This window comes from Stenotrophomonas sp. YJH_SMC_64, from assembly GCF_059371375.1.
Map to the genome: position 1 here is coordinate 1 of NZ_JCAFUN010000018.1, position 115343 is coordinate 115343.

The window sequence follows — 115343 nt, forward strand, 5'->3', positions numbered from 1 at the left end:
CACGCCGCGGACCAATGGCAAAGCCGAGCGCTTCATCCAAACCAGCCTGCGCGAATGGGCCTACGCCCGCGAATACGCCTCCTCGGACCAGCGCAATTCCGTGCTGACCCAATGGCTGCACCACTACAACTGGCACCGCCCCCACATGGGGATCGGTGGCCAGCCACCTATTTCCAGAGTCCTGCTGAACAACGTGGTGGGTTTACACAACTAACAGTCGACTCTACCGAAGCGCATTTTGGTGGCCTGACCGAAGGGCAGCCGACCAGCGGTCGGCTCTACCACGGGCGACGTCTGCGCGCCGGATGGCCGCTCAACTGGACGTTCCGTCATTCTCGCTGTCGAAGGCGTTCCGCAAGCGGCTGGGAGCCAGGCTGGGCAGACGCGCGAGGGGTAGAGTCGACTGTCAGTCGACTATCGCGCGAAGCGCGGGATTTTCGTTGTCTGATTGAAGAGCAGTCGACTGACAGTCGACTCTACCGAAGCGCATTTTCGTGGCCTGACCGAAGGGCAGCCGACCAGCGGGCGGCTCTACCACGGGCGATGTCTGCGCGCCGGCTGGCCGCTCAACTGGGCGTTCCGTCATTCTCGCTGTCGAAGGCGTTCCGCAAGCGGCTGGGGGCCAGGCTGGGCAGACGCGCGAGGGGTAGAGTCGACTGTCAGTCGACCAGCGCGCGAAGCGCGGGGTTTTCGTTGTCTGACCGAAGGGCAGTCGACTGACAGTCGACTCTACCGAAGCGCATTTTCGTGGCCTGACCGAAGGGCAGCCGACCAGCGGTCGGCTCTACCACGGGTGATGTCTGCGCGCCGGCGGGCCGCTCAACTGGAGGTTCCGTCAGACTTCGCCAACAACCCGGCGATGCGCTCGGCAACACGGGCGCGCACGCCTTCGTCCAGCTGGCCTTCGTACATCGCCTCGTAGATCCACAGGCCATCGGCGGCCAGTCGCGCCACGAAATTGTCGAGCGCGGCGCTGTCTTCCGCTGCACCCGCCTCCGGCGGCAGCGGCGCCCAACGCCGCACCGCCGGTCCCCACGGACGCTCATCGGCGTCCGGGTCCGCCGATTCGAGCATGAACATCAGTTCGGCACGGGTGGCACTCTGCGCCGAGACACGCACGAAGGTCTGGTAACGCTCCAGTGCCGTCGCTTCATCCGCGCGCTTGCCCAGCAGCGTTTCCATCGACGTTTCCCAGGCCTGCACCAGGTGCTCGTCGATGCCGCGCAGCAGCGCCTCGCGCGACGGGAAGTGGTACAGCAGGCCGCCGCGGGTCAGCTTGGCCTCGGCCGCCACCGACTCGAAGGTCACCGCACGCACGCCGTCACGATTGATCACGTTGACGGCGGCCTCGAGGATGCGGTCGCGCTTGCTGGTTCTCATCGCTTCATTTTACGCGATCGGCCGCACCCTCGCGGCTGCCAACGCGGCTGCGCAGCAGGCGCGCCAGGATCGTCGCGCCCAGCGCCAACACCGCCGTGATCACCAGCAGCACGATCTGGTAGCCACGGTCATACGCGGCCGCAGCCAGTGCGAACCACTCACCCTGCCCGCTCTCGCGCGCGACATGCAGCGCCTGGGTGAAACCCTCGCGGGCAAGCGCGGGCATGTCTGCCGAGACCGGCAGGAACGCGCTGTACATCGCTGCGCTCAGGCTGCCCAGCATCGCCACCGCCAGCAGGCCGCCGAATTCGTAGGACACCTCTTCGACCGACGAGGCCATGCCTGCGCGGTGTGCCGGCACATTGTTGAGGATGGCGGTGGATGCCACCGAGATGGCCGAACCCATGCCGAAGCCGGTGATGGCCATGCCAGCCACCACCCAGCCAAGGCCGTGCGGAAAGCCGAACGCCACCACGCCGACGCCCAGCGCACCTGCGGCCAGGCCACCACAGATCAGCGGGCGCAGGCCCACCCGGTGCAGGATGCTGCCGCCCAGCAGCGCGCTCGGAAGGCTGCCCAGTGCCGCCACCGAGACCAGCAGGCCCGCCTGCAGCGGCGTGAAGCCTGCAACCAGCTGGAAGCGCTGGGTGGTGACCAGCTGCAGGCCGGCCATCGCGAACAGGGTGAACACCGCCGACAGCGTGCCGGCCAGGAACGCAGGATTGCGGAAGATCGCAAAGTCCAGCAGCGGGTACGGCAGCTGCTGCTGGCGGCGCGCGAACGCCGCACCGCTGATGACGGCCAACAGCAGAGCGCCCGCGCCCAGCGCATACGACGGCGGCGTAGCGATCAGCGACTTGATCGCCAGCACCAGGCCGGACAGTGCCGCCAATGCCAGCACCGAGGACACAAGGTCCCAGGGCCGCGAGGTGTCACGCTGTCCTTCCGGCGCCAGCAGCAACGTGGCCACGAACGCGACCACCACCACCGGCACGTTGATCAGGAACACCGAGCCCCACCAGAAGTGCTGCAGCAACCAACCGCCAATGATCGGGCCGAGCGCCGCACCGACGATGGCCACCGAACCCCAGATCGCGATGGCGATGTTGCGTTCGCGCTCTTCGTGGAAGCTCAGGCCGATCAGCGCCAACGTGGCCGGCATCATCGCTGCGGCACCGACCGCCAGGAACGCGCGTGCGGCAATCAGCTGCGCTGCGGTGTCGGCGAATGCCGCTGCCAGCGACGCGACGCCGAACACCACCAGGCCGATCAGGAACATACGGCGATGGCCGATGCGGTCGCCCAGCGTGCCCGCACCCAGCAGCAGGCCGGCCATCACCAGCGGATAGGCGTTGATGATCCACAGCGCCTGTCCGGCACTGGCCGAGAGTTCCTCGGTCAGCGTCGGCAGTGCGGTGTAGAGCACGGAGTTGTCGAGCGTAACCAGCAGCAGGCCAGCGGCGACGGTAAACAACAGTGCCCAGCGGCGGGCACGCGACAAGGCCGGAGCACCGGCCAAGGGCTGGGACAAAGCCATGGGAGAACCTGGTGGGGGTGGATTACGACCATAACTATACAGGATGTCCTGTACAGTTATGGTCGTCGGAGCCAGCCGATTCAGTTTTTGTAGAGGCAGGCATGCTCGACGGGGCCGCCAGCCAGGCATGGCCTGGCTCTACTGGCAGACGCTCACCGGCAGTCTTCCGGCAGCGCGGCGATGGCCGATACCACGGCCGCCTGCATGCCCTGCCCCACGGCGGCGTCCAGTTCGCCGCCGATGCCCCCATGCTGGCGCCGCAGTTCGTCCTCGCACAGCCCGCGCACGCGCGCACGGGCGTTCGCGCGCAGGCTGCTGCACCGCCAGTCGGTGCCACCCAGCGGCAGCACCGAGTACACCACGCTGTTGCAGGCGTTGCCGGCGCGCTGCTGCAACGACAGCCCACCGAAATCGCGTGGCTCGCTGCTGCGCTGCGGGTCGAAATAGCTGTCGGGGAAGGTACGCGCGTACTGCTCGATGTCCACCGCCATGCTGCGTCCACCGCCCAACGGCATCTGCAGCGGCTGGCCGCACTGCGTGGCATCGGCGCGATGCTGGATGTACTGGTAGATCGGCCGGTCCAGCGATGGATCCTGCTGGGTCACCGCGCTGACCGCCGCCAGCACCGGCAGTGAGGCACGATTGGCCATGCGCGCCAGCAATCCCGCCTGCGCCGGCTGGCAGCGATCACGCAGAGTTGCCGCGAGCAGGAACAGCACGTCGTTGCGGAACGCATGGTCGTCGCCCAGGTACTGTTCGATGCGCTGGCTGGCATCCGGCGCTGGTGCCGGAAACGCCACCGCCGGCGGCGCGGTGGGTGCAGACTGCCGTTGCCACCACACCAGCAGCGCGACCGCCGCCAGCAGCCCCCCGGCAGCAATGATCCAGCGCCTGCGCATCAGTTGTGGATCGCCGTGAGCGTGGCCGCTGCCGCATCGTAGGACGCGCTGGCGATATCCGCATCGAAACGCTTCACCTGCAGACGCCCGGCAAGCCGGTATGGATCCCAGAGGTCGCCCAGCGCGATCGGCGTGGCCAGGGTCACGTGGATGATCTGGTTCGGTGGTGGTGGCGGCACGTGGATGCACGCCCCATAGAACGGTACGAACAGCAGTTCATCGACCAGGCCTGCATCGTTGGTGCCGAGCGGTACCACGTAGCCGTCCAGGTCCACGGCGCGGCCGTCTACGGCATCGACCACACGCGAGGAGCCGAACTGCTTGGCGCGATCAGGGCTGGAATGGTCGATCTCCTGCCCCGGTGGCGTGCCGGAGCCAGTGTCGTCGATCAGGCCGCCCACGCCGTCCATGCCATTGCGTGACAGGCCGATCTGCGGCGGCGGGCGCTGGTAGGTGATTTCGTCGGGCCGCAGTGCATCCCAGCGGTCGACGGGCGCTTCGGCCATGGCCGAGGATGCCGGTGTGTCCTGCGGCGCGACCGCAACGGTGTCGCTGCCCGGCGACGTGCAGCCCGCCAACCACAGGCATCCCAGCATGAGCAGCAGGTGGCTACGGTTCATAGGGCCTCAGCTGTGCGTCACGCATGGTGTAGGCCGAACCGGCCAGATCGTCTTCCAGCCGTTCGGCGTGCAGGGTGCCGGCCAGGAAGAACGGCGAGTACATGTCCGGCATCTCGATCGGGCGTGGCAGCACCACGTGCACGATCTGGTTCGGTGGCGGTGGTGGCACGTGGATGCAGGCGCCGTAGTACGGCACGAACAGGAATTCAGTCAGTCGTCCGTCCTGCGCGTTCGCCAGGGGTACCACGTAGCCTGGCAGGCGCACCGGACGCTGCAGTACCGAATCCACCGTGCGGAAGGTGCCGAACTGCGGCATGCGCCGGTTGCCGTTGTGTTCGACTTCCGGGCCCTCGCCGCGTTCCAGCGCGGCCAGCTCGTCCTTGGGCATCATCTGCAGCCAGTCCAGCTCCTGCTCTGCCGCATCCGCAGCGTCAGCGCGGTCGACAACCGGCGCGGGTGGCAGGGCCTGCACACCGGTATCCACCGGCCGCTCGCAGGCAACCAGGGCCAGTACCATCGGCAGCGACAGCATCCAGCGCATGCTCAGCCTCCCGGTGAAAGGCCATCGGCCAAGGTGCGCCGGTAAGCGAGCAACGCCGGGACCAGCCCAGCCACCGCACTGATCGCCAGCACGCCTGCCACCCAAGCCAGCTCGCGGCCGTCCGGCCAGACATGGGTGATCGACAGACCGAAGGTGGCCAGGGCCCAGCCGCGCCCGGCAACGCTGGCGGCCACCAGAAGCACCAGCGCCAGCACGCAGGCCGCCGCGCTGGTCGCCACCGCCTCCACCACCAGCAGGCCGGCGATGTAACCCGGCCGTGCCCCGGTGGCACGCAGGATCGCCATCTCGCGCCGCCGCTCCTGCAGGGTCGAGACCAGCAGCGCCACCAGCGAGACCATGCCGAGTGCCACCACCATCGCGCTGATCAGCTGCAGTGCGCGCTCGGCGGTGCCCAGCGACTGCCACAGCTGCTGCAGGGTCACGCCGGGCAGGATCGCCAGCATCGCCTCGTCCGGATACTCGTTGATCCTGCGCTGTACCGAAAACGTGGCAATGCGCGAGTTCAGGCCAAGCATGAAGGCAGTGATGCTGGTCGGGGTCAGATCCAGATGACGCGCCTGCTCGGCGCTGACGCGCTGGCTGCGCAGCTGCACGCCTGATCGCCAGTCGACATGGATCGCCTCGATGGCCGGCAGCGAAACCAGCAGCGACGAATCCACCGGCGTGCCGGTGCGCTGCAGGATGCCGGCAACACGGAATGGCTTGTCGGCATGCGTGGCCAGCGTGACCGCGCCCGTGCCGTGCGCCAGCACGATCTCATCGCCGAGGCCGACCTTCTGCGCGCGCGCCACCTCCGCGCCGATTACCGCGTCGTACAGATCATCAAAGGGCCGCCCCTGTGCAAAGGCCAGCTCGTGGCCGGAACCATAGCGATAGTGTTCAAAGTAGCCGCCAGTGGTACCCACTACACGGTAGCCGCGCCAGGAATCGCCCAGCGACAGTGGCACCGACCACTTCACCTGCGGCAATGCAGACAGCTCCTGGTAGGACTGCCAGGACACGTTGTTGGTCGGGTCGCCGATATGGAACACCGAGTACAGCAGCAGGTTCACCGGTCCCGAACGCGCACCGACGATCAGGTCGGTGCCCGATACGGTGCTGGCGAACCCCTCGTGCGCCTGCGTGCGTACACGCTCGACGCCCAGCAGCAGCACCACGCTGAGGGTGATGACCAGCACGGTCAGGCCGACACTCAAGGCGCGGCTGCGCAGGCTGGCCCAGGCAAGCTCAAGCATGGCCGGCACCTGCCTGGTTGATCTCGGACAGTGAAATGGTGCGGTCGAACAAGGGCTGCAGGCTGTCGTCATGGCTGACCACCAGCACCGTGGTGCCGGCCGCCTCGCACTGCGCCGACATCAGCTTCAGGAACGCGGTCGCCGCGTCGCGGTCGAGCGCCGAGGTCGGCTCATCGGCCAGCAGCAACGCCGGGCGGCCGATCAGGGCGCGTGCCGCCGCCACGCGTTGCTGCTGGCCAACACTGAGCGTGCCTGCGCGCCGCTGCATCAGCGCCGGATCCAGCTGCAGGGCCTGTAGCAGGCGGGCGATCTCGGCATCCAGCGGGCCGCTGATGCGCGCGCTGCGCAGGCGCGAAAAGCGCAGGCCCAGCGCGATGTTGTCGCGCACGCTGAGGAACGGCAGCAGGTTGAACTGCTGGAAGATCACGCCCAGGTGGTCGGCGCGGAAGCGGTCCCGCGCGGCACCGCGCATCGCCTGCAGCGCGTGGCCTGCCACCTCGACACGGCCCTTGCCGGGCAGCAGCACGCCCGCCAGCAGGCCCAGCAACGTGCTCTTGCCACCGCCACTGAACCCGCGCAGCAGCACGCTGCTGCCCTGCTCGATCCATAACCGCGGGATGTCCAGCACCCGCTGCATGCCGTAGCCGAACTGCACGTCTTCCAGCGAGATCACCGGTGCTGCGCTCACGGTGCCAGCACCACGCGCAGGTTGTCGGGCGTCAGCACGCTGCGGTTCTGGCCATTGGCGGTTGCGCTGTTGACGATGACTTCGTGCAGGCCCGGGAACAGTACGGGCAGGCGCACGACGATGGCGCGCAGCGCGGCAGGTTTGGCACAGTGGTACTGCAGCGTTGCGCTGAACCCTGCGTGCCGGTGCTGTCCCGGCGGCGGCGCGGCGGCCGTCGCGTCGAAGCCCTCTGCATCGGCTTTACCGGTGGCCAGACGGCAGCCCGCAGCGGTGGGCAAGGTGACCCAGCTGCCGCCCTTCAGCACTGTCGTAGCCCGTGCCAGCGCGGCCTGCTCGGCCGCATTGGCCGGCGGCCGCTCGAAATCAAGGATGCCGATGCCGGGGGCCTGCAGGGCGAATTCCAGCGTCTGCTGGTCAAGCGCAACATCGACGCTGGCCTGGCCGTGCACGTGCGGTGCGTGCTGGCGGATATCGTGGGCCTGCGCGGCGCTGGCGGCCAGCAGCAGGAAAAGAGCAGCAGAGAGCTTCATGGGGGACACTCCAATTGTTACTATGTAACATTATGGACCACATCCCCACGACGCCCGCAAGGGCCCTGGCCCGGCCGCCAACTTCGGCACGCTGGCACCCCCGCTTCGATCTTGCCGGTGCCTGGCTGTCCCTGGCCTGCGCCGCCCATTGCATCGCCCTGCCCCTGCTGCTGGCCTTCGTGCCGGCAGCGATGATGGCGCTGCGTTCGTTCCAGCACCCCGGCCATGGCGCGATGACCGTGCTGCTGGTGATGTCGCGCTGGGAATGGCTGTTCGCGCTGCTGGCCTCGTCGCTGGCCTTGGCGAGCACCTCGGCCGGGCTGCACCGGCACGGGCGCGGGCGGCCCCTGCGGCTGGCGTGCGTCGGCGCGATCCTTCTACTGTCAGCCTCGCTGTACCTGCCGCTGAAGGAATCACTGCTCTGGCATGGCGTCACCACCGCGTGCGGCGGCATGATGCTGGCGGCAGCACACATCGGCAATCGGCGGGCGCTGCACAACCGCTAACACCGGCTGCGGGTCGGTTGGAACACGCCATCCACGCATGGCGTGGATCTACTGAAACATGCAACACAGCCAACGGTAGTGCCGGCCGCTGGCCGGCAGCTGCGGTGATCCGTCAGGTGGGAAAAGCCGGCCAGCGGCCGGCTCTACCCCTCCTTATTCGTCAAACGGGCGCTGGCCGAGCGTCTGAGTGACATGGTCGACGAAACAGGTGATGCGCGCAGCCAGCGCGGTGTTGCGGTAGTACACCGCATTGATTGGCTGCCGCACCTCCTGCGTCTGCCTGGCCAACAACTGCACCAGGCGGCCATCACGCCGGTCCTGGCGGGTCAGGAAGTCGGACAGGCAGGCGATGCCCAAACCGGCCACCGCCATCTGCCGCAGCGTCTCGCCGCTGGATGAAGCGATCGCCGGCTCGATCACGAAAGGCCCGCCATCGGCATCGTGTAGTGGCCATTCGTTCAACGAACTGGGCTGGGTAAAACCCAGCAGGTCGTGCTCGCGCAACTGCTCCACGCGCGTCGGCGTGCCGTGCCGTCGCAGGTACTCGGGGCTGGCCACCACGCGGATGCGGCTGTGACCGATCGGTCGCGCATGCAGGGTCGAATCGCGCAGCACGCCGATGCGGAACGCCACATCGGTGCGCTTTTCGATCAGGTCGGTGATGCCCTCGTTGGAATTCAGCTCCAGCTCCACCTGCGGGTAGCGATCACGGAAGCCCTCCAGCAGCGGCACGATCACGTGCAGCATGAACGGCGTGGCCGCGTCCACGCGCAGGCGCCCGACCGGCTGCAGCCGCCGCGCCGCCATCTGTTCCTCTGCCTCGTCCACCGTGGCCAGGATCGTGCGCGCGTACTCCAGGAACGCCGCGCCCTCTTCGGTCAGTTCCAGCCGCCGCGTGGTCCGCCGCAGCAGCGTGGTCTGCAGCTTGTCTTCCAGCCGCGCCAGGGTGCGGCTGGTGGCCGAGATGGTCAGCTCCAGCGCCTCGGCCGCCGCCGTGATGGAGCCACCATCGACCACCGCCACGAAGGCCTTCAGCTCATCCAGGGTGGTTTTCATTATTTACCTCGCCGCAAAAGCATTTCCCATATACACGGCTTAATCAACAAATGTAAAGCACCCACACTTCGCCCTGTCCCGAGCCGCCGGCTCGCAACGAAATCCCTGGAGTCCATCATGAGCGTTCCTTCCTTTGGCGTCGGCACCTTCCGCCTGAGCGGCCAGACCGTCATCGACTCGGTACGCAACGCGCTTGACGTCGGCTACCGTGCCGTCGACACGGCGCAGATCTACGGCAACGAAGCCGAGGTCGGCCAGGCCATCGCCGAATCCGGCGTGCCACGCGACCAGCTGTTTCTGACCACCAAGATCTGGGTCGACAACTACGCTGCCGACAAGCTGATCCCAAGCCTGCGCGACAGCCTGGCCAAGCTGCGCACCGATTACGTCGACCTGCTGCTGATCCACTGGCCCGCGCCGGGCAATGGCGTTGAACTGCGCGAGTACATGACCGCGCTGGCCGAAGCCAAGGCACAGGGCCTGACCCGCCAGATCGGTGTGTCCAACTTCAACATCGAACTGACCCGGCAGGCCATCGAGGTGGTCGGCGCCGGCGAGATCGCCACCAACCAGATCGAACTGAGCCCCTACCTGCAGAACCCGGCACTGACTGCTTTCCTGCAGGATCAGGGCATCACCGTGACCTCCTACATGACCCTGGCCTACGGCAAGGTGCTGAAGGACCCGGTGCTGGCCGCCATCGCCGACAAGCACCAGGCCACCGTAGCCCAGGTCGCGCTGGCGTGGGCCCTGCAGCGGGGTTACTCGGTCATTCCGTCTTCGACCAAGCGCGAGAACCTGGCCAGCAACCTGCTCGCCCAGGACCTGCACCTGGATGCCGATGACATGGCCGCGATCGCTGCGCTTGACCGCAACGGCCGCGAAGTCGATCCGCCGGGCCTGGCCCCGGCCTGGGACTGAGGCGCCTCGCCATGGGCAGTGCGTTGGCAAGGCTGCAGGCCGGTGGATTCAGCATCGGCATCGAAGCACCGCTGGACAATGACTGGACGCCGCTGGGCGAACAGGCACGACGCGCCGCGCGACGCCTGCCCGGCGAACCGGACCTGCAGCGCCATGCGGAACTGGCACGGCTGGCCGACCGCCTCGGCTTCCGTGCGCTGTGGGTACGCGACGTGCCGGTGTACGACCCGGCCTTCGGCGATGCGGCGCAGGTGTTCGAGGTATTCAGTTACCTCGGCTACCTGGCCGGCATCACCGAGCACATCCTGCTGGGTACCGGTGCGGTGGTGTTGCCGATCCGGGAGCCGTTGCTGACCCTGAAGTCGGCGCGCAGCGTGCAGCGGCTCAGCGGCGACCGCCTGCTGCTGGGCGTAGCCAGCGGCGACCGCCCGGTGGAGTACCCGCTGTTCGGCCGCGACTTCGACAGCCGTGGCCGCCGCTTCCGCGAGCAGATCGCACTGCTGCGCGAAGGCGCCGCTGCGCACCTGCCGCAGGGCTTGGACGTGCTGCCCGCAGATGGCCCGGCCCTGCCGTTGTTCGTGGCCGGCCTGGCCCAGCAGCAACCGGCATGGATCGGCCAGCACATGGATGGTTGCCTGGCCTACCCGGGCACGCCACAGGACCATGCGCAGCGCGTGGCGGCCTGGCGCGCCGTGGCCGGCAACAAGCCGTATGCCAGCTTCATCCACCTGGACCTGGTGGCCGATGCTGATGCCCCCTTGCAGCGCTGGCGCTTCGGCCTGCGTGGCGGCCGCAACGCCCTGCTGGCCGAGCTGCACGCCATGCAGGCAGCGGGTGTCGACCACATCGGCCTGCAGTTCCGCCGCAATGAACGGCCGTTGGCCGAAACCTTCCACGAAATCGCCGAGTACGTGCTGCCGCACTTCCCGGCCCATGCCCGCGCCGCCGCGACGGCCTGACAGTTACCGGAGCTTTGCCATGAAGATGAAGACCCTGGCCGCGCTTGCGCTGGCCACCCTGCCGCTGTCCTTCCAGGCCACCGCCGAGGACTGGTATCCCTCCGCCTACGGCGCCGACGACGAGATCGGCGCGGCCAACCTGCTGACCGCGGACGTGGTCAAGCACGCGGTATCGCTGGTCAGGACCGGCAAGACCTATCCGCTGGCGGTGCCGGTGGACAAGAACCTGCCCGCGTTCCGCCACCGCAGCTTCCGCCTGTACAACGTTCAGGTCGGCCAGCAGGCCGGCAAATCGCTGGGCCCCAACAGGTTCACCTTCAACGATGAACTGGTGAACGCCTGGACCGGCGTTGGCACCCAGCTCAACGGTATCGGCCATATCGGCATCGACAACGTCTACTACAACGGCAACAGGGCCGCCGACTTCGTCACCGTAGACGGTGTGCGCAAGCTCGGCGTCGAGAAGGTGCCGCCAATGGTCACCCGCGGCGTCGTGCTGGACATGACCGCGTACTACGGCAAGGCGATCGTGCCCGGCGGCACCGAGTTCACCGTGGCCGACATCCAGGCCGTGCTGAAGAAGCAGGGCCTGAGCCTGCGCAAGGGCGACGTGGTGCTGTTCAACACCGGTTGGCTGGAACTGATCGGCAAGGACAACACGCAGTTCCTGGAAGTGGAGCCGGGTATCGGCATGGAGGCCGCGAAGTGGCTGGCCGACCAGGGCATCGTCGCCTTCGGTGGCGACACCTGGGCCTCGGAGGTCTACCCGAACCCGAACGGTGCCGAGGAGTTCCCGATCAACCAGTACATGCTGGCCAAGCGCGGCATCTACAACCTGGAGCTGATCGACAGCCGTGCCCTGGTGCGCGACAAGGCCTGGGAATTCCTGTTCGTGCTCGGCCAGCCCCTCTACGTTGGCTCGACCCAGGTCAACATCAATCCGGTGGCGATCCGATGAACACAGCTCCCGCCTTGCCGTTGTTCGCCGGCCGCCGCTTCCGCGTCAGCTATGACGGCCTGGCCGCCGACAATGTCTACAGCGCCGATGGCCGCCACGTGCAGTACGCCATCCTCTCCGGCGCCTATGCCGGTGCGCAGGGCGAAGCCGCCTGCGAGTGGCAACAGATCAGCGAAGGGGTCTATGCCCTTTCGTGGCAGGAAGCCGATGGCGCAACGGTCGTGCATGTCGATGACTTCGTCGGCGGGCGTTCGCTGGCCTGGTTCACCGCCACCGATGGCAGTTTCCATCGCATGCAAGGGCCGTTGGCAGCACTGTGACGCTGGCCAGCTGCCGGCACCACCGGTGAGTGGACGGAACATTACAGATCGGTAATGTTCGGGTCAGGGCAGCGAAAGGCGCTGCCCTCCACCCTGAGGGCCACTTCTTCCACAGGTGTCCCGCGCATGACCCGTTCCCTTCGCCGCTCTGCCACCCTCGCGCTTCTCCTGTCTGGCCTCGCGGTTGCGCCGCTGGCCCTGGCCCATCCCAGCCTGGTGCGTTCGACGCCGGCCGCCGACGCCACCATAGCCCCGGCGACCGAGATCACGCTGCAGTTCAGTGAGAAGGTGATGCCGCGTGCCACCCGCATCGAACTGAGCATGGACCATGGCCGCATGAAGATGGCCATGCCCACCACCGCGCAGGACCTCTCCGAAGATGGGCACACGCTGCGTGCGCGCTTCGCCAAGCCGCTGCCCGCCGGCAGCTACGCACTGCAATGGCGCGCGGTCGGCCAGGACAGCCACCCGATCACCGGCAACTACCGCTTCACCGTGAAGTAAGGCCGCCGCCGTGGCCGAGCTCTCGCCGTATGCGCTGCGGCTGGCGCTGTACCTGGTGCTGATGCTGCTGTTCGGGCGGCTGCTGTTCGTCCGCCCCGGACTGCCGCGCAGCATCTCGCTGACGCTCGCCGTGGTTGCGCTCATCCTGGTCGTCATCGATGCAGTAAACCGGTTGTCCGGCGTGCTTGGCATCCCGGCAGCCGACATCGACCCAGCAACGGCGCACTGGTTCCTCACCGGCACGCCGGTGGGTAAGGCCGGCCTGCTGCGCACCGTGGCAGTGCTGGCGATGCTGCCCCTGCTGGCATCCGTTACGCCGCTGCGGGGCCTGCGCCGCCTGGCGCTGCTCGCGTTGTCCGCCACCGCCCTGGCCAGCCTGTCCTGGAACGGGCATGCCGCCGCCGGTGATGGATTCGGCGGCACCTTGCGGCTGACGGCCGGCATCGTGCATCTGCTCGCCGCCGGCGCCTGGGTCGGCGCGATCGCCGCCATCCTGCAGCTGGCGCTGCGTCCACAGGGCCTGCGCCTGCGCGAACGTACCCGCGAACTGTGGCAGGCCGCGCACTGCTTCGCCGTGCCTGGCACGATCATCGTCGCCCTGCTGGCGATGACCGGCACCTATACCTATGTCGATCTCGGCGGTTCCATACAGACCCTGACCGGCACCGCACATGGGCGCTGGCTGCTGCTCAAACTCGCCCTGGTCGTTGGCATGCTGGGCCTGGCCGCCCTGCATCGCTGGCGGTTGGTGCCGGCGCTGGCGGTCTCCATCCGTGGCGGCTGGCAACCCAGGCCGCTGCGCTCGCTCCGCCAAAGCCTGGCCTGCGAATCGCTGCTGGCGCTGCTGGTGCTGGCCTGCGTCGCGGTGCTTGGCACGCTGGACCCACTGGCATGATCAATCCGTTCCGGTACGGGCCCAAGCTGCGATGATGGGCGCATCATGAAACTGCTGATCGTCGAAGACGAACCCAAGACCGGCAACTACCTGCGCCAGGGGCTGATCGAGGCCGGCTACGTGGTCGATCTCGCCTGCAACGGCGTCGACGGGCTGCACCTGGCCGGCAGCGGCGAGTACCAGCTGGTCATCCTCGACGTGATGCTGCCCGGCCTGGATGGCTGGAACGTGCTGTCGCGGCTGCGCGAGGCCGGCTGGCAGGTGCCGGTGCTGTTCCTGACCGCGCGCAGCAGCATCGCCGACCGCGTGCAGGGCCTTGAGCTGGGCGCCGACGACTACCTGGCCAAGCCATTCGCCTTCGCCGAGCTGCTGGCGCGGGTACGCACCCTGCTGCGTCGCGGCCAGGCGCAGCCGCAGGCCGAGCGCATCGTCATCGCCGACCTGGTGGTGGACACCCTGCGCCGCCGGGTTGAACGCGGCGGCCAGCGCATCACCCTCAGCCAGAAGGAATACACCCTGCTGGAGCTGCTGGCGCGCCGACGCGGCGAAGTGCTGCCGCGCTCGTTGATCGCTTCGCAGGTGTGGGACATGAATTTCGACAGCGACACCAACGTGATCGACGTGGCGATCCGCCGCCTGCGCGCGAAGATCGACGATGACTTCGATGCCAAGCTGATCGTCACCGTGCGCGGCATGGGCTATGTGCTGGAGGCGCCGGACGACGGTGCAGTGCACAGCGGATGAGCCTGCGCCGTTCCATCGCGGTACGGCTGACGCTGCTGTTCGCCATCGTGGCCACGCTGGTGCTGGCCGCGTTGGGCGTGGCGATCTATGTCAGTGCCCGCCACGACCTGGTCGCCCAGGACTTCGTCGAACTGGAAAACAAGGTCGCGTTGATCCGTGACCTCGCCGATAACGGACCTGCGTCCACACGCGGGAAGCGCTTGGCAGAGGCGCTGGGCCATCATCCGGACATCGCCTTCCACATTGTTGATGGGCGTGGCGCGGTGCTGTTCTCGACCGCACCGGCACTGCTGCGCGAGCATGCACGCGGCCAGCCGATCGACGCCGCGCCACGGCGGCACGACTGGATCCTCGCCGATGGCCGCTGCATGCATGCCCTGCACCTGCGCCAGACCCTGGCCGACGGCAGCCCGCTGGTCACCCTGCTGGCCATCGATGACGACCGCCATGCCGATTTCCTGCAGCGCTTCCGCCACCTGCTGGCGATCGCGATCATCGGCGCCGCCGTGGCCAGCAGCCTGCTCGGCGGTTATGTGGTGCGGCGTACGCTGCGGCCGCTGCGCACGCTGGCCGATGAGGCCAGGCAGATCACCGCCGGTCGCCTGCAGCGCCGCCTGAGCGCGCGCAGTGCGCCGGCCGAACTGGAGCAGTTGGCGCAGACCCTCAACGGCATGCTGGCACGCCTGCAGCAGGACTTCGCGCGGCTGACCGAGTTCTCCGGTGATCTCGCCCACGAGTTGCGCACCCCGATCACCAACATGCTGACCCAGGTGCAGGTGGTGCTGGCGCACCCGCGCAGCAACGAGGCCTACCGCGAGACGCTGGCGTCGTGTGCCGAGGAACTGCAGCAGCTGTCGCAGACCGTGGGCGACCTGCTGTACCTGGCGCAGGCCGAGGCGCCGGGCGCGCTTCCCTCACGCGAGCTGGTGGCGCTGGATGGGGTGGTGGATTCGCTGCTCGAGTTCTACGACCTGCTGGCCGAGGATCGGCAGTTGACCCTGCGCCGCGACGGTGTGGCGAGCGTGGAAGGCAAGCGCTTGATGCTGCACCGGGCGATCGCCAACCTGCTGTCCAACGCGTTGAAGCACGCCGCTGCCGGCAGCGAGGTGCGGGTACGGCTGGCCGAGGCCGATGGCGTGTGCAGGGTCAGCGTGCACAACCTTGGCACGCCGATTGCCGCCGAAGCGCTGCCGCGCCTGTTCGATCGCTTCTACCGCGGCGAGCGCGGCCGCCACGAAGGTGCCGGACTGGGGCTGGCGATTACCCGCGCGATTGCACAGGCCCATGGCGGTAGTGTGAGTGTTGTGTCGGATGACACCGGCACCGTGTTCGAGCTGGTGCTGCCGGGCGCCGCCGCCCGGTAGTGCCGACCGCTGGCCGGTACCCCGGTACATCAAGCGCATTGCAGTTGCCGGCCAGCGGCCGGCACTACCCTGCACAGCCAGCCCATGGCAGCGTCTCAGGAACGTTGCTTCGGTGCTGCCGGCCAGCGGCCGGCACTACCCAGCACGCGCGCCCTTGGACGGTAGTGCCGGCCGCTGGCCGGCAACCCCGGTCTGCTCGAACACCCCGGCCACCCAGTCGATGAACACCCGCAAGCGTGGCGACGGCGTGCGGTTGCGCGGGTAGACCAGGCTCAACGGGCTTGCAGTCGGCGGCGTCTCAGGCAACAGCTCGACCAGCTGCCCGCGCGCGATATACGGGTCCATCCGGTAGCGCGGCGCCTGGATGATGCCGAGGCCCGCCAGCGCGGCCCCAAGGAATGCATCCGCGCCGGAAACACGCACCCGCGCCGGCAGCGGCACGTAGCGCACCTGTCCCGCCTGTTGGAACTCCAGGGGGATCAGCTGGCCAGTGGCGCTGGAGCGGTAGCCGATCATCTGATGGCCTTGCTCCAGCGATTCAATGGTATCGGGCAGGCCGTGCGCCTGCACATAACCCGGAGCGGCCACCGTGACCTCGCGCAGCATCGTCAACCGGCGCGCCGCCAGATCGCTGTCGGCCAGCGTCCCCACCCGCAACGCCGCATCCACGCCTTCGCGCAGCAGGTCGACATAGCGGTCGCCTTCACTGACGTCCAGCTCGATCTCCGGGTAGCGCTGCAGGAACTCCGGCAGGTGCGGAAACAGCAGGTGCCGGCCCAGCGTGCCATGTACTTCAATGCGCAGCGGCCCGCGTGGCGGGGCATCACGGAACGCAGCCTCGGCATCGTCCATGTCGGCGATCAGGCGCAGGCAACGGCCATAGAAGGCCTCGCCTTCCAGCGTCGGCACCACCAGCCGCGTGGTCCGGTGCAGCAGGCGCACCCCCAGCCGCTGTTCCAGCGCCTTGATCGCGTCGGTCACCGTGGCCCGCGGCAGGCCCAGGTCCTCGGAGGCCCGGGTGAAGCTGCGGCGCTCGACGATACGGACGAAGGCGCGCATGGCCGTGAAGCGATCCATTGTTCGGCTGTCCGGATGATGTTGACGGATTATGCAGGATTATCCGAAAGGACAATCTCGCGAAGATGGCCCTGCGCCACTTCGGCGCGCCCCGGTGGAAGCCACCATGACCCTCTCCCCCGCCCGCTCTGTCGCCCTGGTCACCGGCGGTTCCCGTGGCATCGGCGCGGCCATCTCCCGCCGCCTGGCCGCCGATGGCCACACGGTCGCGATCAACTATGCGGGCCGCCGCGACGACGCCGAAGCATTGGCGGCCGAACTCAACGCGGCCGGCGCGCAGGCCATCGCGCTGCAGGCCGATGTGGCCGACCCGCAGGCGGTGCGCCAGCTGTTCGACGCCATCGAGGCGCGCTTCGGCGGTATCGACGTAGTGGTGAACAGTGCCGGCGTGTTGCAGCTGGCACCATTGGCCGATACCGACGACGCCCTGTTCGAGAGGGTGATCGGGATCAACCTGAAAGGCGCCTTCAACGTGCTGCGCGAGAGCGCGCGACGGGTGCGCGACGGTGGCCGCCTGATCACCCTGTCCACCAGCGTGGTTGGCATCAAGCTGGAGAACTACAGCGTGTATGCCGCCAGCAAGGCGGCGGTGGAGACGATGGGCGCGATCCTCAGCAAGGAGCTGCGCGGGCGCAACATCACCGTGAATGCAGTGGCGCCCGGCCCGACCGCCACCGACCTGTTCCTGGACGGCAAGTCGCCGGAACTGATCGAGCGGCTGGCGAAGATGAACCCCTTGGAGCGGCTGGGTACGCCGGAGGACATCGCCGGTGCGGTTGCCTTCCTGGCCGGTGCCGATGGCGGATGGATCAACGGCCAGGTGCTGCGCGCCAATGGCGGGATGGTGTAGTTCGCGGCCATCGCACACCGGTAGTCGCCCACCTTGGTGGGCGCTTCGCCGTCTGCCAACCAAGGTTGGCCTCTACCGGGCGGAGAGCCGGATATCGCCGTCAGCCCGTGCGGGCCTCGCGGCGGTGATGCACCCAGTAGTACAGCGTGGGCAGTACCAGCAGGGTCAGCAGCATCGCCGACAGCAGGCCACCGATCACCACCACCGCCAGCGGCTTCTGGGTCTCGGCGCCAATGGCATGCGAGGTCGCCATCGGCAGCAGGCCGAACATCGCCAGCAGTGCGGTCATCAGCACCGTGCGCAGGCGCTGCAGCGAGCCCTGCACCACCGACTGCAGCAGGTCCATGCCCTGCTCGCGCAGCTGGGCGAAGCGGCTGAGCATCACCACCCCGTTCAAGACCGCCTGCCCGAACAACGCGATGAAGCCGATCGCCGCCGACACCGACAGTGGAATCCCAGTCAACCACAGGGCGAGAATGCCGCCGATCATCGCCAGTGGCACGTTGGCCAGGATCAGCGCGGCGCTGCTGATGTCCTTGAAGGCATCGAACAGCAACACGAAGATGATCAGCACCGACAGCGGGATCACCCAGCCCAGCCGCTTCATCGCACGTTGCTGGTTCTCGAACTCCCCGGACCATTCCAGCCGGTAGCCTTCCGGCAACTGCACGCTGGCGTCCACGCGCTTGCGCATGTCGGCCACCACGCTGCCCATGTCGCGGCCGGCGATGAAGATGCTCACCGCCTTGACCCGCTGTGCATTCTCGCGCGAGATGTTGATCGCGCCGCTGGCCATGCGGAAGTCGGCCACGTCGGACAGTGTCACCGTGTGCCCATCGCCGATGCCGACCGGCACCGTGCGCAGCCGCTGCAGGTCGCGGTCGGCGTCGTCCAGGCGCAACGTGATCGGGAACCTGCGGTCACCTTCCCACAGTTCGCCGACCTGGCGCCCGCCCAGTGCGGTCTCGATCACCTCGTCGATATCGCGCACGTTCAAGCCATAGCGCGCAGCACGGTCGCGGTCGATTTCGATCTGCAGCTGCGGCAGTGAGCCGTCACGGTCGATGAAGGCACTCTCCACGCCCTCCACGCTACGCACCTGGCCCAGGATCGCCTGCGCCTGCTGGTTCAGCACGTCCAGATCCGAGCCACTGACCTTGATCACCACCTGGCCCTTGATCTGCGAGATGCTCTCCAGGATGTTGTCGCGCACCGGCTGCGAGATCGAGAACTCCGGCCCTGGAATACGCTGCTCCAGCGTGCGCTGCAGATCACTGACCAGCTGCCGCTTGTCCACCCCCTTCGGCCATTCCTTCTCGGGCTTCAACGCCACCAGCGCCTCGATCTGGTTGGCGCCCTTGGCATCGGAGCCGTCTTCCGGGCGCCCCAGCTTGGCCACCACCGTCGATACCTGCGGGAAGGTGCCGACCAGCTCACGGATGCGCCGCGACTGCTGCTGCGCCTCGGCCAGGCTGGTGCTGGGGTCAAGCGTGGCGGTCAGCCAGATCGAGCCCTCGTCCAGCTCGGGCAGGAACTCCGAACCCAGCCGCGTGCCCAGCGCGAGCGTGCCGACCAGCAGCGCAATCGCGGTCAGTACCACCGCACGCGGGCGGGCCAGAGCGCGCTCCAGGATCGGCCGGTACCAGCCGGTCAGGCGGTCCATCAGCGGATTGCCGTCGCGCATGCGGTCGCGCCGCAACCACCAGTAGCAGAACAACGGCACCACGGTCAGCGCCAGGATCAACGCACCGATCAGGGCCGAGGTCACCGAGTACGCCATCGGCGCGAACATGCGGCCTTCCTGGCGCTGCAGGGTGAAGATCGGGATATGCGCGGCGATGATGATCAGCATCGAGAAGAACGTCGGCCGCCCCACTTCCGACGCTGCCGAAAGAATGGTTGAAAACCGTGTCTTCCGGTCGGCCCCAGGTGGCAGCTTCGACAATCGCGAGACGATGTGCTCGGTCACGATCACCGCGCCATCGATGATGATGCCGAAGTCCATCGCACCCAACGACAGCAGGTTGGCCGGTACGCCCCACAGGTGCAGGCCGAGGAAGGTCGACAGCAGCGCAAGCGGCATCATCGCCGCCACGATCAGTGCGGCGCGGGCGTTGTACAGGAACAGCCACAGCACCAGGAACACCAGCACCGCGCCTTCCAGCAGGTTGCTGAAGACGGTTTTCAGCGTGGTCGAGACCAGCCACGACCGGTCGTAGAACGGCTCGATGCTGACCCCGTGCGGCAGCTGGTTGGCTTCGATCTCGGCGATGCGCGCATGCAGGGCGCCGAGCACGTCGGACGGATTCTCGCCCTTGCGCATCAGCACCATGCCGAACACCGCATCGTCATTGCCGTCCTGGCCGACCAGGCCCTGCCGTGGCAGGCCGGTATCGGCGATGCTGGCCAGGTCGCGCACCAGGATCGGCGTGCCCCCGCGCTGCTCCACCACCACGTTGCCGATGTCGGCGGGCGAACGCATTAGGCCCACGCCGCGGATCAGGAACTGCTGCTGCCCGCGTTCCACGTAGCCGCCGCCTGCATTGGAGCTGCCCTTTTCCAGCGCCTCGGCGAACTCACCCAGGCTGATGCCGCGGTCACGCAGCTTATCCAGGTCCGGCTTGACCTGGAACGTGCGCGCGAAGCCGCCGAAGCTGATCACATCGGCCACGCCCGGCACGGTGCGCAGGCTGCGCTCCATCGTCCATTCCTGCACGGTGCGCAGCTGGGTCGGCGTCATGTGCGGGCCTTTCAGCACATAGCGGTAGATCTCACCCACCGCCGAACTCATCGCCTCCAGTTCCGGTGTCACCCCTTCCGGCAGCTCCACCCCCTGCAGGCGCTCCAGCACCTGCTGGCGCGCGAAGTAGTCATCGGCCTTGTCGTCGAAGGTCAGGATGATCATCGACAGGCCGAACTGGGTATGCGAGAACACCCGCACCGAATGCGGAATGCCGGACAAGGCCACTTCCAGCGGCATCGTCACTTCGCGTTCCACCTCTTCGGCGGCGCGGCCCGGGTGCAGCGACACCACCGTCACCTGGGTATCGGACACATCCGGGAAGGCCTCCACCGGCAGCACGCGGAATGCGGCGATACCGCCGCCGATGAACAACAGCAGTGCCAGCATCACCATCAGCGGCTGGCGCAGGCAATAGGCAATCAGGCGATCGATCATGGCGCGGCGTGCCCCGTGCCGGTGCTGACGGTTGCCGGCGCGCTGTCGACCAGCTGCTGCAACAGCAGGCCGCCCTCGACCACCACCCTGCTGCCAACCGCCAGGCCGTCACGCACCCACAGGCGGCCATCGCCCAGTTCCTCGGCATGCACGGCGTGGCGCACGAAGCGGCCCTTGCCCTCCTCCACGAACACCACCTGCTTGCCGTCGATCAGCAGCACGGCCGCATCGGGCAGCGAGACACCGCCCTCGGCCGGCAACGCCACCTGGGCGCGCACGTACTGCCCCGCCTTGAAGCCGCGTGCGCGGTTGTCCAGCTCGGCGCGCGCCTGCACCACGCGCCGTTCGCTGTCGACGAAGTCATCCACGTGCTGCAGGGTCGCCTGCAGCAGTTGGCCATCGGCACCAGGTACGCTCACCTGCATGCCCGCCTTCATGCGTCCGGCCAGGCTCTCGGGAACATCCAGCAGCAACCACAGGCGGTCCGGATCGCCAATCACCGCCAATGGCTGTTCGCTGTCCGGGCTGACCGACATGCCCGGGCTCATCCGCCGCTCCACCAGCACGCCATCAATGGGCGCGCGCAGCGGCAGGCGCTGGTCGACGCGCTGGCCGTTGCCATATGCTTTGGCGAAGGCGGTTGCACGCGCATGATCGGCCTGGCTGCCGGCGAAGTTGGCCTCGGCCTCGTCCAGTTCGCGGCCCGACGCCACACCCGCCGCATGCAGCTCGCGGGTGCGCTCCAGCTCCCTGCGCGCCTGCTGCAGCCCGGCGCGGCCACGCACGCCCTCCGCCTGGGCCTGGCCGAACTCGGGCGAGGTGATCCAGGCAATCACTTGGCCGGCCTTCACTTTCTGGCCCGGCTGCGCCTCGATGCGCGCCACCTGCCCCGGCAACGGCGTGCGCAGTGCACTGGAACGGGTCTCGTCCCAGACCACCCGGCCCGGCAGCTGCAGGCTGGCGCTGGCGCCGGCGGTCACCGCCTCGCTGCGCAGCACGTCCAGCTGGCGGCTGCCGGCAGGAAACTGGATCTGGCCGGCACTGATCTGCGGCGCATCCTCGGTGTAGGACGCCGGCTCACGGCCGCAGCCGACCAGCAGGGCCAGCGCCAGCAAGGCCGGCAGCACGCCGTGTCGCGCCCGCGGGCGATGGGCGACGGGGGACTTCATCGGGACTCTCCTTCAGCAACGGATGTGGCCGCTTCCCAGCGCGCCAGGGCAATGGCATGGTCGGCGCGCGCCTCGATCAGCGCGGCCTCGAAGTCGCGCCAACTGCGGCGCGCATCCAGCAGATCGGTCAGGCTGGCGGCGCCGCGCCGGTACGCCAGTTCGATGCCCTGCACCGCCTTGCGTGCGGCGTCGGACTGCAGTCCCTCATAGTCGCTGCGGCGCTGTGCGGCGGACTGCGCGCTGGCCTGCAGCTGGTCCAGTTCGGCGCGTGCTTCGCGCTGCAGTACCTGCAGCTCCAGCGCGGCGCTGTCACGGTCGGCCTCGGCACGCTGGATCGCGCCGCGTGCACGTGACGGGCCGCCGAGCGGAATGGTCAATGACACACCCCAGGTGACGCCGCTGATGTCGGTCGGCTCGCGCTCGGCCTCCACACCCAGCTGGATGTCGCGATGGCGCTCACTGCGCGCCAGTGCCACACCGGCGTCGGCCGCGGCCAGGCGCGAACGTGCCGCGCGCAGATCGGCACGCTGCTGCGGGTCGAACGCACGCGTATCGACCCTGCCCGCGGGGTCTGGCCACGGATCATCGGCGCTGAGGTCGTGGCTGTCGTCGCGGCCGAGCAGCAGCCCCAGCGCATGCCGTGCATCGCGCAGATCCAGGGCCGCCTCGCGCGCCGCGTCGGCTACGGCGAGATCGTCCACCGCCAGCCGCGCGCGATCCACCGGTGCCATCGCCCCTGTCGCGACCTGCCTGTCCGCCGCCGCCATCTGCTCGGCCGAACTCTGGCGGTTGGCCTCGGCAATCTGCGCCCGCTCCTGCGCGCCCTTCAGGCCGAAATAGGTTTCATGCAGCGCCACTTGCTGGCGGCGCCGGGTATCGAGCATCTCCAGCCCGGCCACTTCCAGCAGCGCGTCGGCCTGGCGGATGCGCAGTGCGCGCTTGCCACCACGTTCCCAGGTCCAGCCCAGGCCCACGGTGCTGTCCACCCGCTTGTCCTGCCAGCGCCCAGGGCCGATACCATGCTTGGGGCTGATCTTGCTGGTGCCGATCGACAGCTCGGTGGCCGGGCGCAATGCCGCCGTCTGCGCATCGCCTTGCACACCGCGCAGCTCCAGTGCCGCTGCGCGCAGGTCAGGGTTGTGTGCTTCCATTGCGCGCTGCGCTTCCTGCAGGGACAGCGCCGAAGCCGCAGGCGCGCACAGAAGCGTGGCCAGTACGGCCGCAAGACGAGAGGAGAAATTCATGCACGTCACGGTAAGGTGATGCACTTGCGCCAACCTTGCCCCAACCTTGCACGAAGCTTGCAATGCGAATCCTGCTGATCGAAGACGACGCCGCTCTGGCCGATGGACTGATCCGCGCCCTGCAGGGTGCCGGTCATCTGTGCGACCACCTCTCGCGTGGACTGCACGCGCCGGCGGCATTGGCCAGCGCACCGTATGACGTGATGGTGCTGGACCTTTCATTGCCCGACGTCGATGGCCTGGACCTGCTCTCGCGCCTGCGCAACGACGGCGCCACCCTGCCGGTGCTGATCCTGACCGCACGCGATGGTGTGGAGGACCGCATCCTCGGCCTCGACCGCGGTGGCGACGATTACCTGGCCAAGCCGTTCGCACTCGGTGAGCTGGAAGCCCGCCTGCGTGCACTGTCGCGCCGCCGCAGCGATGCACCGGCGCAGAAGCGATTGGGCCGGTTGTGCTTCGACAGCATCCGCAATGAAGTGCAGGTTGAAGGCCAGCGCATCGAGTTGACCGCGCGCGAGCTGTCGCTGGTCGAGGCACTGATGCAGCATCCCGGTCGCACCGTCACCAAGCAGCGCTTGTTCGATGCGCTGTACAGCTGGGACCACGAGGCCAACCTGTCGGTGATCGAGGTGCATGTCAGCCGCCTGCGCCGCAAACTGGAACAGGCGCGCGCCGGCGTCGGCATCCGCATGCTGCGTGGGCTTGGATACCGGCTGGAGGCCGCGGGTGACTGAGCGCGTGCACAGCCTGCGTGGGCTGCTGCTCAGGCGCCTTTGGCTGCCGCTGCTGGTACTGCTGCTGTGCAGCGCAGTGGGTTCATTTGCGCTGGCCCGGTTCTATGCCGGCCAGGTCTACGACCGCTGGCTGCTGGATTCGGCGATGTCGTTGTCCGAACTGGTGACGGTGCAGGATGGTCGCGCTTCGATCGAGATCACCCCGGCGGTCTCGCGCATGTTCAGCTGGGACACCGCCGACGAAGTGCATGGCGAGGTGGTCGATGCCGAGGGTGGGCGTCTGTATGGCGACCTGCCCGAAGCCCTGCCCCGCCCGGCGACGTCCGCCAACAGTGACGACGCGGTCTACTACGATGCGCGGCTGCGTGGTCAGGCTGTGCGCATGGTCGAGGTGGTGGTCAGCGCCGGACCGGGCCATGACATCCGGCTGCGCGTGGCTGAGACGCTTCGCAAACGCCACCGGCTGGAGCGCAAGCTGCTGCTGACCAGCGTTCCCTTCCAGGCCGCGATCCTGGCACTGGCGGCGTGGCTGGCCTGGTCCGGTACAGGCGCTGCCGCTCGCCATGCCAACCTGGTTGCGCGGAAGCTGGCCAGCCCGCGGCCGGATCCGTTGGCACCGTTGGACCCCGCGCAGGAGGCACCGCGCGAACTGTGGCCGGCGGTGGAGGCCTACAACGCGCTGCTGCAGCGTCTGGACGCGATGCAGGATGCGCAGCGGCGCTTTGTCAGCAATGCCGCGCACCAGCTGCGCACACCGCTGGCAGCGATGCAGGTGGAGCTGGAGAGTTCATTGCGCCAGCACGACCCGCAGGCCCAGCAGCTGGCGCTGTCCGGCACGCTGGCCGGGCTGGCCCGCTTGCAGCATCTGGTCAACCAGCTGCTGATGCTCAGCCGCTCGGAAGATCCGCATGGCAGTGCACTGCCACTGCAACCGGTCGACCTGGCTGCGTTGGCACGCGGGGTGGTGGAGCGCTACGCCGACCGTGCGTTGGCGGCGGGCGTTGACCTGGGCTACGAGGGGCCAGACGACGGCGTGCAGGTACAGGGCGATCCGCAGCTGCTGCGCGAAGCGTTGGGCAACCTGCTGGACAACGCGCTGCGCTACGGTGCCGTGCCCGGCGTAATCACCCTCGGCGTTCGGCAGGAGACCGAAGGCGTACAGGCATGGGTTGACGATGACGGCGCCGGTATTGCCGAAGCCGAACGCACGCGCGTCACGGAACGCTTCTACCGGGCCAGCAGCGAAGGCGATGGCTGCGGGCTGGGGTTGGCGATCGTCGCCGAGATCGCGCAGCGGCATGGTGCGATGTTGAAGATCGAAACGGCGCCGCTCGGTGGCGCGCGGGTGGGGGTGCGGTTCCGTTCGCGTTGACCTCCCGCGTGCCAACCAAGGTTGGCACCTACCAGGTGCGGGGCAATGACGGCGGCAATGCGGCGCCGCCCCGCATCACCGGCTCATCGAGTACGGTGCCTGCGCGCCCTGCGCCGGCCAGTCCTTGTTCGGCTCGGCCTGCATGCTGAAGCGCAGCTCGCCACCGGCCAGGATCTCGTCGTGGCGCAGGAAGGTGCGCTGCAGCGGCTTGCCGTTGAGGCTCACGTTGCCCACATAGGTGTGCTTGTCATCCAGGCCATCGGCCACGATGGTGAACGTCTTGCCGTTGGGCAGGCGCATCGCGGTCTTCGGCAGGAACGGGCGGCCGAGGATGTACTCGCCCGAGCCCGGTGCCACCGGGTAGAAGCCCAGCGCGGTGAACACATACCACGCCGACATCTGGCCGACGTCATCGTTGCCGGCCAGGCCATCCGGACGGTCGGCGTACTGGGTGTCCATGATCTGCTTCAGGCGCGCCTGGGTGCGCCACGGCTGGCCAGCGTACGAGTACAGGTAGGCCACATGGTGGCTGGGTTCGTTGCCATGTGCATACCAGCCGATCAGCCCGGTGATGTCTTCCATGTGCTCGAAGATGGACGGATCCACCTTGGCGTTGAACACCTCGTCCAGGCGCGCGAGCAGCTTGTCGCTGCCACCGTGCGCTGCCGCCAGGCCGGCCACGTCCTGCGGCACATACCAGGAATACTGCCAGGCGTTGCCCTCGGTGTAGTCGGTACCGTAGCCACTGGCGCTGGGGTCGAACGGGGTGCGGAAACTGCCGTCGCGCTTGCGTGCGCGCATGAAGCCGGTGTCCTTGTCGAACGCATTGCGCCAGTTGGCCGCGCGCTTGTCGAAGGTCGCCGCGATATCGCCCTTGCCCATCGCCTGCGCCATGCGTGCGATGGTCCAGTCATCGAAGGCGTATTCCAGCGTCTTGCTGGCCGCTTCACCTTCCTCGTCGATCGGTACGTAGCCCAGCTCGCGGTACTGTGCGATACCGTCATAGGGGCCGTAATTGGCGGTCTCGACCATCGCCTTCAGCGCCTTGTCGGCGTCGAAGCCACGAATGCCCTTCACATAGGCGTCGGCGATCACCGGCACGGCGTGATAGCCGATCATGCACCAGTCTTCCAGGCCATGGAACGACCACACCGGCAGCATGCCGTAGGGGCTGTGCTCATGGTGGGCCAGCATCGAATTGACGAAGTCGCTGTTGCGCTTCTCCGGCTGCACCAGGGTCAGCAACGGATGCAACGCACGGTAGGTATCCCACAGCGAGAACGTCGAATAGTTCGTGAAACCATCGGCCTTGTGCACGGCATTGTCCGAACCGCGATACTGGCCATCGGCATCCATGAACAGCGTCGGCCCCAACAGTGTGTGGTACAGCGCGGTATAGGCGCTGCGGCGAGCGTGCTCGGGTGCATCGATATCAAGCACCGACAGCGCCTGCGTCCATTCCTGTTTCGCCTGCGCACGCACGCGGTCGAAATCGAAGTCGGCCACTTCCGCGTCGAGGTTGGCAATGGCGCCGGCCTCGCTGACCGGCGAGATGGCAACCTTGACCACCAGCGGTGCGTCCAGCTTGCCGAATGCGAAGGTACCGACCAGCTGACGGCCCTCGATCTGTGCGCGCTGGGACGGATCCTTCTCGCCCGGCGGCGGGAAGCCCTTGTAGACGATGTCCTGCTCGGTGTTGTGCAGCTCATGCCCGGCCAGCGGGCGCGAGAAGCGCATCGCGAAATACAGCTGGCGGCCCGGCGCCCAGCCCCGCGTCTCGCGGAAGCCGGTCACCGTGCCGTCGGCACGCACCCGCACCCGCGACCACAACACCTTGCCCGGGTAGTCGTACATGCTGGTGCGCATGTCCAGCAGCACCTTGGCGTCGGTGCCCTTGGGGAACGCATAGCGATGCACGCCCACGCGGGTACTGGTGGTCAGCTCGGCACGCACCTTGTAATCGTCCAACGTGACCGCGTAGTAGCCCGGCTCCGCTTTCTCGTCATCATGTCGGAAGCGCGAAGCATAGCCGCTGCGCGGCTTCTCGGGATCGCCACGCTCCAGGCCGGGACTGCCGGTGAACGGCATCAGCAGGATGTCGCCCAGATCGGAATGGCCAGTGCCGGAAAAATGGGTGTGCGAGAAGCCGACGATGCTGCTGTCGTCGTAGCGGTAGCCGGCCGCCCAACCGTAGGCCTTCTCGCGCGGCTGGATACGCGTATCCGGGCTGAGCTGGACCATGCCGAACGGTACCGTCGCACCCGGATAGGTGTGACCTTCGCCACCGGTGCCGATGAACGGGTCCACCGATGCATAGGCCTTGTCGGCGGCGGTTCTGGCAGGCGCGGCCGAAGCCAGGCCGGAAGCGAGCATCGCCGTGGCGGCGACAGCGATCAGGAGACGACGGTCCAGCGTGGGCATCGGCATTTGGATCGATTCAGGTGATAGCCGGATGCTAGCACCGGGCCTGTCACGCCGCATGCTGCAGTGCGACTGCCCCGCGTGCCGCGCCCGGGTCACTCCTCAATCGGGAAGCGCGCCCTGCAACGACATGAGGTCCGCGCTGTCCAGCGGCCTCACTACCCGCGCGACCTCTTCTCCATCGTGCAGCAGCACCACCGTCGGCCACAGCTTCACTTTGAACGCTCGGCCCAGAGGCCTGCCCTTGCCATCCTCGATCTTCCAGTGCGGCAGATCGTTCGCTTCGACAAAGGCCTGTAACGCGGGCTGCGCGGCCTGGCAGTGGCCACACCAGGGCGCGCCAAACTCGAGAAGCAACCAGCCGACCTGCGCCTCCACATCCAAGCGGTCGGGCTCCGCCGACAGGTGATCGCGCATGAATGGCATCCGCGCTACGCCGCCAGCGCCTTCTGGATATCCGCCAACGGCGCGTTGGTCAGGTCCTTGGCGATGTCGCCCAGCAGGCGGGCCTGGGTTTCCTTGTGCAGCAGCGGACGGATGCGTCCCAGCGTGGTCGGATCAGCGATCAACACCAGGTGTGCATAGCGGTTCTTCAACGCATCCTCATTGAGCTGTTCCGCCACCTGCTTGGCGAACGTCGCCTCGTTGAGCTGGGATACCGACATGTCCTTCGGCACTGCACCCGCAGGCCCCTGCCCGGATACACCCTGCTCGCTGATGTCCTGCAGGCGCAGTTCGCCTTCCTGCTTCAAGGCCAGCTGGTGATCGCTGCCGACATTGGTGAATACACGGGCCGAACCGCCATCGGCGACAACCACAAGCGTACCTTCGGGAATGCGACGGGTCATGCGATGCTCCTTCTCTGTTGCGTTCGCCCACAACGTAGAGGGCGGCATGTGAGCAGCACGACCAGATTCCGTTCAACGCACGTCATCATTGCTTTGCAGATGAACAGGCATCATGGAACACAGCGTGCAGACAACTGCGCTTCGCTGCACGCTCACGCGCGTGCCGTTATGATGAACGGATGATCGACACGACCCACTACGTGACGGGCGCACCTGTTACGTGGAAAGCACTGCCGACCGGCGCTCCGCTTGCCACGCATGTTCCTGCTCCGCCCATCCATCGCCTCGCGCTGGATCCTGGCGGATGACGCCCGCAAGCACTTCGCCTGCATCCCCCGCACCGCTGTGATTCCCGGCCGCTGACCGCGCGGCCGTCGTGGTCCCGTTGCCGTGCTTCCGCCGACACGGCGGTGCCTCGCCGTGCGCGTGCATCCACGCATGCGGCCGTTTTCTCCATTTCAAACCTCCCAGGGAGCCCCCATGCAGGACACCCCCGATGCACATGCCCATTTCGGCTGGTTCAAACGCCGCCGCCATCTGAAGGTCGATGAGATCACCGTCGTCGACACGCCCATGCTCAAGCGCGCCGTCGGTGCCGCCGCACTCGGCAATGCCATGGAGTGGTTCGACTTCGGTGTCTACGGCTATCTGGCCGTCACCATCGGCCAGGTGTTCTTCCCGTCCAGCAACCCCACCGCACAGGTGATCGCCGCCTTCGCCACCTTTACCGTGGCGTTCCTGGTGCGTCCGCTCGGCGGCCTTGTGTTCGGCCCGCTGGGGGATCGCTACGGCCGCCAGAAAGTGCTGGCGTTCACCATGATCCTGATGGCGCTGGGCACGTTTGCCATCGGCCTGATTCCGTCCTACGAGCGCATCGGCATCTGGGCGCCGGTGCTGTTGCTGCTGGCGCGCGTGGTGCAGGGCTTCTCCACCGGTGGCGAGTACGGCGGTGCGGCCACCTTCATCGCCGAGTATTCCACCGACCGCAACCGTGGGTTGATGGGCAGCTGGCTGGAGTTCGGCACGCTGGGCGGCTACATCGCAGGCGCCGGTACCGTCACTGCGCTGCACATGCTGCTGAGCAGCGAGCAGATGCTGGACTGGGGCTGGCGCATTCCATTCCTGGTGGCCGGCCCGTTGGGCCTGCTCGGCCTGTACATGCGCATGAAGCTGGAGGAAACCCCGGCGTTCCGCGCGTTCGCCGAAGAAGCCGAGAAGCGCGAGCACGACCGGCCGGGGCTGGGCGCACTGTTCCAGGTGCATGGTCGCCAACTGCTGGTGTGCATGGGCCTGGTGCTGGTGTTCAACGTCACCGACTACATGCTGCTGACCTACATGCCCAGCTACCTCAGCGTCACCATGGGCTATGCCGAGAGCAAGGGCCTGCTGCTGATCATCATCGTGATGCTGGTGATGATGCCGTTGAACATCGTCGGCGGGTTGTTCAGTGACAGGCTGGGCCGCCGACCGATGATCATTGGTGCCTGCATCGCGCTGCTGGTGCTGGCGATTCCGTGCCTGCTGCTGGTCGGCAGCGGCAACGACGGGCTGATCTTCCTTGGCCTGATGCTGCTGGGCCTGGCACTGGTCTGCTTCACCAGTTCGATGCCGTCCACGCTGCCGGCGCTGTTCTATACGCCGGTGCGCTACAGCGCGCTGTCGATCGCATTCAACGTGTCGGTGTCGCTGTTCGGTGGCACCACGCCACTGGTGAGCGCGTGGCTGGTGGAACGTACCGGCGACCCGCTGGTGCCGGCCTATTACCTGATGGGCGCGGCGGTGATCGGGCTGGTGACCATGCTGTTCGTGAAGGAGACCGCCGGCCTGCCGCTGCGTGGCTCACCGCCGGCAGTGGGCAGCGACAGGGAAGCCGCTGCGTTGTTGAAGAGCGATGTGCCGGTAACGGTGGACCCGACCTTGCCACCACTGCCGGAGGCTGCGGAGCCTGAGCAGGTGAAGCCGGCCTGAGGCCGGCCGCAGAACGCGGTCCCCGCTTGGCGTGGACCTACGGGGCCAGTGGCGCCGGGCGAATACGCCCGGCACTCCCTGGCGCTATTCCCTGATGTGAGTCAGCTTCCCCGGCGTCCAACGCAGCGTCCATGTGTAGTTTCCGTCCGGCGGACAGACGTGGCGGTTCGGGCTCTTCCATTCGCAGACCGTCGCGCCGGCACTGACAGTGAAATCGACAACGATGCGATCACCCTGGATGCGGATGGCACGGATGGCGCCTGGAATCTGTTCAGCCGCGTCGTCAGCATAGCCATACCTGCGGATGGCGGCATAGTCCTCTGCTTCCACCGGCGACAGGCTGTTCGGGTTCTCCTGGCCGCGCGGATCGTTTGCCGTCAGCGCCGTCATCACCGCAACAACGTTGCTTTGGGCGAAGCTGCCGCCGGAATAGTCGGACGTGTAGAAATACACGACCTCGGCACGGCCATCGCCATCGAGATCGGCAACAGCGGTCCAAACCGGGCGGAAGTCGGATTCAATGTCGCCGCCGGGAATCAGCCGCAGGTTGGCTTCGGCGGCGTGGAAGGCCTGCACCAGGCTGGGCGGCGATGGTCGCTTGGCGGCAGGCGACGCTGCCATCGTCGGCATGCAGGACAGCGCCAGCGCGGCAAGCACCAGGCAGATAGAACTGGAGCGGAACGTCGCAGGTCCGTGCATGTCATCCTCCTTGAGTGTGCGGTCAGTCTAACCGCAGCTCCGGTGGCAGTCGTGCACGGCGCGGTTTCGCGCGATGTGTGAAAGGTATCCACGTATGGCGTGGATCTAATCCGAGGTGTTCAATTCCATCGCACGCATCACGATGGGCTTGGCCCAATCCGGCGTATGCAGCAGCTCGGCCACCGAGACCGGGTACTGCAGCTGGCCATGCGCCATCGCCAGCACCGGCAGCGGCTCGACGCAGCCGTCGGCGTCGGCGGGAGCGCTGTTGTCGTAGACATGCAGCTCGGCCAGGTGTGGCAGCAGGTCCAGCAGGTTCTCGCGCGCCGAATCGAAGCGGGCGTGGATCTTCTCCACCGGAATATCGTGGCCACCGGCCGCTACCCGCGCAGCGACGCGGGCGATGTGCAGCTCGACGCTGGCCAGGCCGCAGAACCATACCGCCACATGATGCTGCTCACAGGCCTCGCGCAGCAGACCTGGAATGGTGTTGCCGCCCAGCGTGGTCTCGAAGGCGAAGTCCGTGCCATCGGCCATGGCCTGGCGCAGGCGGCGGGTGCCTTCCTGCCAGGCCTCCGCATTGGCATCGGGCAGCGGCCAGCCGGCCTCCACCAGGCGCCGGGTGAACGAATCGGGGTTGAACCAGCCCAGCCCTTCGGCTTCCAGCCAGGTACCCAGCAGCGAACTCTTGCCGGCGCCATTGACGCCGGCAAGCACCAGGATCCGCCCCATCGGTCAGAGCGGGCGGCCGAGGGTGACCTTGCGACCGCGGCGGATCGGCTGGCCCAGCACCTTGCCCAGCCCCTCCCCGCGCTGCAGGCTGGCCAGGGTCTGGTCAAACTCACCGCGCAGGCGCAGCAGTTCTTCGCTGCGCTCACCGGCATCGCCGCCAGCGGCCTTGGCCAGCAGTTCCTGGTAGGTGCGGATGTCCACGATCACCGCTTCGGGGTGGTTGTGGTTGGTGATGACCAGCGCCTGCTTCTCGCGCACGGTGCGCATCAGGCTCGGCCAGCCACGGGTCTTCACCGACGACGCGGGGGCCTTTTCGAGGCCAGGCAGATCCAGCGGCAGGGTCATGGCACGGCTCCAGACGGGGACAGTTGAGGCCATTATGCCCAATTTGGCCCAATTGGGAATAAATGGACTTTTACCTGCCGGAACCGCCCGCCGCCGCGCCGGGAGCATCAGTCTGCAGCAGGCTGTCTCGCTCGCGCAGCGGAAAGCGGATCCAGGCGTCCAGGCCCTGCGGGCCAAAGCGCAGCTCGCCGCTGCCGGCGAGTTCGTAGGGCACGCGCTGCTCGATCAGCGCCCGGCCAAGGCCACGCTGCCGGGGCTGCTCCCAGTCCTCCACTTCGGCATGGCGCTCACACCAGTGCAGACCCAGCCATGGCTGGCCGGCCTGAACCTGCAGATCCCAGGTCACCTCGATCCGGCCATCCTCATGGGTCAGTGCGCCATGCCGCAGGGCATTGCTCGCCAGCTCGTGGATCGCCAGGGACAGTACTTCGGCCGCCTTCGGCGGCAGCAGCACATCCTCGCCCTGCAGGCGGTAGGCCGCCGCTGCCGGCGTCTGCGCCGCGATCTCCTCATCGAGCATGCCACGCAGGCAGACCCCGGCATTGGCGCCGCGGGTCAGCAGGCTCTGCGTGCGCGCCAGCGACATCAGTCGCCCGCACAACCGTTCAGCGTATTCATCCACGCTGCTGACCGACTCGCGGGTCCGCCAGGCAATGGCATGGATGGTGGACATGATGTTGCGCACCCGGTGCTGCAGTTCGGCCAGCAATACAGACTGGCGCTCGGTGGCACGCTTGAGATCGTCGATGTCCACGGCGATGGCAAATACGCCGCTGACCTCACCGTCGCCATCGCGCAGGGGCGCGGCCGCGACCCGGGTCCAGCGCGCGCGTCCATCGTCATGCAGATACTGGAACTCCAGCCCCGGCACCACGGTCTCGCCGCGCATCGCACGGGCGATGGCGAAATCCTCCGGCCCGATGGCGCTGCCGTCCGCATGCCAGCCACGCCAGCGATGCAGGTTCACCTCATCCGTGGAGGGCACCTTGCCGCTGGGCAGGTAGGCACGCATCTGGTCGTTGGACAGCTGCAGGCGCCCTTCGGTGTCGACAATGCAGACGCCCACCGGCAGCACCTTGAAGGCCAATGCCAGGCGCCGGTCCGCCTCCCGCCGCTTCTGCTCTTCGCGCTCGCGTGCCGATTGGGCCACATGCGCCGCTGTGGTCTCGAACATGGTCACGAGCACGCCGTTGATGCGCCCTTCCTCGCCACGGATCGGGCTGTAGGTAATGGTGAACCAGACATCCTCCAACCGCCCGCGTCGCGCCAGGGGATAGAGTTTGTCCTCGTAGGTGATGGTTTCGCCCTGCCAGACGCGCTGGTAGATGGGCCCATTGATATGCCAGACCTCGGGCCAGCACTCGCGGGTCGGCTGGCCGAGCCCGCCGGGATGCTTGTCGGCCAGAATCTCGGCATAGCCATCGTTGTAGAGCTGCACCAGCTGCTCACCCCACAGCACGATCATCGGGAAACCATGGGCCAGCATCAGGTCGACGGTGGCGCGCAGGTGGGGCGGCCACTGCTCGCAGGCACCCAACGGCGTGGATGACCAGTCGTGGCGGGCGATGCGCGCGGCCATGCCATCGTGGCGCACATGCAGCTGCGGTGCAGGTGGCATCTGGCCACGCAGCTTGGCGGCGTGGATGTCTTCAGGACGGCGCGACATGCCGCGCAATCAGGCAATGCCCGCAGAGACCTGCGGCGCCGCCACCAGCGCGGCCAGCTGCTGCACCAGCGCTTCGATGTGATAAGGCTTGGTACAGCGCGGCGCGCTGGCAAAGCGGCTGGGCAGGTTGTCGTCGTAACCGGAGGTCAGCAGGAAGGGGATACCCGTCTCGGCCAGCCGATCGGCCAGCGGATAGACCTGCTCACCGCCCAGGTTGATATCCAGCAATGCCACATCGATGGGATGGGTATCGACCAGCCGCCCCAGCGCCTGCAGGTCACCGGCAGGCCCCACCACCTGTGCGCCTTTCAGCTCCAGATAGTCGACCAGAAACATCGCGATGGCGAATTCATCCTCCGCCACCAGTACACGCAGCCCTTTCAGGCCCTCTGGTTTGTTGCCCGCTTCCAGCACGACCGGCGCTCCTCGATACACGCGGCCCAGCTCTGCCGCAACACCCGAAGGATGCGCGAAACGGGCTACAAGAGCGCGTGATGATGAATGAAGATCGCGGCGACGGCGCGTTCACCGTGCAGCGCAGCGGCGCGTTCAGAAGGCCCGTTCCCATTTCAGGCTGAGCAGGCTGCGGTCGTGGCTGTACAGCCAGCCGACGTTGCTGTCGATGCGCGCGTAGCGCAGGCTCAGGCTGGGCACCAGCCCGGCCACCGCCAGGCGCTCGCTGCGCACGACAGCAATCAGGTTCTGTTCGCTGTCCTCGCGCCGCGCCTCCAGCAGCGGGCTCCACGCCTCGTAGTCGCGCTCGCGCAACGACACGAACACGGTGGCGGTGGTGCCCGTCCACTGGCGCGCCGCCCCCAGGCGCAGTCCACGCTGGCGGTAGCCGTTGGGCGGATTGGCGGCGCGGCTGTCACTCAGGTCCAGCCCGGCAAAGAGGGTCCAGCGCGGATTGAGCGCACGGAACCAGGTGGCATACACCGCGGCCAGCTCACCGTCGTAATTGCTGGCCAGGCCGCGCTGGCGATAGCGCTGGCGCTTCCAGTCGGCCTCCAGCCTGAGCAGGCTGCGCGCATCCAATGCATATTGCCATTCGCCATGCAGCCCGCTGCCGCCCTGCAGGGCCCGGTTGCCCAGGCCCTGGTAGTCATAGCTCGGCGCGATCTGCAGGGTATGCCGAGCGCTGCGCCAGCTATAGCCCGCCTGCACGCTCGCATTGAGCTCGTTGTAGGCGCTGTGCCCGCGCCATGCCTGGCCGAACGCAAGCCCGCGCACATAGACGCCGTGATGACCGGCCAGTGCCCAGCGACGCTCCAGGTTGCCGTCGTAGTCCAGGCCCATGGCGCGCTGGGCATCGGGAAGATTGCGCTGGATGATGCAGGTGTCGCCCACTCCGAACAGGCAGGTGCGGCTGGCCGAGCTGCGGTTGATGTTGTCGCTCCATGCCGGGCCGGCTGCCAGCGCTCCTTTCCAACGCCTGCGCGCCTGCAGTGCGGCCAGGTAGGCGTCCACCCGTCCGCGTACACCTGCGGTAGTGGGGTCGTCGGCATTGATGCCACCGGCGATGGCCGTGAACAACGCCTCCGCATCGCGGTCGCGCTGGTCCTCGGCATGGACACGTGCAAGCTCAAGGCGGGCCGGCAGGAAATCCGGCTGCGCCGCCAGCAGTGCTTCGTACTCGTTGGCCGCGCGGCGGTGATTGCCGGCCACCCGCGCCAGGCCGCCCTGCGCGTAGTGGCGCAGCAGCGGGTCGTGGCCGGGCAGTTCGATGTATTCGTCCAGGAAGCGCTGCGCTGCGCCCCATTGCTGATGCTGCAGCGACAGGTACAGCGCCTGGCCCAGATCGTCGACCGTGCGCTCCACGCGCAGGGTCTGGCCGTCGATGGTGATGGTCGGTCGCGCCGACTCGGCCTGCTGCAGGCGCTGCTGGTCCTGCTGCTGGTGGCGCAGCTCGCTGCCCTGCTCCAGCACACGACGAAGATCATCCTGCTGGGCGCGCACATCGGCAGCCGCCAGCAACAGGATCACAAGGAAGATGGGATGGCGCATGGTCGATCCGTGGCGGTGCATGCAGCGGGCCGAAGCAGGGACTGGCGGATCGCGGCTTGTCCCTGCCCTGCCCCGTCAGGGGCGTGGCAATCAGTTCTTGCTGCCGCCGAAGGCGGTGTCGTACTGGCTGTTGCCGGCGAAGGTGGCGATGCCGGCCAGGGTGGCGGCGTTGGCGCCGAAGAACTGGCCCTGGGTGGTGCCGTTGACGCTGCCATTGACGTTGGCCGAACCGGCGAACGATGCATCGGCACTGTTGATGTTGGCAACGATGGCCAGGGTCAGGCCATTGCCGGACAGCGCACCATCCAGGGTGCCGGCGCCGAAGTCGGCGTCGAAGGTGCCGCTCAGCAGGTTGCTGCCGTTGAACTTGTTCAGGCCGGCCACGGTGTAGGACGCCACGCCGGCGGGCAGCGTGGTGCCGGCGCGGTCGCCAACGAAGTAGACCTGGCGGTTGTTGAAGCCACCGGCGGCGCCATCCTTGGACCATTCGCCGAACCAGACATCACCACTGCCGACCTTGACGAAGTTGAAGTGGCCCATGCCGGCGTGGCTGCCCGGTGCGCCGGTGATCGGCATGGCCAGGGTACGTACCGTCACGCCATTGACGGTGGTGGGTGCCGAGTAGGCGCTCAGGCCCTGGAAGTCCACCGGCTTGGCCTGGGACACGGTACCGACACCGATGCCGGCCTTGCCAGCGCGGTGCGGGCCGCCATTGACCTGCGATTCGCCAACCGCCACGTACAGCTCGGCATCGGTCCTGGCACTGGCGGCACCGACGATATCGGCAGCATGCGCGGCACCGACCAGAGCCAGCGAGGCGGCAACGGCGAGCACCGAACGGGAGATCATTTTCATGGTATTGCTCCTTGGTTGAGGGAACTACGGGTACAACGCTTGAAGGTGGGAGATCAGAAGCGCGCGGTGACGCCGAGCTTCAGGGTGCGACCCGGGGCTGGCAGCGTGGACCGCGTGGCTGGATCGACGTAGTAGCGGTTGCCGAGGTTGCTGCCGACCAGTTCGACGCTGGCATGCTCGTTGAAGCGCCAGCGCGCATAGGCATCGACGGTGGTGATGTTTCCCCAGGTGAACGGCACGTTCTGCCAGAGCAGGCCGCTGCCCCCGCTCAGCAGGCGGTCACGGTAGGCCTGCAGGTCAGGGTTCTCGTGCCGCTGGTAGTGCACGATGCGGCTGCCCAGCTCCAGGCGCTCATCGAACAGGCGCGTGCCCAGCGACCCGTTGATCGACAGCTTTGGAATGGCCTGGGTCAGCAGGTAGCCACCGACGAAACCATCCTGCACGCAGTTCGGAACCAGGCCGCGGTTCGCGTCCAGGAGCACCGCCGTGCTCTCGTCACACACCTCGTTTTCCAGCGTGCGGGTGATGCCAAGATCGGTGAAGAAGCGCCGGTTGTCGAAGCGGGCCTGCAGTTCGATACCACGGATGGTCTGCTTGTCGATGTTGTCGAACAGGAAGTTGCCATCGCGTTCGATCACGTCACGGGTCTTGTGCACGTAGTACGCCAGCTTGACGTCGGCATCGGCGGTGTTGCCGAACAGGGCCGACAGGTTGTGCACGTAGCCCACCTCGTAGTTGTAGGCGTGCTCGGGCTTGAGCGCATGCAGCGGATTGAGGCTGCCGGAGAAGGCGATGGTGCTTTCGAACATGCTCGGGAAGCGCACCGCTTCGCTGTAACGCACGTAGGCACGGGCGGCCGGGGACAGGTGTGCAGTGGCCGAGAAGGTCGGCAGCCAGGCATGGTCGCGGCGGCGGCTGTTGCGTCCATCGACCGGCTGCGACTGTACGCTGTTGCCGATGTTGCAGACCTGGTCGCTGCCGGCGAACACCGGCTGCACGCCGGGAATGGCCGCCACTTCGCCATTGAGGCAGGGATTGCCGGCGCGGGTGTAGTTGCCATCGGCATCGGGCAGCCAGGGCCGCGTGTACCGGACCGGACGCGGCGTCTCGTACGGTGCCAGCAACGCACGGATGCTGTCGTCGATGAACCAGCCCATGCCGCGCTTTTCCCATACGGCGCGGCGTGCTTCCAACGCGTCGATGCGGGCCTGCAGATTGGCGGGACGGGGCGGCAATTCGTTCACGGTGTACTGCGCTTCCTTGCCACCTACGCCCTTGGTCAGCAGCTCGGGGTGCGCCTCGAGGAAATCATCGAAGGCCCAGTAGCGGCTGTAGCGCACGCCTGCATTGAGGGTGAGGAATTCGACCGGCCGCCACTCCAGGGTCAGGTAGCCTTCACCCTCCTGGCGGCGCCCGGCACGCGGGAACATGCGCCAGCCATCGGTGGTGCCGAAGTACGGATCGCGGGACCCCAGCTTCTCGTACTGCCAGTTGCCGCCCACGGTCAGGTCCAGGGTCGAATGCAGCGCGAAGCGGTTGCTCAGGATCAGGCCGGTGCGGTCATTGCGCGCGTTGGCCAGCGCGGTATTGCGCAGGATCGGGCTGGCGTCCGGATTCCATGCCGGATTACCCACTGCGAAGTTCGGGAAGCCGCCAGCGCTGTAGGTATCGCTTTCCGTTTCCGTGCGCCACAGGTTGGCGTACAGGTCCAGCCAACGACTGCCGGCGGGCTGGAAACGGTATTCCAGGTTCCACGCATCCGAATCGACCCGGCTGAGCGGCCACTGGATGCGGCCGTAGTCGGGGGCCGACAGGATGCGAGACGGCATGATCTCGCCGTAGTGCGACAGCGTGCGCCGCCAGGTCGCCTTCAACTGCTGGTCATCGTTGATCTGCCAGCTGCCTTTGACCAGCCAGGAATCCTGTTCGCTGGAGGTATTGGGCACTTCATCGCCGGGCTTGAAGTAGCGCGCCAGCGTGGTGATGTAGTCGATGCCCTGGTACTCGAACTGCTCGCGCTGGTCCTGTTCGTAGTAGGCGCTGCCCTGGGTCCCGGAGAAGTAGTTGCCGCGCTTGCGCCAGGCGTAGGCGGCCATCAGGTCGACGTTGTCGCCACGCACGCCCAGCGCCAGGCGCCAGGCCTGGTCCTCGCCATCGAAGGGATTGTTGCCACTGCGCGACTTCACCGGCACCACCAGGGTGCGGTCGTCGTAGGGTGAGTTCGGCGAGCCCTGCGGGAAACCCAGCACGGTGCGGTAGTCCTCGCCGGTGTGCAGCCGCGGCAGGCGCGGTGCCACCGCATTGCTGCTGCCTTCGATCTTCAGCTCCCCGCCGAAGCGCTCGCCGGCAGCGACGATGTCATCGACGTCGATGGTCTTGATCACCAGCGCGCCACCGATCCCGCTGTGCACATCGCGCACCAGCCCTGGCCCCTTGATGACCTGGATGCCACCAATCAGGTTGGGATCGATGTAGTTGCGGTTGCTGACGCCGTTGTAGCCACGCCAGACCGTGAGCGCCTGTTCGCCGCCGTCGATGCTGACCGGCACCCGCCCGGGCCCCTGGATGCCACGGATGTTGACGTCCAGCGCGCCACTGTTGCGCGCATCGCCACTGAACACGCCGACCAGATCCTTGACCACGTCGGCCGGATTGGAGCCTCGGTAACGCTCCACCCGGTCGCGCCCCGAATACGCCGTGGTCATGTCCAGCGCGAACACATCGTCGTAGCCACGCCGATCGCGGGCCTCACCCCCTTCCGACTGAAGGCGACCGGCCACGTCCAGTGTTTCGGTCACCCGCACCCCTTCCCCTTCACCCGCCTCCGCTGCGGCCCGCAGGCTCCAGGTACCGTCCATGCCGCGCTGTGCACGCACGCCGCTGCCGCGCAACAGCTGCTGCAGCGCCTGCATCTGGCTGTACTCACCCTTCACTGCGCTGGAGCGGCGGCCGTCCACCAGGTCGCTGCGGAACACCACCTGCACATCGGCCTGGCGGCCAAAAGCGCGTACGGCATCAGCCAGCGGCTGCTCCGGAATGGTGTACTGGCGCACCGGCGCGACGATCGCCGGCTGCGCCTGCACGGCCGGCACCCAGGCCAGCGGCAGCAATGCGGTGGAAACAGCCAGGGCCAGAGCGGTGGCGCGACGATGACAGGCGGATGCCGTGGACGGCATGGACGGGAACTCCTCAAGCGTGGCGGGACCACGGGCACATCCGGTGCCGGTGGCGTGTCTGGCTTGAGGAGAAACGGTGTTTCGCTCTGGCTATACCTCTATAGACACCGGGGCACTGCAGTTGCCCACGGTTCTTTCATGTTTTTTTCATCTGGCGGGCCGTGCGCTGCGCCGCAGGCACCTCACCACAGCACCAGCGCGCCGCCGGGCAAGCGCTGCACGCGCAGTCCTGCCTGCGCGGCCACCGCATCGATGGCCGTCTCCGGTTGCTGCAGGTGGAACAGGCCACTGACCCGTACGCTTGCGCCCTGCCCGCCCAGTACCCAGACCGGAGCACGGCGGTAGCGCGCCAGATCGGCGATGGCCTGCGCGGCTGGCTGATCGTCGATCACCACCTCGCCCCGACGCCACGGCGCCACGGCATCCGGATCGGCCTGCCGCAGCGGCTGCAGCCAGCGACCGTCACGGAACACCCGTGCCTGCCCGGCATGCAGGCGCTGTACGCTGCCATCGCCAGGGCGCACATCCACTACGCCCTCACTGACCTGGGTCACGACCGTGGTGTCCTGCATCGACACGCTGAAGGCGGTGCCGATGTCACGCACCTGGCCGCCCGCCGCCTCGACCTGGAACGGGCGCGCCTCGTGTGCTACCTGGAACCAGGCCTGCCCGCGCAGCAGGCGCAGGTGCCGCCGCTGGCCATCGAACTCAACCGCCAGTGCGGTACCGGCGTCGAGTACGGCGGTGCTGCCGTCCTCCAGTTGCACCACGCGCGGTGCATCGCTGCTGCGCAGGTCACTGCGTGCCAGCAGCAGCGCGTGCGGCGCAGCGGCAACCATCAGCACCACCGCAGCTGCGCTGGCCAGCAGCCACGGCAGGCGGCGCTGAGGCGCGATCGGGCGCAACCCTTGGCGATCAGCCGTCAACCCGGGCAGCGCGGCCAGCACGTCGGGCCCGGCGGCATCCAACCCTTGCCAGAAGGCCTGCTGCTGGCGCCAGGCCAGCGCATGGCGAGGGTCGGCCTGCAGCCAGCGCTGCAGGGTTCGTTGCTGGCGTTCCGGCAGCGGGCCTGCACTGCACTGGATCACCCAGCGCAACGCCTGCCTGGCCTGACGCGGCGAGGGTTCGGACGTGGTCATGGTTGTGGCCTGCCGCACCACGAACGGGTGCGCCTTCCTGTTGTGACAACGGCGGGCGCGATCTGCCCACGGCAATCGCCGCTCATCGATGCATTCCCTGCTGGTGCTGCTGGATCAACAGCGCCGCGCGCAGCACATGCTTGCCCACCAGGCTCTTGGAAATACCCAGCCGGGCGGCGATTTCGCGCTCACTCAGGCCCAGGTAGCGGTTGAGCACGAAGCACTCACGCACCTGCGCCGGCAGCGCGAGGATGGTCCGGGTGATCTCGCGCAGTTGTGCCTGGTCCAGCGCCTGCGCCTCGCCATCGCGGCTGGCCTCGGCCATGTCGAGGGCGTACTCGGCCATCCCACGCCGCTCGCGGGCGTCGGACTGGCTGCGGTTGAGCGCGTGATGGTAGGCCATCCGGTACAGATAGCCGCGCGGTTCCAGGATGGGCGGGTCGCCGGGCACGCTGCTGGCCTTCAGGTACAGGTTCTGCAGGGTGTCCTCGGTACTGGCCGGGTCGAGATAGCGCGCGATGAAGCGAGACAACGCACGGCGCTCGCGGATCAGCAGCTCGACCAGCGCCAGGGCATTGGGAGACATAGGTGCCAAGGCCGGACCGGGGAATGATGGGCGTGATGGCGACGGTCCGGACGTGGATTGTGGGCTGCACGGCCGCAGGCGGCAAGCGAAGGCCCGTCGCGCGGCACCAGGATCATCCACGCATGGCGTGGATCTACCAGGCGGTGGCGGATCCAGTAGATCCACGCCATGCGTGGATGGAAGAGCTAGGGTTCCTCCAGCGCCTCGAAGCGTTCGGCGAGGTAATCGATCAGTGCACGCACCGCCGGCAACAGGCCGCGTCGCGACGGGAACACCGCGTGCACGATGCCGTGCTTGGGCACCCACTCCGGCAGCACCGGCACCAGCGCGCCACTGGCCAGTTCGTCACTGATCATCATCCGCGGCAGCATCAGCAACCCCACCCCGGCCACCGCAGCGGTGCGCAACGCAATCATGTCATCGCTGACCAGCCGCGGGCGATGATGCACGCTGGCCAGCACGTCGCCCGGCCCGGTGTATTCCCATACATGCTGCTGGCTGGGCGATGCCAGATCGACGGTCGGCATCATCGCCAGGTCGGCCGGCACCTGCGGCGTGCCCAGCCGCTGCAGCAGCGCCGGACTGGCACTGGTACACCAGACGCGACGCGCCAGCACGCGTACCACCAGGTCGCTGTCCTCCAGTGGCGGCGGCCGCACCCGAATCGCCACGTCCACACCCTCGCCCACCACGTCGACGCGCCGGTTGGTGGCGTCCAGCTGCACCGTCACCTGCGGGTGCTGGGCCAGGAAGTCGGCCAGCATCGGGCCGATGCGCGCGTGCAGGATCGCGATCGGGCACGCCAGGCGGATCGTGCCGCGCGGCTCGGCGCGCGACATCGCAATCGCTTCTTCGGCTGCTTCGGCTTCGACCAGCATCGCCTTGCAGTGGCGGTAGTAGTCCTGGCCGAACTCGGTGACCGAGAAACGCCGGGTCGAGCGCTGGATCAGGCGCACGCCCAACCGTTCCTCCAGCAGCGCGATGCGCCGGCTCAGTTTCGACTTCGGCATGGCCAGCGCCCGACCGGCCTGCGAGAAGCCGCCGTGCTCGACCACCATGGCGAAGTAGAACAGGTCGTTGAGGTCGCAACGGCGGATATCAGCGATGAACACGGGGCGATCTCCTGTGGCGCAAGGCGCGCACCCATTGTTCACCAGATAGGACTATGACGGCAAATATTGGCGTCTACCGGCCCAATTGTCGCGGCGATATCGTCTCCTGCAACGAAGAACAGCGGCCGGCAGCCCCGGCCAGGAGATCGCCATGAAGCGTGTCACCGGTACCTACAGCGCCCCGCGCCCGCACTGGGTGGGCGACGGATTCCCCGCCCGCTCGATGTTTTCCTACAACACCCACGGCCAGCACCTGAGCCCGTTCCTGCTGCTGGACTACGCCGGCCCTTATACCTTCGCCCCCAGCGATACCCCGCGCGGGGTCGGCCAGCATCCGCATCGCGGTTTCGAGACCGTCACCATCGTCTATGAGGGCGAGGTCGCCCACCGCGATTCAACCGGCGCCGGCGGCACCATCGGCCCGGGTGACGTGCAGTGGATGACCGCGGCCTCCGGCATCCTCCACGAGGAGTTCCACACACCGGAGTTCAGCAAGCGCGGCGGCACGCTGGACATGGTGCAGCTGTGGGTGAACCTGCCGGCGCAGGACAAGATGGGTGCACCGGGCTACCAGACCCTGCTCGACGCACAGATCCCCTCGGTTGAACTGCCTGAAGGCGCCGGCCGGGTGCGTGTCATCGCAGGCCGCTTCGACGGTCATGCCGGCCCGGCCCGCACCCACACGCCGATGGATGTCTGGGACATCCGCCTGCGGCAGGGCCACCACGCCGAACTGCCGGTGGCCGATGGCCGCACGCTGGCGCTGGTGGTGCTGAAGGGCACGGTGCGGATCAACGGCGGCCAGCCGGTCGGCGAGGCACAGCTGGTCACCTTCGACCGCAGCGGCGAGGACGTGTTCGTCGACGCCGACAGCGACGCCACCGTGCTGCTGCTCAGCGGTGAACCGATCGACGAGCCGGTGGTGGGCTATGGCCCGTTCGTGATGAACAGCCAGGCCGAGATCGCGCAGGCGGTCAACGACTTCAACAGCGGCCGCTTCGGCCAGATCGCGCACTGATCGTTTCAATGCGGCGGGCATTGGCCCGCCGCACCTTCCGGGCCATCGCCCACCTTCTCCAGGAGACTGACCATGAGTACCCCCGCCAACTTCAACGGTGCCCGCCCGGTGATCGATCCGGACAACGCTGCGATGCTGCTGATCGACCATCAGAGCGGCCTGTTCCAGACCATCGGTGACATGCCGTTCACCAGCGTGCGCGCCCACGCCACCGCGCTGGCGAAGATGGCCACGCTGGCAAAGATGCCAGTGATCACCACCGCCTCTGTTCCGCAGGGCCCGAACGGCCCGCTGATCCCGGAGATCCACGACGCGGCCCCGCATGCCCAGTACGTGGCACGCAAGGGTGAGATCAACGCCTGGGACAACCCGGAATTCGTTGCCGCGGTGAAGGCCACCGGCCGCAAGCAGCTGATCATTGCCGGCACCATCACCAGCGTGTGCATGGCCTTCCCGTCGATCGCCGCCGTTGCCGATGGCTACCAGGTGTTCGCGGTCATCGACGCGTCTGGCACCTACTCGAAGATGGCCGAGGAGATCACCCTGGCCCGCGTGGTGCAGGCCGGCGTGGTGCCGATGGACACCGCCGCGGTGGCCTCGGAGATCCAGCGCACCTGGAACCGCGACGATGCCCAGCAGTGGGCCGAGGTCTACACGAAGATCTTCCCGAACTACCAGCTGCTGATCGAAAGCTACCTGAAGGCGCAGGACGCGCAGAAGAACCACGAACAGCTGGATTCGCAGCGCAGCTGACCTACGCCCGGGGTGCCGGCCCGCTGTCGGCACGCCTCTCAACCGGAGACCCACCATGTCCAGTGAACCGATCCGCGACCCGGCCAGCGATCATCTGCTGACCCCACAGAATTCCGCCTTCATCATCATCGACTACCAGCCGGTGCAGGTGAACTCCATCGCCTCGATGGACCGCCAGCTGCTGGTCAACAACATCGTCGGCACCGCCAAAGCCGCCGTCGCCTATGGTTTGCCGATCGTGCATTCGACGGTGAACGTCAAGACCGGCCTGAACAAGCCGCCGATTCCGCAGCTGCGCAAGGTGCTGGGTGACTACCCCACCTACGACCGCACCACCATCAACTCCTGGGAGGACGTCGAGTTCCGCAAGGCGGTGGAAGCCACCGGCCGCCGCAAGCTGATCATGACCGCGCTGTGGACCGAGGCGTGCCTGACTTTCCCGGCCCTGGATGCGTTGAAGGAAGGCTATGAGGTGTATGTGGTGGTCGACGCCGTCGGCGGCACCTCGCTGGCCGCGCACGATGCGGCGCTGCGCCGCATCGAACAGGCCGGTGGCCAGCTGATCAGCGTGCCACAGCTGTTCTGCGAGCTGCAGCGCGACTGGGCCCGTTCGGAAACGGTGCCGGCCTTCATGAACCTCTTCATTGAAACCGGTGGTACGGCAGGCATCCAGTTCTCGTACGATCGTACCGCGTGATTGGATGGCGGCGCCGGTCCTGGCCGGCGCCGCCTTTTGGAGCAGTCGAACATGGCTCGACGCCACAGACAGATGGAGAACGTGATGGCCTACGCACGCATTGTTTCAACCGCCGACAACTACCTGCACCACATCAGCAATGGCACATTCGCCGTGGATGCGGACGAGCCCGCCTCACTGGGCGGCCAGGGCAAGGGCTTCGCACCGTTCGACCTGTACCTGGCCTCGCTGGCGGCGTGCACCGCCATCACCCTGCGCATGTACGCGCAGCGCAAGGGGTGGGAACTGGGCGAGTTCCATGCCGAGCTGCGTTCGGAACGTGACGCGGATGGTCGCTTCCATGTGCACCGCGTGCTGCATGCCAGCGCCGAGCTGAGCGATGCGCAGTGGCAGCGGTTGCTGGAGGTGGTGGAAAAGACCCCGGTGACCCTGGTGATGCGCGAGGGTGCGCGCATCACCAGTGAGCGTGGGGCTGCAGCGTAATCCCATCCACGCATGGCGTGGATCTACTGTAGAGGCGAAAGCTCAGCGCCGTGAATGCAGCACGGTGCGCTGGCGCATCGCGTTGAATTCCTGCTCCACCTGCTGGATGTCTTCGGCCTGGAAACCGGCCGCATCCAGCAGCTGGTCGGCGGCAGCGGCGGCCAGCGGATCATCGTCACGCTGGCGCCAGCAGCGCGCCGGCAGGAAATAGCCCACCTCGCTGCGCCCGCGCATGATCACCACCGGCCGGCCTGCATACAGCAGGAACTCGGCCAGGTGCTGGCGCAGGCCCTCGACGGAAACATAGGCCGGCCCAACACCCAGCATCTGGCTGGACGGTTCGGGACTCTCGAACAGCTTGCGACGGCTCATCCACTCCTCCTTTTGAACAACGCGTGGTCTCCTTTCCTTAGACGGGCGCATCGCTGCGCCCCCGCCACGCACTACGTGATCCGCATCACGCCGCCACTCAGAAGCCGGTATTGAACTCCAGCTGGAACACGTCGATCGACAGCGGCGCGCCGGACACTTCCTTGGCCGCCATCCACTTGCCGCTGATCCAGCTGCGTGCATCCAGCGCGTAGGCGCCGCCCACGTAGTAGCCGCGGGCGTTGGTGCCGCCCAGGTGGAAGTTCGGATCGTTGTAGGCGTCGGGCAGCGCATCGGCCTCGATGTGCTTGTAGCCCAGCAGCGCCTGCCACTGACCCTTCTCCTTCAGCTCGGTGGCACCGAAGGTGGCCTGCACCATCCACGCGGTGTCGCCGCTACGGAAGGTATCGATGCCGACAGTATCGCCGGCGCCGTAGTTGTTGACGATGCCGTTCTGGGCGCGGCTGAACATGGCCTGCTTGTCGTAGGCCAGGTTGCGGATGTAATCGCCGTCCAGGCGCAGACCGACGCCCTGTGCCAGCTGCGTGTCCCAACGCAGGTTCAAGGTAGCCAGGCGGAAGGCCGAGGCCAGGCCGACATACTGCGGGGTCGGCGTGTTGGCCGGGTCCAGCGGATTGCGCGCGATGTCGCGGATCAGCATCAGGGTGTTGCCCTTCTGCATGAACGCCGGGCGCGACCAGTCGGTGTCACAGCCCACCGCACCCGCGTACAGGGCGCACGGTGAGGACAGGCGGCCGCTGATGTTCTTGAAGTCGTAGTAGCCCAATGCAGCGCGCAACGTATTCTCGTCATTGAAGCGCCAGTTCACACCTACCTGCGCACCGGACAGCCACTTGTTCTCATTCGGGGTCTTGACCCGGCTCTGGCTGGGCGAGCTGTCGGAGGTGTACTCCAGCGGCACCACCGCGAGGTTGCCGAACAGATCGAGATCCCCCCCGTTGAAGTCGTACTTCAGGTTGGCGGCCAGGCCATCGAAGTTGAGGTCGTTGGAGAACAGCGTGTCACTGGTCCAGAACGGATTGCCGAAGCGGCCACCGCGCACGGTCACCCAGTCCGCCGGGCTGTAGGCCAGCCAGGCCTGGTCCAGCCACACGTCCTTCTTGCTCAGGCCGCCACCCAGCTGCTCGGTGGTCGACACCGGGCCATTGTTGCTGCCGCTAGCCAGGCGCACGCCGGCCGTGGTGTGCTGACCGATGGTCGCCTCGATGCCCAGGCGGGCGCGGATGCGCCACAGGTTGCGGCGGTCCTGGCGGGTGTTCAGCAGCGGCGGCAGCTGCAGGTTGGTGTTGGTGTTGGTGTCGAAGCCGTTGCCGGAATTGATCGACGACCAGTTGCTCACGATGTCGCTGTTGCGCTCGGAGTAGAAGCGCGACTCGCTGCGCACACGCATGTCACCGGTGACCTTGATGCGCTTGGTCCACTCGGCCACTTCGTTGGGTGCCGCCCAGCCCTCCGATTTCGCCTGCGCCATCACGTCCTGGCGCACCTCATCACGGATGCCGTCGCGCACGCTCTGCGGCACGTAGGGCACGCGCACGTCACCGGCCTCCAGGGCCACGCCACCACTGGCGGCCGAGGGCGCGGCGACTGTACCGCGCTGGGCGGCCGCTGCTTCGGCCTCGGCCTGCACCAGCAATGCCTGGCCGTCTTCGGGCTTCAGCGCACCGCTGGCGATCAGGCCCTTGATCAGCTTGACCATGGTGGTTTCGGCGGCCATCGCACCGGCCGGGGCGGCCAGGCTGAGCAGCACGGCGCAGCACAGCAGCGCCCGTCGGGCCGGCCGCAGGCGGCGGGAGTCGGTTCGTGCGCGGACGTGGTCGTTCATCACGGTTCTCATCGAAAGAAGGGAAATCACGGAGGTCGGGAATCAGGCCCCGGGCCGGCGGCCCTGGATCAGCACGCGGGCGGGGAAATCGAGCGACGGCGGCGGTGCCTGGTCGACCTTGCCGATGCGTCGCAGCGCATCGAGCACGGCCGCGTCGGCCTCCTCGTTGCCACTGCCGCGCACCAGCTCGACCTTTTCCAGGCGGCCATCGTTGGCCAGCCACACATTCACCTGCAGCTGGAACGCCAGGCGCTTGACCTTGTCATCGCGCGAGATCGCCTGCTGCATCAGGTAGCCCAGGTAGCGGCCGTAGGTAGCGTTGCCGGCGCCACCACGGCCAACGCCGGACGAACCGCCGCCACTGCCGGACTGGATACCGAAGTTGTCACCACCGGCCTGCGCATCGGCATTCATCGTTACCGGGTCGGCATTGTCCGGAGTCGGGGTCGGCTCTTCGGCCGGCGTCGGCTGATCCAGCGGCTCCGGCTCGGGAATGGTCTCTTCCGGCGGCGTTTCGGGTTCCGGCGGCTTTTCCGGCGGTGGCGGCGGCGGCGGAGGGGGCGGCGGCAGCGCCAGCATCGGCGGCTGCACCACCGGCCGACGGGTACTGGCAGTGTCCCTGAACAGCATCCACCACACGGCGATGCCGAGCACCAGCAACGCGGCCAGCACCAGCGCGACGGTCACCAGCAACTGGCGGCCGCGCATGCCGGGCTCCGGCCGAGGGGGTTGATGGGCCGTCATGCCTCAGCCCTGCGCCTTGCCGGTGACCAGGCCGACCTGGGCCAGCTCCAGCCGCCGCAGCAGGTCCAGCACCTCGACCACGCGGGCGTACTGAACCTGCGCATCACCGCGCACGATCACCGGGAAATCCGGCGTGGTCGCGCGCTCGGTGCGCAGCCGGTCTTCCAGTTCGGCCATCGTCACCGGGTAGGCATCCAGGAACACCTGTCCACTGGGGTCGATAGTGATCGCCTTGGTCTTCGGCTTCTCCAGCGCGACGCTGTTGCTGGCCTTCGGCAGGTTGACCTCGATGCCGGGGATGGAGGCGTTGCTGGTCAGGATGAAGATCACCAGCACCACCAGCAGCACGTCGACGAAGGGCGTCACGTTGATGCCCTTCTCGCGCTTCTTGATGCCGAACTTCGCCTTCTGGCCCATGGCGTGCCCCTCAGCCCTGGACCGCGGCCGGGCCGCGCCCGTCCTGCTCTTCGGCCAGGCGTGCGGCGAACTCGTCGATGAACACCGCCATGTCCGCGCCGATCGCTTCGGCACGCGCGCCCAGGTAGTTGTAGCCGAACAGCGCCGGGATCGCGACGCCGAGGCCGGCAGCGGTACACAGCAGCGCCGCCGCCATGCCGGGCGCCACCGAATTGATGTCCACCGCGCCAGCCATCGCCGCCACCACGAACACCAGCATGATGCCGATCACGGTACCGAACAGGCCCACGTACGGCGCGCCTTCGATGGTGGTCGACAGCCAGTTCATCCGCCGCGCCATCGCTTCCTGCTCGCGCACCATCACCGCATCCATCGAGGCGCGGATCGCCGCAATGGTGGCGCCACTGAGATAACCACTATTGCCGTCGCGCTGGTGGCGCTGCTGCATTTCATCGATGGCCACCTGGTAGATGCGCCACAGCGAACCGTCGTGCATCGCGGTGGGTGCCTTTCCCTGGCGGTCCATGTCGGACAGGGTGCGCAGCGGCACACCCGACAGCTTGCCGAAGCTCTCGGTGAACACTGCATTGGCCTTGCTGGTACGGCCGAAGTGCCGCCCCTTGGCGATCATGATCGCCCACGACAGCAGCATCATCAGGCCCAGGATGGCGACCACCACCCAGGCGTCGAACGGCATCGCCTTGAGAATGAAGGCGAAGTGGCTCTGCCCGGCGGACTGCTCGTCGGCGCCGTAGCTGATCAGGCGCGAGTCGGCGCCCTGCGCGGTGGCATCGGCCAGCAGCAGCGCGGCCGGACGTGCCACGCGCGAGATACGCAGCTCATCCAGCGCGCCTTCGAAGCTGGCCAGCGGCTGCACCGCGCCCGGCGCATCGGCGCCCACCACCGGCGCGGTGGTCAGCGCCGGCAGCTCGCCGCTCAGCTGGGCGACCACGCGGCCATTGAGGTACAACTGCAGTGCGCCCTTCTCTGCGGTCAGCGCCACATGCGCCCACTGCCCTTCCGGAATCGGCTGCGCCGGCGTGCTGCGCTGGCCATTGAGCTGCACGAACGGCACCCGGTTTTCGATGCCCAGCACCAGTTCGGACGCACCGTCGCGACGCGCGTAGATCGCCTGTGCAGCGTTGTTGCTGCCTGGCTTGATCCAGGCCGAAACAGTGAGCGGCGCGCCCGCCTCCTGCGCAAGCGATGCGCTGGCCGGCAGCGGCAGCGGGGCTGCACCCAACTGAACGCCGCGGCCGATCACCGAGCCTTCCGATGGCGGCACCACGGCACCGGCATTGTTGCCATAAGCGGTGGTGTCGCGTGCCGGCGCATTGGCCTCGGCGAAGTGGTAGACCAGCGTATAGTCCGGATCGAACACCTGCTGGCCGTTGCCGCTGGCGGGGGCCTTTTCATTGCCGTAGTACATCCAGATCGTCTGCGGTGCCGCAGCGCTGACCGCCGGCACGTCCACCCAGACCAGGGCCAGGCCCAGCTTGGGATCGAACTGTTCGATCTGGTGGGCCAGCACGGTGCGGCCATCACCCGAGACAAAGCGCAGGTCGTTGCCCGCATCCTGGGTGCCGTCGAAGCCGAAGTTGCCGGTGTGCAGGCGCAGCAGCAGCGGCGTGCGACCCGGATCACCGGCCAGGCCCGCGCCCTGCGGGCCGGCGTCGATGGTGATCGGCTTGCGGTACTTCCATTCGGCCTGCCACCAATTGGCATCGGCCGCAGCGGCCGGCAGCGCAACCAGCGCGGCCAGCAGCAACAACACTCGGGAAAGCAAACGGTCCATGCGAAGGGTCTCCGGAGAACGCATGTTCAAGGGAAGGGTCAGTAACTGGTGCTGATGTTGAAATGCAGGCGTGGGTCGTCCTTGCGCGTGACCGGGCCATCGGCGTAGGGCCAGGCGTAGTCCAGGCGCAGTTGCAGGTGTTCACCCAGGCGCAGCTGCGCGCCCAGGCCGACCGCGGCCAGGTTGTACTTGTCGCGCTGTTCGGGCAGCGGCTGGCGCAGGCGCAGGTAGGCCGCGTCGGCAAAGCTGTAGACACGCAGGTCGGTGCCGCTCCACGGCGACCATGCCGGGGTGCGCCATTCCAGGCTGGCCAGGCCGCCGTAATCGCCGATCGCCTCGGCCGACAGATAGCCGCGCACGGTGTACATGCCACCGGCGGCGAACTGCTCGGCCGACACCAGCGGCGCATCGGTCACCTGCAACGAGCCGCGTGCATACCACTGCCAGTCGCTGCTGAACGTGTGCGTGTTGGCGACGTCCGCCTTGAACGCGACGAAACTGGGGTCTGCCCAGTAGCGCTTCTGCCCGAACCCGATGGCATCACTGCCATAGCCGAACAGACGACGGGTACCGGCCACCAGCTGCGTGTTGATACTCAACTGATCCTTCTCGCCCTGGCGCACACCGACAAACCCCAGGGTGATCGGCGCGTACTTCAGCGGCGTCTTCAGACTCTCCTTGCCCATCTGCGTGTCTTCCTCGGTGTCCTTGAAGTCCACGCCGAGGCTGAGCTGGCGCCACCACTGGCTGCTGCCGGCCAGTCGATAGTTGAGCTTGAGACCGATCGAATGGCCGTTGCCGATCACATTGGTTCCGGTGCCGGTACCGACCTGTCCGCCCGCGTTCAGCACGCGGCTGTCGGACTTGTAGCCGGAGGCTTCCAGGCTCCACGGCGTGCCTTCGAACGGCATCGTGTACGAGGCCGAGAACACCTTGGCCTGCTTTGTATCTTCCGGCGCCAGGTACACGCCGATGTTGGCGCTGTGCCCCCGCTTCCACAGGTTGTCGTAGGCCAGCGACGCACTCAGCCGCAGCTTCTCGGTGTCTGCGCTGTGATCGTTGTTGAGTGACGCGCTGGCACGCCACGGCGACTTCTCTTCGACCTGCAGGTCCACATCCATCGTGCCCGGCACCTGGCCTTCGCGCACCAGCGGCATCACCTGGCGACGCCCGCCCTCATTCAGTGCGGTCAGTTCCTTCTGCGCCTGGTCGAAGTCCGGCACCTTGCCTTCCGCCAGTGCCGGCACGCGTTCGCGGATGCGCTCGGGCGATTCGTGCTTCGTTCCCACGACCCGCAGCTGGCCAATCGGTGTCTGCTGTACCTTCAGCAGCACCACGCCGCCGCTGACCTGCTGCTCGGGCAGCTCCACGTAGACCGACTGGTAGCCCGCCTGCTGGTACAGCGCATTGACCGCATCGCGTGCCTTCTCGACATCGGCCAGGGTCTTTCCCGGTCCGAGGAAGGGCTCGACCGCGCGTTCGATCTGGCGCGGATCGAGCACGGTATTGCCGCGCACGATGTACTCATTGATGTTCACGCTGGGCGCGGGCGCCGCCTCCTGCGCGAACAGCGGCAGCGGCAGCGCCGCCAGGGCCAGCACCAGCGGATGCAGGCGCAGCGGGAGGCGGACGGCTCGGCACGGAACAGGAGTCATCGAAGGCATCGCGTCGTATCGAAGGAAAGGGCCATGGAGCGGCGCGTGGGTCTACCAACAGGACGTGTACGTCGCGTCAAAACCGCCAACAGTTTTGTGACAGCACTGTCATCTTTTGACGGCACCGCAACGCACGCAGGCGGACCCTGCCTTCTCCACACGTCTTCATTGCAGAACGTCGATTGCTGCGGAAGATTCGAGATGCGTGAATCACTGATGGTGGAACTGCGCGCTGCCCTCATCCTTGCGTTGCTGCTGGTGCTGGCCCCGGTGCGCGCCGACGAGGCGAAGAAGCAGGAAGACGCCGCGCCCTGCATCGAAGTACAGGTCAATGGCGAGCGCATTCCGGCCTGGGACTGCCTGCAGCGCAAGTTGGCGCCGGCATCGAAAGCGGCGAAGTCACCGGCACTGCCGGAGGCCGAGCGGCTGATGCGGCAGCCGGGCAACCAGCTGATGCAGTACAACCTGGAAGGCACGCGACAGCGCATGGGCGATGCCTTTGGTCGTTCGGTGGTACCGCAGCGTCCGGCGCGATGAGCCTGCGCGGCCGTAGGGCCGAGCCCACGCCTGGCAGGATTTGAAGGGTCGAGCTATCGCTCGGCAGGATTCTGTAGAGTCGAGCCAGGCTCGACTGTTCTTCCAGACGCAGCCGAGCGTAGGCTCGGCACTACGGTGCCGCGGGCACGATGCCATCGCTCGGCACCGGCGGCAGCTCAGGCACCGGCAGGCTGCGCGATTGCCCGGCCTGGTTCAATTCGACCGCGCTGGCACTGATGCTGGCCAGCACCGTGCAGGGTCCGAGTCGTTGGCCGGGCGCATACGCTTCCGCCGGGCGTCCATCCACCGAAAGCAGCGCCAGCGGCGCGTGGTCGCCGGCCATCACGCCCAGCACGACCACCTCGGTCTGCACCGCACCGGGGGACAGCAACCGCACCAGCGGCAGGCTGGCCACTGCATCGAACAGGGGGCGTGCAGGGGCCTCTGCGTGCGTTTCGCTGGCCGCCGCCGTCGGCGCCACCGCAGACAGGGTCACGCCCCAATAGGCCGCCACCGCCAGCAGCAGCGTCGCCGCCAGCAGGGTCAGTATGCGATTGCGACCCCAGCGCCTGCCATCCATGTTCCGCACCATCGCCACGTTCGTGTCCGCCTACGCTAGCAGCTGTGGCTGACGCTTTTGTTTCATCATGCCGGCCTACGCTGGCGGGTATCGACCCGGACAGGAGGCAACGTCGATGCAGCACGTGCCGCGTGGTTTCACCCTGCTGGAACTGATGGTGGTGCTGGTGATCATCGGCATCTGCACGGCGGGCATCGGCCTGGGCCTGGGCAGCCTGCTCGACCCCGCGCGCCAGCTGCGGCAGGAAGCTGAACGGCTGGCGCAGCGCCTGCAGGTGGCGCGCGACGAGGCGCGCATCGATGGCCGCCCCCTGCGCTGGCAGGCCGACGCCGCCGGCTACCGCTTCAGCCGCCGCGAAGGCACCCGCTGGGTTGACGTGCAGCGCGATGACCTTCTGCGTCCGCAGCAATGGCAACCGGCGGGCATCGCGGTGCAACCGACCACGCCGATTGAACTGAGCCCGGAGTGGATCGGCGTGGCGTGGGAGCTGAGGTTGTCGTTGCAGGGCCGCCAGCTGCGTCTTCGTGATGATGGCAGCGGACAGTTGCAGGTCGTGCAGTGAAGCGGAACATGCGCGGGTTCACCCTGATCGAAGTGCTGATCGCATTGGCGATCGTTTCGATTGCGCTGGCGGCGGTGATGCGTTCGGTGGCGGTGGCGACCGATGATCAATCGCGCCTGCGCGACCGTCGGCTGGCACTGATGTGTGCGCAGGACCGCTGGCAGGAGCTGCGCCTGGCCGGGCAGCCGCCGCAGAATGCACGGCAGCGCTGCGTGCAGGGGCGCAGCAGTTTCCTGGTGCTGCAGCATATCGGCACAGGGAGTGACGGACAGCCGCAACTGGAACTCAGCGTGGTGGCCGAAGATGCACCGCGGCAATCGCTGGCGCGGATGCAGCTGCCGTGGACGGCGGCGCAATGAAGCGTACCGCAGCAGGTTTCACACTGATCGAGGTGATGATCGCGATCACCATCATGGGCGTGCTGGCACTGATCTGCTGGCGTGCGCTGGACAGCGTGGCCAGCAGCGACCAACGCCTGCGCCGGGCCGATGCCGAGACCACGACGGCGCTGCGCGTGCTGCAGCAGTTCCAGCGCGACATCGAGATGCGTGCCGACGACGCGCTGATGAACGGCGCAGTGCGCCCGGCGGATCAGCCTCAGCGCCTGCTACCCCCTTCACTGGTGAGCGAACGGCATCCGGATGGAAGCTTCGCGCTGGAGATCACCCGCAGCTTGGGCAGCGACGGGTTGCGCTGGCAACGTGTTCGCTGGTGGCGACAGGGAAGCACGCTGTGGCGGGCCAGTGGCGCTGCGACGGATCGCTACCCTTTGCCCGCACCGGATCCGTCAAAGGGGATCGCGGTGGCGCAGGATGTGCAGCGATTCGAGGTACGCGCCTGGCAGCCGGGCGCCGGGTGGGCGCTGCTACCGAGCAAAGGCGAGGTGCTGCCGGCCACCGGGCTGGAACTGCGGTTGGGCCTGCGCGATGGGCGTGGGCCGTTGAGTTACCGGCGCGTGCTGGAGCTTTAGGATTTCTTCCAGGCAAAGCATCCACGCATGGCGTGGATCTACTGCCAAGCCCGCTCTGGTGGGTGCCGACCTTGGTCGGCACTGAAGCTGGCCCAGCCATCCACGCATTGCGTGGATCTACTGCCGAGCGGCTTCTACTGCCCGGCCTGCCCTTGTGGGTGCCGACCGTTGGTCGGCACTGAGGCTGGCCCAGCCATCCACGCATTGCGTGGATCTACTGCCGAGCCTGCCGCCGGGTGCTCTCCTGCACCCGGCGGCGCCGTGTCGGTGGTCCTCACCGCTGATGGCCGCTCCCTGCCTTCGGTGCCGTCCTGGCTGGGGCCGCTGCCGTTCCGTGGCGGCTGGCCCGATGCTGTTCGTTCTTTCGGCCCGGTCGCATCCACGCATGGCGTGGATCTACTGCCGACCTTGGTGGGCAGCAACGTGTGCCGACCAAGGACGGCACCTACCGGCGCTGCGTGCCCTCGTCGCGACTTGCCTGCGGGAACTGGAAGGCACTGTTGGCGTCATAGCCGCTGTTGGCAGTGTTGCCACGCGCCGGCGGATTGATGGCGCTGGTGCCACTGCCGAAGCCGAGGATCTGCACGCTGATCACCGACGGCTGGTTGCGCCGTGCCTCGTCCTGGCTCTTGCGCATCACATCCTGTGCCGCCTGGCTGGCGCTGTTGGCTGCCGCACTGGCCGAGGCCAGCGCATTGACGTTCACCGATGCCAGCACCGGCAGGCCCTTGCTCTCGCCCTGTACCTGGATGTTGGCGGCATTGAGCACCTGCAGCGCCGCCAGGTTGATGTTGCCCGAGACGCGGATACCGGCCTCGCCCGCGTCGATGGTGCCAAGCGGTGCGATCAGGTCGACGTCGCCCGGTCGTACTTCGGCGATGGGGTTCAAGGTCGCGATGCCGGCGCCACTGGCGGGAGCCTGCGGCGACAGGATCACATTGCCCCAGCCGTCATAGACGCGACGCGGTGGCGTGTACAGCAGCGTCGTCTGCGAACCGCGACCGGCATTGATGTCACCCTGCTCCGACCACGCCAGGATGTCGCCGCCGAACGTGGTCATCACCCGCGACAGGCCCAGCAGCACGCTGTCCTGGCTGAACAGGCGGATATCGCCCTGCCCCTGGGTGACAAGGCCGGCGCTGGCAGGTGGCACCACGCCCTGCACACCGATCACGATCTGCCCACCCGGTGCCATCAGCTCGATGTTGCCGCCCGCCTCGGTACGCACGCCGGAGCCACCGTACATCACGATGTCGCCGGTACGGTCGATCGTCGCACCGGCCGCATTCCTGTCCGGCATCAGCGTGGCGATGGCTTCGCGCCCACGCAGGTAGGAGCCGAAGCGGGGCCCTTCTACATCGGTATATTCCCTTCCACCTTCGCGCAGCTCGGCGTAATAGACCTGGCGCAGGAAGATGCGCTGCTGTTCCTGCGGCAGCGCATCGAACGCGGCCAGCGCCCCGTCGCCGTCGGCAGCCACGCCGAAGCGCTGCTGCAGCCACTGCTTCAGCTCCTGGTTGTAGACCTTGACTGCCTTGCCCGGCTGCGATGCAAGCGATTGCGCGGGATCGGCAAGGTTGACTGGGTCCAGATAACGGGCACGCAGGGCCGCGAAGTCGATCTGCTGGTTGCCGGCCGTCAGCGCGATGCTGGCGCCGGGACGGGTGTCGCCCTGCACGATGCCACCGAGGCTGACGATGCTGCCCGCATCCTCCTGGCGCAGCTGGCGGCCGGCACTGATCTCGGTGTTGCCGGGGCCAGCGATGGTCGCGTTCAGATGCACGATGTCGCGGCCTGCCGCCGCCACCGTGATGTCGGTGGGCGCGGTGTTCAACGCGGTCATCGACACCCCGAGGATGTCCCGGCCTGCCCGCAGTTGCACGGCGCCGGCGGCTTCGAACCAGTTCAACTGCGTGCGCTGCCCCGCGTTGGGATTCAGCGTGCGCCGGGCGCCGGTGGCCAGGCCGATAATGTCCCCCTGCACCGCGTAGAAACGGCTCGGCGCCAGGGCCGCAGACACGGAGGACAGCGGAGTATTCGGACCGAACGCAAACAGCGGAAGCGACGCGTCCGGCGATGCAATGTTGCCGTCGACCGAAAGGTTGTGCCGCGTGCGGGTCACATTGCCTGCGGAATCACCCTGCTCGGCCATGAATGCCGGGTCGAAGGGTCCCGGCAGGCGCGCGTCACTGGCCGAGCGCGCGATCTGGGTCGCGCCAGGCTGGGCGAAGATGCCGCCACCGGCCAGGACGTCCAGCCGTCCTGTCGCCGAGGGTGCCAGCAGGATCACATCCTGCGTCCCCGGCGTGGTGCTGATCCGGTCCAGCTTGATGTCACCCTGCGCAGCAATCGCGCTGAAGCGCGAAGGATAGAGCCAGTAATTCAGCAGATCATCACCGCCACGCACAACAAGCTGGACCTGCTCGCGCCACAGATTGCTGCCCGTCACGTTTTCCGGCCCGGCGAGGCCTGGCGCGAGGTCACCACCGGCACTGAACAGATCCACGGCCGTGTTGGCGGTCCACAGGGAGAACCACGTACTGCCAGCAGCGCGCGCGCCATCATCCAGCAGCACCGCGCTGTAGTTGGCCAGCGGAACCCGGCCGGCATCGGCGACGCCGCCGAGCACCACATCGCCCCGCGCCTGCAGCTGCGCGACCGCATCGCCCAGCACCAGCACCGGCCCGCCCATCGGGCGAGCGGCGTCGGCGGCGAACAGATCGGCCGCACGCAGCTGGCCCAGCGTCGCGTAGCTTTCCAGGGTGACGCCCATTGCACCGATGCGTCCCGCATCCAGCTGCAGGCTGCCACGCAGATTGCTGAAGGTACCGTTGAGATCGAGATTCTGTCCCGCCCTGGAGGCATTGAGGCTGGAGAACGTCGCCCGCAGATTCGGATTCAGTGCGCCACCGATACGCAGTTGCAGGTCGCCGCCGCCGGTCAGGTGCAGCTGGCCATCGCTGACCCGGCCGGTCGATCCCACCGCCGCGATGATCGCACCCGAGCGCGGTGCGATCGTCGAGTCCAGCGCGTCACCTATCGCATCGCGCACGCCGGCGTCACGCCCGGCCTCCAGCGTCAAGTTGCCGCCGCCCAATGTACCGAAGCCGGTGAAGCCGACCATCCGCGGAGAGGCGCCAGCAGCAGCGGACACGTTGGTGTAGGCGCCAAAGTTCACCCACCAGCTGGTCGGCACCGGCTCCACACCGGTGGTGCTGCCGGTTCCCTGCCGCCACAGCCAATTGCCGACCGCGGCACTGGAGTACAGCGCCCAGTCGCGCTCGCTGGTGCCCGACTCTGCGCGCCCGGTCCAGACGTCACCGACGATATCTCGCCCGGCTTCGACGCGCAGGTTGCCGCCATGATCGGGATACCAGGCCTGGTAGCCGGCCAACGCGGCATCATAGCTGCCCGGCACCAGGTTCGGACCCAGCAGTGCGGTGTTCCTGGGGGCTGCTGCACGGGGCGAATTGAAGGCAGCGTCGCGGCCCTCGCCCAGCGTGGTGGGAGCGCCCGCCGTGTACACACCGAAGCCGGACTTCATCACGACATCACCGGCAGCGAGCAGTTCGAGGTCCCCCTTGCCGGTGCGCAGCACGCTCCACGCCGGCGTGCCTGCGCGCTTGCCGTAAGTGGTCACTTCGGTCTGCGTGCCGCCGCCGGCGCAGTAGGTGGGCGCCGTGCTGCAGAACTCGTCTTCGGTCATGCCAAACATCGCGGCGAAGTCCTTCGCAGGGGTGCCTACGTAGGACTCGTCGCCCCAGTAATCCAGCGAGCCCTGCGCGGCCACCTGGCGGGGGGCCGGGCCGCAGTAGTCGGCCGACATCGCGCAGAACTCGTCTTCGGTGAAGCCGAACATGTCGGCCAACTCCGCAATCGGACGGCCTGCATAGGAGGTGTCGCCGATCCAGTCCAGCGATGCCCGCTCAGTCAACGCACGATCACCCACCCAGATGATTTCGGTCTTGACCGTACCGATCGAGCCCTGGTGGGTGTCGGCCAGCACCACGCTGCCTTCACTGCCCCAGCGCCGGCTGCGTGGGTCGGCTGCCCCGGTATCGGCACCGGCAACAACGGTCAGGTCCCAGGAGGTGGTGCCCTCGGCCAGCATCGGCGCCAGCGCCCAGTTGCGCCCCTGGTTGCCGCCGGCATCGGCCGGCCGCAGATTCACCGGCCCGTTGCCGGGCAACTCCACCTTGGTCAACGATGGGATGTACGCGCCCACCTTGAGCTCGACTTCCCGTGCCAAGCGCAACGCAACCGGCAGCGTCGCGCCGGCGGGCCATTCCTGTGCCGCCATCTGTACGGCACTGCGCAGGCGGAAGCCGGCCCCCAGGCGCGCACCGGCCGCCAGCACCAGCGGCTGCTGCAGCACGGTGCCCGCCGCCAGCGTCTGCCCGGAGTCGGTGGTCACCGCCGCACCCAGCACCGTGCCCGCTGGCAGGCGCAGGTTCTGCGAGATCACCATCGGCGCGGGCAGCACGGTACCGACCGGAAGCGTTACCGATTCGACCGGCACGTCATAGTTCAGGCGGGTGCCGGCCTGGAACTCGGTGCCGGGCAGCAGCTTCACTCCGTCCACCGGCACCACCAGGCCGCCGCCAAAGGGGGTTTGCCCCGCGCTGCCATTGCGACCCTCATACAGCTGCCAGCCACCCTCATCCGGCGTGGACGGCGGCGGTGCGAACCCATCGTTGATGCTGCCGTAGACGTTGATGTTGCCTTCGGCCCGCAGCACCAGCGAGGCCGATTCGCCGAAGCCACGCCGCGATGGATCGGCGCGGTTGGCTTCGGGCCCGTAGCGGTAGCCGGACAGATCGATGTCGCCGGCAATGGTCAGGTCGCCGTCCGGGTTGGCGTCGCTGCGCCGCGCCAGCACCTGCACGCCGGGACGAAGGCGGACATCGCCCAGCGCCCGCGTGCGCTGCTGCAGATCCGCGTTGTCCAGCGCAGCATCGATCCAGGCCACGCTGTGCGGATCGACCACCTGGTCCAGCCACTGCTGGGTGACCAGCTGCGCGCGGTTGCCGCGCACGTCAGCGGTGGCTGCCAGGGGCGCATCGTCGTAGCGGCGAACACCATTGAGCTGGATGTCGGCCGCGCCATCGATGCGCAGGCCGGTGGCCGCGGCAATCGCCGCGTCGTTGCTGCCCAGCCGCGGCACATCGATCTTCAGCGTGCCGCGCGGGGTGCCATCGTTCTGGCCAGGACGTCCACCGACGGTAACATCGCTGCCCGCACGCAGGTCCAGCTGCGCCGCGCTGCCCAGGCCGACGGCACCTTCGGCGCTGCCCAGCGTGATGGTGGCCCGGTTTGGACTGTCGATGATCTTGCCATGGCTGTCCACGCGCAGGCCGGTACCGTGCGCGTCCAGCGTGCCGTCCACCTGCAACTGATCGCGGGCGTACAGGCGGATGCTGCCGACCTGCTCGCCGCTGGCATCGATGCGGCCGGCCACGGTCAGGCTGCCCGCATCGACGCTGATATCGACCCGGCGCGCCTTCACTTCGTCGCCGATCCGCAGATCGCCCTCACCGATCTGGAAGCTGCGATCGCCGACGACGCCGCCGGCGGTCAATCGCTGGTTGAGGCCGGCGAAGTCCTGCAGCTGGCGTGCCCGCACCACCAGTTCACCACCGTCGTAGGGCACCAGCGTGCCACCGGCATCGTAGCGACCAGTGGCGGCACCCTGCAGAACACCGGCCAGATCGGCTCGGCCGGCCATTGCGGTGACCGTCAGGCGTCCGCCTCGGTTGTTGCGGGCGGAAACATCGATGCGGGAGGCCGCATCGGCGCGGATGTCACCCGTGTCGCTGGACAGCAGGACATCGCCGCCCCAGCTGAACTTGTCCACGTCGTACAGCGAGACCTTGCGTCCGGCCAGATCCAACGCGGCCCGGCTGCCAAGCGTGATGCCCTGGCGTGCGTTCGCCGACAGCCGTCCGGACGCCAGCGCGATCGTGCTGTCCAGCGTGATCCGGTTGGCGTCGATGCTCAGCTCACTGCCCAGTGCATCGCCACCCGCCTTGCCGGTGCCCCCCTGCAGGCGGAAGTCGCCGCCGGTGCGCACGCGCAGCCGCGCGGCGGGATCGGCCGTCAACAGCGGTGTATCGATACCCAGGCTGCCTCCGCTGTACTGCCAGCCCTTGTCGGCCAGATAGTCGCCGCGCTGCTGGAACACGTCCAGCGTGCCCTGCGCGGAGAACGACAGCTGCTCCGAAGCACTCAGGTTCAGCGCACTGAATCCGAGCACCTGCCGGTTCGCAGGTACTTCAGAACTGGGACGGCTGAATGGCGCCCGCCCCAGCTGCAGCTGGCGGGTAAAGATGTCCAGCTGCCCGGCGCCGAGCCGGTTCACCATCGGATCGGCCGGCGGCACCGACGCGTCACTGCCCGGCGCCTGGCTCGCCGCCAATGAGCCGTCCCAGACCAGCGTGTCCACCAGGATGCGCGCACGGTCGGTCGCCGCACCGTAGCCGCGGATGGCCTGCGCACCAAGCACGAGCGTCTGCAGGCCACTGCGGCCGATGGCACTGTCGCGCGCGTCCAGGTCGACGCTGCCGAACACGTTGACAGAGTCCCGCGCGACCAGGCTCAGCGTGTCCAGCGCCGGCGCGCCGGTGGCATCATTGCCGCGCAGCAGTTGCTGGAGCACGGACTGGTTCATGGTCATGCCACTGGGCAGCGCCCCTGCCGCAGCGGCCAGGGCGATCGCTTCGGCACTGCCGAGGTTCAGCGCCGCCATGCTCAGGCCGAGCTGACGGGTGCCATAGCTGGCCGAGTCGCGCATCTGCAGCGCGCCATCGGTCGCTACCGCGATGCTGCCATCGGAAACCAGCCGGGTCTGGCCGTCGCACGCCGTCTGGCACCCCCCAATGTCGATCGCCACTGGACCGGCCTCCACCCCGGTGGTGCCGGTGATCAGGTTCAGGCGCTGGTTGGACACCGCCAGCAGGCCGCCGGAGACCTGGTAAGGCAGGGTCGCGCTGGCATTCGCGTTGGCGGATGCGAACGACAGTGTATCGAGGGTCGCACCGGCCTCGACCAGCACGCCGCTGCCACCGGAGGCCGCTGCCACCAGCACTTCCGGTGCGTTCAAGGTGACGCCGGAACGGATCGCCACGCTGCGCGCCTGGCCGGTCACCGCCACCTGCGAGGCCTCCTGGTTGAACTGCCCGCCGATCATCATCCGCGCCGGCAGGAAGGCATTGAGCGCGACGTCGCTGAAGGTGGCACCGCGATCACGCGCCTGCGATTGCGCACCGCCGTCGACGATCTCCAGTGAACCGACCGCCGGGCTGGCCAACGTGGCTGTCAGCGTGCCGCCTCGCCCGTTGTCGGTGGCGGCGCCGAACCGCGCGGTGCCGGCGAAGCGGATGGCAGGCGTGTCTGCACGACCTGCGCCTTCGCCCAACGCAAGGGTCAACCCGAGCGCATCGATGGTCTGCCAGCCACGCGACTCGCCGCGGCGGTCGGCCACCGATTGCGCGAAGCTGTTGTAGGAGGCTTCGTTGTAGCCCGAGTGCCGGCGTACTACTGCGGCGGGGGTCAGCAGGATGTCGGTGAGCAACGGCGAGATTGCCGTGCCCAGCGCCGTGCGCTGCTGCCCGGACACACGCCAGGTGCCGGTACCGGTCGCGATGGGTTGCGCGATGCCCGAGGTGCCGGTGGCGCCCAGCTCAACCCGGAATGCACCGGGCTGCAGCGCATAGCTGGCCGGCATCAGCGTGTAGGTGCCTGCTGCCAGGCCGGGCACGCCCGCCGGCACGGTGATCTGCTGGCCCACGGCCGGTGCGGCGAATCCTTCCTCGCCGCTGGGGGCAAATGTCCCGGCGCGTCCCGGCACGATCGCATACACCGGGTTGCCCGACGCACTGAATCCATAGCGCGGATTGGCGTCGGCCAACGCCGTTCGCAGCACGTCGACAGAGCCACCGCGTCCTGACACAAAGGCGGCACCGGTCAACTCACCACCGCCGGACATGTCCAGCAGGGCCCCCGGCGCCACCTCGATCTCATTCGCCTTCAGGGTCACCCCCATCGAGGAGATGCCGGCCGGCGTCAGCGAACCCAGGCTGCGCGTACCGACCCGCCAGTCGACACCATCGACGGTGCCACCATAGGGTAGCGACAAGCCGGCGCCACTGGTCGAGGTGACGCTGCCTGGCAGCAGTTCCACCCGGCTACCGACGGTTCCGTTCTGGATAAGGCCACCCAGCTGCAGCGTGCCCATCGGCGCCTGTACGTTGCCGCCCTGCTGCACCGTGGCGGCCACCAGGCGAAGCGTACCCAGCGCCGATTCCGGCGCCGGCTTCGTGTCCGCACCGGTGCCGTGGATGCGCAGCACGGCATCCGGATCGGCCCAGTAATCAGCGGTCTGCACGGTCTGCGCCGACGCGCCGGCCACCAGCGTGCCGACCGCGCCTGTGGTGGGGTACAGGCGCGCAGCGGTCACGTCCATCGAACCAGCCGTCATCAACGCGCTGGTGTTGCCACTGCTGGCAATGCCGTTGGTCAGGCGCACGTCACTGCGGCTTTCCAGCGCCACATGCTTGAAACCCGGCAGCCAGGTGACGTCGCGGATGTCGATCAGCTCGGCCTGCACCGCCAGCGCGTGATCTTCCGGCCCGGACGAAGCGACCGCGGCGGTGCCCTGCAGGTTCTCGCCCGGCATCTGGCGCCAGCGTGCCTGCGCCAGGCGAGCATAGGGCGCACTCAGTCGCAGCCCAGACGATAGCCCGGCATCCACGGCCATGCCCAGGCTCGAAGTGCCCTGGCCATGGATGCGCAGGCTCTGGGCCAGGCGCAGGTCGACGTCGCCGACCGCGCGGATGTCACCGAACACGGACAGGTTGTCGAAACCGCCGGCCTGCAGCTGCTCGACCGACAACGCGGCGTGGCCATATTCCAATGCGGCCGGCAGTGGCTGCGCCGGTGCGCTGTGCTGGCTGAGGCTGATCGCACGCGCTCGCAGTACCTCGTCGCTGGCACCACGTGCATGGATGCTCCCGCCAAAGGCCAGGCCAAGCGTGCCGCCGCGTGCGCCGGCACCACCGGCGGCCGCGTCCATCCCGCCCTCCAGGTACAGCGCGTTGGCCGAACGCAGCACGATCTGCCCGCCGTCGCTGTCCACGCGCACGCGGCCCTGGCCATCGATGTCCAGTTCGGCCGACGCGCCGCGCGCCTGCAGGCGCGCACCGCGTTCGACCACCACGAAGGCTTCCGGCGGTCGGTTGTCGACGAATGCGGTGGTCTCCCAGTCCAGCGCCCCGCCAATCTCGATGCGGCCACCTGCGCGCACCTGCCCGCGCAGGCGGCCGCTGGGATCGGGCAGCGACATCGCGTCTGCATCGGCATCCAGCAGCGCGCCCTCGGCGAAACGCCAGGTGCGTTCGGTGCGCTGCCCGGCGTACAGCGCGTTTTCCGGGCGCACATCGTCGATCAGGATGCGGCCGCCCTTCGCGCGCAGCGTGCCTTCAACATCGATGTTGCCTGCACCGAGCAGCGAGATCGTCTGCCCTGGATCAACCGCCACCAGTGCATCCTTGCCAACCCGCAGGTCACCGCCCACGCTGTTGCGCTCCGAACGCAGGCTGATGCTCGCACCCGCGCGCTGGCTGACGCGCCCGCTCGACGGATCGGCGCTGTACAGCGGCGCGTCCCACGCTGCCAGTGCGGACGCCCGGTCGGTCGCCATCCGCGCGTCCTGGGTCAGGCGCAGGCCTGGCAGGGCAGCGACCAGCCGCGCGCCATCGGCCACCTCCACACCGTGGTGGCCATTGATGTCGTACTGCGCGAAGCCACTGCCGAACAGGCCGGGGTCCAGTCGCAGCGATGTGCCCGCCAGGTCCGCATCGCCCAGCCGCACCTGGCCACCGGTCCCCAGCGAGAAGGAACCACCGCCCTGTCCTCGACCACTGAACCGGCTTCCGTCGCCCAGTTGCACCCGGCCACTGCCGTCGGTCGTCACCGTACTGCTGTTCGCCTGCAGGCTGACGCTGCCGCCTTTGCCGATATGGGCCTTGCCGCGCAGGTCCAGCGCAGCACCGGCCTCGACGTCAACCGTTGCCTTGGCGCCCACGACCACGTCATGACTGCTGCCCAGGCTCAGGCGGCCGCCATCCGTCCAGGCACCGCTCGCGTCGCGCGGCGTCGCCAGTGACGCATTGCTCCATTCACCGGAGAGATCGATCCGCGTGCCGTCGGCGATGGCGGTGCGCGCGCGGCCATCATGCAGCAGCGCCGTCGGCCGGCCCTGCACATCCAGCAGGTTGCCCGCCGACAGCTGGCCGCCGGCGATGCCGATGTCGCCTGCCAGTTCCACCTCGCTGCCGGTCAGGTTGAGCTGTCCGCCTGCCTGAAGCCGAAGGCTGCCGTCGATGCGGATGCGATCAGCGGTCGCCAGGTCGATCCGTCCCCACTGCTGGGCACTCAGCTCTGCGATATCCAGCCACACGGTGCCACGCCGCACTTCGTTGACCGGGGCCAGCAGCGACCACGCGGCCTTCGTCCGAGCCTTGTCATCCAGGCGCACATCCGAGCCGAACACACCGCTGCGGCCCTGGCCGTCGTAGCGCCCCAGGTACAGCTGCGCATTGCGCGCGACCGCCGTCTGCGCCTGCGCATAACCCTCCAGCGCGGTATCCGGCCTGCGGTTCTGCTGCGCGCCCTGGAAGGTAGCCGTCTCAACCTTTCCATCCAGCACCGCGGTCGGTGCGGAGATGATCAGGCGTCCTGCATCGCGGCCGACCGTGTATCCGTTATCGACACGCTGCGCCGCGAATACAATCGGATCACGGAAGGTCTCGGTGATGCCCCAGCGCTCCTGCTTTACTTCATGGCCGCTGTACAGGCCATCGAAGAGCATCTCCGCCGGCGCGTCATCAAGGCGGTAGACCTGGCCATCGACGCCGCGCACCCAGCTCTGCCGGATCACGCCGCTCTGCACATCCAGGCTGCCACCGGCAAGGTTGATGCGTGAGCCGCCATGCGTGATCACTTCCCTGCCGCCCAGCAGGACGGTGCCTCCCTGCGCGGCCCATTCGCCGATCGAGTGCCCCTGATTGTCAAGGTAGCCGCCCACTTCCAGCAGGCCACCCGCCGCGTACCAGCGCTCACCCGCGTAGCCCCCGGTACCGGCCGGAACGTGGACCAGCCTGCGGCGGTCGACCCAGACCTCGCTGCTGGTCAGCTTGCCGCTGTCGCGGTTGTCCAGGGCATCGCGCAGTTCGTTGCCCTGCACCTTGACCTGGACATTGTTGCTTTCCATCGACACCTGTACGCCCACTGCGCCGGAAACATCCACGCGTGCCGCGTCGTCTACGTAGCTGCGGGCTGCCGCGTCGGCGATGATCTGGCCGCCCGTGGCAACCGTCAGCGAATCCGCACTGAAATGGATGTTGCCACCCGAGACGATCTCCACCCGCGACTGGTCCCGGCGATCATTGTGCTGGGACAGATTGTCGAAGGTTGCCGAGCGCGCGCCGGCGCGGATCGCGTCCTGCTCTGCCGACTCCTTGATGAGGCTGTTGCGCTGCGTATCCAGCACCGTGGCCTTGCCATCGTCCTCGACCAGCACCGCCGTGGTGGCTCCATCGGCAAGCGTGACGCTGCTGCCGGCATCACTGGCCGAAGCCAGAAGATGCACGGTGCCGCGCTGCGCCAGCGTGGTGCTGGCCACGGCCACACCGGCCTGCTCGACGTTGCGCCCGGCCAGGGTCACGTCACCCTCGCGGGCGCGCAGCAGACCGGTGTTGCGCACGCTGCCCGCCGTGCTGCCAGCGACGAAGCGCGGCGCGATTTCATTGCCGCGGGTAGTGGAGCTGGTATTGGTCGCCGTACCCACGCCGCGCCGGATCACGAAACTGTCGCCGGCAGCGAGCTGCACCTGGCCCTTGCGCGCCTCGATATGGCCAGCATTCTCCACGCTGTGCCCGGCCAGCAGCACGTAGCCACCGCCGCGCGTCGCGCTGGTCGGCTCATGGGTCGCGATGCGTGCACCCTGCTCCACCATCACCTTGCCAAATGCATCGCTGAGCGCGCTGCTGCTGGCGTCGGGGCTGTACAGGCCGTTGTCACGGAACTGCGCATCGCTGATCCGTGCTGCAGCCGCCAGCAGATTGCGTACATTGACCTGGCTGTTGTTGCCGAACACCACCCCGTTGCGGTTGGCCACGAACACCGTGCCATTGGCCTTCAGCTGGCCCAGGATCTGGCTGGGCCGCGCCTGCGGATCATTGACGCGGTTCAGGACTGCCCAGTCAGGGTTCTGCAGGAAGTTCAGCGTGGTGTTGCCGCCGATATTGAAGGTCTCCCAGTTCAGGATCGCCTTGTCCGCGGTCTGCTCGACCGTAACCTGCACCCGCCCGTCGCTGCCCTGCGACTGGATCGCGTCGCGCGCATTGAGCCAGCCGCGGGTCAGCGGGTTCTGGTCGACGCTCAGGCCATCCTTGCCCAGGCCATCCGCAACGATGAAGCCAGCCTCGCGGCGCGCCTGCCGCGCCTGTTCCTGCAGGCGCTGCTGCAGGGCAATCGCCTGCGCCGCCGTACCGAGGTTGTCGATCGACTGCTGCAGCTTCTGCCGTGCTGCATCCTGCTGCTGGGCAGGCAACTGGAACTGGATCGGCACCCCGTTGGGCATCCGGCCACTCTGTGCCGCGCTGCCCTGGGCCGCGCCCCGCTCGGCGAACCAGCCCGGGCTGAACGCCTGCTGCGCCTGGCTGGCCGGGGCCACCATGCTGCCCAGGGCGACCGCGATGGCCCACGCCATCGGATGATTGCGGCGCATCGGCGCGGCCGGACGAACAGCGGACGGGAGCGGGTGCGACATCGGAACCTCATCAACCTGGTGGGCCGCGGCTGCGGCGACGATCGGGGAGGCACGCGCAACGCATGCCCTGCCACTGATAGACGGTTCACGTGACACGAAGCCGACAGCGAAACACTGCGGCGGCGGCACCGTCGCGGAAATGGCGACGCCGGCCCAGGGGCCGGCGTCGGGTCAAGCAGGATTCAACCCGTGCTGCGGATTACAGCGGACGACCGATGCCGGCGCAGGTGCTGGGATTGTTCAGGCCGGCAGTGCTGCTGGCCAGCACGAAACGGTTGCGGATCGCATCGCGCCAGGCCTTGGTCAGCGGGATGAAGCCGTGGTCGGTGATCGACTTCTCATACGCGACGGTGTAGGTCGCCGGATAGTGGCGGGCCAGGAAGCCGCGCAGGCTGGTGGCGACGCTCGAATCCTTGTAGCACTGGCCGATCACCAGGTTGGTGTAGCCGGCGATCGGATAGCCGGCCGACGGGTTGCCGAACACCGGCACCCAGTTGGCGGGGTCCTCGGCAGCGGTGCCGGTCGGCGGAGCGACGGTGTCCAGGGTGGCCTGCACACTCACCTGATCCGGCGAGAAGCCCTTGACCTTGGCGACCTTGGTCGCATCGGTCACGCTCGGGATCACGTCCGGGCCAACGTAACCGATACGGCCTTCAGCAGCGTAGACAGCGTTGTACAGCGAGGTGCCACCGGTGGCCGGCGCGGCCACCAGGAACGCCGGCAGGTTGCCGTTGGCATCGCGCTTGTACAGGTCGGCGAAGGTCGACTTGATGGCGAACTTGCCACCCACCAGGTTCGAGGTGCCAGCGTTCTCAGCCGCACAGGCCGCAGTCAGGAAGCGGCTGAACATTTCGCTGGTGCCGCTGCTTTCCGGGCGGTACACCACCTGGATCGGGCCGCTGCGGTTGGCATCGATGGTCGACCAGTCGCTGATCGCACCCGAGAACACGCCGCAGATCTGCGCCACGCTCAGGTCCACCGCCGAACCGGCCTTGTTGAACGGAATGGTGACCGAGGTGGCCACCGACGGCACCTGGATCAGCGCGCCGTAGCGGTTGGCGTTGGTCGGCTGGTTGAAGTTGGTAGTGTAGGTGCTCAGCTCGGTGCTGCTCAGCACCGAATCGCTGCCGGCGAAGTGCACGGTGCCGGTGGTCGAGAACAGCAGCGAGTTGTTTTCCAGGAAGGCCTTCTTGCCGGTGCCCGAACCGGTCACGGCGTAGGTGAAGTTCGCTGGCAGGATGCTGTCGGACGAACCCTTGTAGAGGTCGGCCGGCAGCGAAGCGCCGCCGCCGGTAACGGTCTGCGCGGAGGCGGCGCCAACGGTAGCGAGCAGCGCGGTGGCAACCAGCGCGGCCAGGGTCTTGTACTTGATCATGATCTTCTCCTGAAGGGTTTACTGCGAAGGGAAACGCCAAGGGAGGAACGGTCACTACACGCCTGCTGCCGCCGAGGGCCTCCCAGCCCACTCTGCGGCGACGTGTCCATGCTGGTCCGCGCCGATGACAGGCCGCTTAAGAAACCTGTGGAAGATCGAAAAAAGGTGTGGAGGATTGTGTGGAGAATCGACCCATGCCACATTCCAACGACGCCGCCCGATCAACTGAATTGAATCGACTGAATTGAATCGACTGAATTGAATCGACCTGATGGGATCGACCCGATGGGATCGACTGGGGAGAGTCGACTGTTAGTCGACTGCTTTTCGCACGCGGAAACGATCTGAATGCACTCGATCTCCGCGCTGGTCGACTAACAGTCGACTCTACCTGTGATGCGCGTTGCGCATCACTGCACCAACTGGTTCATTTCCATGATCGGCATCAGCACCGCCAACACGATCGTCAACACCACGCCGCCCATCACCAGGATCATGGTCGGCTCCAGCAACGCAGTCAGTGCCATCGCGCGACGCTCGATCTCGCGCGAGATGGTCTGCGCGGCGCGATCCAGCAGCGGCGCCAGCGAACCGGTCTTCTCGCCACTGGCCACCAGATGCACCAGGATCGGCGGATACACCTTCTGTACCTTCAACGCAGCACCCAGCGCGGCACCTTCGCGCACGCGCGCGGACACGTCATCGGCACAGCGCGCCAGCAGCGCATTGCCCAGGGTCTGCCGCGCCGCCTCCAGTGCACGCAGCAGCGGCACGCCGGCATCCAGCAGGATCGCCAGTGTCGAGGCGAAACGCGCGCTGTTCACACCCAGCACGAAGCGCCCGACCATCGGCAGCCGCAACAGCATCGCATCCCAACGCAGGCGCAGCTCGGGCTTGCGCAGGGCCAACCGCCAGGTCACCACCAGCGCAGCGATGCCCAGCCCCACCCACACGCCCCGGCTGCGCACGAACGCGCTGGCGCCCAGCATCACCTGCGTGAGCATCGGCAGCGTCTGCCGCGCCTGCACGAACGCGGTCACCACCTGCGGCACCACGTAGCTGAGCAGGAAGATCACGATCGCCACCGATACCAGGCTGATCGCCGCTGGATAGATGAAGGCGGTCAGTACCTTGGCCTGCAGCGCGTTGCGTTCTTCGATGTAGTCGGCCAGGCGCTCCATCACCCGTGCCAGATCGCCGGAGTCTTCGCCTGCTCCAACCAGCGCCCGATAGATCGGCGGAAAATCGCGTGGCCGCGCTGCCAGCGCCACGGTCAAGCGCTGGCCGGCACGCACGTCGGCGCGCACGGCGGTAAGCGCCTGGGCCACGTGCGGGCGTTCTGCCTGCTCGATCACCGCACTCAATGCGCCTTCCAGCGGCAGGCTGGCCGCCAACAGGCTGGCCAGCTGGCGCGTAGCCCAGGCCAGCTCGCTGGCAGACAGCCGGCGAGCGCCCCAGCCACCGCCGGCACTGCGCGCGGCGCTTACCTGCACAGGGGTCAGCCCGCGCCCGCGCAGCAGCTGGCGAGCACCGCGCGGGCTGTCGGCATCCAACTGGCCCTTTTCGATGCGGCCCTGCGCGTTGGCAGCCTGGTAGTCGAACAGTGCCATGCAGGCCTCAATCGTCGCCGGTGACGCGCAGGATCTCTTCCAGCGTGGTTACCCCGCTGTCGACCCAGCGCTGGCCGTCCTGCCGCAGGGTCCGCATGCCGGCCCGCCGGGCCGCCTCGCGTAGCGCAGGCTCGCCCTGCCCTTCATGGATCAGTGCGCGCACGCGGTCGTCGACCACAAACAGTTCATGGATGCCGGTTCGTCCCCGATAGCCGCTGTTGGCGCAGGCTGCGCAGCCCACCGCACGCCACACGGCACGGCCCTCGCCGTCCACCTCGGCACGTCGGCACTGCGTGCACAGCCGCCGCACCAGCCGCTGCGCCAGCACGCCGCGCAACGACGAGGCCAGCAGGAACGGCTCCACGCCCATGTCGGCCAGGCGGGTCACCGCCGAGATCGCATCGTTGGTATGCAGCGAGGCGAGCACGCCATGCCCGGTCAGCGACGACTGCACCGCAATCTGCGCGGTTTCCAGGTCGCGGATCTCGCCGATCATGATGGTGTCCGGGTCCTGGCGCAGAATCGCACGCAGCGCGGTGCCAAAGCTCATGCCGATGCGCGCGTTGACCTGGATCTGGCCGATGCCGGCGAAGTCGTACTCCACCGGGTCTTCCACGGTGAGGATGTTGCTGGTGCTGCTGTCGAGCTGGCCCAGTGCGGCGTACAGCGACGTGGTCTTGCCGCTGCCGGTCGGCCCGGTGACCAGCACGATGCCGTGCGGCTGACGGATCAACCCGGTGAACGTGGCCAGCGTGTCATCGGCCATGCCGAGGCGCTGCAGCTGCAGGCGACCGGCATCCTTTTCCAACAGGCGCAGCACAGCACGCTCGCCATGAGCGGTCGGCACCGTGGAGACACGGATATCCAGCGGCCGCCCGCCCACGCGGATGGCGATGCGCCCGTCCTGCGGCAGGCGCTTCTCGGCAATATCCAGGTGCGCCATGATCTTGATGCGTGATACCAGCGCCGCATGCAGTGCGCGCCGTGGCTTCACCATGTCGCGCAGCGTGCCGTCCACGCGGTAGCGCACCACCGAATGAGTCTCGAACGGCTCGATATGCAGATCGCTGGCGCCATCGCGTGCGGCCTGTGCCAGCAGCGCGTTGATCATGCGGATCACCGGCGCATCGTCCTGAGCATCCAGCAGATCGGTGACCTCCGGCATGTCCTGCATCAGCCGGTCCAGATCGACTTCGCTTTCGGCGGCACCCACCACGGCAGCGGCATCGCCGCCGTCACGGTACTGCTCACCCAACCGCTGTTGCCACGTCGCAGCATCCAGCGCCTGGAACGGCAGCGGGCCATGCCGGCGGCGCAGCTCGGCCACAGCCCACGCTGCGGTGTCGGCGGTGCCCAGCAACACGGGCTCGCCGCCAACTTCGGACAGCATCACGCCATGGCTGCGCACCCAGGCGTACGGCAGCGGCGCGGAAGCGCTCACGGCCCGATCACCAGTTCCGGCGTGTAGCCCAGCCCGCGCAGCTGCTGCAGCGCAGGGTCCAGCGTCGCGGGATCGCGCGGCAATCGCACGCGCAGGCGTTGCCCGCTCTCGCCGGGCGTCGCTTCGGCATAGGCCTGCAGGCCCAGTGCACGCACCTGCGCCACGCCCTGGCTGGCACGCGCCGGGTCCAGCCCCTGCGCGAACTGCACCAGCTGCGCATCGCCGTCACCGGACGGGTACAGCGCCGCCAGGCTGCTGTTCTGCAGCGGCTGGCCCTGGCCATCGCGCGCATTGCCGTGCCCGAGCACAGACAGGTCCTGCGGTGGCAGCTGCGGTGCCGACAGCGCCGGCAAGGCCCAGCTCTGTGCCGGCTGCGCGCCCGCCTGCGCGTTGCGCATGTAGTCGTAGCGGTCGCGGGTCAGGCGCTGGCCGGCGGCCGGGTCACGCACCACGTGCGGGCGCAGGAACACCATCAGGTTGGTCTTGGCGCGCTTGCGCGTGTCGCTGCGGAACAAGGCGCCCAGGACCGGGATCTTTCCCAGCCCCGGCACCGCATCACGGCCATGGCTGACGCTGTCTTCCAGCAGGCCACCCAGCACCATGATCTGGCCATCGTCCAGCAGCACGCTGGTATCCAGGGCGCGCTTGTTGGTGATGATGCCGGCCGTGCTGTTCGCGCTCTGCGCGTCGATGCTGCTGACTTCCTGGTAGATGTCCAGCTTCACCGTGCCGCCCTCGGAGATCTGCGGGCGCACCCGCAGCTTCAGGCCGACGTCCTCGCGCACGATGGTCTGGAACGGGTTGTTGCTGCCGCCGCCGCCGTCGGTCACGTAGCGGCCACTGACGAACGGCACGGTCTGGCCGACCATGATGCTGGCCGCTTCGTTGTCCAGCGTCATCAGGTTCGGCGTGGACAGGATGTTGGCACCGCCCTTGCTCTGCAGCGCGTTGGCCAACGCCTTCATGTTGAGGATCTGGCCGACGCCGGGCAGGTTGATGGTGCCGTCGATCACACCGATCTTCAGGCCATCCTTGGGCAGCACGTCCAGGGTGGTGCGTGCGTTGGTGTTCAACCCGCTGCCACCGGTGGTGCCGCCGAAGTGGGTGCCGCCGAAGGTGCGGCCATTGCCCAGCATCCACTGCACGCCCAGTTCGGCCGCGTCGGTCTGGTTGACCTCCACGATCAGGCTTTCCACCAGCACCTGTGCACGGCGCTGGTCGAGCTGGTCGATCACCCGGCGCAGGTTGCGGTACACCGGCTCGGGGGCGGAGATCAGCAGCGTGTTGGTGGCCACGTCCGCCTGTACCGAGATGCCGTTCTGGCTGAAGCCGGTGCTTCCTGCATCGATCGGGTCACGGCGGCTCGGGTCCAGGCGCTGCGATTCCAGCGCATTGCCTCCGGGCTTGGCCTGCTGCGGCTGCGACGGCTGCGCGGGGGTGGAGCGGCTGGCGTCGCCGGGCAGTGGTGTGATGCCTTCGTTGCTGCCCATCGCCGGTGCATCGCTCTGCCCGGCCACCACGCCACGCAGCACACCCGCGAGCTGGTTGGCCTGGGCATTGCGCAGGTAGACCACATGCAGGTTGCCGGATTCATCCTGGGCACGGTCCAGCTTCTCCACCAGCTGCCTAGCCAGGCGGGTGCGCCCGGGACTGCTCGACCGCAGCAGCACGCTGTTGCTGCGCGGGTCGGCCATCACCACCACCTTCTGGGTGGGCTCGGCGCCCTGCGCATCCAGCAGCGGCGCGACCATCGCCGCGACGTCAACGGCAATGCCCTGCTGCAGCTTCACCACATCGGTGTCCATGCCGGCCGGTGTATCCACGCTGGCGATCACCCGCGCGATGCGCTCCAGGTTGTCGGCATAGTCGGTGATCACCAGCGTGTTGTTGCCCGGATTGGCAGTGATCGGATTGTCCGGGCTGATCATCGGCCGCAGCACCGCCACCAGCGCGGCCGCGTTCTCGTAGCGCAGCGCGAAGGTGCGCGTGGCAACCTCGCCCCCCGCACCGCCGCTGCCAACGCGGCCACCGAGCAGCTTGGCATCGGCCTGCGGCACCACCCGGCTGACGCCGCTGTTCTCGACCACGGCGAAGCCGCGCATGCGCAGTGCGCCCAGCAGCAACTGGTAGGCCTGGGTACGGCTGACCGGGCCATCGGAAACCACTGTCATCTTGCCGGTCACCCGTGGATCGACCAGGAACTGGCGCCCGGTGAAGCGCGCTGCCATGCGCAGTACGCCACCGATATCGGTGTCGACCAGGTTCAACTGCACCGGCTCATCACGGGCGTCCTGCGCCAGTACCAGCGCCGGTGCGTGGGCCATGCACACGATCAGGGCCAGTGCGGTACTGCAGGCAAAGCTACGCATCGCCCTCATGGATGGGCACCCGCGGTGGCCACCATCACGATGTTTCCGGAAATCCGTGCCGCCGGCATGTTCGCATCCCCTGTGCGTGTCAGTTGCAGCTGCTGCAGTTCGATGGCCGGATCGGCCAGCACGGGCAGCAGCCAGTTCCACAGCGCGTCGGCGGGCACTGCCTGCACCTGCAGGTGCCAACGCCCGTCGCGCGCTTCGATATGCAGGCCGGCGGCAAGGCCGGCGGTCTTGATGCCATCGCGCAGCCCGGCCAGTGTCGGGTGCTGGCTCTGCGCCAGCTGCTGGCGCTCACGGGCGCGCAGCAGCGGTGCCAGTGCGCGGGACTGCGCCTGCAGCCGCGGCAGCTCGGCCTGCCAATACGTGCGCTGCTTCAGCAGTGGCTCCAGCCACAACGACCACAGGCCCGCCACCAGCAGCGCCACCACCATCACCCACAGCATCAGCCGGTCGCGCGGTGGCAGGCGTTGCCAGCGGTGCTGCAGGCCCACCAGCCCCTCGCCCAGCCATAGGGTGCGGGTCGTCACTGCCCAGCTCCGCTCACTCGCAGGTGTCCACCGGCTTGGCGCGCCAGCTGCAGGCCCTGTGCCTGAACTGCTTGCTGCCAGTGCTCAAGCCGCTGCGGATCGTCGGCCAATGCCTGGGCATCGGCATCCAGCTCCATGTCCAGCTGCCCGGGTTGGTAATGCAGGCCGCGCACTTGCCCGGCCAGCTCCGGAACAGCCTGCAGCGTGCTGGCAACCTGACGCTGCAGCGCCGGCAACGGCGGCGCCGGCAGCGGCACGGCAAGTGCTCGCCTTGCCTGCAGCACCGGGTCCACCACATCGGTGATCTCCGGGAAGCGCGCGCTGAACTGGCGCGCCATGTCCTGTTGCAGGGCCTCGCCCTCGATCCGCCAACGCGAGACCTGCAGCTGCAGGCCGAGTGCAGCCAGCAGCACTGCTGCCAGTGCCAGGCCGATCGCCAGTCGCGGTGCTTGCCGGCCTGCGCCGGGCAGCGGCAATGACCAGCCTGGCAAGGGTCCAGAGGTCTGCCGTTCATGCGTGACGGCGGTGGCCGGCAGGCTGTCCGGCCACGTCGGCGGCACACTATCGATCCACTGCACGGCCTGCACGCCGGCCTGTTGCAGGCGCACGGCCAGCGCCTGCATCACCGCACAGGCGTCACGTCCGCCATACCATTGAACGAAACCCCGATCGCGCCCGCGGCGTACCAGCAGGTGCTCGCCGCTGACCTGCAGCGTGGCATGGCTTTCCTGCCAGGGCAGCAGCAGTGGCGTCGGATACAGCGCCTGCAGCTGCAGCGCACACGAGGCCAGCATCTGCTGCACCTGCGCGATGGCCTGCTGGCCAAGCCAGGCCACCGGAACCGTGCCGTCTGCCGCCTGCGCGCCGTGGGCCAGCGCCACCTCCTGCAGGTCATCCAGCAGCATCGCCTCCACCTCACCCTGCAGCGCCGACTGCAGGCGGCGCCCGGACAATGGCGGCAGCTGCAGTTCCAGCAGGATCAGGTCGTTCGGATCGAGGCAGGCATGCACCGCGGCCTGCGGATGCCGCAGGCCCAGCGCCGCCAGCGTGTCGCGACCGTGAGCAAGTACATCGCCCTTGTGCAGTTGCGCCCAGTCCACCGCGCTGTCGGCGCGCAGGCGCTCCAGCGCCGGCAGGCGCACCCGAAGCTGCACGTTCATGCGCCGATCCTCGTCCACACCCGTTGCACACGCACCCCATCGTCGCGGTATTCGCGCCACAACAGCGCGCGAAAATCGACCGCACTGCCGTCAGCCTGCACCTGGCCGACGGCCAGGAACCATTCGCTATGGATACCCAGGGGAAGCACGGCCATCTGTTCGTTGCTCAGTTGGAGTCGGTTGGCGATGTCGCCGCGATTGAGCAGCCAATGGCCAGCATCGCGCTCACCGAGCAGCGCCTGCAGCCGTGCCGGCTCGACCACGGGCGTCACCGCCTGCAGAACGCGCAGGTCGCTGGTGTTGGCGTTGACCAGGGTCTGCGCCGGCAACACCACGGTGCGCCGCGCCAGCGCCTGCAACGCCACCGGATCGGCACCAGGTAGCGCTTGTTCGATCAGTGATTCGCGCGGCAGCGGCGCCTGCGCCTGCATGTCGCCATCGCGCAGGCGCGCCTGGATGTGGTCGGCGGCGGATGCGCAGGCGCCCTGGCCCAGCCCCTGCCCGGCACACAACGCGATGAACGCGCGCCGCGCCTCGGGGTCCGGCCTGCCATGCGCAAGAAGGTTGCGCAGGTTGAACATCGACTGCGCATCGACCAGCTGCAGCTGCACCGGCAACGGCGCCTGCAGCTCCAATGGGCGCGCCCAGCGCCCGCTGCGCACCGTGGTCAGCTGTTCCTTTACATCCTCACGCAGCTGTTGCGCCGCACGCTCCAGCGTTGCGTCCACCGCCATGCGTACCTGTGCGCGCAGCTGGTCGCCACGCAGCGCACGCAGCTGGGCCGACTGCCGGGTCAGCAGTGCCGTGGCAATCACCGCCACCAGCGCCACCACCATCAGGGCGACGATCACCGCCATGCCACGTTGGCGGACACTCGAAACAGAACGCATCCGGGCTGACATCGGCCTGCCTCACAGCTGCCAGGAGCCGATGTCCGCGTTCCCGGCGTCGCCACCGGGCTTGCTGTCCGCGCCCAGCGAGAACACATCGATGTCGCCATGGGTTCCGGGAATCTGGTACTGGTACGGATGGCCCCATGGATCATTGGGCAGGCGATCCAGATAGGGCGTGACCGGCATCGCGCCACCACCCTGCGGTGGCTTCACCAGCGCCTGCAGCCCCTGCTCGGCACTGGGATAGCGCCCGTTGTCCAGCTTGAACAGTTTCAACGCCTGCATCAATGCAGCGATGTCCTGGCGCGCGGCCACTACGCGCGCCTGGTCGGGGCGGTCCATCAACCGCGGCACGATCAATGCGGCGAGGATGCCGATGATCACCACCACCACCATGATCTCGATCAGGCTGAAACCCTGCTGCCGAGCCCTGCGACCACGAACCTGCCTTGCCATTGTTCCGCCCTCGTCATCCTGGAAGAGACCGCTGCGCCATGGTCAGCGGTGCATGTGTCAGTACGATAAACATCCGCTGGAAATCCGCTGCGCGTGTCCCTGTGCAGGCGCAATACGTGCAGCCGGGGCACATGCAGACTCGAACAGGTGCTGCGGCACGCTGGCCAGCGCATCGTCGATGCAGCCGCGCAGCAACGGGTGCGCGCAGGCCTGCAGCAGGCGCACGCACTGCATCGGCGACCATGCCGTTCCATGATCGAGGCCGATGAACATCCGATAGGCCTGGTGATAGCGCAGGTCGTCGTACACGCGCTGGGCACTGTTCAGATCGCGCACGACCACCAGCAGAGCCGCGCGCTGCAGCAGCCGCGCATCGCCTGCATCAAGCGGTAGCGGGCTCATCGCCGCCTCGGGCCAGGGCCGCAGCTGCAGGTCGAGGGCTTTTCGCAGCGCCGCCAGTGGGTGCGCACTACCATCCAGTGCCGCCCAGCGCGCCGCATCCGCCCAGGCGTCGCTGGACAGCACCCAGACCCACGAGCGCCCATAGCGCTGCACGTTCAATGGTGCATGCCGTGCCTGCTCCAGTGACTGGCTCAGGTGACGATCCAGCTCCAGCATGCTGATCCTGCGACTGTCTGCCATCGGCGCCGCCCGTGCTCCACGACGCGTGGTGCGTCGTACTCTGGAGAAGACGTCAGCAAGGCAGGTGAAGCGACAGCGCGCATGTAGCTCTGTGCACTGCGTGGCGCTTCATCGACAACGTCATCGCAGCGTCATCTGCCTGCAGGCTTCGCGTTCCAGCCGCGGCGCTTCGCCTCCACAACGCCGTGCCAGTATCGCCACGTCGCTGCGCGCGGCGAATGTTGCCAGCGCATTGGACATGTCCACGTCATCGAACCATGACGCCATCGCAACGCGCAGCGCCGGCAGCTGCCAGCCGTCCATCACACCATGGGTGCCTGCTACGAACCAATGCCAGAGGCGATGGTGAAGCACCTGGTCGTGCAGCTGTGCGAGATCCTCAATGCGATGCACGTCCATCAACAGCAGTGCGCGTGCAACCGCCGCGGGCGGCAACGCACCGGCTTCAGACAGCGGAAGCGACTGCTGCTGCAGGCGCAGCAGCATCGCCAGCGGGTGCGACTGCGGATCAAAGTCCAGCAGCACCGCCTGTTGCTGCCACTGCGCATCGGACACCACGCACACCCAAGGTGAGCCATAGCGATGCACCATCAATGGCCGTCGCTGCGTGGTTTCCAGCAGCGCCGACAGATTGCGACGCAGATCCAGCACACCGATGGTCTCGTTGCGCATCCTTGGCCTCTCCTCGCTTGCAACAGCCCTGCGCGGCGCGCAGGGCCAGCGTCTTCATCTATCCAAGGACGGCAATGCCACCCGGAAAGCGACGCAGATCCAGCGACATCGTCAGTCGCAGCTGCTCCAGTGCCGCGTCTGGATCATCAATACGGAAGCGACCGCTGACCGGCGCGCGCGCCAACGCCGATTCACCCAACAGAACCTTGCCACGACGATAACGGTTGATCTCGTCCACCACCTCGCGCAGCGGTGCGCGGCGGAACACCAGCATGCCTTCGGTCCAGGCGCTCACTTCAGAAGCCACGGCTTCGGCCACCACGCCACTGAGGCGCTCGTCGTACTGGGTCTGCTGACCCGCCTGCATCTGCAGCCGGCCCTGCGGATGCTCGATGCGGGCGCTGCCCTGCAGGCAGGTCACCCGTACCTGGCCGTGGGTGTTGCGCACATCCAGGCGCACTGCGCCTTCATCGGCAATCACGCAACCCGGGCCCGCGAACAACGCCAGGCGCAGGCCGGCCAGGGTCTCGATCGCGGCCTGGCCCTGCACCAGCTCGAAGCCTTCGCCCTGCGCGTCGGCGCGGCGGCGCAGGCTGCTCTGCGTATCCAGTTCGATCTTCAGCTGTGGCAAGGGTGCGATCTGCAGACGTTCACCGGTGCCGGTGTGGAAATCAGCCGTCATCGCCGTCACCGAAGGCCACAGCCCCAGCGGCGGGCGGATTGCCGCCACCACCACCAGGCTGGCCGGGGCGGCAATCGCCGCGCCCAGGAAGGCGCGCCGGCTCCAGCGCTGGGCCGGCGTCGGCGCCACCGGTTGGCGCGCGGCGGCGGGCAGCTGCTCGCCGGCCAGGCGTACCTGCTCCCATTGCCGGCGCGCACGGCCGAACGCCTCACGATGACGCGGATCCGACTCGCACCACGCACGGAACCTGCGCCCGTCGGCGGCGGTTGCCTCGCCCGAGGTCAGCCGCACCACCCACGCGTGCGCCTGACGCTCGACGGCATCCAGCGGGCGTTGCGGGCGATCGTCAGGATCCATGGGGGCTCATGCCGGACCCGCACGCTGCGGGGTTCTGCTCGGCGTCAAAGTGTAGACGGATGCCGCCGTTCAGAACCGCACCTGGCGCCCCTGCCCGCTGCGCTCGGCCAGGTAGTCCTGGGCCGCCTTCAGCTCACGCTGCACCAGCCGCAGCGACACACCGAGGCGATCGGCCACGTCGCGCTGCTGCAGGCCATCGACGCGGATCGCCAGCAGGATGCGGCGACGGCGCTCGGGCATGCGCTGCAGCAGGCCGACCATGTCTTCCAGCGCGAAGTCCAGTTCGGCCGCCTGCGCCGGGCCGGGTGCAGGGTCGGCCATGTCCATCAGCGTATCCACCTCCTCCAGGCTCAGCAGGCGGTGGTCTGCACGCTGGCGGTCGATCACGGTATTCATTGCCATGCGCAGCAGGTAGGCCGCGGGGTTCTGCACGGCATCCAGGCGGTCACGCCGCGCGCTCAGGCGCATCCACGTGTCCTGCAGCGCGTCGCCGGCCAGCTCCTCCGAGCCCAGCTTGCGCACCAGCCGGCGCTTCAGCTCATCGTAGGCACCCAGAAGGTGGTCCATCAGGTCAATTGCCCCAGCCGTACCGTTGCTCATGTTCGAATCCTTGAAGTCATGGAAGGGGCGCGCGCCGGCCACAGTCATGGTCGGTGCCGGAAGGACGGATCTGCAGCGTCACCGGCTGCGGCAGCGCAGCGGCATCGGGCGCCAGCACCAGGCCCTGCAGCGCCTGCAGCAGGCGCGCATCGCGGCGGGCGCTGCCACTGCCTGACAGCAGCTCGGGCTCGCTCACCTGGCCCGCGCCGTCGATGCGGAAGCGCAGCGTCGCGGCATAGCGGCCGGGCGCGATCTCCGGGTCGTCACAGAACGCCGCACGCAGCCGCTGCTGCAGGCCGCCGTAGCGACGCCGACGTTCGGCCTCGGGAAGTTCGGCGCCAACTCCCGATGCGGCGGCCGAGGGCGCACCCCGGCGCAGCACCACGCGCTGCTCGCCGATCACCTCGGCCTCGATACCGGAGTCCTGCAACAGCACCTGCAAGGCAGGCAACGGCGCCAGGCTGCCGCGCAGCGCATGGCTGCTGCGGCCCGCGGCCAGGTCACCCGGGTACATCACTGACCACCCACTGATGACGCTGAAGCGCTCGACCGCCTGTTCCAGCGGCTGCGCAGGGATGTCGTAGGCATGAACAGCGTCCTGCGCGGCAGCGGCAAAGGACAGCAGCAGCCATGTGGCGATGGCCACCTTCCAAGTTCTGACCGCATGGTGTCCATTCAGCCCCCTGACGTAGAACACATGACCCTCGGCAGCGACAGCAGCTGCAGTGGACGCGCGCCACCACCGGAACCCCGGCCCGCGCGCGACCCGCAAGCGGGCTCAAACCGTACCGGCGCCACATGTCATTGCGATGACCGCTGCCTACAGCCGACGCGAAGCCAGTCACCCATCAGGAATCAATGAATTGAACAGACCACCTCATCCACGCCTGGGGTCAGAGCCCGTTGCGCAGCAACGGGATCCGACCCCGTGCCGACCCAGACGTGTCGACCAAGGTCGACACCCACCAGGAGCAGCTCATGCCGTTCCGGCAGATCGTGGAAATCTGTCGAAGGCGGGGTGGGTCCGGTTGCGGGGGCGTGAGCCGCATGGATGCGGCGACCGAGCTTACATGGACGTACTTGCAGCGTCCCCCGCAACCGGACCCACCCCGCCATCCCTCAGCAGGCCCGCTGTTGCTGTTGCTGTTGCTCCAGAGGTTGCCGGCCAGCGGCCGGCACTACCCGCGGGTGCCGGGTGCAACCCGGCCGCAAACCCCATCCCTCAAAGCGGCAGCTGGGTCGTCTGCTTGATCCGCTGCATCGGAATCTCGGTCTTGGTGTTCTGCACCCCGGCAATCCGGTTCAGGTGCTGCATCTGGAACTGCCGGTAGGCATCCAGGTCGGCCACCGCCACCCGCAACAGGAAATCGCAGTCACCGGCCATCAGATGGCATTCAAGCACTTCCGGGAAAGACTTGATGCTGTTGATGAAATGATTGGTGGTGTCCTCGTCCTGCCCGCGCAGCCACACCCGCACGAACACCGTGAAGCCACGGCCCACCTTGGCCTCGTTCAACAAGGCCACATAGCGGTCGATGTAGCCGCCCTCCTCCAGCAGACGCACCCGGCGCAGGCAGGCCGACGGCGACAGCCCGACCAGGCGTGCCAGCTCCAGGTTCTGCAGGCGGCCGTCGCGCTGCAGGGCGTCGAGGATGCGCCGATCGAGGTTGTCCAGCTGGTACTGCATGGAATTTCACCTCTTTCACTTCTGGCCGCATGAAATATCAATCATCCAGAATCAAGTGGTATCAACGCAACCCGATTTCGCGATTGGACCGCTAGCATGGGCCACCCCCACCTTGTTGTGCCGTTCGATGGACGCCCGTACCACCCTCCCCCTGCCTGACACCTGCGATACCGCGCCGCGTGCCGAATTCTTGCGCGGCCTGCGCGCCGCCGTGCCGGTGATGATCGGCTTCATTCCCTTCGCCTTGGTGCTCGGCGCGCAGGCAGCCCAGAAGGGCCTGAGCGCACTGGAAGTACCGCTGATGACCGGCCTCAACTTCGCTGGCGGCTCGGAGTTCGCCGCCGTCGAACTGTGGACCTCGCCACCGCACATTGCACTGATCGTGGCGATCACCGCGCTGGTCAACAGCCGTCACCTGCTGATGGGCGCCAGCCTGGCCCCGCTGCTCCAGCACCTGCCGCGCCGCCGGGTGCTGCCGGCGCTGTTCTTCATGTGCGACGAAAGCTGGGCGATGGGCGTGGCCGATGCGCGCAGACGCGCGCTTGGCTTCAGCCTGGCCTACTACCTGGGCGTATCGGCAGGCCTGTACACGGTCTGGGTGGCCTGCACCACGCTGGGCGCGATCGTTGGCCCGATGCTGGGCGACATCCACGCCTATGGTTTCGACATGGCCTTCCCTGCCGTGTTCCTGGTGCTGCTGCGTGGCATGTGGCAGGGCATGAAGGCCGCGCGACCGTGGCTGGTCAGCCTGGCTGTAGCCGCTGCTACCTACCTGCTGGTGCCAGGTGCGTGGTACGTGGCCAGCGGCGCACTGGCCGGCCTGGCCGCAGCCTGGCTGCTGGCGGAGGACGCAGCATGATCTTCAATGGCCTGATCCACTGGACCTCGGTACTGACCATCGTGCTGATGGCCGCCGCCACCTACCTGACCCGCATCGTCGGCTTCCTCGCGCTGCGCAACCGCACACTGAGCAAACGCGCAGTGACGGTGATGGAAGCCGCGCCGGGCTGCGTGCTGATCTCGGTGATCGCCCCGGACTTCGTCGCCGACAAGCCGGCCGACCTGGCCGCGCTGGCGATCACCCTGCTGGCCGCCACGCGGCTGTCGATGCTGCCGACCGTGCTGATCGGCGTGGTCTCGGCGGGTGTGTTGCGCTATCTGATGGGGTAGCTACCGGTACGCCGGGCAATGCCCGGCGTACCGTAGTGGCGCAGCAGTGCAATCACGCGCTGCTGCTTGCCGCCAGCAGGCACAGGCTGCGCGGCGGCAGCGTCCAGGCGCCTTCCTCATCCGGCTCCAACGGCGTTTCGTCGGTCTGCAGGAGTACGCGCCGGAACGACAGGGCGTCGTCTGACACACAGAACCGCTGCGGCTGCTCCCCGGCGTTCAACAGCAGGGCCAGGCTGACATGCCGCCCGGGCTCGCGCAGGCCACTGTCCGGACTGCGACCGTCCAGCACGATCAGCAGCGCACGCAGCCCTGCGTCATGCCAGTCCGCTTCCTCCATGCCGCGACCATCGGGATGCCGCCAGTCGATATCGCGCAGGCCCAGCGCCTCATCGTACTCGCCGCGCAGGAACCGGTTCCGGCGCAGCAGGCCGTAGCGCCGGCGCAGCGACAGCGCCCGCCGCACGAACGCCACCTGCGCCTGTGCAGCCGGCAATGCTGCGCGCTCCCAGTCGATCCAGCTCAGTGGATTGTCCTGGCAGTAGGCGTTGTTGTTGCCCTGCTGCGAATGGCCGAACTCATCGCCTGCCAGCAGCATCGGCGTCCCCTGCGCCAGCAGCAGCGTGGCCAGCAGGTTGCGCATCTGCCGCGCACGCAACGAAAGGATCGCCGCATCATCGGTGTCTCCCTCCACGCCGTGGTTGCTGGAGAGGTTGTGCGAGTGGCCGTCACGGTTGTCCTCGCCGTTGGCCTCGTTGTGGCGATCGTTGTAGCTGACCAGATCGTGCAGGGTGAATCCATCATGCGCGGTCACCAGATTGATGCTGGCCGACGGTCGCCTGCCGTGGTGTTCGAACAGGTCGGCCGAGCCGGTGAAGCGCGTGGCAAACTCCGCCAGCTGCCCGCCATCGCCACGCCACAGCGCGCGCACCGTGTCGCGGAAGCGGTCGTTCCACTCGGCCCAGCCCGGCGGAAACTGGCCCAGCTGGTAGCCGCCCGGGCCGATGTCCCATGGCTCGGCAATCAGCTTCACCTGGCTGAGGATCGGGTCCTGGCGTACCGCATCGAGGAAGCTGCCCGAGGCGTCAAAGCCATGCCGTTCGCGGCCGAGGATGGTTGCCAGGTCGAAGCGGAACCCATCCACCCGCATCTCGGTCACCCAGTAGCGCAGGGAGTCCATGACCATGCGCAGCGCACCGGCATTGGTCAGGTCGAACGTATTGCCGGTACCCGTATCGTTGATGTAATAGCGGCGATCATCGGCCAAACGGTAGTAGCTGGCGTTGTCGATGCCCTTGAACGACAGCGTAGGGCCCAGCTCGTTGCCTTCGGCCGTGTGGTTGTAGACCACGTCCAGGATGACCTCGATGCCCGCGTTGTGCAGGCGCGCGACCATCTGCTTGAACTCGGCCACGGTGCCCAGCGACAGATAGCGTGCCTGCGGCGCGAAGAAGCCGATGGTGTTGTATCCCCAGTAGTTGCGCAGCCCGCGCTCGAGCAGCTGCTGGTCATCCACGTAGGCATGCACCGGCAGCAGCTCGATGGCGGTCACCCCCAGATGGCTGAGGTGGTCGACCACCGCATCGTGCCGCAACGCGGAGAAGGTACCGCGCTCGGCCTGCGGGACGTCGGGATGCTGCATGGTCAGTCCGCGCACGTGGGCTTCGTAGATCACGGTCCGGTCCCAGGGCGTGGCAGGTGCACGTTCGACGCCCCAGCTGAAGGCCGGATCGATCACGGCACAGCGTGGCATGTAACCGGCGCTGTCGCGGCGGTCGAAACTGAGATCGCCATCGCGGTGACCCAGGGTGTAGCCGAACAGGTGTGGGGCCCACTTCAGTTCGCCGACGATCTGCTTGGCGTAGGGGTCCAGCAGCAGCTTGTTGGGATTGAAGCGATGGCCCTCTTCCGGCGCATACGGGCCGTGCACCCGGTAGCCGTAACGCTGCCCGGGCCGCACGTCCGGCAGGTAGCCGTGCCAGATCTCGTTGGTGTACTCGGGCAGCGCGATACGCTCGACTTCACGGTTGCGCGCGTCGAACAGGCAGAGTTCCACCCGGGTGGCGTGCCGCGAGTACAGCGCGAAGTTCACACCCAATCCGTCCCAGGTCGCCCCCAGCGGGAACGGCCGGCCTTCGCGCACCCGCGAGGTCTGCGTCCACTTACGGCTGGCCATCGGTTCCCTCCTCGTCGCGCGCAGCGGCAATCTCAGCTTCCACCAGGCGCTCGGCCATGTGCCAATGCCGCTGCTGCTGGTCGTCCGGCCGCCCTTCCGCTTCCCATATCTGGTGGGCCAGTGCCTCAATCCGCTGCCGTCGTTCCCTGCTGTCCATTCCTGTCCGTCTCCTCGTTGATCCATACCGCCAACGGGCTGCCAGCGAGAAGCCGTGCCGCGTCCTCGGTTGCCTTGAAATGTTCGATGCGTCCGTCCAGCAGGTTGCGCATGGGACCTGTCGGCAGCCCGTGCAGCATCACGCCAGTGCCGACGTCGTGTGCTGCGTGCAGGCCGGGCCCGGGCACGGCGGTGGGCGAACCACGCCGCACGATCACGAGCAGCACCTGCGCCTGATGCCTGCGCGCGAATGCCAGCCAGTGCGAACGCGCCGGTACGGACAGCGGCTGCAGTTGGCCGTGCAGGAACAGCTGCGGGTGCCTGCGGCGGCACTCCAGCAAGCGCCTGAGCAGAAATGCCTTGATGCCACCGTCCCGCCAGTCCTCCAGCAGGGCGGGCCAACCGCGCGTATCGCGCAGCCACGCCTGCCGCACTGGATAGTCCACGGCACGCCGGTTGTCCGGGTCCACCAGGCTCAGGTCCCAGCCTTCTCCGCCCTGGTAGAGGTCGGGCACGCCGGGCAGGCAGTGCTGCAGGCACAGCTGTGCCAGGCCGTTGCAGGCGCCGGCCGGCGCAATGCGCGCCACGAACGTCGCCAGCGCCTCCCGCACCGGCTGCAATGGCGCTCCATCCAGCAGTGCGTGCAGCCACTGCGCGGCGGCCTCCTCCACCGCCACATTGGGATCGGACCAGCTGCTGACCCGTTTGCCCTCGCGCAACGCCTTGGTCAGCCATTGCACCATCCTCGATGCGAAGTCGGCGCCCGGGTTACCGTGCATCGGCCACGCGGCCACGAGCGCCTGCCACAGCGCATAGGCCTCGGCACCCGGCAACGGCATTGGCGCGCCCGCGCGGGTCGACATCCGGCTCCAGCGCCGCACGGCGTCCCGCCACTCGACCGTGCAGGTGCTGAGAACCGCCAGCCGCGCCCGGCTGTCGGCCCCGCGCTTGTGATCGTGGGTCGCCAGCGCAAGCAATGCCCGCGGATGGCGCTGCAGGCGTCTCACTGCGTGTTCCAGCAGCTCCCGTCCCTCCATGCCCAGCCGCTGCGGATCACTTCCGACTTCGTTGCGCGACAGCAGCCTGAAGTAACGATAGAAGGCTGTGTCCTCCACCGACTTGGCATTCAACGGCGCGGCCAATTGCCCGAATCTCACCCGCAGCGCGCGCTCGACCTCCGCCTCGCCGGGAAGTGCCCGCAGCAGCAGATCCAGTGCCGCGTGTGCCGTACCGTCCAGTGCCTCGCGTGCTGCCACGGCAGCGTCCACCAAGGCCTTCCGTTCACCCGCATCCTGCAGCGAATAGGGGCGGTAGGTACGGTAGTGCCGCAGCAGCGCGGCCAATGCACGGGCAAGCGCCGCGGCTCCGATATCGGCTTCGGCCAGCCGGGGCTGCAGGACCCGCTGCGCGCTGCGCAGCAGTCGCTGGAAGTCGGTGTGAAGCGACGTGCGCAGCAGCATGCCGCGGGCATCCTGCTGCAGGTCGTCAAAGCTGCGCGCGTCGGCACTCGCCGCTTGCCAGGTGCGGGAGAGCGCGGGTGCAGCTGCCGGATCATGCAGCCACGCGCCAACCTGGTCCATGAAGTCATAGCCCGTCGTGCCGTCGCAGGCCCAGCCATCGGGCAGCTGTTCGTCCTCCGCCAGTATCTTCTCCACATGCACGCTCACTGCCTGTGGGTCGCGACCGCCTGCCGCGCAGGCCTCGTCGAGCGACGCACGCAGATGTTGCAGGTAGGCTCCGGGCGACGACAGGCCATCCACATGGTCAATGCGCAGGCCATCCACCCAGCCCTCACGCACCAGCCGCAACGGCAGCACATGCACCGCCGCGAACACATCGTCGCGCTCCACCCGCAGTGCGGCCAGTTCGTTGATGTCGAAGAAGCGCCGGTAGTTCACCTGATCGCCCGCCGTGCGCCACCAGGCCAGCCGGTAGTGCTGCCGCTGCAGCAGCGTGTGCAATCGTTCGACGCTGCGGTTGCAGCGTTCCGCCCATGCCGGCCACTGCGCGGGTACCAGCGGATGGCTGCGCGGAGACAACGGCAATGCCAGCCCGTGATGACGCAGTATCGGCCGCTCATCGTCCACTGCTACGCGCAACACGCCATCGCGCACGGCCTCGTGCAGTGGCCGGTCCAGCACAGGCAGCCAGAGCCGGCCCTCGCAGCCCGGCGCCTCCCAGTCAATGTCGAACCATCCGGCATGGGGACTTCTGCACCCGTGCAGCAGCACATCGTTCCACCAGGGCGTCTGCGGGGATGCCGCAAGATGGTTGGGTACGATGTCCAGGATCAGGCCCATGCCATGCGCGCACGCCGCTGTCGCCAATCGCTGGAAGGCATCTTCGCCGCCCAGTTCCGGATTGATGCGGGCCGGGTCGATGCCATCGTAGCCATGCATGGACCCTGGCATCGCAGCGCTGATCGGCGACAGGTAAAGGTGGCTGACGCCCAGCGCGGCGTAGTACGGCAGCTGCGCCGCAGCGGCATCGAAGTTGAAGCCTGCATGTAGCTGCAGGCGTGCGGTGGCACGCAACCGGGTCATCGTCCCGCCTTGCGTCGGGTGGCGCTGAACCGGGCAATGCGCGCGTCGGCCGCGTCCGGATCCCACGCAAGCGGCAAGCGTCGGCGCCAGTTCGGGTGACCGTTGACGGTACCCGGCAGGTTCACCTGCGCGCGGCTGCCCAGCGCGTCTTCCAGCGGGAGCAGCGCCAGCCGTGAAGGTGCGTGCGCCACCAGTGACAGCGCACGCGCTTCCAGCGTCGCGCCCTCGCCCCGGGCGACTGCGGACAGCGCCTGTACCTCGCTGGCACGCGCGTGCAGCGCCGCGGCAAGCTCGGTCAGCTCACCCAGGCGTGCACGCCAGCGCAGGTCGCGCCCACGCAGCCAGCCGGCCAGCGGCGGCAGATCATGGGTGGAGGGCATGGCCACCGCATCGCGGCGCCACCGTGGCGCCGGCAGGAAGCGCTCACCGTTGCGGGCGAACGGCAGCACCTCCAGCCCCAGCACGCCACGGGCTGCCAGTCGCTGGCGGATACCCGGAGGAACCACCCCAAGGTCCTCACCGATCAGCACGCAGCGATGGCGCCACGATTCCAGCACCAGCAGGTTGATCAGATCATCGAACGGATAGCGCAGGTACACCCCCTGCCCGGCGCCTGCGCCACGAGGCAGCACCCACAGCCGCTGCAGGCCCAGGATGTGGTCGATGCGCAATCCACCGCGACCCGCCATCACGGCGCGCAACACGCGGATGAACGGTTCAAACCCTTCGCGCTGCAACGCAGAGGGTGACCAGCTGGTGATACCCCAGGCCTGGCCCAGCGGATTGAACGCATCCGGCGGCGCGCCCAGCTCGAGGCCCTGCAGCAGGCGGTCGCCGCCGGTCCGGGCCTCGACGCCCTGCGGTGCACAACCCACTGCCAGATCCGCGATGAGTCCGATCGACGCGCCGTCGTTGCGCAGTCCCGCCTGCACCTGCGCCCAGCCTTGCCGCGCCAACCACTGCGCAAACGCATGGTCGTCGGCGCTTCCAGTGAAGCGGTCGGCGGCGTGCTGGCAATACTGCAGCAGGGGTTCGCCCTGCGCATCGCACCACGTCTGCAACTGTTCGTACTGTGCCGGCGCCTGCTGCCGCAGCCATTGGCGCCCTTGGCGCAGCCAGCGCCACTTCACTGCCGCCGAGTGCGGCCAGTCGATGCGGCGTGCTGCGGCAGCCGCTTCAACGGCCATCGCCAGTGCTTCGTCCTCGCGCAACACGCTGCTGGCGGCCTCCGGCAAAACCTGCGGCAGCGACACCTGCAGCGGGTCAAGCCAGCGCCGGTCGCTGGGCGAGTAAGGACTGTAGCCCGGACCCGGTGGCAGGCCGGCGTGCAGCGGACTCAACGCCAGTGCATCGCCGCCGTGACGGTGCAGCAGCGCGCGCCACCGCGCACAGCCGGCGCTGTCACCGATGCCGGCATCATCGGGCGCGCGCAGGCTGTAGACCTGCGCCGACAGACCCCAACCGCGCAGCAGGCCCTGCGGCCACCAGGCACGCTGCGGTGCCACCGCAACCGCCTGTTGCTGCCCGCCCTGGCGCCACTGCCAATAGCCTGGCTGATCCGGAACCCGCCAGCGCCCTTGCGCATCCGCACGTGCAGGCAACGCTGTGCCCTGCTCGTCCACCCAGCACGCCGCGCCCGTTGCCTCAGGCATGGCCAGGAGCTGACCACAGCAGGCGGTGAGCAACGGGTGGACCACCGGCGCACCGTCGCACGCGAACTCCGACAGCACGGCGCGCAGCACGTCGGGCGCAACCTCGCGCTCTGCTCCGGCCACGTCGGTCCAGCGGACCAGCAGGCCCGCACGGCGAGCCGCCTCCCGCACCGCCGCATCCGTATTCATGCGGCGATCCAGCGCGCAAGCGCACCGCCGCCTGCCGGCAGCATCGCGGCCGCATCCGGCCCCACGACGCACTCGCCGGCCGGCATCGCGTGGGCCACCGGCGACGGACCCACGTTGATCGCGATCCACCACTGGCCCGATGGCAACTGCCAGCCCGCCTGCACCGCGCCCTGGCCCAGCACGCGCGCGCCCAGCGACCGCGCCTGCAGCAGGCCAGGCTGCAGATAGCGCCTGCGCAGGCCGAGGAACTCACCCGTGCAGCGCAGCCAGTGCTGCGACCAGGGATCATCGCCGGGCGGCGGCGTGTACGACGCCTGCAGGGTCGCCGCATCGTTCGGGTCCGGAATACGCGCGCGCGCGGCGGCGTCGGCAAAGACACTGAAACCGGAGAACTCACGGCGACGCCCTTCACGCACCGCCTCGTCCAGCGGTGGCGCGTAGTCGGTGAAGAACAGGAAGGGCGATTGCGCCTGCCACGGTTCGCCCATGAACAGCAGCGGGATCATCGGCGTCAGCAGGGTCAGTGCCAGCGCCGCGCGCAGCGGCGCAGGATCGGTCAGCATCGACAGGCGCTCGCCGAAAGCGCGGTTGCCCACCTGGTCATGGTTCTGCGCGAATACCACAAAACGCGCGGGCGACAGGTCGGCGCTGGGTTCGCCGCGGGGATCGCCGCGCAGGTCCGGTTCGCCCTGCCAGGCGAATCCCTCGGCCAGGCAGCGGGCCAGCAGTGCTTCGGCGCGCCCGGCATAGGCCGCGTAATAGCCTTCCTGCTCGCCGGTCAGCATCACGTGCAGCGCGTTGTGGAAGTCGTCGTTCCACTGCCCCTGATAGGCGCCGCGCAGCCACCGCGCCTGGTTGCGTTCGTTCTCCAGCACCAGGTGCGCCTGCGGCACCGCCGAGCGCACCTCATCGGCCAGCTGCTGCAGGAACCGGTCATCATCAATGGCGTGCACCGCGTCCAGGCGCAATCCGTCGAAGCCATAGTCGCGCAGCCACATCAGCGCGTTGTCGATGAAGAACCGCCGCACCCAGGGCTGGCGGAAGTCGATGGCCCCGCCCCACGGCGTGCTGCGATCGTCACGGAAGAACCCCCGTGCATAGTCGCGCAGACGGTTCCCCTGCGGCCCGAAGTGGTTGTAGACCACATCCAGCAGCACCGAGAGCCCTGCATCGTGCGCCGCGTCGACAAAGGCCTTCAGCGCGGACGGACCGCCATAGGCCAGCGCGGGTGCATACGGGAACACGCCGTCGTAGCCCCAGTTGCGGCCACCGGGAAACTGCGCGACCGGCATCAGTTCAATGGCGGTGATGCCCAGGGCCGCCAGCATCGGCAGCTGCGCGGTCAACGCCGCGAACCCGCCGCCGGCCTCGATGTGCACTTCATAGATCACCAGGTCCTGCCAGGCATGCCCCTGCCACGTGGGATGTGCTCCATCCGTGCCAAGCACCACCGCGCTGTCACCATCGACGCCGTCCGGTTGCCAGCGCGAGGCGGGGTCGGGCACGTCCTGGCCGGACGGCAGGCGGAACCGGTAGCGGTCACCATGCGACGCCTGTGTCCGCAGCCAGTGGCAGCCGTCCGGGTCGCGGTGCATCGGCCGCAGCACGCCCTGCAGGCACAGCGCCACGGTGCCTGCGTCCGGTGCCCACACGCGGAACTCGACACCTTCACCGGCCACCGGCCATGCGCCCAGGCGCGGCGCCACTGCGGTCATGCATCAACCTGCAGATACAGCGTGGACAGCGGCGGCAGGGTCAGCCGCAGCGACTGCGCGTGACCATGCATCGGCCGCGGCTCGGTATGCACTGCGCCGAGGTTTCCCGCGTTGCCGCCACCGTAGTAACCGCTGTCGGTGTTGAGCCGTTCGGTCCAACACCCCGGTTGCGGCACGCCGACCCGGTAGCCGTCGCGACGTACCGGAGTGAAGTTGCTCACTACCAGAAGGGTGCGGCCGCTACCGGCCGGATCCCGGCGGATGAAGGCGTAGACGCTGTTGCGGCTGTCGTCGGCCACGCTCCAGTCGAAACCGCGTTCGTCGCGTTCGTCGCGGTGCAACGCAGGTTCGGCGCGGAGCACGGCATTGAGGTCGCCCACCAGGCGCGACAGGCCCTGGCCCTCGTTGCTGGCCGCCTGTACCCAGTCCAGTGCCGCATCGTGCGACCACTCCTGTCCCTGGCCGAACTCGCCGCCCATGAACAGCAGTTTGCTGCCCGGGTGCGCCCACATGAAACCGTAGTACGCGCGGAGCTGGGCCAGCCGCTGCGCCGGCTCGCCCGCCATCTTGGCCAGCAGCGCTCCCTTGCCGTGCACCACCTCGTCATGCGAAAGCGGAAGCACGAACCGTTCGGAGAAGGCGTAGACCAGGCCGAAGCTGATCTCGCTATGGTGATGCTGGCGATGAACCGGATCGCGCCCGAGGTACTGCAGGGTGTCGTGCATCCAGCCCATGTTCCATTTGTGGGTGAAACCAAGCCCGCCCTGCTCCACCGGCGCGGTCACCCCTGGCCATGCGGTGGATTCCTCGGCGATCACCAGCACGTCCGGGAAGCGCTCCCTCAGCGTCTGGTTCATCCGCCGTAGAAAAGCGACCGCCTGCAGGTTCTCGCGTCCGCCCTGCTCGTTGGGTATCCACTCCCCCTCGGCACGGCTGTAGTCCCGGTACAGCATCGACGCCACGGCGTCCACGCGCAGGCCGTCGATATGGAAGCGCTCCACCCACTCCAGCGCACTGCCGATCAGGTAGGCAGCCACTTCGTTGCGGCCATAGTTGTAGATCAGCGTGTCCCAGTCGGCGTGCACCCCTTCACGCGGGTCGGCATGCTCGTACAGCGCGGTGCCATCGAACCCGGCCAGGCCATGCGCATCGTTCGGGAAGTGCGCGCTCACCCAGTCCACGATCACCCCTACGCCGGCCTGATGGCAGCGGTCCACGAAGCGTGCGAAGGCCTGTGGCGTGCCATGGCGCGCCGTTGGCGCGTAGATCCCCAGTGGCTGATAGCCCCAGGAACCGCCAAAGGGATGCTCGCTGACCGGCAGCAGCTCGATGTGGGTGAAACCAAGCCCTGCCACGTACGGAATCAACCGGTCGGCCAAGGCATCCCAGTCCAGTGGTGCACCATCGTCGCTGCGCTGCCAGGAGCCCGCATGCACTTCGTAGATGGACAGCGGCGTGCAGGTTCCGGCCTGCCGCCGCGCCGCCAACCATGCGTCATCGTGCCACTGCATCGGCGCGGCCGAAGGCACCCGCGAGGCGGTGGCCGGTGGCAGCTCGGCCCAGCGCGCCATCGGATCGAACTTGTCGGGCATCACCCGGCCGTCGGCGCCGACGATGCGGAATTTGTAGCGGGCACCGGCCTGCACGCCAGGCAGGAACAGCTCCCACACGCCAGCGGTGTGGCGCAGCCGCATCGGGTGGCGCCGGCCATCCCACCCGTTGAAATCGCCGACCACGGCAACCCTTCGTGCGTTGGGGGCCCACACCGCGAAGCGCACGCCGTCGATACCCTGTACCTGCATCGCTACTGCGCCCAACTGGCGCGCTGCATCAGCGTCACCGGCATGGAAATGCTGCAGCAGCGCCTCATCCAGCAGCGGACCGAAGGAATAGGCATCGTGCACCTGCTCCACACCCTGCTCGAAATGCAGGGCGAGCAACGGCACGGGCGCTTCACCTGCTGCACCTTCGAACAGGCCAGGCAAGGGGCCCGGTTGCAGATCCCAGCGCCGCTCCGGGCCCGCAATCACCTCCACCCGACGCGCGTGGGGCACCAGAACGCGCAGCTGGCGCTGGCCATCGGGCTGTTGGTGCGGCCCGAGCCAGGCAAACGCATCGGCCGGCCGTGCATGAACCAGGTCGTCCAGGGCCGGAGCCACCACGCCCTCCTCCCGTCCGGCAGTCGCCATGGGCTCTTCCTCGAGGGCGACCGGCTGCAGGCTGTCGTGACTCATGCGGCCACCTGGCAGGTCTGCTGGTACAGGGCCAGATATGCGCGCCCCGCCGCATCCCAACCGCCCGGCCGCAGCATGGCCGCGCGGCGCATGGCCTGCAGCAGGCCGGGCAGGCGGAAGGTGCGCATCGCCCGTTCCACGCAGCGGCGCAGGCCATCGGCATTGGCGCCGTGGAACAGGAATCCGGTCACGCCATCCTCGACGGTATCGACCAGCCCGCCGGTCGCGTGCGCGATGGGCAGGCAGCCGAAGCGCTGCGCGTACATCTGGCTCAACCCACAGGGTTCGAAACGCGAAGGCATCAGCAGGAAATCGGCGCCAGCAAACATCTGGCGGGCCAGCGCCTCTTCGAAGCCGATGAATGCGCCCACCCGTCCGGGGTAGCGCCGGGCCAGCGCCTGCACCTGCGCTTCCACCTGCGGCTCGCCGCCACCGATGATGACCAGCTGGCCGCCGGCCGCCACGATCTGCGGCGCCACGTCGCATGTGATGTCCAGACCTTTCTGGTGCACCAGGCGGGAGACCACCGCGAACAGCGGGCCGGCCGAGGGCGCCAGGCCGAATGCACTGCGCACCGCGTGCGCATTGGTGGCGCGCCCGGTCCATTCGCCGATGCCGAAATGGGCCTTGAGGTGGATGTCGCGGCGTGGATCCCAGCTGGCGTCGATGCCGTTGACGATGCCACTCAGGTGTCCGCCGGCCGCCCGGCGCGCCAACAGGTCATGCAGCCCGCAGCCGTCATCCGGTGCGGTGATCTGTTGCGCGTAGCGCAGGCTGACCGTGTTCAGGCGCGTGGCATTGGTGATCCCGCCCTGCAGGAACGACATCTGCCCATGGAAGTGCAGTTCATCCAGGTGTTCGACCGGTACGCCCAGCACAGGTGCAAGCGCATACGGAAACACCCCCTGGTAAGCCAGGTTGTGGATGGTCAGCAGGGTCGGCACGGTGGTCCGGTCCCAACGCACGTAGGCTGCCGCCATGGCCACAGGCCAATCATTCAGGTGCAGCAGCTGCGGCGACCAGTCCAGCCCGGCACGCCCGGCCGCAATCTCCGCCGCCGCGTGTGAGAGCGTGGCGAAGCGAACCGCGTTGTCCTTCCACTCCTGGCCCTGCCCATCGACGTATGGCGAACCTTCGCGCTCGTACAGCTCTGGCGAGAGCAGCACGTAGATCGGAAGGCCGTCTGCCTGCACTGCCATGCCGATCCCGCACGCAGGCAGGCCCGCCCTCGCGCTGACCTGTCCCACCCGCTGCAGCTGTGGCAGGCGCTGCAGTACCTCCGGGTAGCCGGGCAGCAGCACGCGCGAATCACAGGCGCCGCGTACCGCACGCGGCAGGGCTGCGGCCACGTCGCCCAGGCCCCCGGCCTTGATGAAGTCGGCCATCTCGGTCGCGACGAACAACACACGCTGTACCAGCTCCGGCAGCTGCAGTGGCTGCGAGTGGCCACGCCGGGTGCCGATCGGCACGAGCGAACCGGGAGAGGTCGCAACAGATGAAGCGGACTGGACAGCGCGGGCCATGGGAGGGTCTCTCGGGTATTTCAGGCAGACGGACGCCAGCGGCGCCCGGATGGGCGCTGATGGTGGGAAGGAAGTCGACGCAGGACGTGGGGGACGTCAGCGAGAGGCTCAGGACGACAATAGCCCTGCATGCGATCAATCAACCGTGAAGCCATGGCGATTTCTTTGTGACAACACGTCATGAGCTCAGTACACATGACATGCGCCCGCCTCCTGCCCGTGTCTCCTGCGATGGGGCCGAGCCCACGCCCGGCTGTTGGCAATCCCACGTGCCGCCTGAGCCGAGCTGGATTGGTCTTTAAGAGACTCACCCTGCGACACCCGGTCGCAGGCCTTCGCGCTACGCGCTTGACCAATGTCAAACCGCCCGCCGCCGCCCGGGCGTATTCCTATGCAGGACCCGAACACGCCGGCGCGGCCGGCATCCACAAGGACCCTGCGATGAGCTACACCCCCGACAACGCCCAGCTGCTGAACGCCATGCAGAACGTCATGGTGATCTCCACCACCGACCTGCAGGGCAACATCACCTACGCCAATGACCTGTTCTGCACGCTCACCGGCTTCGCCCGCGAAGAGCTGATCGGCCAGCCGCACAGCATCGTGCGCCACCCGGACGTGCCCAAGGCCGTATACAAGGACATGTGGGACACCATCAAGGCCGGCAAGACCTGGACCGGCATCGTGCCCAACCTCGGCAAGGGCGGCGTGCTCTACGTGGTCGACACCACCGTGCAGCCGCTGTTCGACGCAGACGGCAACATCACCTCCTACATCAGCATCCGCCGCGTGGTGAACGACCTGATGCAGAACTATGACCTGGTTGAGTTCAGCAAGGAAAAGTTCGACGACTTCTACGAGGCCGCGTGAACGCTCTCCCGACCAGTACGCCCTTCAGCCGTCTGCTGGTGGGTTTCGCGTCCGAGTCGGGCAACGCCCGCGCCCTGGCCCAGCGCCTGGGCGCGGAACTGCAGCCGCATGGGCCGCAGGTGCTCCCGTTCAACGACATCGACGTAGCCAGTCTCGGCCAAGGCGATGTGCTGCTGGCGATCTCCAGTTCCTTCGGTGACGGCGAGCCGCCAGCCAATGGCGAGCAGTTCTTCGAAACGCTGCGCCGGATCCCGACGCTGAGCGGCCTGCGCTATGCAGTGTTCGGGCTCGGTGATACCGGCTACCCGAGCTTCTGCGGCTTCACCAAGGCGCTGGATGCCGCGCTGAGCGAGCGCCAGGCGCAGCCACTGCTGCGCCGCGTGGATGCCGACCTGGGCTACGAGCAGTTCTTCCAGCAATGGCAGCCGGTGCTTGGCCAGGTGCTGAACGGCAACCTCAGCGCTGGCCAGGATCTGCACCTGCAGGTCACCGCTTATGGCGAAGACAATGCCTTTGCCGCTCCCATCCTCGAACGCCGCCGCTTGAACAGCAGCGACCCGGCGGCGTGGCACCTGCAGTTGGACATTGCCGGCAGTGGCATGGCCTACCGCGCGGGTGACACCCTGCACGTGGTACCCGAGAACGACCCTGCCTTGCTGCAGGCATTGGCTACCTGGTACGGCGACACCGCCGCCGTGGCCGCCCTGCACGACCGCGAGCTGCGCCTGCTGAGCAAGGGCGTGCTGCGCGAACTGGCCAAGCTCGGCAGTAGTGAGGTACTGAAGGGCCTGTTGAAGGTCAGCCAGAAGCGCGAGCTGGAAGCCTACCTGCACGGCCTGGACCTGCTGGACGTGCTGCAGGACCACGCCACGCCGGACAGCGTGCCGCTGGCCCGACTGCGTGAACTGCTGTCACCGCGGCTGCCGCGTGCCTATTCCATCGCCTCGCACCCGTGCGACGACCAGCTGAGCCTGTGCGTGCGCGAAGTACGCTACACCCTGCGCGGCCGCGAGCGCTTCGGCACCGCCACCGGCAGCCTGCTGCATGGCGGCGAGCACGCCCGTGTGTACTGCCGCTCCAACCCTGGCTTCCACCTGCCCGATACCGGCCAGGCGCCGCTGCTGCTGGTCGGCACCGGCACCGGCATCGCACCGCTGATGGGCCTGATGCAGGAGCTGCAGGCCAACGGCTGCGAACGCGAGGTGCACCTGGTGTTTGGCGAGAAGCACCGCCAGCACGATTACCTGTATCGCGACCAGCTGCAGGACTGGCACGCGCGTGGCGTGCTGGCCGGCCTGCATACCGCGTTCTCGCGCGATGGCGCTGAAAAGATCTATGTGCAGCATGTGCTGCAGCAGCGCGCCAGCGAAGTGCGCGACGTCCTGGCCCGCGGCGGGCACCTGTACCTGTGCGGCAACAAGCGCCATCTGGAAAGCGCGGTGCGCGAGGCCATCGATGCCATTGGTGGCGAAGGGCGCTGGGACGCGCTGCGCGGTGAAGGCCGCACGCACTGTGAGCTGTATTGATCGGTACCACTGGACTGCACGAATCCTGGACCGGTAGAGCCGGCCGCTGGCCGGCTGCCCAGTACTCATTGGTTGCCGGCCAGCGGCCGGCACTACCAGAACATGTAGCCAATCATCGCCTGTGCATCACGGTAGAGCCGGCCGCTGGCCGGCATTACCAGAATATGTAGCCAACCATCGCCCGTGCATCACGGTAGAGCCGGCCGCTGGCCGGCTGCCCAGTATCCCTTGGTTGCCGGCCAGCGGCCGGCACTACCATCAGATGTGACCCACCGTCGCCGGTGGGTCCATCACGGGTCAACCGCCGACGATGCGACCATCCACCATGCGCGCCACCTGCTGACCGAACATCGCCACGTCCTGTGGATCGTGGCTGATCAACAGCAGCGGAATGCCGGTCTTGTCCAGCACGGTCTCCAGCTCCTGGCGCAGGTGCTGGCGCAGGTCATGGTCCAGTGCGGAGAACGGCTCATCCAGCAGCAGCGCTTGCGGCTGCGTCACCAGGGCGCGCGCCAATGCAGTGCGCTGGCGCTGGCCACCGGAGACCTGCGACGGCAGCAGATCGCCCACCGTGTCGATGCGGAATGCGTGCAGCCACTGCTCCACCGCATCGAAACGCTGGCCGACCCGCGGATTCAACCAGCCCTTCTGCAGCCCGAACGCCACGTTCTGGCGCACGCTCAGGTGCGGGAACAACGCGTAATCCTGGAACACGTAGCCCAGCCGGCGGCGCTGCGGCGGCAGATCCACAGCGGTGGCCGCGTCGAACAGGGTCTGCCCCTGCAGGCGCACATGGCCCTGGCCCGGCCGCAGCAGCCCGGCCACCGCCTTCAGGGTCAGGCTCTTGCCGGCGCCTGAAGGTCCGAACAGCACCACCTGGCGCTGCGTGCACTGCAGCGATACGTCCAACACGAAATCCTGGCCGGCCGCCTGCAGGCGGCGCCGCACCTGCAGGTCAAGCCACATCGCGCAGCTCCCGCCGACGCCCGCCCACCAGCCGCGCTGCCAGCAACAGGATCACGATGCACACCACCGAAGTCAGGATCACCAGCGCATTGGCCTTGCCATCCTGGCCGGCCTGCACCGCCTCGTAGATGGCGATCGACAGCGTCTGCGTGCGTCCCGGAATGCTGCCGGCCACCATCAATGTCGCGCCAAACTCACCCATCGCGCGTGCGAAGGCCAGCAGCAGGCCGGCAAGAATGCCGCGCCACGCCAGCGGCAGCGTGACGCGGAAGAACACCGCTGCTTCGGACACTCCAAGCGTGCGCGCGGCCTGCTCCAGCTGCCCGTCCACTTCTTCGAACGCCGCGCGTGCCGGCTTGAACACCAGCGGCAGCGAAGCCACCGCCGCGGCGATCACCGCGGCCTGCCAGGTGAACACCAGGTTGATGCCGAACCACGACTGCAGCCACGCGCCGATCGGGCCGTTGCGGCCGATCAGCACCAGCAGGTAATAGCCCAGCACCGTCGGTGGCAGCACCATCGGCAGGGTCAGCAGCGAATCCAGCAGCTCGCGGCCGGGAAAGCGCCGCCGCGCCAGCAGCGCGCCCAGTGCCACGCCCAGCACCAGATTGATCGCGGTGGCCCAGCCGGCCACCTTCAGCGACAACCCCAGTGCGCTCCAGTCCAGATCCATGCGTCAGGGCTTGCCGAACCCGTGCTTGGCCAGGATCGCCTGGCCCGGCGCCGAACGCACGAAGGCGGTGAAGCGCCTGGCTTCGGCCGACTGCGCGCTGGCCTTGGTCACCGCCAGCGGATAAGCAATGCGCCCCGCCACCGGAACCGCGAAGGCGCGGCGCACCCGGTCGGGCATCGCCTGTGCATCTGTGGCATAGACGAAGCCCGCATCCACTTCACCGCGCGCCACGTAATCCAGCGACTGGCGCACGTTCTGCGTCGTGATGATCCTGCCCTGCACCGACGGCCACAGGCCCGCCGCTTCCAGCGCGCCCTTGGCATAGCGGCCGACCGGCACGCTGTCCGGGTTGCCCAGCGCAACGCGCCGCACACCGGCACCAGCCAGGTCCTTCAAGGTGCGCGGCGCGGCCTTGGCCTGCGGTGGCACCACCACCCACAGCGCGTTCACCGCGAACACCTCGCGGGTACCGGCCGCCAGCAGGTCCTGCTGCTGGGCCTGGTCCATCGTGGTTTCATCGGCCGACGCGAACACATCCACCGGTGCGCCACGGCTGATCTGCTGCAGCAGCACGCCGGATGCGGCGAAGTTGAAATCGACCCTGACACCCGGGTGCGCCCTCTCATACGCCGCGCCCAGCTCGCGGAAGCTCTCGGTCAGGCTCGAAGCCGCCGACACCGTCAGGTCGGCCGCCCAGGCCGGCACCGTAGCCAGCAGTCCCAGCAACAACAGTCCAGCTCGCTTCATCGTCGGCTCCCGGCCAGGTTCAGTTCGGATCGGATTCGTCGGCCACCGCCAGCGCTGCCAGGCGCTCGGGCTGCAGCAACAGGATCTCGCGCTGCTTCACCGCAATGATCCCATCATCGCTCAGGCGGCGCAGCACGCGGCTGGCGGTTTCCGGCGCCATCCGCAGGTAATTGGCGATCTCGGTACGCGCCATCGTCAGGTTGAAGCGCGTGGCGGAGAAACCGCGCCGCGCGTAGCGCTCGGACATGTCCAGCAGGAACGCGGCCATGCGTTCTTCGGTACGGTGGTTGGCGGCCAGGGTCGCGACCTTGCCGATCTCCGCACTGAGCAGGCTGAACAGCTTGGCCTGCAGCCCCGGCATGCGGGTCGCCAACAGGCTGAGCTTGGGGAACGAGATGCGGCACAGGTGCACGGTGTCCAGCGCCACCGCATTGCAGGGGAAGCGCGAACCGTGGATCGCGTTGAGGCCGATCACTTCGCCCGGCAGGCTGAAGCCCAGCACCTGCTCGTTGCCCTGGCTGTCATCGACGAAGGTCTTGACCATGCCCGCGCGCACCGCAGCAATCGAATCGAACGATTCGCCGGCGCGGAAGATGTAGTCACCTGCATGGAACGGACCGACATGGTCGACCAGCACGTGCAGGTCGCCCAGTGCGGTCTTGTCGTAACCCTGCGACATGCATGCGTCGGAGAACGCGCAGGTGCTGCAGAAGTGCAGTGCGTCGCCATCATCGGCGGCGGCGGGGTTGGGTGTGGCCCGGCCGAGACGGCCCTGCGAAGGCGGAATTGAAGACATCGGGGCAAGACTCAAGCGATGGCGGCCGCCGGCCGGAAGCATGCGGCCATCATACGCCACAGCAGGCGCCCTTCTTCGGCCAGGCGCAGCACGCGCGCATCCCACTGCGCCCAGCCGCGTGCCAGCAGCGGCGACAACGCGGGCAGCTGTTCGGCGAAACATTCCTCGAACGGTTCATCGTTGCGCCACTCGAAGGCAGCCGCATCGAGGGCGTGGTCACAGGCGATGCTCTGCGCCACTTCGGCCACCAACCGCTCGTCCTCGGACAGGATCAGCCCGGCGGAGACTCCCATGTGACCCGCCAGCAGCCGCGCACGCCATTCGCCCAGTTCGTCCTCCAGCCGGTAGAACACCTCGCCGATCTGGCTGCAGGCAGACAGGCCAAGCCCGATGAAATCACTGCGGTCGCGGCGTGGCACGCTGGCAAGATCGCAATGGCGCTGGCCATCGCCCGGACCGTGCGGGTTCGGCAGATCGCCGCGCTGATAGTGATCGCCACCAATCGGTTCGTAACCCGCAGCGCGCAGCAGGCGCCAGGCCTGCAGCCAATGGACGGCCGAGGGGTATTCTGGCAGCGCACACGGCGCCGGCAGCAGGATGCGCTCCGGTGCCTCGGCCAGCACCTCGTGCAGCCGTTCAATGAAGCCAGCGTCCTCGCTGCCGGGTACCCGCAACTGGTAGTAGCGCGCGGTGAAGCCCACCTGTCGCGCCTGTGCCAGCAGGGTCGGCCCCGGTGCATCGGCGCGATCGATCACGTTCAAACGGGTGCAGCCCACCGCACGCAGCTGCGCCGGCGCCAGCGCGCTGCCTGCGTCCAGCCGCACCTCCACCTGGGGCCGCGCCACGGTGCGCAGGTGCTGCGGCACCGCATCCAGCAGCTGGCCGAGCTGCGGCGGCGGCAACGTCTCGGCCAGCCCCAGCTGCAGTACCATCGCCACCACTTCACGGTCCTCGGCCAGCACGTCGGCCTGCAGCCGCAGCGCCAGCAGCAAGGTGTCCAGATAGGCCTGCGGCGGCACACCGCGCCCGCCACGACCGACCTGGAAGCCGAGCGTCAAGCCGCGTGGGATCAGGTGCTCATTGCTGGCGCGCATGGCAGCGCGCCAGCCGCTTTCGCCAAAACCAGTACTGAACTGGTCAGCCGGCGGAAACAGCACGTGCCGCGGTTGCCGCAGCAATGCAGCCTGCAGCGCAGTGTCCTCGCTCTCGTCAACGTGGAAGCTCATGGCAGACATCTTCGGGCGTTCCTCTTCGCGTGGCCCTGATTGAAATCAAGCGTGGCGCATCTGGCGGTTGCTGCCGGCCAGCGTCCGGCACTACCCCTTCACCCACCATTTGGTAGTGCCGGCCGCTGGCCGGCAGCACCCTCCACCCATCGCGCACCGTTCTGGTAGTGCCGGCCGCTGGCCGGCAAACACCTTCACCCACCGCGCACCCGCTCGGCGGCGGCCGCATCGATGGCTTCGGGCAGGTCGGTTTCGCGGTCGATCTGCGGGAAGTGGCGGCGTTCCATACGGCGGATCGCGAAGTGCATCCAGGCCAGTGCAGCGGCCACCAGCACGAACAGCAGCATGAAGCAGCTGCTCCAGATGCCCACCGCATCGTTCAATGCACCGAACACGATCGGCAGGATGAAGCCACCCAGGCCACCGATCATGCCAACCACGCCGCCCACGGCACCCACGTGCTTGGGGTAGTACACCGGGATGTGCTTGTAGACCGCGGCCTTGCCCAGCGACATGAAGAAGCCCAGCACGAACACCAGCACGGTGAACATCACCACGTCGATGGCCAGATGGAAGTGGATCGGGCCATGGATGCCCTTCACCACATACTCGGTATCCGGGTAGGCCAGCAGGAAGGTGCAGATGGCCGACACGCCGAAGGTCCAGTACATCACCCGGCGCGCCCCCATCCGGTCCGACATCCAGCCACCGACCACGCGGAACAGGCTGGCCGGGATCGAATAGCACGCCGCCAGCATGCCGGCGTGGCCCACGTCCATGCCATAGGCGCCCACCAGGTAGTGCGGCAGCCACAGCGCCAGCGCCACGAAGCCACCGAACACGAAGAAGTAGTACAGCGAGAACCGCCACACCTGCAGGTTCTTCAGTGGCGCCATCTGCTCGGCGAACGGCACCGGCTTCACGCCTTCGCGACGGCGCTGCTCCAGCGACGGATCTTCCTTGCTGAAGAGGAAGAACAGCACCGCCGTGACGGCCAGCGCGACGGCCCAGACCTTGGCGACCATGGTCCAGCCGGCCGCCACCATCACCAGCGGCGCCAGCAGCTTGGTCACCACCGAGCCGATGTTGCCAGCACCGAAGATGCCCAGTGCGGTGCCCTGCTTGCTGGCCGGGAACCACTTCGAGACGTAGGCCACGCCCACCGAGAAGTTGCCGCCGGCGATACCCACGCACAGCGCGGCAATCAGGAACTGGGTGTAGGTCTGGGCATAGGTCAGCATCCAGGTGGCCACTGCGCCACACAGCATCACCAGCACCATCACCTTGCGGCCACCGAACTGGTCGGACCATATGCCGAGGAAGACCCGGCTGACCGAACCGGTCAGTACCGGCGTGGCGATCAACAGGCCGAACTGGGTGTCATTCAAGCCGAGCTGTTGACTGATCTGGATGCCGATGATCGAAAAGATCATCCACACCGCAAAGCACACGGTGAAGGCGAACGTGCTCAGCCACAGCGCACGTTGCTGCTGCCCGGCACTGGCGGGGGCAAGGGCCTGGTGCATGAATTCTCCTCGTTCAAGGGGGTTCAGCCGATATCCGCTTCGGCTTCGATCTCATCCAGCCCGCGCACCGGGTAGCGTTCCTGCAGCTGCAGCAGGTAGGCCTGCACTTCACGCTGGCGTACCTGCAGCTCCAGGTAGTCACGCAGCTGCGGCAGCACCGCCTCGAACGGCTGCGGCTGGCCTTCCTCGCGTGCATCGACGCAGACCACGTGGTAGCCCCAGCGCGATTCCACCGGGAAACCGGCCAGGCCCTCGCGCAGGCGGAACACCTGGCGGTCGAACTCCGGCGTGGTCTGCCCACGCTGCAGCCAGCCCAGGTCGCCGCCCTCGCTGCTGGATGGGCAACGCGAATGGCGCAGGGCGAAATCGGCGAACAGGTGCGGCGACTCTTTCAGCAGCCCGACCAGCCGCTCGCCCTCGGTACGTGCGGCGAAGCGCCCAGCCACGTCGTCGGCCGGCGCGGCCAGCAGGATATGGCGCAGACGCACGCGGTCGGGGGAGCGGAAGCGCTCCGGGTTCTGCTCGAAGTACCGGCGGCAGTCTTCATCACTCGGTACGCGGTCTTTGATCGCATCTTCCAGCAGCTGTTGGATCAGCACTTCCTCGTCGCTTACTCGGTTGCCCTCCGGCGCCTGCAGCCCAAGCCGCTGCGCTTCCAGGCGCAGCAGCTCGCGCACCACCAGTGCACGTGCCGCTTCGGCACGAGACTGCTCCGGGCGCATCGCCCGGTGGTGCTGCATCTCGCGGGCGATGTCGGCCTCGCTGATCGCGGTCTCGTCCACGAACAGCCGGCACGGTGCCGGCTGCCCGAGCGAGCGCGGCCCCTGCGCTGCCGCGTCATGGTGGTGCGAATGCGCCTCGGCGGGAACCGGCGCAGCGGAGTCGATCACGGTGATCGGCAGGAATTTCGGCAGGCTGCCCATGACTTACTCCCGCGGACCGTAGCGCAGCGTGGCCTGGCGGCGGCGCACCACCTGGTACGGCCTCCACAGGTAGCTGATCGGAATGCTCCACACGTGCACCAGGCGCGTGAACGGCGCGATCAGGAACAGGGTCAGGCCCAGGAAGATATGCATCTTGTAGACCCAGCTGACGCCCTCGATGTAGTCGGCGGCACCGGCACGGAAGGTCACGATGTGCTGTGCCCACTCGGCCAGCTGCACCATCACCCCGCCGTCCAGGTGGCCGGACGAGATGCGGATGCTGTACAGGCCCAGGCACAGCTGGGCGAACAGCAACACCAGCACCAGGGTATCACCGAAGCTGCCGGTGGCCCGCACGCGCGCGTTGAACAGGCGGCGCACCAGCAGGATGCTGATGCCGATGAAGCACAGTGCGCCGAACACACCACCGACCACCATCGCCAGCATCTGCTTCTGCGAGGAGGTGATGAAGTGCTCGTACACCGCGTGCGGGGTCAGCAGGCCGACCAGGTGGCCACCGAGGATGGCCAGGATGCCGATGTGGAAGCAGTTGCTGCCGATCCGCATGCCCTTGTCCGACAGCATCTGGCTGGAGCCGGTGCGCCAGGTATACATGGCCCTGTCATAGCGGGCCCAGCTGCCGATCAGCAGCACCGCCACGGCGATGTACGGGTAGTACTGGAAGGCGAATTGATGCAGGGAGTAACTCATGGCTGGACCTCTCGATGCGAAGGACGGGCCGGCGAACGCACGGGCGGCTTGCAGTCTTCGGCAGGAGCTTCGGCGCCGAAGCGCACCGCCTCCTCCTCCCACAAACGGTCCATGGCCTCGGCGGTATCGTCGCGGACTTCCTCGCTGGCACGCTGGCGCAGCGCCTGCAGATCGGCCTTGCCGTCACCGGCTTCGACCAGGATCTCGAACAGCACCCGGTGCGGCAGCTCCCGCTCGGCGGCACGCGCCGCCAGCATCCCGGCGATATGGCCGATGTGGTGCAGCCACTCGCGGGCCTCGCTGCCTGGGCGATGGGCCAGGAACTCCAGCAGCAGCGGCAGGTAATCCGGCAGCTCGCGTGCATCCAGTTCGAAGCCGTTGCGGCGGTAGGTTTCGACCAGATCGACCATGGCCTGGCCACGGTCCCGCGACTCGCCATGGATGTGTTCGAACAGCAGCAGGCTCATCGAACGGCCGCGGTCGAAACTGGCCAGCCACGCCGCCTGCGCATCCAGCGCATCGGTGGCCAGCAGCTGCTGCACGAAGCTGCGCAGCTGCTGGCGGCGGGCGGCGTTCAGCGCCGGGTCGTCACAGGCGGCGAGCAGTTCCTCGCCGTGCTCCCACAGTTCTTCGCGGGGGTAGTCCAGCAATACCCCGACCAGCTTGAGCACGCTCATCACACCACCTCCTTGCGGCGGTGGTTCGGGCCCTTGTCCACCACGAAGGTGGTGGTCTTGCGCTGGCCGAACAGGTCGGCCGGGCTGTCACCATTGCAGCCGTTGCCGAAGGTGAAGCCGCAGCCGCCGCGCTCGCCGAAGGCGTCGTTGGCGTACTCGCGGTGGCCGGTCGGAATCACGAAACGGTCCTCGTAGTTGGCGATGGCCAGGTAGCGGTACATCTCTTCCACCTGGGCGATGCTCAGCCCGGTCTGTTCCAGCACCGCAGTGTCTTCCACGCCGTCCACGTTCCTGGCCCGGCGCCAGGCACGCATGGCCATCAGCCGCTCCAGCGCGCGTACCACCGGCGCCTCGTCACCGGCCGTCAGCAGGTTGGCCAGGTAGCGCATCGGAATGCGCAGCGACGCCACGTCCGGCAGCTCGCCGCTCATGCCCACGCGGCCACGTTCGGCGGCGGACTGGATCGGCGACAGCGGCGGTACGTACCAGACCATCGGCAGCGTGCGGTATTCCGGGTGCAGCGGCAGCGCCAGCTTCCAGTCGATCGCCAGCTTGTACACCGGCGACTGCTTGGCCGCATCCAACCAGCTGTCCGGAATGCCCTCCTTGCGCGCGGCGGCGATCACCGCCGGATCGTTCGGGTCCAGGAAGATGTTCAGGTGGGCCTGGTACAGGTCCTTCTCGGCGGCCACCGAAGCGGCCTCGGCGATGCGGTCGGCGTCGTACAGCATCACGCCCAGGTAGCGGATGCGGCCCACGCAGGTTTCCGAGCACACGGTCGGCTCACCCATCTCGATGCGCGGGTAGCAGAAGATGCACTTCTCCGACTTGCCGCTCTTCCAGTTGTAATAGATCTTCTTGTACGGGCAGGCCGACACGCACATGCGCCAGCCGCGGCACTTGTCCTGGTCGATCAGCACGATGCCGTCTTCCTCGCGCTTGTAGATCGCGCCCGAGGGGCACGCCGACACGCACGCCGGGTTCAGGCAATGCTCGCACAGGCGCGGCAGGTACATCATGAAGGTCTTCTCGAAGGCGCCGTAGATCTCCTTCTGCACCTGGTCGAAGTTGTAGTCGCGCGATCGCTTGCTGAACTCCGAACCGAGGATCTCCTCCCAGTTCGGGCCCCACTCGATCTTCTGCATGCGCTCGCCACTGATCAGCGAACGCGGCCGCGCGGTGGGCTGGTGCTGGCTGTCCTTGGCGGTGTGCAGGTTCTGGTAGTCGAAATCGAACGGCTCGTAGTAGTCGTCGATCTGCGGCAGGTCCGGGTTGGCGAAGATCTTGGCCAGCATGCGCCAGCGGCCACCCGCGCGTGGCACCAGCTTGCCGCTGCCGGTGCGCACCCAGCCACCGTTCCACTTCTCCTGGTTTTCCCATTCCTTCGGGTAGCCGATGCCCGGCTTGGTTTCCACGTTGTTGAACCAGGCGTACTCGACGCCCTCGCGCGAAGTCCAGACGTTCTTGCAGGTGATCGAGCAGGTATGGCAGCCGATGCACTTGTCCAGGTTCAGCACCATCGCGATCTGTGCACGGACCTTCATCACACCACCTCCTTGCTGGCCGATGCCGAAGCACCAGCGGGCTGCTCATCGTCCAACCAATCGATCTTGTCCATCTTGCGTACGATCACGAACTCGTCGCGGTTGGTACCGCAGGTGCCGTAGTAGTTGAAGCCATAGGCCAGCTGCGCGTAGCCGCCGATCATGTGGGTCGGCTTGAGCACGATGCGGGTCACCGAGTTGTGGATGCCGCCGCGGGTGCCGGAAATCTCCGAGCCCGGCACGTTGATGATGCGTTCCTGGGCGTGGTACATCATCGCCATGCCCGGCATCACGCGCTGGCTGACCACCGCACGCGCGGCGATCGCACCGTTGACGTTGAACAGCTCGATCCAGTCGTTGTCGACGATGCCGGCGCTGCGCGCGTCGTCCTCGCTGATCCACACGATCGGGCCACCGCGCGACAGTGTCTGCATGATCAGGTTGTCGCTGTAGGTGCTGTGGATGCCCCACTTCTGGTGCGGGGTGATCCAGTTCAGCACGATCTCCTTGTTGCCGTTCGGGCGCTGGTTCAGCAGCGGCTCCACCGTGCGCGTGTTGACCGGCGGCCGGTAGCTCATGAAGGCCTCGCCGAAGTCGATCATCCACTCATGGTCCTGGTAGAACTGCTGGCGACCGGTCACCGTGCGCCACGGAATCAGCTCATGCACGTTGGTATAGCCGGCGTTGTAGCTGACGTTGTCGTCTTCCAGGCCCGACCAGATAGGCGAAGAGATGATCTTGCGCGGCTGCGCCTGGATGTCACGGAAGCGGATCGCCTCGTGTTCCTTGCCCACCGCCAGATGCGTATGCTCGCGACCGGTGAAGGTGCCCAGCGATTCCCACGCCTTCACTGCCACGTGGCCGTTGGTTTCCGGCGCCAGGTGCAGGATCACTTCGGCCGCGTCGATTGCGGTCGAGATGGCCGGACGGCCCTGGCTTACACCCTCTTCGTGCACGGTGTGGTTCAACTTGCCGAGGAACTCCACCTCGTGCTTGGTGTCCCAGCTCATTCCCTTGCCGCCGTTGCCCTGCTTGTCCAGCAGCGGGCCGAGCGAGGTGAACTTGCGGTACAGGTTCGGGTAGTCACGCTCCACCACCGTCATCGACGGCATGGTCTGGCCCGGAATGGCCTCGCACTCGCCCTTCTTCCAGTCGGCCACGCCGAACGGCATGCCCAGCTCGTTGGGGGTGTCGTGCAGGGTCGGCACCAGCACCAGGTCCTTCTCCACACCCAGCACGCCCGGCGCCATCTCGCTCACGGTGCGGGCCACCTCCTTGAAGATGTCCCAGTCACTGCGCGATTCCCAGGCCGGGTCCACCGCCTTCGACAGCGGGTGGATGAAGGGGTGCATGTCCGAAGTGTTGAGGTCGTCCTTCTCGTACCAGGTTGCCGTCGGCAGCACGATGTCCGAGTACAGCGCGGTGGTGCACATGCGGAAGTCGAGCGTGACCAGCAGGTCCAGCTTGCCTTCCGGCGCCTCGTCGCGCCACTTCACCTCCTGCGGTTTCACTGCGCCCATTTCGCCCAGGTCCTTGCCCTGCAGCCCGTGGCGCGTACCCAGCAGGTGCCGCAGCATGTACTCATGGCCCTTGCCCGAGGAACCGAGCAGGTTCGAGCGCCAGATGAACATCATGCGCGGGTGGTTCTGGCTGGCGTCGGGGTCGGCGAAGGCGAAGTCCAGCGAGCCGTCCTTGAACTTGCCCAGCGCGTAGTCAGCCGGGGCTACGCCGGCCGCTTCGGCCTCGCGTACCAGCTGCAGCGGGTTGCGGTCCAGCTGCGGGGTGCTCGGCAGCCAGCCCATGCGCACCGCGCGCAGGTTCAGGTCGGCCAGGCTGCCGCCGTACTTGCTGGCATCGGCAAGCGGCGACAGCAGCTCGTCCACCTGCAGCTTCTCGTAGCGCCACTGCCCGGTGTTGAAGTAGAAGAACGAGGTGCCGTTCATGTGGCGCGGCGGCTTGCTCCAGTCGAGGCCGAACGCCAACGGCTGCCAGCCGGTCTGCGGGCGCAGCTTTTCCTGGCCCACGTAATGCGCCCAGCCGCCACCGGTCTGGCCCACGCAACCGCACATGATCAGCATGTTGATCAGGCCGCGGTAGTTCATGTCGTTGTGGAACCAGTGGTTCATGCCCGCGCCGACGATGATCATCGATCGGCCGTGGGTCTTGTCGGCGGTACGCGCGAACTCTCGCGCGATCTCGATCACCTCGGCGCGCGACACGCCGGTGATGCGCTCCTGCCACGCCGGCGTGCCCGGCACCATGTCATCGAAGCTCGATGCCACGTTGCCGCCGCCAAAGCCACGGTCAACGCCATACTGGGCCAGCAGCAGGTCGTAGACCGTGGCCACCAGCGTCTCGCCGCCATCGGCCGTGGCCAGCCGGCGCACCGGAATGTTGCGGTCCAGTACTTCTTCGGCCGGTGCAGCGGTCCAGCCGTCGCTTTCAATGCCACCGAAGTACGGGAAGCTCACCGCCTCGATGCCGTCGTTGGCATCGGACAAGCTCAGGCGCAGGCGTGTGTCGGCGCCATTGCTTGCCTTCTCTTCGATGTTCCAGCGGCCCTTCTCACCCCAGCGGAAACCGATCGAGCCATTGGGCACCACGATCTGGCCGCTGTTCTCGTCGTAGGCCAGGGTCTTCCAGTCCGGGTTGTTGGCTTCACCCAGCCCGCCCAGCTCACTGGCACGCAGGAAGCGGCCCGCCACCAGGCGGCCATCGTCGCGACGCTCCAGACGCACCAGCATCGGCATGTCCGAGTACTGGCGGCAGTAGTCCTGGAAATACTGCGAGGGCGAATCGACATGGAACTCGCGCAGGATCACATGGCCGAACGCAAAGGCCAGCGCCGCGTCGGTGCCCTGCTTGGGGTGCAGCCAGTGGTCGGTCAGCTTGGCCAGCTCGGAATAGTCCGGGCAGATCGCCACCGTCTTGGTGCCGTTGTAGCGCGCCTCGGTGAAGAAATGTGCATCGGGCGTACGCGTCTGCGGCACGTTCGAGCCCCAGGCGATGATGTAGCGACTGTTGTACCAGTCGGCCGATTCGGGCACGTCGGTCTGCTCGCCCCAGATCTGCGGCGAGGCCGGCGGCAGGTCGCAGTACCAGTCGTAGAAGGACAGGCAGGCGCCACCCAGCAGCGACAAATATCGCGCACCGGCGGCGTAGGACACCATCGACATCGCCGGAATCGGCGAGAACCCGACCACGCGGTCCGGGCCGTACTGCTTCACCGTATACAGGTTGGAGGCGGCGATGATCTCGTTGGCCTCTTCCCACTGCAGGCGCACGAAGCCACCCATGCCGCGGCGGGTCTTGTACGAACGCGCCTTCTCCTTGTCCTCCACGATGCTGGCCCAGGCATCGACCGGGGCCTTGCTCTTGCGTGCTTCGCGCCACAGGCGCAGCAGCGTGCCGCGGATCAGCGGGTACTTCAGCCGGTTGGCGCTGTACAGGTACCAGGAATAGCTGGCGCCACGCGGGCAGCCACGCGGTTCATGGTTGGGCAGGTCCGGGCGCGTGCGCGGGTAGTCGGTCTGCTGGGTTTCCCAGGTGACCAGGCCGTTCTTGACGTAGATCTTCCAGCTGCAGGAGCCGGTGCAGTTCACGCCGTGGGTGGATCGTACGATCTTGTCGTACTGCCAGCGGGCGCGGTAACTGTTTTCCCAGTCGCGGCCCTCGCTCTTGGCAAAACCATGGCCATCGGCAAAGGTCTGGGGGTCACGCTTGAAGAACTGCAAGCGATCGAGGAAATAACTCATCGGGGATCTCCCTTTGCGGACATCGGCATCGTGGCTGTGTGTGTCATCTGGCTGCGGTGCGTTTTCATGTCGTCAGCAGGGTGTCTCGGCACCGCGCCGGTAGTACCACCACCAGGTCACGGCCAGGCAGGTGACATAGAAAACAACGAACCCGTACAGCGCCATGTCGGGGCTGCCGGTCAACGTAATGGACGAGCCGTAGCTCTTGGGAATGAAGAAACCGCCGTAGGCACCGATCGCACCGGAGAAACCGACCACCGCAGCCGATTCGATGCTGGCCTGGTGTGCGGCCGTGGCCTTGCCCTCGGCGTTGTCGTTGGCCGACCAGCGCTCATGCAGGGTGCGGAAGATCACCGGGATCATGCGGAAGGTGGTGCCGTTGCCGATGCCACTGAGCACGAACAGCGCCATGAAGCTGAGCAGGAAGCCGTAGAAGTTGCCGGCCTGGCCATCGCTGGGCAGGAAGTGCAGCACGCCGAACACCGCCGCGATCATCAGCGCGAACACCCAGAAGGTCAGGCGTGCGCCGCCCCAGCGGTCGGCCATGCTGCCACCCACCGAGCGCATCAGTGCGCCCAGCAGCGGGCCGATGAAGGCGTAGGCCAGCGGGTTCACGTCCGGGAACTGGCTCTTCACCAGCATCGGGAAGCCGGCCGAGAAACCGATGTAGGAACCGAAGGTGCCGATGTACAACCAGCACATCAGCCAGTTGTGCTTGCGGCGGAAGATCACCGCCTGCTCGGAGAACGACGAGCGGGCGCTGGTCAGGTCGTTCATGCCGAACCAGGCCGCGATGGCGCACAGCGCGATGGCCGGCACCCAGATGAAGCCGGCGTTCTGCAGGAACAGCGGCGCGCCCCCCTCCACTGCAGGCTGCGGTGCACCACCCAGCGCACCGAACACGCCCACGGTGATGACCAGCGGAATCACCGCCTGCGCCACCGACACGCCCACATTGCCCAGGCCGGCGTTCAGGCCCAGCGCCAGGCCCTGCTTCTGCTTGGGATAGAAGAAGGAGATGTTGGACATCGACGACGAGAAGTTCGCGCCACCGAAGCCACACAGGATCGCGATGGCCACGAACACCCAGTACGGGGTGGCCGGGTCCTGCACCGCAAAGCCGAGCCAGAGCGTCGGCGCCAGCAGCGAGGCGGTGGACAGCGCGGTCCAGCGGCGGCCGCCGAAGATCGGGATCACGAACGAATAGAAGATGCGCAGGGTCGCGCCGGACAGGCTGGGCAGCGCCACCAGCCAGAACAGCTGGTCGGTGCTGAAGTTGAAACCGATCTTCGGCAGGCTGATCGACACCGCCGAGAACAGCACCCAGACCGAGAAGGCCAGCAGAAGCGAGGGGATCGAGATGACCAGGTTGCGGGTGGCGACCCGCTTGCCGGTGCGCTCCCAATAGCCGGGGTCCTCCGGCGTCCAGTCGCTGATGACGCGACCGGGACTGGCAGTGCTGCGGACAACAGGATCGCTACCGACGGTCATACATGGCTCCAAGGCTGTGGAATGACGTGGGTACTGCGTTTCAAGTTGTAACCCGTCGTCATGCAGCCATTAGGCCGTGCAGCACGGACGACGGGGTTGATCTGGATCAATCAAGGGCCGGTTTCCACCCTGCCCCTGACAAATGTCAAACCGATGAAGCGGTGCTGCGGCGGGTCACCCCGCGCTGGCGCACGCTGTCGCGCACGTCCACATCGAACTGCAGCTGAAGCTGGCTTCCATCTTCCAGGGCAATGTCGAATGGCAGGCCATCGCGGCACGGCAGCCGCGCCGCCAAGGCCTCGACGGCCGAGCGCGGCAGTACCAGGCGGCAGAAGGTGCCTCCGTCGAGCAGTACCGGTTGATCGCCGCCATGCAGCGACACCGCCATGCCCCAGCCTTCGATACCGCCGAAGCGGGTCATGTTCTCGACCGTTTCACCGGCCAGCAGGCGCGCCAGCTCGGCCTCGTCCAGGCGAAGCCGTACCGATTGGTCCTGCAACTGCACTTTCATGACGCAACATCCTCCCATTGTTCGGGGGTATTGCAGTTGACCAGCCCGGCCTCGTCAACCGGCGCCAGCGCCACGGAATTCACGCCAAGACGACGCTGCAGGGCCTGCAGCGAGCGCGGACCGTCCGGGTCGCCCAGCATCGATTCAAGTACGTTGCGACAAGCATCGTCTATATCCACCAGCATGGGCAGGGGATGGCCGGCAAAGATCGTGCATGGACCGCGATGGCCGTCACGCAATTGCTGCAGCAATCGCGGCGGCAGCAGCGGCGTATCCACCGGCACCACCCAGGCCGGGCCATCGGGCATGCGCATCGCCACGCTGTAGAGCCCGCCCAGCGGCCCGCAACGTGCCACGCGGTCCGGCACGCCGCCGAACGCCGGGTAATTTCCGCTGACCCAGACCTCGCGTGCGCCAGCCTGCATCAACAGGCCCCGCATGTGTTCCAGCAAGGTCCGCCCCTGCCACGGCAGCAGCGCCTTGTCGCGGCCCATCCGGGTGGACAGGCCGCCGGCCAGCACGATGCCGTTGACGCTCATCGCCGTAGAGCCACGCCATGCGTGGCTGCGCCGGCCGGGTGCTCGGGAAAGGCCTCATCCACGCATGGCGTGGATCTACTGAACCCCGCGCCGCCCTGAAGGGTGGGGTCAATGCCCGTGGTCGTGCGCATGATCATGGGCATGGGCGGGTTCGCTGTCCGCATGGCACAGGCTGCAACCCTCGCTCCACTCGCTGTCGCCGTCCTCGTAGTGCTCCTGCTTCCAGATCGGGCACTGGTGCTTGACCACCTCGATCAACTGCCGGCACGCGCGGAACGCTTCGTCGCGGTGCGGGCTGCCCGCGGCCACCACCACCGCCACATCGCCGATGCCCAACCGGCCCTTGGCGTGGGCCACATACAGCTTCAGCTTCGGACCGAACGCCGCCTCGACCTCGGCGGCCAGGCGCTTGAACTCGTTCAGCACCAGCGGCTCGAACAGGTCGTAGGTGATCCCGGTCACCAGCCGGCCGATGTTGACGTCGCGCACCTTGCCGATGAACACGTCGATGCCGCCGAAGCCCGGATCAGAGACCGCAGCAATGCCCTCGGCTGGATCGATCGCCGCCTGCGCGCGGTCCACCACCTTCGCGATGATCTTCTCGCTCATCGCTCAGCCCCCGCTCACTGGTGGCAGGATCGCCACGCGGCCATCGTCGGGCAGCGCCTCGTGGTCGCGCAGCACGCGTTGCTGGTCGGCGAACGCCGAGTAGTCCAGCAGGCCGGCACGGAAACCCGGCCAACGCAGCGGCAGCAGCTCGCGCAGCGCCTGGCGCAGATCGGCCACGGTGCCACCGGCCACATCCACGGCGATCTCGCGGCTGGCATCCAGATCGGAAAACGCACCGAACAACTGCAGATTCACCTGTTTCATCATGACTCCTGGCTCACCAGCTGCACCGGTTCGTGGTGACCCCAGC

99 protein-coding genes (1 of these 99 running past the window's edge) are annotated in these 115343 nt (G+C 67.6%); 26 read left to right on the top strand and 73 right to left on the bottom strand.

Features of this window, described 5'->3' with window-relative positions:
• On the top strand, positions 1-214 hold a 214-nt coding region (locus tag AC5P9L_RS18235; RefSeq protein ID WP_495201554.1), incomplete at its 5' end, for an integrase core domain-containing protein.
• 605 nt (positions 215-819) lie between these two features.
• Here the strand turns inward: AC5P9L_RS18235 and AC5P9L_RS18240 are convergent.
• From AC5P9L_RS18240 to AC5P9L_RS18275, 8 genes are all read right to left on the bottom strand, one after another.
• Positions 820-1380: a TetR/AcrR family transcriptional regulator gene (locus AC5P9L_RS18240; protein WP_111173934.1), complete on the bottom strand. Its 561-nt coding sequence runs from the start codon at positions 1378-1380 to the stop codon at positions 820-822.
• Between the two features lie 4 nt (positions 1381-1384).
• Positions 1385-2917, bottom strand: a complete 1533-nt coding sequence (locus AC5P9L_RS18245; RefSeq protein ID WP_227415388.1) for an MFS transporter — start codon at positions 2915-2917, stop codon at positions 1385-1387.
• A gap of 152 nt (positions 2918-3069) precedes the next feature.
• On the bottom strand, positions 3070-3816 hold the full coding sequence (locus AC5P9L_RS18250) for a hypothetical protein (protein ID WP_227415387.1): 747 nt from the start codon (positions 3814-3816) through the stop codon (positions 3070-3072).
• Entirely contained in the window at positions 3816-4436 is a 621-nt protein-coding gene (locus AC5P9L_RS18255; protein WP_106548594.1) for a DUF3299 domain-containing protein, read from the bottom strand. Before AC5P9L_RS18255 ends, AC5P9L_RS18250 begins: the two co-directional genes overlap by 1 nt.
• Complete coding sequence (locus tag AC5P9L_RS18260; RefSeq protein WP_227415386.1) at positions 4426-4977, bottom strand: DUF3299 domain-containing protein; 552 nt, start codon at positions 4975-4977, stop codon at positions 4426-4428. The genes AC5P9L_RS18255 and AC5P9L_RS18260 overlap by 11 nt, the downstream gene beginning before the upstream one ends.
• 2 nt (positions 4978-4979) lie before the next feature.
• Positions 4980-6233, bottom strand: coding sequence for an ABC transporter permease (locus AC5P9L_RS18265; protein ID WP_227415385.1), 1254 nt, complete (start codon positions 6231-6233; stop codon positions 4980-4982).
• The gene (locus AC5P9L_RS18270; RefSeq protein WP_227415384.1) at positions 6226-6921 is read right to left on the bottom strand and encodes an ATP-binding cassette domain-containing protein; all 696 of its coding nucleotides are present in this window, start codon (positions 6919-6921) and stop codon (positions 6226-6228) included. The genes AC5P9L_RS18265 and AC5P9L_RS18270 overlap by 8 nt, the downstream gene beginning before the upstream one ends.
• Positions 6918-7451 carry a ZrgA family zinc uptake protein gene (locus AC5P9L_RS18275; RefSeq protein WP_279915834.1) on the bottom strand — a complete coding sequence of 178 codons (534 nt, stop codon included), beginning with the start codon at positions 7449-7451 and terminating at the stop codon, positions 6918-6920. The genes AC5P9L_RS18270 and AC5P9L_RS18275 overlap by 4 nt, the downstream gene beginning before the upstream one ends.
• Positions 7452-7483: 32 nt before the next feature.
• On the opposite strand from AC5P9L_RS18275, the gene AC5P9L_RS18280 reads away from it, so the two are divergent.
• The gene (locus AC5P9L_RS18280) at positions 7484-7957 is read left to right on the top strand and encodes a MerC domain-containing protein (protein WP_111129346.1); all 474 of its coding nucleotides are present in this window, start codon (positions 7484-7486) and stop codon (positions 7955-7957) included.
• 153 nt (positions 7958-8110) lie between these two features.
• Here the strand turns inward: AC5P9L_RS18280 and AC5P9L_RS18285 are convergent, their stop codons facing one another.
• The gene (locus tag AC5P9L_RS18285) at positions 8111-9013 is read right to left on the bottom strand and encodes a LysR family transcriptional regulator (RefSeq protein WP_005416723.1); all 903 of its coding nucleotides are present in this window, start codon (positions 9011-9013) and stop codon (positions 8111-8113) included.
• Between the two features lie 117 nt (positions 9014-9130).
• Here AC5P9L_RS18285 and dkgB point away from each other — a divergent pair, with 117 nt between their 5' ends.
• The 8 genes from dkgB to AC5P9L_RS18325 all read left to right on the top strand — a co-directional run bounded on the left by dkgB (position 9131) and on the right by AC5P9L_RS18325 (position 15678).
• Positions 9131-9934, top strand: coding sequence for a 2,5-didehydrogluconate reductase DkgB (gene dkgB / locus AC5P9L_RS18290; RefSeq protein WP_279915833.1), 804 nt, complete (start codon positions 9131-9133; stop codon positions 9932-9934).
• 11 nt (positions 9935-9945) lie between these two features.
• Positions 9946-10893 (top strand): TIGR03571 family LLM class oxidoreductase, encoded by a 948-nt coding sequence (locus tag AC5P9L_RS18295; protein ID WP_279915832.1) that lies wholly within the window; start codon positions 9946-9948, stop codon positions 10891-10893.
• Between the two features lie 19 nt (positions 10894-10912).
• On the top strand, positions 10913-11851 hold the full coding sequence (locus AC5P9L_RS18300; RefSeq protein ID WP_279915831.1) for a cyclase family protein: 939 nt from the start codon (positions 10913-10915) through the stop codon (positions 11849-11851).
• A complete protein-coding gene (locus tag AC5P9L_RS18305) occupies positions 11848-12171 on the top strand; it encodes a MoaF-related domain-containing protein (protein ID WP_012480409.1) in 324 nt (107 codons plus the stop codon). Before AC5P9L_RS18300 ends, AC5P9L_RS18305 begins: the two co-directional genes overlap by 4 nt.
• Before the next feature lie 126 nt (positions 12172-12297).
• A complete protein-coding gene (copC, locus tag AC5P9L_RS18310) occupies positions 12298-12675 on the top strand; it encodes a copper homeostasis periplasmic binding protein CopC (RefSeq protein WP_012480410.1) in 378 nt (125 codons plus the stop codon).
• Between the two features lie 10 nt (positions 12676-12685).
• A complete protein-coding gene (gene copD, locus AC5P9L_RS18315) occupies positions 12686-13570 on the top strand; it encodes a copper homeostasis membrane protein CopD (protein ID WP_111118295.1) in 885 nt (294 codons plus the stop codon).
• 45 nt (positions 13571-13615) lie between these two features.
• Positions 13616-14314, top strand: a complete 699-nt coding sequence (locus AC5P9L_RS18320) for a heavy metal response regulator transcription factor (RefSeq protein ID WP_012480412.1) — start codon at positions 13616-13618, stop codon at positions 14312-14314.
• Positions 14311-15678, top strand: coding sequence for a heavy metal sensor histidine kinase (locus AC5P9L_RS18325; protein ID WP_227415383.1), 1368 nt, complete (start codon positions 14311-14313; stop codon positions 15676-15678). Before AC5P9L_RS18320 ends, AC5P9L_RS18325 begins: the two co-directional genes overlap by 4 nt.
• A 135-nt stretch (positions 15679-15813) precedes the next feature.
• On the opposite strand, the gene AC5P9L_RS18330 is transcribed toward AC5P9L_RS18325, so the two are convergent.
• Positions 15814-16755 (bottom strand): LysR family transcriptional regulator, encoded by a 942-nt coding sequence (locus AC5P9L_RS18330; RefSeq protein ID WP_164171006.1) that lies wholly within the window; start codon positions 16753-16755, stop codon positions 15814-15816.
• A gap of 106 nt (positions 16756-16861) precedes the next feature.
• On the opposite strand from AC5P9L_RS18330, the gene AC5P9L_RS18335 reads away from it, so the two are divergent.
• Positions 16862-17605 (top strand): SDR family oxidoreductase, encoded by a 744-nt coding sequence (locus AC5P9L_RS18335; protein ID WP_111118297.1) that lies wholly within the window; start codon positions 16862-16864, stop codon positions 17603-17605.
• 100 nt (positions 17606-17705) lie between these two features.
• Here the strand turns inward: AC5P9L_RS18335 and AC5P9L_RS18340 are convergent, their stop codons facing one another.
• From AC5P9L_RS18340 to AC5P9L_RS18350, 3 genes are read right to left on the bottom strand one after another with little or no spacing between them, the layout of a single operon-like run.
• Positions 17706-20783, bottom strand: a complete 3078-nt coding sequence (locus tag AC5P9L_RS18340) for an efflux RND transporter permease subunit (protein ID WP_227415381.1) — start codon at positions 20781-20783, stop codon at positions 17706-17708.
• A complete protein-coding gene (locus tag AC5P9L_RS18345) occupies positions 20780-21952 on the bottom strand; it encodes an efflux RND transporter periplasmic adaptor subunit (RefSeq protein ID WP_227415380.1) in 1173 nt (390 codons plus the stop codon). The genes AC5P9L_RS18340 and AC5P9L_RS18345 overlap by 4 nt, the downstream gene beginning before the upstream one ends.
• A complete protein-coding gene (locus tag AC5P9L_RS18350) occupies positions 21949-23196 on the bottom strand; it encodes a TolC family protein (RefSeq protein WP_099561433.1) in 1248 nt (415 codons plus the stop codon). Before AC5P9L_RS18350 ends, AC5P9L_RS18345 begins: the two co-directional genes overlap by 4 nt.
• Before the next feature lie 62 nt (positions 23197-23258).
• Between AC5P9L_RS18350 and AC5P9L_RS18355 the strand changes: the two genes are divergently transcribed.
• Both AC5P9L_RS18355 and AC5P9L_RS18360 read left to right on the top strand, forming a co-directional pair.
• The gene (locus tag AC5P9L_RS18355; RefSeq protein ID WP_005409850.1) at positions 23259-23933 is read left to right on the top strand and encodes a response regulator; all 675 of its coding nucleotides are present in this window, start codon (positions 23259-23261) and stop codon (positions 23931-23933) included.
• On the top strand, positions 23926-25305 hold the full coding sequence (locus AC5P9L_RS18360; protein ID WP_227415379.1) for a sensor histidine kinase: 1380 nt from the start codon (positions 23926-23928) through the stop codon (positions 25303-25305). The genes AC5P9L_RS18355 and AC5P9L_RS18360 overlap by 8 nt, the downstream gene beginning before the upstream one ends.
• Positions 25306-25380: 75 nt before the next feature.
• Here AC5P9L_RS18360 and AC5P9L_RS18365 read toward each other — a convergent pair whose 3' ends face one another.
• From AC5P9L_RS18365 to AC5P9L_RS18375, 3 genes are all read right to left on the bottom strand, one after another.
• Positions 25381-27732 (bottom strand): GH92 family glycosyl hydrolase, encoded by a 2352-nt coding sequence (locus tag AC5P9L_RS18365; protein ID WP_043033335.1) that lies wholly within the window; start codon positions 27730-27732, stop codon positions 25381-25383.
• Between the two features lie 96 nt (positions 27733-27828).
• A complete protein-coding gene (locus AC5P9L_RS18370) occupies positions 27829-28152 on the bottom strand; it encodes a thioredoxin family protein (RefSeq protein WP_049469714.1) in 324 nt (107 codons plus the stop codon).
• Positions 28153-28157: 5 nt separating this feature from the next.
• A complete protein-coding gene (locus AC5P9L_RS18375; RefSeq protein ID WP_005409854.1) occupies positions 28158-28574 on the bottom strand; it encodes a host attachment family protein in 417 nt (138 codons plus the stop codon).
• 480 nt (positions 28575-29054) lie between these two features.
• Here AC5P9L_RS18375 and proP point away from each other — a divergent pair, with 480 nt between their 5' ends.
• Positions 29055-30542 (top strand): glycine betaine/L-proline transporter ProP, encoded by a 1488-nt coding sequence (gene proP, locus AC5P9L_RS18380; protein WP_227415378.1) that lies wholly within the window; start codon positions 29055-29057, stop codon positions 30540-30542.
• A gap of 84 nt (positions 30543-30626) precedes the next feature.
• Here the strand turns inward: proP and AC5P9L_RS18385 are convergent, their stop codons facing one another.
• The 11 genes from AC5P9L_RS18385 to AC5P9L_RS18435 form a co-directional block, all read right to left on the bottom strand.
• Positions 30627-31241: a hypothetical protein gene (locus AC5P9L_RS18385; RefSeq protein ID WP_279915582.1), complete on the bottom strand. Its 615-nt coding sequence runs from the start codon at positions 31239-31241 to the stop codon at positions 30627-30629.
• A 105-nt stretch (positions 31242-31346) separates the two neighbouring features.
• Entirely contained in the window at positions 31347-31973 is a 627-nt protein-coding gene (locus AC5P9L_RS18390; protein WP_024956515.1) for an ATPase, read from the bottom strand.
• A gap of 3 nt (positions 31974-31976) precedes the next feature.
• The gene (locus AC5P9L_RS18395; RefSeq protein WP_005413623.1) at positions 31977-32318 is read right to left on the bottom strand and encodes a type II toxin-antitoxin system prevent-host-death family antitoxin; all 342 of its coding nucleotides are present in this window, start codon (positions 32316-32318) and stop codon (positions 31977-31979) included.
• Between the two features lie 70 nt (positions 32319-32388).
• Positions 32389-33984 (bottom strand): sensor histidine kinase, encoded by a 1596-nt coding sequence (locus AC5P9L_RS18400; protein ID WP_005409859.1) that lies wholly within the window; start codon positions 33982-33984, stop codon positions 32389-32391.
• Positions 33985-33993: 9 nt separating this feature from the next.
• Positions 33994-34398, bottom strand: a complete 405-nt coding sequence (locus tag AC5P9L_RS18405; RefSeq protein WP_024956513.1) for a response regulator — start codon at positions 34396-34398, stop codon at positions 33994-33996.
• A gap of 135 nt (positions 34399-34533) precedes the next feature.
• Positions 34534-35988, bottom strand: a complete 1455-nt coding sequence (locus AC5P9L_RS18410) for a surface lipoprotein assembly modifier (RefSeq protein WP_227415377.1) — start codon at positions 35986-35988, stop codon at positions 34534-34536.
• A 90-nt stretch (positions 35989-36078) separates the two neighbouring features.
• Positions 36079-36843 carry a Slam-dependent surface lipoprotein gene (locus AC5P9L_RS18415; protein ID WP_024956511.1) on the bottom strand — a complete coding sequence of 255 codons (765 nt, stop codon included), beginning with the start codon at positions 36841-36843 and terminating at the stop codon, positions 36079-36081.
• Between the two features lie 53 nt (positions 36844-36896).
• Entirely contained in the window at positions 36897-40019 is a 3123-nt protein-coding gene (locus AC5P9L_RS18420) for a TonB-dependent receptor (RefSeq protein ID WP_111193254.1), read from the bottom strand.
• Between the two features lie 182 nt (positions 40020-40201).
• Entirely contained in the window at positions 40202-41158 is a 957-nt protein-coding gene (locus tag AC5P9L_RS18425) for a FecR family protein (RefSeq protein WP_060380434.1), read from the bottom strand.
• A gap of 82 nt (positions 41159-41240) precedes the next feature.
• Positions 41241-41744: an RNA polymerase sigma factor gene (locus tag AC5P9L_RS18430; RefSeq protein ID WP_043033323.1), complete on the bottom strand. Its 504-nt coding sequence runs from the start codon at positions 41742-41744 to the stop codon at positions 41241-41243.
• A 185-nt stretch (positions 41745-41929) separates the two neighbouring features.
• Positions 41930-42856, bottom strand: a complete 927-nt coding sequence (locus AC5P9L_RS18435; RefSeq protein WP_495230687.1) for a LysR family transcriptional regulator — start codon at positions 42854-42856, stop codon at positions 41930-41932.
• 151 nt (positions 42857-43007) lie between these two features.
• On the opposite strand from AC5P9L_RS18435, the gene AC5P9L_RS18440 reads away from it, so the two are divergent.
• The 4 genes from AC5P9L_RS18440 (at position 43008) to AC5P9L_RS18455 (ending at position 45807) form a co-directional block, all read left to right on the top strand.
• On the top strand, positions 43008-43874 hold the full coding sequence (locus AC5P9L_RS18440) for a pirin family protein (RefSeq protein ID WP_005409867.1): 867 nt from the start codon (positions 43008-43010) through the stop codon (positions 43872-43874).
• A gap of 72 nt (positions 43875-43946) precedes the next feature.
• A complete protein-coding gene (locus tag AC5P9L_RS18445) occupies positions 43947-44627 on the top strand; it encodes a hydrolase (RefSeq protein WP_227415376.1) in 681 nt (226 codons plus the stop codon).
• Between the two features lie 55 nt (positions 44628-44682).
• A complete protein-coding gene (locus AC5P9L_RS18450; RefSeq protein WP_227415375.1) occupies positions 44683-45324 on the top strand; it encodes a hydrolase in 642 nt (213 codons plus the stop codon).
• An 84-nt stretch (positions 45325-45408) separates the two neighbouring features.
• A complete protein-coding gene (locus tag AC5P9L_RS18455) occupies positions 45409-45807 on the top strand; it encodes an OsmC family protein (protein ID WP_005413631.1) in 399 nt (132 codons plus the stop codon).
• Positions 45808-45849: 42 nt separating this feature from the next.
• On the opposite strand, the gene AC5P9L_RS18460 is transcribed toward AC5P9L_RS18455, so the two are convergent.
• From AC5P9L_RS18460 to AC5P9L_RS18485, 6 genes are all read right to left on the bottom strand, one after another.
• Positions 45850-46179 carry a hypothetical protein gene (locus AC5P9L_RS18460; protein ID WP_005409871.1) on the bottom strand — a complete coding sequence of 110 codons (330 nt, stop codon included), beginning with the start codon at positions 46177-46179 and terminating at the stop codon, positions 45850-45852.
• A gap of 97 nt (positions 46180-46276) precedes the next feature.
• On the bottom strand, positions 46277-48022 hold the full coding sequence (locus AC5P9L_RS18465) for a putative porin (RefSeq protein WP_262101585.1): 1746 nt from the start codon (positions 48020-48022) through the stop codon (positions 46277-46279).
• A gap of 42 nt (positions 48023-48064) precedes the next feature.
• Positions 48065-48730: a cell envelope integrity protein TolA gene (gene tolA / locus AC5P9L_RS18470; RefSeq protein ID WP_005409873.1), complete on the bottom strand. Its 666-nt coding sequence runs from the start codon at positions 48728-48730 to the stop codon at positions 48065-48067.
• A 39-nt stretch (positions 48731-48769) separates the two neighbouring features.
• Positions 48770-49183 carry an ExbD/TolR family protein gene (locus AC5P9L_RS18475; RefSeq protein WP_005409874.1) on the bottom strand — a complete coding sequence of 138 codons (414 nt, stop codon included), beginning with the start codon at positions 49181-49183 and terminating at the stop codon, positions 48770-48772.
• 10 nt (positions 49184-49193) lie between these two features.
• Positions 49194-50978, bottom strand: coding sequence for a DUF2341 domain-containing protein (locus AC5P9L_RS18480; RefSeq protein WP_005413634.1), 1785 nt, complete (start codon positions 50976-50978; stop codon positions 49194-49196).
• Positions 50979-51016: 38 nt separating this feature from the next.
• Positions 51017-52633 (bottom strand): ShlB/FhaC/HecB family hemolysin secretion/activation protein, encoded by a 1617-nt coding sequence (locus AC5P9L_RS18485; protein WP_227415373.1) that lies wholly within the window; start codon positions 52631-52633, stop codon positions 51017-51019.
• Between the two features lie 201 nt (positions 52634-52834).
• Here AC5P9L_RS18485 and AC5P9L_RS18490 point away from each other — a divergent pair, with 201 nt between their 5' ends.
• Positions 52835-53170 carry a hypothetical protein gene (locus AC5P9L_RS18490; protein WP_024956499.1) on the top strand — a complete coding sequence of 112 codons (336 nt, stop codon included), beginning with the start codon at positions 52835-52837 and terminating at the stop codon, positions 53168-53170.
• A gap of 130 nt (positions 53171-53300) precedes the next feature.
• On the opposite strand, the gene AC5P9L_RS18495 is transcribed toward AC5P9L_RS18490, so the two are convergent.
• Positions 53301-53750 (bottom strand): general secretion pathway protein, encoded by a 450-nt coding sequence (locus tag AC5P9L_RS18495; RefSeq protein WP_227415372.1) that lies wholly within the window; start codon positions 53748-53750, stop codon positions 53301-53303.
• Between the two features lie 115 nt (positions 53751-53865).
• Here AC5P9L_RS18495 and gspH point away from each other — a divergent pair, with 115 nt between their 5' ends.
• Genes gspH through AC5P9L_RS18510 form a run of 3 tightly spaced genes read left to right on the top strand, consistent with a single transcriptional unit; the run spans position 53866 to position 55282 of the window.
• A complete protein-coding gene (gspH, locus tag AC5P9L_RS18500) occupies positions 53866-54312 on the top strand; it encodes a type II secretion system minor pseudopilin GspH (protein ID WP_024956497.1) in 447 nt (148 codons plus the stop codon).
• A gap of 8 nt (positions 54313-54320) precedes the next feature.
• The gene (gene gspI, locus AC5P9L_RS18505) at positions 54321-54671 is read left to right on the top strand and encodes a type II secretion system minor pseudopilin GspI (RefSeq protein ID WP_171956704.1); all 351 of its coding nucleotides are present in this window, start codon (positions 54321-54323) and stop codon (positions 54669-54671) included.
• Complete coding sequence (locus AC5P9L_RS18510; protein ID WP_012480441.1) at positions 54668-55282, top strand: prepilin-type N-terminal cleavage/methylation domain-containing protein; 615 nt, start codon at positions 54668-54670, stop codon at positions 55280-55282. Before gspI ends, AC5P9L_RS18510 begins: the two co-directional genes overlap by 4 nt.
• A gap of 445 nt (positions 55283-55727) precedes the next feature.
• On the opposite strand, the gene AC5P9L_RS18515 is transcribed toward AC5P9L_RS18510, so the two are convergent.
• The 15 genes from AC5P9L_RS18515 to AC5P9L_RS18585 all read right to left on the bottom strand — a co-directional run bounded on the left by AC5P9L_RS18515 (position 55728) and on the right by AC5P9L_RS18585 (position 82588).
• Entirely contained in the window at positions 55728-68111 is a 12384-nt protein-coding gene (locus AC5P9L_RS18515) for a filamentous hemagglutinin family protein (RefSeq protein ID WP_323162970.1), read from the bottom strand.
• Between the two features lie 199 nt (positions 68112-68310).
• Entirely contained in the window at positions 68311-69486 is a 1176-nt protein-coding gene (locus tag AC5P9L_RS18520; RefSeq protein WP_005409883.1) for a substrate-binding domain-containing protein, read from the bottom strand.
• A 410-nt stretch (positions 69487-69896) separates the two neighbouring features.
• A complete protein-coding gene (gene gspF, locus AC5P9L_RS18525; protein ID WP_227415370.1) occupies positions 69897-71096 on the bottom strand; it encodes a type II secretion system inner membrane protein GspF in 1200 nt (399 codons plus the stop codon).
• Positions 71097-71103: 7 nt separating this feature from the next.
• Positions 71104-72537 carry a type II secretion system ATPase GspE gene (gene gspE, locus AC5P9L_RS18530; protein WP_227415369.1) on the bottom strand — a complete coding sequence of 478 codons (1434 nt, stop codon included), beginning with the start codon at positions 72535-72537 and terminating at the stop codon, positions 71104-71106.
• Positions 72534-74915: a type II secretion system secretin GspD gene (gene gspD / locus AC5P9L_RS18535; protein WP_279915836.1), complete on the bottom strand. Its 2382-nt coding sequence runs from the start codon at positions 74913-74915 to the stop codon at positions 72534-72536. Before gspD ends, gspE begins: the two co-directional genes overlap by 4 nt.
• Positions 74912-75439, bottom strand: a complete 528-nt coding sequence (locus AC5P9L_RS18540) for a type II secretion system protein M (protein ID WP_005409887.1) — start codon at positions 75437-75439, stop codon at positions 74912-74914. Before AC5P9L_RS18540 ends, gspD begins: the two co-directional genes overlap by 4 nt.
• The gene (gene gspL / locus AC5P9L_RS18545) at positions 75436-76599 is read right to left on the bottom strand and encodes a type II secretion system protein GspL (protein ID WP_227415367.1); all 1164 of its coding nucleotides are present in this window, start codon (positions 76597-76599) and stop codon (positions 75436-75438) included. The genes AC5P9L_RS18540 and gspL overlap by 4 nt, the downstream gene beginning before the upstream one ends.
• Complete coding sequence (gene gspK, locus AC5P9L_RS18550) at positions 76596-77501, bottom strand: type II secretion system minor pseudopilin GspK (RefSeq protein WP_062606530.1); 906 nt, start codon at positions 77499-77501, stop codon at positions 76596-76598. Before gspK ends, gspL begins: the two co-directional genes overlap by 4 nt.
• A gap of 9 nt (positions 77502-77510) precedes the next feature.
• A complete protein-coding gene (gspG, locus tag AC5P9L_RS18555) occupies positions 77511-77948 on the bottom strand; it encodes a type II secretion system major pseudopilin GspG (RefSeq protein WP_005409890.1) in 438 nt (145 codons plus the stop codon).
• Positions 77949-78005: 57 nt separating this feature from the next.
• Positions 78006-78566 (bottom strand): hypothetical protein, encoded by a 561-nt coding sequence (locus AC5P9L_RS18560; protein ID WP_227415366.1) that lies wholly within the window; start codon positions 78564-78566, stop codon positions 78006-78008.
• Between the two features lie 144 nt (positions 78567-78710).
• Positions 78711-79262: a hypothetical protein gene (locus AC5P9L_RS18565; protein WP_005409892.1), complete on the bottom strand. Its 552-nt coding sequence runs from the start codon at positions 79260-79262 to the stop codon at positions 78711-78713.
• Between the two features lie 58 nt (positions 79263-79320).
• Positions 79321-80301 carry a FecR family protein gene (locus tag AC5P9L_RS18570; RefSeq protein ID WP_227415365.1) on the bottom strand — a complete coding sequence of 327 codons (981 nt, stop codon included), beginning with the start codon at positions 80299-80301 and terminating at the stop codon, positions 79321-79323.
• Between the two features lie 69 nt (positions 80302-80370).
• A complete protein-coding gene (locus AC5P9L_RS18575) occupies positions 80371-80901 on the bottom strand; it encodes an RNA polymerase sigma factor (RefSeq protein ID WP_062606577.1) in 531 nt (176 codons plus the stop codon).
• Between the two features lie 16 nt (positions 80902-80917).
• Positions 80918-81598 (bottom strand): TonB C-terminal domain-containing protein, encoded by a 681-nt coding sequence (locus AC5P9L_RS18580; protein ID WP_323162968.1) that lies wholly within the window; start codon positions 81596-81598, stop codon positions 80918-80920.
• A 525-nt stretch (positions 81599-82123) separates the two neighbouring features.
• Positions 82124-82588, bottom strand: coding sequence for an Lrp/AsnC family transcriptional regulator (locus AC5P9L_RS18585; protein WP_005413654.1), 465 nt, complete (start codon positions 82586-82588; stop codon positions 82124-82126).
• Positions 82589-82715: 127 nt separating this feature from the next.
• On the opposite strand from AC5P9L_RS18585, the gene AC5P9L_RS18590 reads away from it, so the two are divergent.
• Entirely contained in the window at positions 82716-83447 is a 732-nt protein-coding gene (locus AC5P9L_RS18590) for an AzlC family ABC transporter permease (protein ID WP_005409897.1), read from the top strand.
• Positions 83444-83758 (top strand): AzlD family protein, encoded by a 315-nt coding sequence (locus AC5P9L_RS18595; RefSeq protein ID WP_005409898.1) that lies wholly within the window; start codon positions 83444-83446, stop codon positions 83756-83758. Before AC5P9L_RS18590 ends, AC5P9L_RS18595 begins: the two co-directional genes overlap by 4 nt.
• A 52-nt stretch (positions 83759-83810) precedes the next feature.
• Here AC5P9L_RS18595 and glgX read toward each other — a convergent pair whose 3' ends face one another.
• From glgX to glgA, 7 genes are read right to left on the bottom strand one after another with little or no spacing between them, the layout of a single operon-like run.
• Complete coding sequence (gene glgX / locus AC5P9L_RS18600) at positions 83811-85931, bottom strand: glycogen debranching protein GlgX (protein WP_049407224.1); 2121 nt, start codon at positions 85929-85931, stop codon at positions 83811-83813.
• Entirely contained in the window at positions 85918-86088 is a 171-nt protein-coding gene (locus AC5P9L_RS18605; RefSeq protein WP_005413658.1) for a DUF2934 domain-containing protein, read from the bottom strand. The genes glgX and AC5P9L_RS18605 overlap by 14 nt, the downstream gene beginning before the upstream one ends.
• Positions 86057-88630, bottom strand: a complete 2574-nt coding sequence (gene treY / locus AC5P9L_RS18610) for a malto-oligosyltrehalose synthase (protein WP_262101583.1) — start codon at positions 88628-88630, stop codon at positions 86057-86059. The genes AC5P9L_RS18605 and treY overlap by 32 nt, the downstream gene beginning before the upstream one ends.
• Entirely contained in the window at positions 88627-90471 is a 1845-nt protein-coding gene (locus AC5P9L_RS18615; protein WP_262101582.1) for a 4-alpha-glucanotransferase, read from the bottom strand. Before AC5P9L_RS18615 ends, treY begins: the two co-directional genes overlap by 4 nt.
• The gene (gene treZ, locus AC5P9L_RS18620) at positions 90468-92186 is read right to left on the bottom strand and encodes a malto-oligosyltrehalose trehalohydrolase (RefSeq protein WP_227415361.1); all 1719 of its coding nucleotides are present in this window, start codon (positions 92184-92186) and stop codon (positions 90468-90470) included. Before treZ ends, AC5P9L_RS18615 begins: the two co-directional genes overlap by 4 nt.
• Complete coding sequence (locus AC5P9L_RS18625) at positions 92183-94420, bottom strand: 1,4-alpha-glucan branching enzyme (RefSeq protein ID WP_227415360.1); 2238 nt, start codon at positions 94418-94420, stop codon at positions 92183-92185. Before AC5P9L_RS18625 ends, treZ begins: the two co-directional genes overlap by 4 nt.
• Positions 94417-95943 carry a glycogen synthase GlgA gene (gene glgA / locus AC5P9L_RS18630; protein ID WP_227415359.1) on the bottom strand — a complete coding sequence of 509 codons (1527 nt, stop codon included), beginning with the start codon at positions 95941-95943 and terminating at the stop codon, positions 94417-94419. Before glgA ends, AC5P9L_RS18625 begins: the two co-directional genes overlap by 4 nt.
• 441 nt (positions 95944-96384) lie before the next feature.
• On the opposite strand from glgA, the gene AC5P9L_RS18635 reads away from it, so the two are divergent.
• Positions 96385-96813 (top strand): PAS domain-containing protein, encoded by a 429-nt coding sequence (locus AC5P9L_RS18635; protein WP_005409905.1) that lies wholly within the window; start codon positions 96385-96387, stop codon positions 96811-96813.
• On the top strand, positions 96810-98339 hold the full coding sequence (locus tag AC5P9L_RS18640; protein WP_227415358.1) for a diflavin oxidoreductase: 1530 nt from the start codon (positions 96810-96812) through the stop codon (positions 98337-98339). Before AC5P9L_RS18635 ends, AC5P9L_RS18640 begins: the two co-directional genes overlap by 4 nt.
• A gap of 297 nt (positions 98340-98636) precedes the next feature.
• On the opposite strand, the gene AC5P9L_RS18645 is transcribed toward AC5P9L_RS18640, so the two are convergent.
• The 17 genes from AC5P9L_RS18645 to AC5P9L_RS18725 all read right to left on the bottom strand — a co-directional run.
• Positions 98637-99305 (bottom strand): sulfate/molybdate ABC transporter ATP-binding protein, encoded by a 669-nt coding sequence (locus tag AC5P9L_RS18645; protein WP_033835076.1) that lies wholly within the window; start codon positions 99303-99305, stop codon positions 98637-98639.
• Positions 99295-99978 carry a molybdate ABC transporter permease subunit gene (modB, locus tag AC5P9L_RS18650; protein ID WP_005409908.1) on the bottom strand — a complete coding sequence of 228 codons (684 nt, stop codon included), beginning with the start codon at positions 99976-99978 and terminating at the stop codon, positions 99295-99297. The genes AC5P9L_RS18645 and modB overlap by 11 nt, the downstream gene beginning before the upstream one ends.
• A 3-nt stretch (positions 99979-99981) precedes the next feature.
• On the bottom strand, positions 99982-100725 hold the full coding sequence (modA, locus tag AC5P9L_RS18655) for a molybdate ABC transporter substrate-binding protein (protein ID WP_262101581.1): 744 nt from the start codon (positions 100723-100725) through the stop codon (positions 99982-99984).
• A gap of 19 nt (positions 100726-100744) precedes the next feature.
• The gene (locus tag AC5P9L_RS18660; protein WP_010485317.1) at positions 100745-101521 is read right to left on the bottom strand and encodes a helix-turn-helix domain-containing protein; all 777 of its coding nucleotides are present in this window, start codon (positions 101519-101521) and stop codon (positions 100745-100747) included.
• A gap of 11 nt (positions 101522-101532) precedes the next feature.
• Positions 101533-102747, bottom strand: coding sequence for an oxygen-independent coproporphyrinogen III oxidase (locus AC5P9L_RS18665; protein ID WP_044570336.1), 1215 nt, complete (start codon positions 102745-102747; stop codon positions 101533-101535).
• 194 nt (positions 102748-102941) lie between these two features.
• Entirely contained in the window at positions 102942-104273 is a 1332-nt protein-coding gene (locus AC5P9L_RS18670) for an MFS transporter (protein ID WP_262101579.1), read from the bottom strand.
• Positions 104274-104296: 23 nt separating this feature from the next.
• On the bottom strand, positions 104297-105196 hold the full coding sequence (locus tag AC5P9L_RS18675) for a peptidylprolyl isomerase (RefSeq protein WP_012480467.1): 900 nt from the start codon (positions 105194-105196) through the stop codon (positions 104297-104299).
• A gap of 3 nt (positions 105197-105199) precedes the next feature.
• Positions 105200-105907, bottom strand: a complete 708-nt coding sequence (narI, locus tag AC5P9L_RS18680; RefSeq protein WP_012480468.1) for a respiratory nitrate reductase subunit gamma — start codon at positions 105905-105907, stop codon at positions 105200-105202.
• A complete protein-coding gene (gene narJ / locus AC5P9L_RS18685) occupies positions 105904-106584 on the bottom strand; it encodes a nitrate reductase molybdenum cofactor assembly chaperone (RefSeq protein ID WP_049439032.1) in 681 nt (226 codons plus the stop codon). Before narJ ends, narI begins: the two co-directional genes overlap by 4 nt.
• Positions 106584-108128, bottom strand: coding sequence for a nitrate reductase subunit beta (gene narH / locus AC5P9L_RS18690; RefSeq protein ID WP_099523724.1), 1545 nt, complete (start codon positions 108126-108128; stop codon positions 106584-106586). The genes narJ and narH overlap by 1 nt, the downstream gene beginning before the upstream one ends.
• Complete coding sequence (locus AC5P9L_RS18695; protein WP_262101578.1) at positions 108128-111883, bottom strand: nitrate reductase subunit alpha; 3756 nt, start codon at positions 111881-111883, stop codon at positions 108128-108130. The genes narH and AC5P9L_RS18695 overlap by 1 nt, the downstream gene beginning before the upstream one ends.
• A gap of 72 nt (positions 111884-111955) precedes the next feature.
• Positions 111956-113374, bottom strand: coding sequence for a NarK family nitrate/nitrite MFS transporter (locus AC5P9L_RS18700; RefSeq protein WP_262101577.1), 1419 nt, complete (start codon positions 113372-113374; stop codon positions 111956-111958).
• 145 nt (positions 113375-113519) lie between these two features.
• Entirely contained in the window at positions 113520-113885 is a 366-nt protein-coding gene (locus AC5P9L_RS18705; protein ID WP_012480473.1) for a DUF7009 family protein, read from the bottom strand.
• The gene (mobA, locus tag AC5P9L_RS18710; RefSeq protein ID WP_012480474.1) at positions 113882-114424 is read right to left on the bottom strand and encodes a molybdenum cofactor guanylyltransferase; all 543 of its coding nucleotides are present in this window, start codon (positions 114422-114424) and stop codon (positions 113882-113884) included. Before mobA ends, AC5P9L_RS18705 begins: the two co-directional genes overlap by 4 nt.
• 108 nt (positions 114425-114532) lie before the next feature.
• Entirely contained in the window at positions 114533-115033 is a 501-nt protein-coding gene (locus tag AC5P9L_RS18715; RefSeq protein WP_012480475.1) for a molybdenum cofactor biosynthesis protein MoaE, read from the bottom strand.
• A 3-nt stretch (positions 115034-115036) separates the two neighbouring features.
• On the bottom strand, positions 115037-115297 hold the full coding sequence (locus tag AC5P9L_RS18720; RefSeq protein WP_019337814.1) for a MoaD/ThiS family protein: 261 nt from the start codon (positions 115295-115297) through the stop codon (positions 115037-115039).
• Positions 115297-115343 carry the 3' portion of a molybdopterin molybdotransferase MoeA gene (locus tag AC5P9L_RS18725; protein WP_062606550.1) on the bottom strand. It continues 1207 nt past the right edge of the window, so the window shows 47 of its 1254 coding nt (coding positions 1208-1254); its start codon lies off the right edge, out of view; its stop codon occupies positions 115297-115299. Before AC5P9L_RS18725 ends, AC5P9L_RS18720 begins: the two co-directional genes overlap by 1 nt.

What these genes read in the sequence shown, in the direction of transcription:
- AC5P9L_RS18240 (WP_111173934.1), bottom strand. Translation starts at nt 1,380, where the DNA reads ATGAGAACCAGCAAGCGCGACCGCATCCTCGAGGCCGCCGTCAACGTG.
- AC5P9L_RS18245 (WP_227415388.1), bottom strand. Translation starts at nt 2,917, where the DNA reads ATGGCTTTGTCCCAGCCCTTGGCCGGTGCTCCGGCCTTGTCGCGTGCC.
- AC5P9L_RS18250 (WP_227415387.1), bottom strand. Translation starts at nt 3,816, where the DNA reads ATGCGCAGGCGCTGGATCATTGCTGCCGGGGGGCTGCTGGCGGCGGTC.
- AC5P9L_RS18255 (WP_106548594.1), bottom strand. Translation starts at nt 4,436, where the DNA reads ATGAACCGTAGCCACCTGCTGCTCATGCTGGGATGCCTGTGGTTGGCG.
- AC5P9L_RS18260 (WP_227415386.1), bottom strand. Translation starts at nt 4,977, where the DNA reads ATGCGCTGGATGCTGTCGCTGCCGATGGTACTGGCCCTGGTTGCCTGC.
- AC5P9L_RS18265 (WP_227415385.1), bottom strand. Translation starts at nt 6,233, where the DNA reads ATGCTTGAGCTTGCCTGGGCCAGCCTGCGCAGCCGCGCCTTGAGTGTC.
- AC5P9L_RS18275 (WP_279915834.1), bottom strand. Translation starts at nt 7,451, where the DNA reads ATGAAGCTCTCTGCTGCTCTTTTCCTGCTGCTGGCCGCCAGCGCCGCG.
- AC5P9L_RS18280 (WP_111129346.1), top strand. Translation starts at nt 7,484, where the DNA reads ATGGACCACATCCCCACGACGCCCGCAAGGGCCCTGGCCCGGCCGCCA.
- AC5P9L_RS18285 (WP_005416723.1), bottom strand. Translation starts at nt 9,013, where the DNA reads ATGAAAACCACCCTGGATGAGCTGAAGGCCTTCGTGGCGGTGGTCGAT.
- dkgB (WP_279915833.1), top strand. Translation starts at nt 9,131, where the DNA reads ATGAGCGTTCCTTCCTTTGGCGTCGGCACCTTCCGCCTGAGCGGCCAG.
- AC5P9L_RS18295 (WP_279915832.1), top strand. Translation starts at nt 9,946, where the DNA reads ATGGGCAGTGCGTTGGCAAGGCTGCAGGCCGGTGGATTCAGCATCGGC.
- AC5P9L_RS18300 (WP_279915831.1), top strand. Translation starts at nt 10,913, where the DNA reads ATGAAGATGAAGACCCTGGCCGCGCTTGCGCTGGCCACCCTGCCGCTG.
- AC5P9L_RS18305 (WP_012480409.1), top strand. Translation starts at nt 11,848, where the DNA reads ATGAACACAGCTCCCGCCTTGCCGTTGTTCGCCGGCCGCCGCTTCCGC.
- copC (WP_012480410.1), top strand. Translation starts at nt 12,298, where the DNA reads ATGACCCGTTCCCTTCGCCGCTCTGCCACCCTCGCGCTTCTCCTGTCT.
- AC5P9L_RS18320 (WP_012480412.1), top strand. Translation starts at nt 13,616, where the DNA reads ATGAAACTGCTGATCGTCGAAGACGAACCCAAGACCGGCAACTACCTG.
- AC5P9L_RS18325 (WP_227415383.1), top strand. Translation starts at nt 14,311, where the DNA reads ATGAGCCTGCGCCGTTCCATCGCGGTACGGCTGACGCTGCTGTTCGCC.
- AC5P9L_RS18330 (WP_164171006.1), bottom strand. Translation starts at nt 16,755, where the DNA reads ATGGATCGCTTCACGGCCATGCGCGCCTTCGTCCGTATCGTCGAGCGC.
- AC5P9L_RS18335 (WP_111118297.1), top strand. Translation starts at nt 16,862, where the DNA reads ATGACCCTCTCCCCCGCCCGCTCTGTCGCCCTGGTCACCGGCGGTTCC.
- AC5P9L_RS18340 (WP_227415381.1), bottom strand. Translation starts at nt 20,783, where the DNA reads ATGATCGATCGCCTGATTGCCTATTGCCTGCGCCAGCCGCTGATGGTG.
- AC5P9L_RS18345 (WP_227415380.1), bottom strand. Translation starts at nt 21,952, where the DNA reads ATGAAGTCCCCCGTCGCCCATCGCCCGCGGGCGCGACACGGCGTGCTG.
- AC5P9L_RS18350 (WP_099561433.1), bottom strand. Translation starts at nt 23,196, where the DNA reads ATGAATTTCTCCTCTCGTCTTGCGGCCGTACTGGCCACGCTTCTGTGC.
- AC5P9L_RS18355 (WP_005409850.1), top strand. Translation starts at nt 23,259, where the DNA reads ATGCGAATCCTGCTGATCGAAGACGACGCCGCTCTGGCCGATGGACTG.
- AC5P9L_RS18365 (WP_043033335.1), bottom strand. Translation starts at nt 27,732, where the DNA reads ATGCCGATGCCCACGCTGGACCGTCGTCTCCTGATCGCTGTCGCCGCC.
- AC5P9L_RS18370 (WP_049469714.1), bottom strand. Translation starts at nt 28,152, where the DNA reads ATGCCATTCATGCGCGATCACCTGTCGGCGGAGCCCGACCGCTTGGAT.
- AC5P9L_RS18375 (WP_005409854.1), bottom strand. Translation starts at nt 28,574, where the DNA reads ATGACCCGTCGCATTCCCGAAGGTACGCTTGTGGTTGTCGCCGATGGC.
- proP (WP_227415378.1), top strand. Translation starts at nt 29,055, where the DNA reads ATGCAGGACACCCCCGATGCACATGCCCATTTCGGCTGGTTCAAACGC.
- AC5P9L_RS18385 (WP_279915582.1), bottom strand. Translation starts at nt 31,241, where the DNA reads ATGCACGGACCTGCGACGTTCCGCTCCAGTTCTATCTGCCTGGTGCTT.
- AC5P9L_RS18390 (WP_024956515.1), bottom strand. Translation starts at nt 31,973, where the DNA reads ATGGGGCGGATCCTGGTGCTTGCCGGCGTCAATGGCGCCGGCAAGAGT.
- AC5P9L_RS18395 (WP_005413623.1), bottom strand. Translation starts at nt 32,318, where the DNA reads ATGACCCTGCCGCTGGATCTGCCTGGCCTCGAAAAGGCCCCCGCGTCG.
- AC5P9L_RS18400 (WP_005409859.1), bottom strand. Translation starts at nt 33,984, where the DNA reads ATGTCGCGCCGTCCTGAAGACATCCACGCCGCCAAGCTGCGTGGCCAG.
- AC5P9L_RS18410 (WP_227415377.1), bottom strand. Translation starts at nt 35,988, where the DNA reads ATGCGCCATCCCATCTTCCTTGTGATCCTGTTGCTGGCGGCTGCCGAT.
- AC5P9L_RS18415 (WP_024956511.1), bottom strand. Translation starts at nt 36,843, where the DNA reads ATGAAAATGATCTCCCGTTCGGTGCTCGCCGTTGCCGCCTCGCTGGCT.
- AC5P9L_RS18420 (WP_111193254.1), bottom strand. Translation starts at nt 40,019, where the DNA reads ATGCCGTCCACGGCATCCGCCTGTCATCGTCGCGCCACCGCTCTGGCC.
- AC5P9L_RS18425 (WP_060380434.1), bottom strand. Translation starts at nt 41,158, where the DNA reads ATGACCACGTCCGAACCCTCGCCGCGTCAGGCCAGGCAGGCGTTGCGC.
- AC5P9L_RS18430 (WP_043033323.1), bottom strand. Translation starts at nt 41,744, where the DNA reads ATGTCTCCCAATGCCCTGGCGCTGGTCGAGCTGCTGATCCGCGAGCGC.
- AC5P9L_RS18440 (WP_005409867.1), top strand. Translation starts at nt 43,008, where the DNA reads ATGAAGCGTGTCACCGGTACCTACAGCGCCCCGCGCCCGCACTGGGTG.
- AC5P9L_RS18445 (WP_227415376.1), top strand. Translation starts at nt 43,947, where the DNA reads ATGAGTACCCCCGCCAACTTCAACGGTGCCCGCCCGGTGATCGATCCG.
- AC5P9L_RS18450 (WP_227415375.1), top strand. Translation starts at nt 44,683, where the DNA reads ATGTCCAGTGAACCGATCCGCGACCCGGCCAGCGATCATCTGCTGACC.
- AC5P9L_RS18455 (WP_005413631.1), top strand. Translation starts at nt 45,409, where the DNA reads ATGGCCTACGCACGCATTGTTTCAACCGCCGACAACTACCTGCACCAC.
- AC5P9L_RS18460 (WP_005409871.1), bottom strand. Translation starts at nt 46,179, where the DNA reads ATGAGCCGTCGCAAGCTGTTCGAGAGTCCCGAACCGTCCAGCCAGATG.
- AC5P9L_RS18465 (WP_262101585.1), bottom strand. Translation starts at nt 48,022, where the DNA reads ATGAACGACCACGTCCGCGCACGAACCGACTCCCGCCGCCTGCGGCCG.
- tolA (WP_005409873.1), bottom strand. Translation starts at nt 48,730, where the DNA reads ATGCGCGGCCGCCAGTTGCTGGTGACCGTCGCGCTGGTGCTGGCCGCG.
- AC5P9L_RS18475 (WP_005409874.1), bottom strand. Translation starts at nt 49,183, where the DNA reads ATGGGCCAGAAGGCGAAGTTCGGCATCAAGAAGCGCGAGAAGGGCATC.
- AC5P9L_RS18480 (WP_005413634.1), bottom strand. Translation starts at nt 50,978, where the DNA reads ATGGACCGTTTGCTTTCCCGAGTGTTGTTGCTGCTGGCCGCGCTGGTT.
- AC5P9L_RS18485 (WP_227415373.1), bottom strand. Translation starts at nt 52,633, where the DNA reads ATGACTCCTGTTCCGTGCCGAGCCGTCCGCCTCCCGCTGCGCCTGCAT.
- AC5P9L_RS18490 (WP_024956499.1), top strand. Translation starts at nt 52,835, where the DNA reads ATGCGTGAATCACTGATGGTGGAACTGCGCGCTGCCCTCATCCTTGCG.
- AC5P9L_RS18495 (WP_227415372.1), bottom strand. Translation starts at nt 53,750, where the DNA reads ATGGATGGCAGGCGCTGGGGTCGCAATCGCATACTGACCCTGCTGGCG.
- gspH (WP_024956497.1), top strand. Translation starts at nt 53,866, where the DNA reads ATGCAGCACGTGCCGCGTGGTTTCACCCTGCTGGAACTGATGGTGGTG.
- gspI (WP_171956704.1), top strand. Translation starts at nt 54,321, where the DNA reads ATGCGCGGGTTCACCCTGATCGAAGTGCTGATCGCATTGGCGATCGTT.
- AC5P9L_RS18510 (WP_012480441.1), top strand. Translation starts at nt 54,668, where the DNA reads ATGAAGCGTACCGCAGCAGGTTTCACACTGATCGAGGTGATGATCGCG.
- AC5P9L_RS18515 (WP_323162970.1), bottom strand. Translation starts at nt 68,111, where the DNA reads ATGTCGCACCCGCTCCCGTCCGCTGTTCGTCCGGCCGCGCCGATGCGC.
- AC5P9L_RS18520 (WP_005409883.1), bottom strand. Translation starts at nt 69,486, where the DNA reads ATGATCAAGTACAAGACCCTGGCCGCGCTGGTTGCCACCGCGCTGCTC.
- gspF (WP_227415370.1), bottom strand. Translation starts at nt 71,096, where the DNA reads ATGGCACTGTTCGACTACCAGGCTGCCAACGCGCAGGGCCGCATCGAA.
- gspD (WP_279915836.1), bottom strand. Translation starts at nt 74,915, where the DNA reads ATGAGGGCGATGCGTAGCTTTGCCTGCAGTACCGCACTGGCCCTGATC.
- gspL (WP_227415367.1), bottom strand. Translation starts at nt 76,599, where the DNA reads ATGAACGTGCAGCTTCGGGTGCGCCTGCCGGCGCTGGAGCGCCTGCGC.
- gspK (WP_062606530.1), bottom strand. Translation starts at nt 77,501, where the DNA reads ATGTCAGCCCGGATGCGTTCTGTTTCGAGTGTCCGCCAACGTGGCATG.
- gspG (WP_005409890.1), bottom strand. Translation starts at nt 77,948, where the DNA reads ATGGCAAGGCAGGTTCGTGGTCGCAGGGCTCGGCAGCAGGGTTTCAGC.
- AC5P9L_RS18560 (WP_227415366.1), bottom strand. Translation starts at nt 78,566, where the DNA reads ATGCTGGAGCTGGATCGTCACCTGAGCCAGTCACTGGAGCAGGCACGG.
- AC5P9L_RS18565 (WP_005409892.1), bottom strand. Translation starts at nt 79,262, where the DNA reads ATGCGCAACGAGACCATCGGTGTGCTGGATCTGCGTCGCAATCTGTCG.
- AC5P9L_RS18570 (WP_227415365.1), bottom strand. Translation starts at nt 80,301, where the DNA reads ATGGATCCTGACGATCGCCCGCAACGCCCGCTGGATGCCGTCGAGCGT.
- AC5P9L_RS18575 (WP_062606577.1), bottom strand. Translation starts at nt 80,901, where the DNA reads ATGAGCAACGGTACGGCTGGGGCAATTGACCTGATGGACCACCTTCTG.
- AC5P9L_RS18585 (WP_005413654.1), bottom strand. Translation starts at nt 82,588, where the DNA reads ATGCAGTACCAGCTGGACAACCTCGATCGGCGCATCCTCGACGCCCTG.
- AC5P9L_RS18590 (WP_005409897.1), top strand. Translation starts at nt 82,716, where the DNA reads ATGGACGCCCGTACCACCCTCCCCCTGCCTGACACCTGCGATACCGCG.
- AC5P9L_RS18595 (WP_005409898.1), top strand. Translation starts at nt 83,444, where the DNA reads ATGATCTTCAATGGCCTGATCCACTGGACCTCGGTACTGACCATCGTG.
- glgX (WP_049407224.1), bottom strand. Translation starts at nt 85,931, where the DNA reads ATGGCCAGCCGTAAGTGGACGCAGACCTCGCGGGTGCGCGAAGGCCGG.
- AC5P9L_RS18605 (WP_005413658.1), bottom strand. Translation starts at nt 86,088, where the DNA reads ATGGACAGCAGGGAACGACGGCAGCGGATTGAGGCACTGGCCCACCAG.
- treY (WP_262101583.1), bottom strand. Translation starts at nt 88,630, where the DNA reads ATGACCCGGTTGCGTGCCACCGCACGCCTGCAGCTACATGCAGGCTTC.
- AC5P9L_RS18615 (WP_262101582.1), bottom strand. Translation starts at nt 90,471, where the DNA reads ATGAATACGGATGCGGCGGTGCGGGAGGCGGCTCGCCGTGCGGGCCTG.
- treZ (WP_227415361.1), bottom strand. Translation starts at nt 92,186, where the DNA reads ATGACCGCAGTGGCGCCGCGCCTGGGCGCATGGCCGGTGGCCGGTGAA.
- AC5P9L_RS18625 (WP_227415360.1), bottom strand. Translation starts at nt 94,420, where the DNA reads ATGAGTCACGACAGCCTGCAGCCGGTCGCCCTCGAGGAAGAGCCCATG.
- glgA (WP_227415359.1), bottom strand. Translation starts at nt 95,943, where the DNA reads ATGGCCCGCGCTGTCCAGTCCGCTTCATCTGTTGCGACCTCTCCCGGT.
- AC5P9L_RS18635 (WP_005409905.1), top strand. Translation starts at nt 96,385, where the DNA reads ATGAGCTACACCCCCGACAACGCCCAGCTGCTGAACGCCATGCAGAAC.
- AC5P9L_RS18645 (WP_033835076.1), bottom strand. Translation starts at nt 99,305, where the DNA reads ATGTGGCTTGACCTGCAGGTGCGGCGCCGCCTGCAGGCGGCCGGCCAG.
- modB (WP_005409908.1), bottom strand. Translation starts at nt 99,978, where the DNA reads ATGGATCTGGACTGGAGCGCACTGGGGTTGTCGCTGAAGGTGGCCGGC.
- modA (WP_262101581.1), bottom strand. Translation starts at nt 100,725, where the DNA reads ATGAAGCGAGCTGGACTGTTGTTGCTGGGACTGCTGGCTACGGTGCCG.
- AC5P9L_RS18660 (WP_010485317.1), bottom strand. Translation starts at nt 101,521, where the DNA reads ATGTCTTCAATTCCGCCTTCGCAGGGCCGTCTCGGCCGGGCCACACCC.
- AC5P9L_RS18665 (WP_044570336.1), bottom strand. Translation starts at nt 102,747, where the DNA reads ATGAGCTTCCACGTTGACGAGAGCGAGGACACTGCGCTGCAGGCTGCA.
- AC5P9L_RS18670 (WP_262101579.1), bottom strand. Translation starts at nt 104,273, where the DNA reads ATGCACCAGGCCCTTGCCCCCGCCAGTGCCGGGCAGCAGCAACGTGCG.
- AC5P9L_RS18675 (WP_012480467.1), bottom strand. Translation starts at nt 105,196, where the DNA reads ATGGGCAGCCTGCCGAAATTCCTGCCGATCACCGTGATCGACTCCGCT.
- narI (WP_012480468.1), bottom strand. Translation starts at nt 105,907, where the DNA reads ATGAGTTACTCCCTGCATCAATTCGCCTTCCAGTACTACCCGTACATC.
- narJ (WP_049439032.1), bottom strand. Translation starts at nt 106,584, where the DNA reads ATGAGCGTGCTCAAGCTGGTCGGGGTATTGCTGGACTACCCCCGCGAA.
- narH (WP_099523724.1), bottom strand. Translation starts at nt 108,128, where the DNA reads ATGAAGGTCCGTGCACAGATCGCGATGGTGCTGAACCTGGACAAGTGC.
- AC5P9L_RS18695 (WP_262101578.1), bottom strand. Translation starts at nt 111,883, where the DNA reads ATGAGTTATTTCCTCGATCGCTTGCAGTTCTTCAAGCGTGACCCCCAG.
- AC5P9L_RS18700 (WP_262101577.1), bottom strand. Translation starts at nt 113,374, where the DNA reads ATGACCGTCGGTAGCGATCCTGTTGTCCGCAGCACTGCCAGTCCCGGT.
- AC5P9L_RS18705 (WP_012480473.1), bottom strand. Translation starts at nt 113,885, where the DNA reads ATGAAAGTGCAGTTGCAGGACCAATCGGTACGGCTTCGCCTGGACGAG.
- mobA (WP_012480474.1), bottom strand. Translation starts at nt 114,424, where the DNA reads ATGAGCGTCAACGGCATCGTGCTGGCCGGCGGCCTGTCCACCCGGATG.
- AC5P9L_RS18715 (WP_012480475.1), bottom strand. Translation starts at nt 115,033, where the DNA reads ATGAGCGAGAAGATCATCGCGAAGGTGGTGGACCGCGCGCAGGCGGCG.
- AC5P9L_RS18720 (WP_019337814.1), bottom strand. Translation starts at nt 115,297, where the DNA reads ATGAAACAGGTGAATCTGCAGTTGTTCGGTGCGTTTTCCGATCTGGAT.